This is a genomic window from Streptomyces sp. NPDC048196, assembly GCF_040652715.1.
In the GTDB taxonomy this organism is placed as follows: Bacteria; Actinomycetota; Actinomycetes; order Streptomycetales; family Streptomycetaceae; genus Streptomyces; species Streptomyces siderophoricus.
Genome location: NZ_JBEZMM010000018.1, coordinates 1 through 112,299, shown reverse-complemented (window position 1 = coordinate 112,299; position 112,299 = coordinate 1). Strand labels below are relative to the sequence as shown.

The 112,299-nt window shown below is 73.4% G+C and carries 101 protein-coding genes, 2 tRNA genes and 1 pseudogene (1 of these 104 only partly in view); 37 read left to right on the top strand and 67 right to left on the bottom strand.

The features are described from left to right. The 5 genes from AB0E02_RS19780 to AB0E02_RS19760 form a co-directional block, all read right to left on the bottom strand. Window positions 1-790, bottom strand: the 5' portion of a protein-coding gene (locus AB0E02_RS19780; protein ID WP_362141057.1) for a hypothetical protein. The gene continues 197 nt to the left of window position 1, outside the view; 790 of the gene's 987 nt are visible here — the first part of the coding sequence; the start codon lies at window positions 788-790; the stop codon falls past the left edge of the window. A 322-nt stretch (window positions 791-1,112) separates the two neighbouring features. Then, complete coding sequence (locus tag AB0E02_RS19775; protein ID WP_362141055.1) at window positions 1,113-2,483, bottom strand: HD domain-containing protein; 1,371 nt, start codon at window positions 2,481-2,483, stop codon at window positions 1,113-1,115. Beyond that, window positions 2,480-3,958 carry an HD-GYP domain-containing protein gene (locus AB0E02_RS19770; RefSeq protein WP_362141053.1) on the bottom strand — a complete coding sequence of 493 codons (1,479 nt, stop codon included), beginning with the start codon at window positions 3,956-3,958 and terminating at the stop codon, window positions 2,480-2,482. Before AB0E02_RS19770 ends, AB0E02_RS19775 begins: the two co-directional genes overlap by 4 nt. A 281-nt stretch (window positions 3,959-4,239) precedes the next feature. After that, complete coding sequence (rsrA, locus tag AB0E02_RS19765) at window positions 4,240-4,629, bottom strand: mycothiol system anti-sigma-R factor (protein ID WP_362141051.1); 390 nt, start codon at window positions 4,627-4,629, stop codon at window positions 4,240-4,242. Further along, window positions 4,626-5,333, bottom strand: a complete 708-nt coding sequence (locus AB0E02_RS19760; protein ID WP_362141090.1) for a sigma-70 family RNA polymerase sigma factor — start codon at window positions 5,331-5,333, stop codon at window positions 4,626-4,628. The genes rsrA and AB0E02_RS19760 overlap by 4 nt, the downstream gene beginning before the upstream one ends. Window positions 5,334-5,785: 452 nt before the next feature. Here AB0E02_RS19760 and AB0E02_RS19755 point away from each other — a divergent pair, with 452 nt between their 5' ends. Then, a complete protein-coding gene (locus tag AB0E02_RS19755; RefSeq protein ID WP_362141088.1) occupies window positions 5,786-6,361 on the top strand; it encodes an XRE family transcriptional regulator in 576 nt (191 codons plus the stop codon). Window positions 6,362-6,424: 63 nt separating this feature from the next. On the opposite strand, the gene AB0E02_RS19750 is transcribed toward AB0E02_RS19755, so the two are convergent. Both AB0E02_RS19750 and AB0E02_RS19745 read right to left on the bottom strand, forming a co-directional pair. Continuing rightward, entirely contained in the window at window positions 6,425-7,072 is a 648-nt protein-coding gene (locus AB0E02_RS19750; protein WP_362141049.1) for an alpha/beta family hydrolase, read from the bottom strand. A gap of 88 nt (window positions 7,073-7,160) precedes the next feature. Then, window positions 7,161-7,982: an SOS response-associated peptidase gene (locus AB0E02_RS19745; protein WP_362141047.1), complete on the bottom strand. Its 822-nt coding sequence runs from the start codon at window positions 7,980-7,982 to the stop codon at window positions 7,161-7,163. A 35-nt stretch (window positions 7,983-8,017) separates the two neighbouring features. Here AB0E02_RS19745 and AB0E02_RS19740 point away from each other — a divergent pair, with 35 nt between their 5' ends. From AB0E02_RS19740 to AB0E02_RS19725, 4 genes are all read left to right on the top strand, one after another. Then, the gene (locus AB0E02_RS19740) at window positions 8,018-8,782 is read left to right on the top strand and encodes a M50 family metallopeptidase (protein WP_362141045.1); all 765 of its coding nucleotides are present in this window, start codon (window positions 8,018-8,020) and stop codon (window positions 8,780-8,782) included. 211 nt (window positions 8,783-8,993) lie between these two features. Continuing rightward, the gene (gene aroA, locus AB0E02_RS19735) at window positions 8,994-10,367 is read left to right on the top strand and encodes a 3-phosphoshikimate 1-carboxyvinyltransferase (protein WP_362141043.1); all 1,374 of its coding nucleotides are present in this window, start codon (window positions 8,994-8,996) and stop codon (window positions 10,365-10,367) included. 13 nt (window positions 10,368-10,380) lie between these two features. Then, window positions 10,381-11,388, top strand: a complete 1,008-nt coding sequence (gene rsgA, locus AB0E02_RS19730; protein ID WP_362141041.1) for a ribosome small subunit-dependent GTPase A — start codon at window positions 10,381-10,383, stop codon at window positions 11,386-11,388. A 151-nt stretch (window positions 11,389-11,539) separates the two neighbouring features. Further along, the gene (locus tag AB0E02_RS19725) at window positions 11,540-11,863 is read left to right on the top strand and encodes a multidrug efflux SMR transporter (protein WP_030413485.1); all 324 of its coding nucleotides are present in this window, start codon (window positions 11,540-11,542) and stop codon (window positions 11,861-11,863) included. 24 nt (window positions 11,864-11,887) lie between these two features. Here AB0E02_RS19725 and AB0E02_RS19720 read toward each other — a convergent pair whose 3' ends face one another. Then, on the bottom strand, window positions 11,888-12,562 hold the full coding sequence (locus AB0E02_RS19720; protein ID WP_362141039.1) for a TetR/AcrR family transcriptional regulator: 675 nt from the start codon (window positions 12,560-12,562) through the stop codon (window positions 11,888-11,890). A gap of 231 nt (window positions 12,563-12,793) precedes the next feature. Between AB0E02_RS19720 and hisN the strand changes: the two genes are divergently transcribed. Further along, complete coding sequence (gene hisN / locus AB0E02_RS19715; protein ID WP_201801641.1) at window positions 12,794-13,597, top strand: histidinol-phosphatase; 804 nt, start codon at window positions 12,794-12,796, stop codon at window positions 13,595-13,597. A gap of 219 nt (window positions 13,598-13,816) precedes the next feature. After that, the gene (locus AB0E02_RS19710; RefSeq protein WP_362141086.1) at window positions 13,817-14,218 is read left to right on the top strand and encodes a CBS domain-containing protein; all 402 of its coding nucleotides are present in this window, start codon (window positions 13,817-13,819) and stop codon (window positions 14,216-14,218) included. Window positions 14,219-14,356: 138 nt separating this feature from the next. Here AB0E02_RS19710 and AB0E02_RS19705 read toward each other — a convergent pair whose 3' ends face one another. Beyond that, window positions 14,357-15,820 carry a catalase gene (locus tag AB0E02_RS19705; protein ID WP_362141036.1) on the bottom strand — a complete coding sequence of 488 codons (1,464 nt, stop codon included), beginning with the start codon at window positions 15,818-15,820 and terminating at the stop codon, window positions 14,357-14,359. Between the two features lie 159 nt (window positions 15,821-15,979). On the opposite strand from AB0E02_RS19705, the gene AB0E02_RS19700 reads away from it, so the two are divergent. Further along, complete coding sequence (locus AB0E02_RS19700; protein ID WP_362141034.1) at window positions 15,980-16,402, top strand: Fur family transcriptional regulator; 423 nt, start codon at window positions 15,980-15,982, stop codon at window positions 16,400-16,402. A 99-nt stretch (window positions 16,403-16,501) separates the two neighbouring features. Here the strand turns inward: AB0E02_RS19700 and AB0E02_RS19695 are convergent. The 4 genes from AB0E02_RS19695 to AB0E02_RS19680 form a co-directional block, all read right to left on the bottom strand. Next, window positions 16,502-16,575, bottom strand: a tRNA-Met gene (locus tag AB0E02_RS19695). A gap of 86 nt (window positions 16,576-16,661) precedes the next feature. Then, the gene (locus AB0E02_RS19690; protein WP_362141032.1) at window positions 16,662-18,521 is read right to left on the bottom strand and encodes a tetratricopeptide repeat protein; all 1,860 of its coding nucleotides are present in this window, start codon (window positions 18,519-18,521) and stop codon (window positions 16,662-16,664) included. 208 nt (window positions 18,522-18,729) lie between these two features. Next, window positions 18,730-18,803, bottom strand: a tRNA-Met gene (locus AB0E02_RS19685). A 119-nt stretch (window positions 18,804-18,922) separates the two neighbouring features. After that, entirely contained in the window at window positions 18,923-21,814 is a 2,892-nt protein-coding gene (locus tag AB0E02_RS19680) for a UPF0182 family protein (RefSeq protein ID WP_362141084.1), read from the bottom strand. Between the two features lie 137 nt (window positions 21,815-21,951). Between AB0E02_RS19680 and AB0E02_RS19675 the strand changes: the two genes are divergently transcribed. After that, a complete protein-coding gene (locus tag AB0E02_RS19675; protein ID WP_030806246.1) occupies window positions 21,952-22,515 on the top strand; it encodes a PPA1309 family protein in 564 nt (187 codons plus the stop codon). A 29-nt stretch (window positions 22,516-22,544) separates the two neighbouring features. Here AB0E02_RS19675 and AB0E02_RS19670 read toward each other — a convergent pair whose 3' ends face one another. From AB0E02_RS19670 to AB0E02_RS19655, 4 genes are all read right to left on the bottom strand, one after another. Continuing rightward, window positions 22,545-23,642 (bottom strand): PDZ domain-containing protein, encoded by a 1,098-nt coding sequence (locus AB0E02_RS19670; RefSeq protein ID WP_362141030.1) that lies wholly within the window; start codon window positions 23,640-23,642, stop codon window positions 22,545-22,547. 123 nt (window positions 23,643-23,765) lie between these two features. After that, window positions 23,766-23,957: a hypothetical protein gene (locus AB0E02_RS19665; protein WP_362141028.1), complete on the bottom strand. Its 192-nt coding sequence runs from the start codon at window positions 23,955-23,957 to the stop codon at window positions 23,766-23,768. 180 nt (window positions 23,958-24,137) lie between these two features. Then, window positions 24,138-24,620, bottom strand: coding sequence for a molybdenum cofactor biosynthesis protein MoaE (locus tag AB0E02_RS19660; protein WP_362141026.1), 483 nt, complete (start codon window positions 24,618-24,620; stop codon window positions 24,138-24,140). A 109-nt stretch (window positions 24,621-24,729) separates the two neighbouring features. Next, window positions 24,730-25,881, bottom strand: coding sequence for an SDR family oxidoreductase (locus tag AB0E02_RS19655; protein ID WP_362141024.1), 1,152 nt, complete (start codon window positions 25,879-25,881; stop codon window positions 24,730-24,732). A gap of 192 nt (window positions 25,882-26,073) precedes the next feature. On the opposite strand from AB0E02_RS19655, the gene AB0E02_RS19650 reads away from it, so the two are divergent. Beyond that, window positions 26,074-27,540, top strand: a complete 1,467-nt coding sequence (locus AB0E02_RS19650; RefSeq protein WP_362141022.1) for a zinc-dependent metalloprotease — start codon at window positions 26,074-26,076, stop codon at window positions 27,538-27,540. Next, on the top strand, window positions 27,537-28,067 hold the full coding sequence (locus AB0E02_RS19645) for an NUDIX hydrolase (protein ID WP_362141020.1): 531 nt from the start codon (window positions 27,537-27,539) through the stop codon (window positions 28,065-28,067). Before AB0E02_RS19650 ends, AB0E02_RS19645 begins: the two co-directional genes overlap by 4 nt. A gap of 113 nt (window positions 28,068-28,180) precedes the next feature. On the opposite strand, the gene AB0E02_RS19640 is transcribed toward AB0E02_RS19645, so the two are convergent. The 4 genes from AB0E02_RS19640 to AB0E02_RS19625 form a co-directional block, all read right to left on the bottom strand. Next, window positions 28,181-28,939: an AIM24 family protein gene (locus tag AB0E02_RS19640; protein ID WP_201801649.1), complete on the bottom strand. Its 759-nt coding sequence runs from the start codon at window positions 28,937-28,939 to the stop codon at window positions 28,181-28,183. A 20-nt stretch (window positions 28,940-28,959) separates the two neighbouring features. Continuing rightward, window positions 28,960-29,643: an AIM24 family protein gene (locus AB0E02_RS19635; RefSeq protein WP_362141018.1), complete on the bottom strand. Its 684-nt coding sequence runs from the start codon at window positions 29,641-29,643 to the stop codon at window positions 28,960-28,962. Between the two features lie 11 nt (window positions 29,644-29,654). Beyond that, the gene (locus AB0E02_RS19630) at window positions 29,655-31,382 is read right to left on the bottom strand and encodes a TerD family protein (RefSeq protein WP_362141016.1); all 1,728 of its coding nucleotides are present in this window, start codon (window positions 31,380-31,382) and stop codon (window positions 29,655-29,657) included. 111 nt (window positions 31,383-31,493) lie between these two features. After that, window positions 31,494-32,120, bottom strand: coding sequence for a M48 family metallopeptidase (locus tag AB0E02_RS19625; RefSeq protein WP_362141014.1), 627 nt, complete (start codon window positions 32,118-32,120; stop codon window positions 31,494-31,496). A gap of 182 nt (window positions 32,121-32,302) precedes the next feature. Between AB0E02_RS19625 and AB0E02_RS19620 the strand changes: the two genes are divergently transcribed. Both AB0E02_RS19620 and AB0E02_RS19615 read left to right on the top strand, forming a co-directional pair. Beyond that, window positions 32,303-33,430, top strand: coding sequence for a ThiF family adenylyltransferase (locus AB0E02_RS19620; protein ID WP_362141012.1), 1,128 nt, complete (start codon window positions 32,303-32,305; stop codon window positions 33,428-33,430). Between the two features lie 56 nt (window positions 33,431-33,486). Next, window positions 33,487-34,935: an AarF/ABC1/UbiB kinase family protein gene (locus AB0E02_RS19615; protein ID WP_362141010.1), complete on the top strand. Its 1,449-nt coding sequence runs from the start codon at window positions 33,487-33,489 to the stop codon at window positions 34,933-34,935. An 18-nt stretch (window positions 34,936-34,953) separates the two neighbouring features. Here the strand turns inward: AB0E02_RS19615 and AB0E02_RS19610 are convergent, their stop codons facing one another. From AB0E02_RS19610 to AB0E02_RS19590, 5 genes are all read right to left on the bottom strand, one after another. Beyond that, window positions 34,954-35,154 (bottom strand): hypothetical protein, encoded by a 201-nt coding sequence (locus AB0E02_RS19610; RefSeq protein WP_362141008.1) that lies wholly within the window; start codon window positions 35,152-35,154, stop codon window positions 34,954-34,956. 125 nt (window positions 35,155-35,279) lie between these two features. Beyond that, on the bottom strand, window positions 35,280-35,597 hold the full coding sequence (locus AB0E02_RS19605; RefSeq protein WP_362141006.1) for a hypothetical protein: 318 nt from the start codon (window positions 35,595-35,597) through the stop codon (window positions 35,280-35,282). Continuing rightward, window positions 35,594-35,947: a WhiB family transcriptional regulator gene (locus AB0E02_RS19600; protein WP_030413462.1), complete on the bottom strand. Its 354-nt coding sequence runs from the start codon at window positions 35,945-35,947 to the stop codon at window positions 35,594-35,596. The genes AB0E02_RS19605 and AB0E02_RS19600 overlap by 4 nt, the downstream gene beginning before the upstream one ends. A 116-nt stretch (window positions 35,948-36,063) precedes the next feature. Next, entirely contained in the window at window positions 36,064-36,393 is a 330-nt protein-coding gene (locus AB0E02_RS19595) for a hypothetical protein (protein WP_362141004.1), read from the bottom strand. A gap of 145 nt (window positions 36,394-36,538) precedes the next feature. Further along, on the bottom strand, window positions 36,539-38,767 hold the full coding sequence (locus AB0E02_RS19590) for an ATP-dependent DNA helicase UvrD2 (RefSeq protein WP_362141003.1): 2,229 nt from the start codon (window positions 38,765-38,767) through the stop codon (window positions 36,539-36,541). Window positions 38,768-39,274: 507 nt separating this feature from the next. Between AB0E02_RS19590 and AB0E02_RS19585 the strand changes: the two genes are divergently transcribed. Next, on the top strand, window positions 39,275-39,520 hold the full coding sequence (locus AB0E02_RS19585; RefSeq protein WP_201801654.1) for a mycoredoxin: 246 nt from the start codon (window positions 39,275-39,277) through the stop codon (window positions 39,518-39,520). A gap of 165 nt (window positions 39,521-39,685) precedes the next feature. Here the strand turns inward: AB0E02_RS19585 and nudC are convergent, their stop codons facing one another. The 5 genes from nudC to AB0E02_RS19560 all read right to left on the bottom strand — a co-directional run bounded on the left by nudC (window position 39,686) and on the right by AB0E02_RS19560 (window position 50,208). After that, window positions 39,686-40,621 (bottom strand): NAD(+) diphosphatase, encoded by a 936-nt coding sequence (nudC, locus tag AB0E02_RS19580; protein ID WP_030417137.1) that lies wholly within the window; start codon window positions 40,619-40,621, stop codon window positions 39,686-39,688. A 77-nt stretch (window positions 40,622-40,698) separates the two neighbouring features. Then, window positions 40,699-42,105 carry a dipeptidase gene (locus tag AB0E02_RS19575; RefSeq protein ID WP_362141000.1) on the bottom strand — a complete coding sequence of 469 codons (1,407 nt, stop codon included), beginning with the start codon at window positions 42,103-42,105 and terminating at the stop codon, window positions 40,699-40,701. A gap of 10 nt (window positions 42,106-42,115) precedes the next feature. Continuing rightward, window positions 42,116-45,751 carry an ATP-dependent DNA helicase gene (locus AB0E02_RS19570; RefSeq protein WP_362140998.1) on the bottom strand — a complete coding sequence of 1,212 codons (3,636 nt, stop codon included), beginning with the start codon at window positions 45,749-45,751 and terminating at the stop codon, window positions 42,116-42,118. 234 nt (window positions 45,752-45,985) lie between these two features. Beyond that, entirely contained in the window at window positions 45,986-49,441 is a 3,456-nt protein-coding gene (locus AB0E02_RS19565) for an ATP-dependent DNA helicase (protein WP_362140996.1), read from the bottom strand. A 257-nt stretch (window positions 49,442-49,698) separates the two neighbouring features. Then, window positions 49,699-50,208 carry an MGMT family protein gene (locus AB0E02_RS19560; RefSeq protein ID WP_362140994.1) on the bottom strand — a complete coding sequence of 170 codons (510 nt, stop codon included), beginning with the start codon at window positions 50,206-50,208 and terminating at the stop codon, window positions 49,699-49,701. 188 nt (window positions 50,209-50,396) lie between these two features. On the opposite strand from AB0E02_RS19560, the gene AB0E02_RS19555 reads away from it, so the two are divergent. Then, window positions 50,397-53,378, top strand: coding sequence for a flippase-like domain-containing protein (locus tag AB0E02_RS19555; RefSeq protein ID WP_362140992.1), 2,982 nt, complete (start codon window positions 50,397-50,399; stop codon window positions 53,376-53,378). A gap of 128 nt (window positions 53,379-53,506) precedes the next feature. On the opposite strand, the gene moeZ is transcribed toward AB0E02_RS19555, so the two are convergent. The 8 genes from moeZ to AB0E02_RS19515 form a co-directional block, all read right to left on the bottom strand. Continuing rightward, complete coding sequence (moeZ, locus tag AB0E02_RS19550) at window positions 53,507-54,685, bottom strand: adenylyltransferase/sulfurtransferase MoeZ (RefSeq protein ID WP_362140990.1); 1,179 nt, start codon at window positions 54,683-54,685, stop codon at window positions 53,507-53,509. Window positions 54,686-54,759: 74 nt separating this feature from the next. Next, window positions 54,760-55,524, bottom strand: coding sequence for a spherulation-specific family 4 protein (locus AB0E02_RS19545; RefSeq protein WP_362140988.1), 765 nt, complete (start codon window positions 55,522-55,524; stop codon window positions 54,760-54,762). Next, the gene (locus tag AB0E02_RS19540) at window positions 55,512-56,468 is read right to left on the bottom strand and encodes an NAD-dependent epimerase/dehydratase family protein (protein WP_362140986.1); all 957 of its coding nucleotides are present in this window, start codon (window positions 56,466-56,468) and stop codon (window positions 55,512-55,514) included. Before AB0E02_RS19540 ends, AB0E02_RS19545 begins: the two co-directional genes overlap by 13 nt. Window positions 56,469-56,742: 274 nt before the next feature. After that, window positions 56,743-58,350 carry a hypothetical protein gene (locus AB0E02_RS19535; protein WP_362140984.1) on the bottom strand — a complete coding sequence of 536 codons (1,608 nt, stop codon included), beginning with the start codon at window positions 58,348-58,350 and terminating at the stop codon, window positions 56,743-56,745. Further along, window positions 58,347-58,538 (bottom strand): hypothetical protein, encoded by a 192-nt coding sequence (locus AB0E02_RS19530; RefSeq protein ID WP_362140982.1) that lies wholly within the window; start codon window positions 58,536-58,538, stop codon window positions 58,347-58,349. The genes AB0E02_RS19535 and AB0E02_RS19530 overlap by 4 nt, the downstream gene beginning before the upstream one ends. Before the next feature lie 91 nt (window positions 58,539-58,629). Then, window positions 58,630-60,336, bottom strand: coding sequence for a DUF3492 domain-containing protein (locus AB0E02_RS19525; RefSeq protein WP_362140980.1), 1,707 nt, complete (start codon window positions 60,334-60,336; stop codon window positions 58,630-58,632). 205 nt (window positions 60,337-60,541) lie between these two features. After that, entirely contained in the window at window positions 60,542-62,005 is a 1,464-nt protein-coding gene (locus AB0E02_RS19520; protein ID WP_362140978.1) for a DUF3152 domain-containing protein, read from the bottom strand. An 8-nt stretch (window positions 62,006-62,013) separates the two neighbouring features. Continuing rightward, entirely contained in the window at window positions 62,014-63,033 is a 1,020-nt protein-coding gene (locus tag AB0E02_RS19515) for an alpha/beta hydrolase (RefSeq protein ID WP_362140976.1), read from the bottom strand. A gap of 182 nt (window positions 63,034-63,215) precedes the next feature. Between AB0E02_RS19515 and AB0E02_RS19510 the strand changes: the two genes are divergently transcribed. The 4 genes from AB0E02_RS19510 (at window position 63,216) to AB0E02_RS19495 (ending at window position 65,165) form a co-directional block, all read left to right on the top strand. Next, on the top strand, window positions 63,216-63,434 hold the full coding sequence (locus AB0E02_RS19510) for a hypothetical protein (protein WP_362140974.1): 219 nt from the start codon (window positions 63,216-63,218) through the stop codon (window positions 63,432-63,434). Between the two features lie 148 nt (window positions 63,435-63,582). Next, window positions 63,583-64,224: a TetR/AcrR family transcriptional regulator gene (locus tag AB0E02_RS19505; RefSeq protein ID WP_360946957.1), complete on the top strand. Its 642-nt coding sequence runs from the start codon at window positions 63,583-63,585 to the stop codon at window positions 64,222-64,224. A 141-nt stretch (window positions 64,225-64,365) separates the two neighbouring features. Further along, a complete protein-coding gene (locus AB0E02_RS19500) occupies window positions 64,366-64,593 on the top strand; it encodes a DUF3107 domain-containing protein (protein ID WP_362140972.1) in 228 nt (75 codons plus the stop codon). 281 nt (window positions 64,594-64,874) lie between these two features. After that, complete coding sequence (locus tag AB0E02_RS19495; protein WP_030413911.1) at window positions 64,875-65,165, top strand: hypothetical protein; 291 nt, start codon at window positions 64,875-64,877, stop codon at window positions 65,163-65,165. 34 nt (window positions 65,166-65,199) lie between these two features. Here AB0E02_RS19495 and AB0E02_RS19490 read toward each other — a convergent pair whose 3' ends face one another. Then, complete coding sequence (locus AB0E02_RS19490; protein WP_030804981.1) at window positions 65,200-65,937, bottom strand: ferritin-like fold-containing protein; 738 nt, start codon at window positions 65,935-65,937, stop codon at window positions 65,200-65,202. A 139-nt stretch (window positions 65,938-66,076) separates the two neighbouring features. Between AB0E02_RS19490 and AB0E02_RS19485 the strand changes: the two genes are divergently transcribed. The 3 genes from AB0E02_RS19485 to AB0E02_RS19475 all read left to right on the top strand — a co-directional run bounded on the left by AB0E02_RS19485 (window position 66,077) and on the right by AB0E02_RS19475 (window position 70,053). After that, a complete protein-coding gene (locus AB0E02_RS19485; RefSeq protein ID WP_362140969.1) occupies window positions 66,077-68,494 on the top strand; it encodes a DEAD/DEAH box helicase in 2,418 nt (805 codons plus the stop codon). Between the two features lie 107 nt (window positions 68,495-68,601). Further along, the gene (locus AB0E02_RS19480) at window positions 68,602-69,468 is read left to right on the top strand and encodes an alpha/beta hydrolase (protein WP_362140967.1); all 867 of its coding nucleotides are present in this window, start codon (window positions 68,602-68,604) and stop codon (window positions 69,466-69,468) included. 123 nt (window positions 69,469-69,591) lie between these two features. After that, a complete protein-coding gene (locus AB0E02_RS19475; protein WP_362140965.1) occupies window positions 69,592-70,053 on the top strand; it encodes an SRPBCC domain-containing protein in 462 nt (153 codons plus the stop codon). A 26-nt stretch (window positions 70,054-70,079) separates the two neighbouring features. Here the strand turns inward: AB0E02_RS19475 and AB0E02_RS19470 are convergent, their stop codons facing one another. After that, a complete protein-coding gene (locus AB0E02_RS19470) occupies window positions 70,080-71,006 on the bottom strand; it encodes an NYN domain-containing protein (protein WP_362140963.1) in 927 nt (308 codons plus the stop codon). Between the two features lie 202 nt (window positions 71,007-71,208). Between AB0E02_RS19470 and AB0E02_RS19465 the strand changes: the two genes are divergently transcribed. Continuing rightward, window positions 71,209-71,361 carry a hypothetical protein gene (locus AB0E02_RS19465; protein ID WP_199816409.1) on the top strand — a complete coding sequence of 51 codons (153 nt, stop codon included), beginning with the start codon at window positions 71,209-71,211 and terminating at the stop codon, window positions 71,359-71,361. Window positions 71,362-71,449: 88 nt separating this feature from the next. Here AB0E02_RS19465 and AB0E02_RS19460 read toward each other — a convergent pair whose 3' ends face one another. The 3 genes from AB0E02_RS19460 to AB0E02_RS19450 all read right to left on the bottom strand — a co-directional run bounded on the left by AB0E02_RS19460 (window position 71,450) and on the right by AB0E02_RS19450 (window position 73,883). Then, window positions 71,450-72,055, bottom strand: a complete 606-nt coding sequence (locus tag AB0E02_RS19460) for a MarC family protein (RefSeq protein ID WP_030413917.1) — start codon at window positions 72,053-72,055, stop codon at window positions 71,450-71,452. Between the two features lie 223 nt (window positions 72,056-72,278). Beyond that, window positions 72,279-73,130, bottom strand: a complete 852-nt coding sequence (locus tag AB0E02_RS19455; protein WP_362140960.1) for a PHP domain-containing protein — start codon at window positions 73,128-73,130, stop codon at window positions 72,279-72,281. A 114-nt stretch (window positions 73,131-73,244) separates the two neighbouring features. Then, window positions 73,245-73,883 (bottom strand): DUF6758 family protein, encoded by a 639-nt coding sequence (locus AB0E02_RS19450; protein WP_030413919.1) that lies wholly within the window; start codon window positions 73,881-73,883, stop codon window positions 73,245-73,247. A 212-nt stretch (window positions 73,884-74,095) separates the two neighbouring features. Between AB0E02_RS19450 and AB0E02_RS19445 the strand changes: the two genes are divergently transcribed. Continuing rightward, window positions 74,096-75,361, top strand: a complete 1,266-nt coding sequence (locus AB0E02_RS19445; protein WP_362140958.1) for an MFS transporter — start codon at window positions 74,096-74,098, stop codon at window positions 75,359-75,361. Window positions 75,362-75,418: 57 nt separating this feature from the next. Here the strand turns inward: AB0E02_RS19445 and AB0E02_RS19440 are convergent, their stop codons facing one another. Further along, window positions 75,419-76,015, bottom strand: coding sequence for a suppressor of fused domain protein (locus tag AB0E02_RS19440; RefSeq protein WP_362140956.1), 597 nt, complete (start codon window positions 76,013-76,015; stop codon window positions 75,419-75,421). Between the two features lie 536 nt (window positions 76,016-76,551). Between AB0E02_RS19440 and AB0E02_RS19435 the strand changes: the two genes are divergently transcribed. Together AB0E02_RS19435 and AB0E02_RS19430 are read left to right on the top strand one after the other, a co-directional pair. Next, window positions 76,552-77,679 (top strand): magnesium and cobalt transport protein CorA, encoded by a 1,128-nt coding sequence (locus AB0E02_RS19435; RefSeq protein WP_362140954.1) that lies wholly within the window; start codon window positions 76,552-76,554, stop codon window positions 77,677-77,679. 161 nt (window positions 77,680-77,840) lie between these two features. Continuing rightward, a complete protein-coding gene (locus AB0E02_RS19430; protein ID WP_362140952.1) occupies window positions 77,841-78,383 on the top strand; it encodes a hypothetical protein in 543 nt (180 codons plus the stop codon). 36 nt (window positions 78,384-78,419) lie between these two features. On the opposite strand, the gene AB0E02_RS19425 is transcribed toward AB0E02_RS19430, so the two are convergent. Continuing rightward, the gene (locus tag AB0E02_RS19425) at window positions 78,420-79,190 is read right to left on the bottom strand and encodes a hypothetical protein (RefSeq protein ID WP_362140950.1); all 771 of its coding nucleotides are present in this window, start codon (window positions 79,188-79,190) and stop codon (window positions 78,420-78,422) included. 199 nt (window positions 79,191-79,389) lie between these two features. Between AB0E02_RS19425 and AB0E02_RS19420 the strand changes: the two genes are divergently transcribed. The 3 genes and pseudogenes from AB0E02_RS19420 (at window position 79,390) to AB0E02_RS19410 (ending at window position 82,475) form a co-directional block, all read left to right on the top strand. Beyond that, a complete protein-coding gene (locus AB0E02_RS19420; RefSeq protein ID WP_362140948.1) occupies window positions 79,390-80,703 on the top strand; it encodes a CBS domain-containing protein in 1,314 nt (437 codons plus the stop codon). Next, window positions 80,693-81,272, top strand: a pseudogene (locus tag AB0E02_RS19415) (DUF1003 domain-containing protein); the annotation flags it as partial. The gene AB0E02_RS19420 and the pseudogene AB0E02_RS19415, both read left to right, overlap by 11 nt. A gap of 45 nt (window positions 81,273-81,317) precedes the next feature. After that, window positions 81,318-82,475, top strand: coding sequence for a P-loop NTPase (locus AB0E02_RS19410; RefSeq protein WP_362141083.1), 1,158 nt, complete (start codon window positions 81,318-81,320; stop codon window positions 82,473-82,475). 299 nt (window positions 82,476-82,774) lie between these two features. On the opposite strand, the gene AB0E02_RS19405 is transcribed toward AB0E02_RS19410, so the two are convergent. The 5 genes from AB0E02_RS19405 to sigE form a co-directional block, all read right to left on the bottom strand. Beyond that, window positions 82,775-83,419, bottom strand: a complete 645-nt coding sequence (locus tag AB0E02_RS19405; RefSeq protein WP_362140946.1) for a hypothetical protein — start codon at window positions 83,417-83,419, stop codon at window positions 82,775-82,777. 120 nt (window positions 83,420-83,539) lie between these two features. Further along, a complete protein-coding gene (locus AB0E02_RS19400) occupies window positions 83,540-84,022 on the bottom strand; it encodes a sec-independent translocase (RefSeq protein WP_362140944.1) in 483 nt (160 codons plus the stop codon). Between the two features lie 116 nt (window positions 84,023-84,138). Next, complete coding sequence (locus tag AB0E02_RS19395; RefSeq protein WP_362140942.1) at window positions 84,139-86,457, bottom strand: trypsin-like peptidase domain-containing protein; 2,319 nt, start codon at window positions 86,455-86,457, stop codon at window positions 84,139-84,141. 121 nt (window positions 86,458-86,578) lie between these two features. Continuing rightward, the gene (locus AB0E02_RS19390; RefSeq protein WP_362140940.1) at window positions 86,579-87,517 is read right to left on the bottom strand and encodes a zf-HC2 domain-containing protein; all 939 of its coding nucleotides are present in this window, start codon (window positions 87,515-87,517) and stop codon (window positions 86,579-86,581) included. Continuing rightward, a complete protein-coding gene (gene sigE / locus AB0E02_RS19385; protein ID WP_362140938.1) occupies window positions 87,514-88,281 on the bottom strand; it encodes an RNA polymerase sigma factor SigE in 768 nt (255 codons plus the stop codon). Before sigE ends, AB0E02_RS19390 begins: the two co-directional genes overlap by 4 nt. Window positions 88,282-88,456: 175 nt before the next feature. Between sigE and AB0E02_RS19380 the strand changes: the two genes are divergently transcribed. After that, window positions 88,457-89,140: an O-methyltransferase gene (locus AB0E02_RS19380; protein ID WP_362140936.1), complete on the top strand. Its 684-nt coding sequence runs from the start codon at window positions 88,457-88,459 to the stop codon at window positions 89,138-89,140. Between the two features lie 250 nt (window positions 89,141-89,390). Here AB0E02_RS19380 and AB0E02_RS19375 read toward each other — a convergent pair whose 3' ends face one another. Next, complete coding sequence (locus AB0E02_RS19375; protein ID WP_003985072.1) at window positions 89,391-89,558, bottom strand: DUF3117 domain-containing protein; 168 nt, start codon at window positions 89,556-89,558, stop codon at window positions 89,391-89,393. 325 nt (window positions 89,559-89,883) lie between these two features. Between AB0E02_RS19375 and AB0E02_RS19370 the strand changes: the two genes are divergently transcribed. Next, window positions 89,884-90,684, top strand: a complete 801-nt coding sequence (locus AB0E02_RS19370) for an enoyl-CoA hydratase-related protein (protein WP_362140934.1) — start codon at window positions 89,884-89,886, stop codon at window positions 90,682-90,684. 106 nt (window positions 90,685-90,790) lie between these two features. Here the strand turns inward: AB0E02_RS19370 and AB0E02_RS19365 are convergent, their stop codons facing one another. Then, complete coding sequence (locus tag AB0E02_RS19365; protein WP_362140932.1) at window positions 90,791-91,396, bottom strand: DNA-3-methyladenine glycosylase I; 606 nt, start codon at window positions 91,394-91,396, stop codon at window positions 90,791-90,793. Further along, entirely contained in the window at window positions 91,393-91,836 is a 444-nt protein-coding gene (locus AB0E02_RS19360; RefSeq protein WP_362140930.1) for a DivIVA domain-containing protein, read from the bottom strand. Before AB0E02_RS19360 ends, AB0E02_RS19365 begins: the two co-directional genes overlap by 4 nt. A 91-nt stretch (window positions 91,837-91,927) precedes the next feature. Between AB0E02_RS19360 and folP the strand changes: the two genes are divergently transcribed. Next, the gene (folP, locus tag AB0E02_RS19355; protein WP_362140928.1) at window positions 91,928-92,827 is read left to right on the top strand and encodes a dihydropteroate synthase; all 900 of its coding nucleotides are present in this window, start codon (window positions 91,928-91,930) and stop codon (window positions 92,825-92,827) included. A 37-nt stretch (window positions 92,828-92,864) separates the two neighbouring features. Here the strand turns inward: folP and AB0E02_RS19350 are convergent, their stop codons facing one another. Both AB0E02_RS19350 and dapE read right to left on the bottom strand, forming a co-directional pair. Then, entirely contained in the window at window positions 92,865-93,620 is a 756-nt protein-coding gene (locus AB0E02_RS19350) for a TIGR00730 family Rossman fold protein (protein ID WP_362140926.1), read from the bottom strand. Window positions 93,621-93,743: 123 nt separating this feature from the next. Then, a complete protein-coding gene (dapE, locus tag AB0E02_RS19345; protein ID WP_362140924.1) occupies window positions 93,744-94,835 on the bottom strand; it encodes a succinyl-diaminopimelate desuccinylase in 1,092 nt (363 codons plus the stop codon). Window positions 94,836-94,875: 40 nt separating this feature from the next. On the opposite strand from dapE, the gene AB0E02_RS19340 reads away from it, so the two are divergent. Beyond that, a complete protein-coding gene (locus AB0E02_RS19340; protein ID WP_362140922.1) occupies window positions 94,876-95,811 on the top strand; it encodes a heavy metal transporter in 936 nt (311 codons plus the stop codon). Window positions 95,812-96,130: 319 nt separating this feature from the next. Next, complete coding sequence (locus tag AB0E02_RS19335) at window positions 96,131-96,670, top strand: ATP-binding protein (RefSeq protein WP_362140920.1); 540 nt, start codon at window positions 96,131-96,133, stop codon at window positions 96,668-96,670. Window positions 96,671-96,745: 75 nt separating this feature from the next. On the opposite strand, the gene AB0E02_RS19330 is transcribed toward AB0E02_RS19335, so the two are convergent. Then, window positions 96,746-97,891, bottom strand: a complete 1,146-nt coding sequence (locus tag AB0E02_RS19330) for a bifunctional succinyldiaminopimelate transaminase/glutamate-prephenate aminotransferase (RefSeq protein WP_362140918.1) — start codon at window positions 97,889-97,891, stop codon at window positions 96,746-96,748. Window positions 97,892-98,040: 149 nt separating this feature from the next. Next, entirely contained in the window at window positions 98,041-98,361 is a 321-nt protein-coding gene (fdxA, locus tag AB0E02_RS19325; protein WP_018089397.1) for a ferredoxin, read from the bottom strand. A gap of 140 nt (window positions 98,362-98,501) precedes the next feature. Between fdxA and AB0E02_RS19320 the strand changes: the two genes are divergently transcribed. Continuing rightward, complete coding sequence (locus AB0E02_RS19320) at window positions 98,502-99,572, top strand: GNAT family N-acetyltransferase (RefSeq protein ID WP_362140916.1); 1,071 nt, start codon at window positions 98,502-98,504, stop codon at window positions 99,570-99,572. Window positions 99,573-99,589: 17 nt separating this feature from the next. After that, a complete protein-coding gene (locus AB0E02_RS19315) occupies window positions 99,590-100,459 on the top strand; it encodes a transglutaminase-like domain-containing protein (RefSeq protein ID WP_362140914.1) in 870 nt (289 codons plus the stop codon). Here AB0E02_RS19315 and AB0E02_RS19310 read toward each other — a convergent pair. From AB0E02_RS19310 to AB0E02_RS19270, 9 genes are all read right to left on the bottom strand, one after another. Beyond that, the gene (locus AB0E02_RS19310; RefSeq protein WP_362140912.1) at window positions 100,426-101,559 is read right to left on the bottom strand and encodes a PP2C family protein-serine/threonine phosphatase; all 1,134 of its coding nucleotides are present in this window, start codon (window positions 101,557-101,559) and stop codon (window positions 100,426-100,428) included. The genes AB0E02_RS19315 and AB0E02_RS19310 overlap by 34 nt on opposite strands. Before the next feature lie 95 nt (window positions 101,560-101,654). Further along, window positions 101,655-102,260 carry a response regulator transcription factor gene (locus AB0E02_RS19305; RefSeq protein ID WP_362140910.1) on the bottom strand — a complete coding sequence of 202 codons (606 nt, stop codon included), beginning with the start codon at window positions 102,258-102,260 and terminating at the stop codon, window positions 101,655-101,657. Between the two features lie 54 nt (window positions 102,261-102,314). Then, the gene (locus tag AB0E02_RS19300) at window positions 102,315-103,556 is read right to left on the bottom strand and encodes a sensor histidine kinase (protein WP_362140908.1); all 1,242 of its coding nucleotides are present in this window, start codon (window positions 103,554-103,556) and stop codon (window positions 102,315-102,317) included. Then, window positions 103,553-104,290 carry an ABC transporter permease gene (locus AB0E02_RS19295; RefSeq protein WP_362140906.1) on the bottom strand — a complete coding sequence of 246 codons (738 nt, stop codon included), beginning with the start codon at window positions 104,288-104,290 and terminating at the stop codon, window positions 103,553-103,555. Before AB0E02_RS19295 ends, AB0E02_RS19300 begins: the two co-directional genes overlap by 4 nt. Further along, on the bottom strand, window positions 104,287-105,282 hold the full coding sequence (locus AB0E02_RS19290; RefSeq protein WP_362140904.1) for an ABC transporter ATP-binding protein: 996 nt from the start codon (window positions 105,280-105,282) through the stop codon (window positions 104,287-104,289). The genes AB0E02_RS19295 and AB0E02_RS19290 overlap by 4 nt, the downstream gene beginning before the upstream one ends. A gap of 166 nt (window positions 105,283-105,448) precedes the next feature. Beyond that, entirely contained in the window at window positions 105,449-107,596 is a 2,148-nt protein-coding gene (locus AB0E02_RS19285) for a hypothetical protein (protein WP_362140902.1), read from the bottom strand. A gap of 218 nt (window positions 107,597-107,814) precedes the next feature. Further along, the gene (locus AB0E02_RS19280; protein ID WP_362140900.1) at window positions 107,815-108,342 is read right to left on the bottom strand and encodes a DUF6113 family protein; all 528 of its coding nucleotides are present in this window, start codon (window positions 108,340-108,342) and stop codon (window positions 107,815-107,817) included. Beyond that, entirely contained in the window at window positions 108,339-109,280 is a 942-nt protein-coding gene (gene mshB, locus AB0E02_RS19275) for an N-acetyl-1-D-myo-inositol-2-amino-2-deoxy-alpha-D-glucopyranoside deacetylase (RefSeq protein WP_362140897.1), read from the bottom strand. The genes AB0E02_RS19280 and mshB overlap by 4 nt, the downstream gene beginning before the upstream one ends. 148 nt (window positions 109,281-109,428) lie before the next feature. After that, window positions 109,429-109,623: a hypothetical protein gene (locus AB0E02_RS19270; RefSeq protein ID WP_360947039.1), complete on the bottom strand. Its 195-nt coding sequence runs from the start codon at window positions 109,621-109,623 to the stop codon at window positions 109,429-109,431. Between the two features lie 268 nt (window positions 109,624-109,891). On the opposite strand from AB0E02_RS19270, the gene AB0E02_RS19265 reads away from it, so the two are divergent. Further along, on the top strand, window positions 109,892-112,060 hold the full coding sequence (locus AB0E02_RS19265; protein ID WP_362140895.1) for a prolyl oligopeptidase family serine peptidase: 2,169 nt from the start codon (window positions 109,892-109,894) through the stop codon (window positions 112,058-112,060). Window positions 112,061-112,299 lie beyond the last annotated feature (239 nt).

Sequence of the window (112,299 nt, the reverse complement as noted above, 5' to 3'; positions counted from 1 at the left end):
GGTGCTCGCCGTCCCCCTCGTCGCTGGGCATCCGGCTCTCCGAGCACGTGCGGCACAGCAGGCGTACGGAGGACGACCAGTCCTCGGCGGCGAAGCCGGCGTCGGCCGCCAGCCGCTCCAGGGCGTCCCGGTCCGCCTCGGTGGCGGCCTCCAGGAGCACCACCCAGGTGGGGACCGGGGAGGGCGCCCACAGCTCGATCTCGTCGAAGACCGGGTACGCCTGCCCGTCGGACGTCGTCCGCTCGCCGTGCGGGACGCCGTCGTGCAGCACGACCTCGCCCCAGCGCCGCCCGGAGGACGGCAGCGGGATCGACAGCACCTCGATGCGGGCCGGGTCCAGCCGGCGGCCCCAGACCACCTCGGCCTCGCCCTCCGGGGAGAGCCGGACCGCGGCGCTGCCCAGGGCCATCCCGACCGGTTCGCCGGACGGCGAGCCCTCACCGGGGACCTTCAGGCCGTACGCCTGCCAGGCCCGGCGGGCCAGCGGCCAGTCCTGGAGGGCGGTGGCGGCGATGCCGACGTTCCACCAGTCGGGCGCACCGGTCTCGCGGTCGAGCAGCGCCACCGCGCGCAGACCGGCGGCCCGGGCCTGCTCCCAGTCGTGCCGGAACTTGTGCAGCAGGGCGAGGTTGAACCAGGACTCCGACAGCCACGGCTCCATGTCCGCGGCCCTGGTCAGCAACGCCCCCGCGTCGTCGTAACGGCCGTCACCGATCAGCGTGAAAGCGCGGTCGGTCGCCTGCCGCCACGAGGCGGAGGGCCGGTGCCGTACCTTGCCGAAGATCCTCACGATTCCCGCCTGCTGGTTGCTCTCGATGCCGCCGGGGGGTCTCCCGGGCGGCTCCCGGGGCCCTTCCGGGGGGCCCACTCGACAACCTGCCACAGATTGCCGTCGGGCTCAGCCTGGTTTGCTGCTCCCCCTGCGGCTGATGCCCTTCACCGACCCCCTGAACCCCCTGGGACTCTCCTCACAGGGGCTTCCTTCGCATCCAACCATGCCCGTCTCGGAGGCCGCTCATTACCCATGGGTTCTGGCACTTCGGGCGGAATTCCGCAAGCGGAGGGAACCGAAGGACGGTACGGGGGACCCGGCGGCCCCGGTGCGGTCCTTCTCACACCTGCCGGCCGCCGCGGGCCAGGACCCGGGCGAGCGCCTCGACGACGCGGGGCTCGTGGTCCTGCGCGGTGGCCAGCCGCAGCCGCTCCAGGGCGCGCAGCCGGCCGCCCGGCCCGCCGGCGCCGCCCGCCAGGTCGTCGTAGGCGTTGACGGTCCGGACGATACGCGCGGTGACCGGCTGGTCCGGGTACGGGTCGGCCTGCCGCTCGACGATCATCGCGACCTCGGCGGGCACCCCGGTCTGCCGGACAACGGCGCCGCCCAGCAGGGCGATCCGGCGCTGTTCGGCGGGCGGCAGCGGCGCGGTGGCACCGTCCGGCACCGGGTCCAGGAGCGAGAGCTGACCGATGTCGTGCATCAGCGCGGCGTACTCCAGGACGTCCAAGTCCGGTTCGGTCAGGCCCAGTTCGCGGCCCACCGCGCGGCTGAGCGCGGCCACCCGGCGGGCGTGGCCGTGCGGGGTGTACCCGGCGATCTCGGTGGCGCGGGCCAGCGAGGCGATGGTCTGGCGGTACGTACCGCGCACCGCCGCGAAACGGCCGAAGGCGAACTGGGTCAGCAGCAGCGGCAGACAGAACACCGGCAGCGCCCACAGGCCGGCGACCGCGGTGGCGAGCGCGATCACCACGCCGGTGGCGCAGACGGCCGTGCCGATGCCGGGCAGCGCCCGCAATTCGTCGCGCAGCAGCGGACAGTACGGCCAGCCGGTGCGGGCGTGCGCCAGAGCGGCGGCGAGCACCGCGTCACACAGCGTGGTCAGCGCCAGCAGGCCGATCAGGAAGAACGGATAGGCCGGTCCGCTCGCCACCCAGCTGCCCAGGGTGCCGGTGTTGTAGAGGGGTTGGAAGCAGGTGGCGGCGAATCCCGTGGTCAGCACCCGGCGGGCGAGCCGGTCCGGCGCCGTGCACCGGCCGCGCGCGACCTGCGGGACGACGCCGATCAGGGCGGCCGCCAGGACGACGGCCACGGTCTGGGGGACGCCGTGCGTCGTCGGCCGGCCGCCCGCCTCGCCGAGCAGCGCGTACGCCAGCGCCCCGGCCGCCCCGAGCGGGGCCGCCGTCCGGTCGTCCGGCGCCCGCCCCGGCCCGGTGGCGGGCGCGGGACCGCAGGCGGCCAGCTCGCCGGCCGCGATCAGCACCCCGAAGGCCAGCGCGATCCCCGGCTGGTCGAGCCCGGCCCACAGGGTCCGGCCGAGGGACCAGCAGGCCAGCACGGCGGCGGCGGTGTGGACGGCGGCGACGACGGCGCGGCCTCCGGGGTGGCGGGCGGCGGTCCGCGGGCCGTCCGGTACGGCGGTGGGCCGGCCGTCGGCCGCCGGGTGGCCGGTCCGCCGGGGGTCCGGGGGCTCTGCCCGGGTGCCGCTCATCGCGGACCACCGCCCCAGCGGGCGCTGCCGGCGGCCCCGGGCACCGGCTCGGGCACCGCGCCGCCCGGCCGGTCACCGCGGTCTGCCGGGGCGGGACCCGCCGCTCCCCCGGTTTCCCCGGCCCGGCCCGCCACCCGCTCAGGCGTGACGTTTCCGCTCCGGGTCGCGCCCGGCCCGTCGTCCGCCGCGGTGACCAGGTCCGGGTCCCAGCCGTACCGGTGCAGTGCCGCCGCCAGTGCCCGCACCATCCGCGGGTCGAACTGCGTACCGGCACATTTGCGCAGCTCCGCCACGGCCACCGGCACCGGCCGGGCCCGGCGGTAGGACCGGGTGGAGGTCATCGCGTCGAAGGCGTCCGCCACCGCCACCACCCTGGCGAACTCCGGGATCTGGTGGCCGCGCAGACCGTACGGGTAGCCGCGCCCGTCCAGCCGCTCGTGGTGGTGCAGGATCGCCGCCCGCGCCTCCCCCAGGAAGCCGATGCCGCGGACGATCTCGTGCCCGTACTCCGGGTGCAGCTCGATCACCCGGCGCTCCTCCGGGGTCAGCGGCCCGTCCTTGCGCAACAACCGGGTGGGCACGCCGAGTTTGCCGACGTCGTGCAGGATGCCGGCGAACCGGAGCGCCTCGGTCCGGTCCTCCGTCATGCCCAGCTCGCGGGCGATCATCACCGAGGCGCGGCCGACCCGTTCGCCGTGCCCGCGGGTGTAGCGGTCCTTGATGTCCACGGCCTGGACGAGCGCCCGGATGGTGGCCTGGTGGGCGGCGCGTTCGCGGTGGCAGCGGTCGAAGACCCAGCACGAGAGGCACATCGGCAGCAGCACCAGCAGCGCGGCCGGCGGCCCGTACGAGCTGCGCCACAGGACGGCCATCATCAGCCCGGCCAGGCCGTGCACGAGGTACCGGGCCTGGCCGCGGGCGAGCAGTCCGCGCCAGGCGGTGCGGACCGGGTGCCGTTCGGCGGCGATCAGGATGCCGCCGTCCAGCGCCGCGAGCACCGCGCAGCAGACGGCCGCGGCTACCAGCGCGGGCAGCAGCAGGAGGGGAAAGCGCGGGGTGGCCGGGTCCGGGTGGCCCAGGGCCCGGAAGGCCGCGGCGGCCGCACCGCAGGCGAGGGCCTGCTCGGCGGCGTGCCATATCCGGCGGGCGGTGGCCGCCCGGGGCCGGACCGGGGCGAGCAGCGCTCCGGGGACGGCGGCCAGCGCGGCCAGTGCCGGCGGGAGCAGGAAGACCGCGGCGAGGATCAGGGGGCTGGTCCAGCCCGTGCCCCCGCCGGTGCGCGTCCGTTGCGGCAGCCGGCGGCCCAGGAGCGGGCAGCGGGGGATCCGTTCGCCCAGTGCGTACAGGGCGGCCAGGGCGAGGGCGGTGCCCCAGGGGGCGCCCGGGCCCAGCCGTAAGGTCCAAGCGGTGCACAGCGCGGCGGCCAGGGCCGTACCGCCGATGTACCCTCGCGCGGCCGCCGGAAGTTCCCGCATCGCGCCCTCCTCACCGTGCCCGCCGGCTCCGCCCCGTTCCCGGGGCGGGGACGGCCCTCGGCACGCCGCATCCGCAGCGCGCTCGGGTCGGTGAGAATAGAGGGGTTGGCGCGCCCGGGAAGGCGCATCAGCGGATCGGGCGGGAGGAATCGCCCCGCCCCTCACTCATTGGGGTGATGTGCCGCGGTCTTCGCCCGCACGGCCGCGGTCCGTGCAAAGTGCGGGAAGTTGATCGAGCGGCGGGGAGTTGATCACCCAGGGGCCCTGCCGGGCCCCGGCCGTCAGGCGTCGGCGGTACGGGGGCCGGCCGCCGGGCCGGAGCCGGCGCCGCCGGTCTCCGCCTCACGCGCCTGCTGCTCCCGCTGGGCCTGTTCGTGCCGGGCCTGCTCCAGGACGCTCACCTCGGGCACGGCCTCGCCGGCCCGGATGAGGTCGATCCGGCCCATGACCTTGGAGCGCAGGTCGCTGGGGACGTCGTCGTGGCCGCAGCAGCGCTTGACGAGCTTCTTGACGGCCTGCTCCAGGCCGTACTTCTCCAGGCACGGCGAGCATTCGTCGAGATGCACCTGGAATTCCGCGCACTCCCCGGCGGGCATCTCCCGGTCGAGATACTCGTAAAGGTGGTCAAGGACCTCTGAGCAGTCCTTCTCGTGCGGCTCTCCGCAGCTCATGATCCCGAGCCTTTCCGGTCGTGCGATTCCGACGTCCGCGCGGCCTGCGGGTCGTCCGCAGTGGCCGCACCCGCCGGAACCAGCCCGCGTTCGCGGGCGTAATCCTCCAGCATGCCGCGCAGTTGGCGGCGGCCGCGGTGCAGACGGGACATCACCGTGCCGATGGGTGTCCCCATGATGTCCGCGATCTCCTTGTACGCAAACCCCTCCACGTCGGCGAGGTAGACCGCGATGCGGAATTCCTCCGGGATCGCCTGCAGGGCGGCCTTCACGTCCGAGTCGGGGAGATGGTCCAACGCCTGGGACTCCGCCGAGCGCAGCCCCGTCGACATGTGCGACTCGGCGCGCGCCAGCTGCCAGTCCTCGATCTCCTCCGCGGCACTGCGCTGCGGCTCGCGCTGCTTCTTGCGGTAGGAGTTGATGAAGGTGTTCGTGAGGATGCGGTACAGCCACGCCTTGAGGTTGGTGCCCTCGCGGAACTGGTGGAACGACGCGTACGCCTTCGCGTACGTCTCCTGGACGAGGTCCTCCGCGTCGGCCGGGTTGCGCGTCATGCGCAGGGCGGCGGAGTACATCTGGTCGAGGAAGGTGAGCGCGTCCCGCTCGAAGCGCGCATTGCGCTCGGCCGCACTCTCCTGCCGGCGGTCGGACATCTCCTCGGCCGAGCCGTCGGTCCCTGCGTCGGTACCGGTGACCGGACCCACCTCCTCCAACACCGTCACGGATCCGGAAGCGGACCCACTCGATTCGGAGAATAGACGACGATCCGGTGCCGCCGCCGCTCCGGCAAGGGCGGGCTGTGCCACCTGCATCTGCGACCACGGCAGGTCAGCGGCCGGGCGGGCCGGGCAAGCGATTCCCATGCGGCGGACTCCCATTCCTCGTGCTTCGCTGGACGTACGCGCGTCCGTACGAAAGCCACAACAGCCGTCCCGGCCCGGGCATTCCCGCTCGGCGCGATCTTCTTCCGGCGGTTTTCCGTCCGGTTACGCGCACGGTTTCCCGTTCCGGGGTTGACAAATGTGGTTGCCGGTTCGGCAATGGGAGCGTGGACGACGACACTGCCGGCACCCCGCCGGACCGCACGGTCCCCGCCCCGGCGGCCGGCGCCTCCCCCGGCGCCCCGGCACCGGCACCGGAACCGGAACCGGACCAGATCTACGACCGGGTCCTCGCCGAGGTGGGGCCCCGGCTGCGGCGGCTCCGGCAGGAGCGCGGGGTGACCCTGGCCGCGCTGTCCGAGGCGACCGGCATCTCGGTGAGCACCCTCTCGCGCCTGGAGTCCGGCGGCCGCCGGGCCACCCTCGAACTGCTGCTGCCGCTGGCTCGGGCGCACCAGGTGCCGCTGGACGAGCTGGTGGGTGCGCCGGAGGTGGGCGACCCCCGGATCCGCGCGGTGCCGCAGCGGCGCGGCCGTATGACGGTGGTGCCGCTGACCCGCCAGCCGGGCGCGCTGCAGGCGTTCAAGCTGGTGATCGATCCCGTCGCCGGCCCGCCGGAGCAGCGGGTCCACGAGGGCTACGAGTGGCTGTACGTGCTGTCCGGACGGCTGCGGCTGCTGCTGGCCGACCGCGACGTGGTGCTGCGGGCCGGGGAGGCGGCGGAGTTCGACACCCGGCTGCCGCACTGGTTCGGGCCCGCCGACGGGACGCCGGTGGAGGTGCTCAGCCTCTTCGGGCGGCAGGGCGAGCGGGTGCACGTACGGGCCCGGCCGCGCGGGCAGGGCGACTGAGCCCCGGCGCCGGCGGGCCCTTGGCGGGTGCGCGGGCCTCGCCGGTGCGGTGCGGGGCCGCTCTCAGCCGAAGAGCCCGTCCAGCCAGACGAGGACGGCGTCGGTGAGGACGGCCATCGTCGCGGCCTCGTCGACGTCCGCCTTCTTCGGGACCGCGAAGCCGTGGTCGCCGTGCGGCACTTCGGCGAGCTCCGTGCCCGGCGGGAACTCGTCGGGCCGGCCGAAGGGGTCCCGGCCGCCCTGGACGACCAGCGTCGGCACCCCGGCGCCGGTCAGCTCGTCCACCCGGGACTTCTCCGGCCTGCCCGGTGGGTGCAGCGGGAAGCTCAGCGCCAGTACGGCTCCGGCGCCCAGCTCGCGGGCCGTACGGCAGGCCACCCGGGCGCCCGCGCTCCGGCCGCCGGCGACCACCGGCAGCCCCGGCTTCTCCAGCGCGGGCCACAGCGCGGTCCACGCCGCGTCCAGGGTCTTCGGCGCCGGTGCCAGCTTCTTGCCGGCCACCCGCCACGGCTGCTCGACCAGCGCCACGGGGTAGCCGCGGGCCGGCAGAGCGGCCGCCAGTGCCCGCAGGTCGCGCGCCTCGATACCGCCGCCGGCGCCGTGGCTCACCGCCACCACGGCCCGCGCCGGCGTCGCCGCGCGGTGCCAGGTGATCCGGGCCTCGCCCGCCGGCGTCCCGACCGTCTCGGTCTCCTTCGCCCCTGTGCTCATACGCCCATCCTGCCCGCGCCGGCACCCGAACGGCACCGCCCCACGCCCGTCACCGGGCCCACCGGGCGGGCGTGGCGGGTGCGCAGCCTCAGAACAGCGTGCCGACCTCCGGCCCGTCGAGTTCGGTGACCAGCTCGGGCCCGTTGTTGCGGACGTTGCTGACGTCGGTCGGTACGGGATGGGCGCGCATCAGGCCGGGCGGCGGGGGCGCCAGCAGTTCCCGCAGCTCGTCGGGGTCGGTACGGCCCGCGTCGAGCCAGGCGTCCCAGCGGTCCGGGGGCAGCACCAGCGGCATCCGGGGGTGGATCTCGGCCAGCGACTGCGGGCCGGCGCCGCCGTCCGCCCCGGCCAGCGGGGTGGTCTCGGCGGCGGTGGTGACGACCGTGCAGGTCACCCACCAGGCCATCGGGTGGTCGCCGGGGAGCGTGCGGTCCCGCCAGAACTCGTACAGCCCGGCCATCGCCATCACGGAGCCGTCCGCGGGCGTCACGAAGTACGGCTGCTTGCGGGGCCGCTTCTTCCGGCCCTGCTCCTCCAGCTCCCGCTCGGCCGCGTCGGTGACCCACTCGAAGTAGCCGTCACCGGGGATCAGACAGCGCCGGGTCGCGAAGGCCCGTCGGAACGACGGCTTCTCGTGGACCGTTTCCGCCCGCGCGTTGATCATTCGTGCCGCGCCGTCGGGTGATGTCGACCACGACGGGACCAGCCCCCACTTCAGCGGCCGCAGCTGGCGCACCGGCCCGTCGGGGGCGCCCTCGCCTTTGAGGGGACGCTCCAGCACCGCGTGCACGGTGGCCGTCGGCGCCACGTTCCAACTGGGCGCCAGCGTCTCCTCCGGCTCCCACTGCTGCACCCCGAACAGGCCGACCAGGTCCTCGGGGCGACGACTCGCTGCATACCTCCCGCACATGCATGCCACACTGCCATGCCACACGAAGGGGAGACATGGAGACCGACCACCTCACCGACATATGGGGCCGGGTCACCGGGTCCCAGCCCGCCCCGTCGCTCTGGCTGGTGATCGCCACGGCGGTGCTCGCCCTGGCCGCCGTCGTCCCGCACACCGCGTGGCGGCTGTCGCGCAATGCGATCACCATCGCCCACGAGGGCGGGCACGGCCTGATCGCGCTGCTCAGCGGGCGCCGCCTGGACGGCATCCGGCTGCACTCCGACACCTCCGGCCTGACCGTTTCCCGCGGCAAACCGACCGGTCTCGGCATGGTGCTGACCGCCGCGGCCGGTTATGTGGCACCGTCCCTGCTCGGTCTGGCCGGCGCCGCCCTGCTGGCGGCCGGACACATCACGGCACTGTTGTGGGGCGCGACCGCACTGCTGCTGGCGATGCTGGTCATGATCCGCAACGCCTACGGCGTGCTCACCGTCGTCCTGGCCGGCGCCGCGTTCCTGCTGGTCTCCTGGCTGACCACACCGGAGGTGCAGGCCGGCTTCGGGTACGCGGCGGTGTGGTTCCTGCTGCTGGGCGGGGTGCGGCCGCCCTTCGAGCTGATGGGCAAGCGGCGCCGTATGTTGCGCGCCGCGTCAGCGGCTCCATCAGGGGTGGTGGTCGGGCGAGGGGCCGGCCCGGTGGACTCCGATCCGGATCAGCTGGCCCGGCTGACCCATGTCCCGGCCGCGCTGTGGCTCGGTCTCTTCCACGTGGTGACGCTGTGCTCCCTGATGGGCGGCGGGCGCTGGCTGCTCGGCCTCTGAGGTCACCGGCGGGCCCCGGCCGTCAACGGCGGCACGGCCCGTACTCCCGCCCGGTATGTCCGCAGCGCCTCATACGTCCGCCGTGCGCGGCCCGTACGTCCGCCCGCTCCGCACTTCCGGCACGCAAGCGCACTACCAGTGCCATGTTTCGGATGGGTTGCGCCACTTTTGATCAAGATCGGCACCCTTGCCCAGCCATTAAAGTAAGGGCATGACCGAGAGCCCCGCACATCCCGCCCTGTGGCCCGCCCCCGTCGCACCCGGGGCCGTCGATGCAACCGTCACCGTGCCCGGCTCCAAATCGGTCACCAACCGCGGCCTGGTCCTGGCCGCCCTCTCCTCCGAGCCCGGCTGGCTGCGCCGCCCGCTGCGCTCCCGCGACACCCTGCTGATGGCCGAGGCGCTGCGCACCATGGGCGTCGGCATCGAGGAGACCGCCTCCTCCAGCTCCGCCGGCTCCGCGGACGCCGTGGACCGGCCCGGCGGCGGCGAGGCCTGGCGGATCATCCCGGCCGGTCTGCACGGCCCGGCCACCGTCGACGTCGGCAACGCCGGAACGGTCATGCGCTTCCTGCCGCCGGTCGCCGCGCTCGCCGACGGCCCGGTCCGCTTCGACGGCGACCCGCGCTCCTACGAGCGCCCGCTCGGCGGCGTGATCGACGCGCTGCGCTCCCTGGGCGCCCGGATCGACGACGACAACCGCGGCGCGCTCCCGATGACGGTCTTCGGCAGCGGCGCCCTGGAGGGCGGCGCGGTGGAGATCGACGCCTCCTCGTCCTCGCAGTTCGTCAGCGCCCTGCTGCTGTCCGCGCCGCGCTTCAACCAGGGCGTCGAGGTCCGGCACGTCGGCGCGGCCCTGCCGTCGATGCCGCACATCCGGATGACCGTCGACATGCTGCGCAGTGTCGGCGCACAGGTGGACACCCCGGAGGCGGGCGGCGAGCCCAACGTCTGGCGGGTCACCCCGGGCGCGCTGCTCGGCCGCGACCTGGTCGTCGAGCCCGATCTGTCCAACGCGCAGCCGTTCCTGGCCGCCGCGCTGGTCACCGGCGGCCGGGTCACCATCCCGGACTGGCCCGAGCACACCACCCAGCCCGGTGACGCGCTGCGTGAGATCTTCACCACCATGGGCGGCTCCTGCGAGCTGACCGACCAGGGCCTGACCTTCACCGGCAGCGGCCGCATCCACGGCATCGACGTCGACCTCGGCGAGGTCGGCGAGCTGACCCCCGGCATCGCCGCGGTCGCCGCGCTCGCCGACTCCCCCTCCACGCTGCGCGGCGTGGCCCACCTGCGGCTGCACGAGACCGACCGGCTGGCCGCCCTCACCAAGGAGCTCAACGAGCTCGGCGGCGACGTCACCGAGACCGCGGACGGTCTGCACATCCGGCCGCGCCCGCTGCACGGCGGGATCTTCCACACCTACGACGACCACCGGCTGGCCACCGCCGCCGCGGTCATCGGCCTCGCGGTCGAGGGCGTGGAGGTGGAGAACGTCGCCACCACGGCCAAGACGCTGCCCGACTTCCCCGCGCTGTGGACGGACATGCTCGCCGCGTCACCCGGCCCGGCCCGGAGAGCCTGAGGGACCGGCCGCCATGCGCCGCTACGGCAAGAACCCCGATGAGGACGACGTCCGCGTCCGCCCCAACCGCAAGGGCAACCGGCCCCGCACGAACATCCGCCCCAAGCACGAGGACGCGGCCGAGGGCCTGGTCCTGACCGTCGACCGGGGCCGGCTGACCTGCCTCATCGAGGGCCGGACGGTCACCGCGATGAAGGCCCGCGAACTGGGCCGCAAGAGCGCGGTGGTCGGCGACCGGGTCGCCGTCGTCGGCGACCTGAGCGGCGCCAAGGACACCCTGGCCCGGATCGTCCGGGTCGAACCGCGCACCTCCACGCTGCGCCGGACGGCCGACGACGACGACCCGTACGAGCGGGTGGTGGTCGCCAACGCCGACCAGCTCGCCATCGTCACCGCGCTCGCCGACCCCGAGCCGCGCCCCCGGCTCATCGACCGCTGCCTGGTCGCCGCCTACGACGCGGGCCTGGACCCGCTGCTGGTGCTGACCAAGTCCGACCTGGCGTCCGCCGACGCGCTGCTGGAGTCGTACGGCACGCTCGGCGTCCCCGCCATCGTCACCAACCGCGACGAACTCACCGACGGCTGCGCCGCCGAGCGGGTCCGCGAGTCGCTCAAGGGCCGGATGACGGCGTTCGTCGGGCACTCCGGCGTCGGCAAGACGACCCTGGTCAACGCGCTGGTCCCGGAGCGCCGCCGGGCCACCGGCATCGTCAACGCGGTCACCGGCCGCGGCCGGCACACCACCACCTCCGCGCTGGCGCTGCCGCTGCCCGGTGACGCGGGCTGGGTCATCGACACCCCCGGCGTCCGCTCCTTCGGGCTGGCGCACATCGATCCGTCCCGGGTCATCCACGCCTTCCCCGACCTGGAGCCGGGCACCGTCGACTGCCCGCGCGCCTGCAGCCACGACGAGCAGGACTGCGCCCTGGACCAGTGGGTCGCCGACGGTCACGCCGACCCGGCCCGGCTGCACTCGCTGCGCCGGCTGCTGTCCACCCGTGAACGACGCGAGGGCGACTGATCTCCCGGATGTCGCTGCCGTCCGCCCGGCACAACTGCATAATCACACCAAGGCTGGCGTTCGTCACCGGCCGCTGACCGCCAGGCGGGGCCCCAGCGGAGTGAGGCTGAAGTCCCGTCGTCACTCGTCCGGCTGACGGAGGCAATGGGACATGGCGTGGCTGCTGGTCGTGGTGGCGGGGCTGCTGGAGACCGGCTTCGCGGTCTGCCTGAAGCTCTCGCACGGTTTCACCCGCCTCCTGCCGACCATCGCCTTCTGCTCCTTCGCGCTCGCCAGCTTCGGCCTGCTGACCCTGGCCCTGCGCAAGCTCGACGTGGGTCCGGCGTACGCGGTGTGGACCGGCCTCGGCGCGGCCGGGACGGCGGTCTACGGCATGGTCTTCCTCGGTGACGTGGTCTCCACCCTGAAGATCGTCTCCATCACGCTGGTCATCGTGGGCATCGTCGGCCTCCAGCTGTCGGGCGGCGCCCACTGACCGGGCGGCTTTCCTGACGTCTCGTCAACCACGCCCGGCCGTGCCCTGTGTGCCGTCCCCGGCCAGCCGCCCGAACGCCCCCCGTACGAGCCGCGACACCGCCTCGGCCTCCTGGTCCCGCCGCGCCCGCTGCGCCGGCACGCGTCCCGGCGGCGCCGTCCCCGGAGGAACCGGCGCGGGCGGGGCCACCACACAGGACAGCGTCAGCCGCGCCGCGGCCTCGCAGGCGGTGCCCAGGGCGGGCAGTTCCTCGGCCGGCCAGTCGGGCTCCAGGGCCGCGACCGCTTGTGCGCAGAACCGGCCGACCAGCTCGCCGGGCGCCGGCTCGGCGGCCGCCGCGGGAGCCGGCAGCCGGTCCCCCCAGCAGCCCGTCAGTGCCGCCTTGACCAGGGGGTTCGCCCGTGCGGTGCGGAGCGTCCAGGCGGCCGCGGCCACCACCCGGGCGGCGCCGTCACGGCGTGTGGTGGACTTCCCGGTGCCGCCCCGGGCGAGCACCCTGGCGACCCCGGCGAGGTAGTTGTCGGTCTCCCGGCGCACCAGGGCCCGGGCGAGCCCGTCCTTGCTGCCGAACTCGTTGTAGAGCGTCTGCCGGGACACCCCGGCCGCGGCGGCGACCTCGACCATCCGGATGTCGGACCAGGGCCGGGCGGTCAGCGCCGTGTAGGCGGCGTCCAGCAAGGATTCACGCGCTGCGGGCATCCGTCGCCTCCCCGGCCGCCGGCCCAGGTGGCCGGTTTGCGCACAGAATTGAGGCGGCGTCAGGGGCTGTCAAGGGGCGTCACGGCGTCCTCGTCCCGGCGTCGGGGAACCGGTCCGCCGTCGGGGCCCGAGGGGGCGCGGCGGGGCCGGCACCCGCCGGACGGAGGGCGTCACACGCCCGCCGGGCATGGTCGTGTGGCCCGCAGGTATACCAATGGATACTGTTCGCACATGCCCGACTATCACGATGATCTTCGCCTCGGCCATGTCCTCGCCGACGCCGCGGACGCCGCCACCATGGAGCGCTTCAAGGCGCTCGACCTGAAGGTCGAGACCAAACCGGACATGACGCCGGTGAGCGAGGCCGACAAGGCCGCCGAGGAGCTCATCCGCGGCCAGCTCCAGCGGGCCCGGCCGCGGGACGCGGTGCTCGGCGAGGAGTTCGGCAGCGAGGGCGCCGGACCGCGCCGCTGGATCATCGATCCGATCGACGGCACCAAGAACTACGTCCGCGGCGTGCCGGTCTGGGCGACGCTGATCGCGCTGATGGAGCGCGGTGAGGGCGGTGACCGTCCGGTGGTCGGCATCGTCTCCGCGCCGGCGCTCAACCGGCGCTGGTGGGCGGCGGAGGGCCTGGGGGCGTTCACCGGCCGCAGCCTGACCTCCGCGACCCGGCTGCAGGTGTCAAGGGTCGGCCGCATCCAGGACGCCTCGTTCGCGTACTCCTCGCTCACGGGGTGGGAGGAGCGCGGCAAGCTGTCCGGGTTCCTCGACCTGAGCCGGGACTGCTGGCGCACCCGGGCGTACGGCGACTTCTGGCCGTACATGCTGGTCGCCGAGGGTGCGGTGGACATCTGCGCGGAGCCGGAGCTGTCGCTGTGGGACATGGCGGCCTGCGCGGTGGTGGTCAAGGAGGCCGGCGGGCAGTTCACCGGTCTGGACGGCAGGCCGGGCCCGCACAGCGGCAATGCGGCGGCCTCCAACGGTCTACTGCACGAGGACCTGTTGAGCTACCTCGGCGACGCCGCCCACTGACCCGCCGGGAACGCCCGCTTTTCTGACGGCTTTTGTCCGCCGCACACCGCGCTGACCTGTGACGCAGCGCCTCCAGGGGCGGGCGTTCGGACATCCGTCCCACACTTGCCCCTTGTTACCGCGCACGACGGCATGTGAACATGAGAAACCCCAAGTTTGTGAACTTGTGAATCCGTTCGCAAGGCACATTCACCAAGGAGGTGGCTCCACTCCATGCCCATGTACGTCAAAGACGCCATGAGCACGGTGGTCCTCACCATCGGTCCCGCTCACACCCTCCGTCAGGCGGCCCGGCTGATGGCGGCCCGCCGCATCGGCTCGGCCGTGGTCCTCGACAGCGACAACAGCGGCATCGGCATCCTGACCGAGCGCGACATCCTCAACTCCCTCGGCGCGGGCGAGAATCCCGACCGGGAAACCGTGCACTCCCACACCACCCCGGACGTGGTCTTCGCCGCTCCGGACTGGACCCTCGACGACGCCGCGGACGCCATGGTGCGCGGCGGCTTCCGCCATCTGATCGTGCTGAACGACCACGGGCCGGTCGGCGTGGTCTCCGTCCGCGACATCATCCGCTGCTGGTCGACGGCCGGCGTGCGGGCCGGCGCCGTCCCGGCCTGACTCCGGGTCAGATCGGCACCCGAGGAAGCGCCGGGCCCTGGAGCCGGGCGCACGAAGAGGCCGGAGCCCAGTGGCGTCCGGCCTCTTCGGCTGTTACGGCAAGCGGCCGCCGAGCGGCCCCGAGGGGCCGTTCGGTGATCAGCCGCGCAGGGCCTGGACCGCGACCTGAAGCCGCTTGCCGTAGTCCGCGTCCGCCTTGCGGAAGTTCTCGATCGCCCGCTCGGCGATGTCGTCGCGGGAGACCTTGGCGAGGAAGCCCGCCAGGTTGTCGATCAGGCGCTCCTTCTCGTCCTCCGTCATCAGGCGGTAGAGGTTGCCGGCCTGGACGAAGTCGTCGTCCTCGGCGTGCGAGGGCGCCGCCTGCTCACCCGTGGATCCGGTGACCGCAGCCGGCTGCCACAGCGGCAGACCGGTCTGGGCGGGACCGCCGAAGCTGTTGGGCTCGTAGTTCTTCTGCCGGCCGTGGCGGCCGTCGTAGAGCGCGCCGTCCCGGCCGTGACTGCGCGCCTCGGTGGCGTGCGGGCGGTTGACCGGCAGGTGGTCGGCGTTGATGCCGACGCGGTAGCGGTGCGCGTCGCCGTACGCGAACAGCCGGCCCTGGAGCATCTTGTCGGGCGACGGACCGATGCCCGGCACGAAGTGGTGCGGCGAGAAGACCGACTGCTCGACCTCGGCGAAGATGTTCTCCGGGTTGCGGTTGAGCTCCAGCTTGCCGATCTCGACGACCGGGTAGTCCGCGTGCGGCCACACCTTCGTCAGGTCGAACGGGTTGAAGCGGTAGTGCGCGGCCTCGGCGGCGGGCATGACCTGCACGCCGACGGTCCAGGTCGGGAACTCCCCGCGCTCGATCGACTCGCGCAGGTCCCGCTGGTGGCTGTCCGGGTCCTCACCGGCGAGCGTGTTGGCCTCGTCCTGGGTGAGGTTCTTGATGCCCTGGTCGGTCTTGAAGTGGTACTTGACCCAGAAGGCCTCACCGGCGGCGTTGTTCCACTGGAAGGTGTGCGAGCCGAAGCCGTCCATGTGACGGTACGAGGCGGGGATGCCGCGGTCGCCGAACAGCCAGGTCACCTGGTGGGTGGCCTCCGGGCTCAGCCCCCAGAAGTCCCAGACGTTGTCCGCCTCCTGCGAGCCGGTGTACGGGTCGCGCTTCTGGGTGTGGATGAAGTCGGGGAACTTGATGGCGTCCTTGATGAAGAAGACCGGGGTGTTGTTCCCCACGAGGTCGTAATTCCCCTCCTCCGTGTAGAACTTCAGCGCGAAGCCACGGGGGTCACGCACCGCGTCGGCCGCACCAAGGCTGCCCGCGACGGTGGAGAACCGCAGGAAGACCTCGGTCTGCTTGCCGATCTCGGAGAGGAACGCGGCGCGCGTGTACGGCGTCACGTCGGCGGTGACCGTGAACGTGCCGTACGCGCCGGCGCCGCGGGCGTGCACGATGCGCTCCGGGATGCGCTCGCGGTTGAAGTGCGCGAGCTTCTCTATCAGGAGCTGGTCCTGGATGAGGCCGGGGCCGCCGATGCCCGCCGTCTCGCTGTTCTGGTTGTCCGCGACCGGAGCGCCGGCCTCCGTGGTCAGCGGTCCGGTGGTGCTCTCTACCGACACGTGCGCCTCCTGAAACGTCTCTACACCTGCCCTGGGCTTGCGCCGTATTCGATCCTACATTGGACAATGTCTAAGTCAAGAAGCACCCGAAACTCGTACCCGATCCGGCGATGGACGGCCGCTGGTACCCTGGCACTATCTGACTGATAGGTGATTGGCATGAGTGACCTGCTGGAACGACTCCGGGGACGCGGCTGGCGGCTGACCGCGCAGCGACGCGTCGTCGCCGAGGTCCTCGACGGGGACCACGTCCACTACACCGCCGACGAGGTGCACGCCCTGGCGGCCGGCCGGCTTCCCGAGATCTCCCGCGCCACGGTGTACAACACCCTGGGCGAACTGGTCTCGCTCGGTGAGGTCATCGAGGTGAGCACGGACGGCCGCGCCAAGCGCTACGACCCGAACGCCCACCACGACCACCAGCACCTGATCTGTTCGCAGTGCGGCACGATCCGTGACGTGCACGTCCACGGCGACCCGCTCACCGCCCTCCCCGAGCCGGAGCGGTACGGCTTCCAGGTCTCCGAGGTCACCGTGACCTACCGGGGCATCTGCCCCAACTGCAGCAGCACCTCGCCCTGACGCGCGCAGCGGCCGCCGGCCTGCCGGCGGCCGCCCGCCCGGCGGGTGCGCATACGACGAAGGCCCGGATTCCTGGGAATCCGGGCCTTCGTCCTTCAGTAGCGGGGACAGGATTTGAACCTGCGACCTCTGGGTTATGAGCCCAGCGAGCTACCGAGCTGCTCCACCCCGCGTCGTTGTGCCCATACTCTAACCCCCGCCGGACGACCGGTGCAAATTCCTTTCACCAGGCCGTCCGCACCGGTCCACCGGCCCGTCGCTACGCCGTCAGCTCGTCCTGCAGGGCCGTACGCAGCCGCGCGGCGCGCTCGGCGACCTCCGGCGGGCCCGTCTCGACGGCGTGCGCGCACCAGCGCTGCGCCTCGGCCAGGGCCCCGCGGCGGGCCGCGAGCAGCGCCAGCCGCAGCGCGGCCCGGCCGTGTCCGGCCTCGGCGGCGCGCTGCCACCACAGCGCCGCCTCGGGCAGGCTCCCCTCACGGGCCAGCAGCAGCCCGAGGTTGAAGGCACCGTTCCGGCTGCCCGCCTCGGCCGCGGTGCGGTACCAGTCGGCGGCCTCGACGACGTCCCCCCGGGCCGCCGCGAACATGCCGACCCGGACCTGGGCGCGGCGGTGCCCCTGGCGGGCCGCCCGCTCGTACCACTGCGTGCTCTCGTCCTCCGCCGTACGGTCGCCGTCCGCCTGCCCCGCACCGGCCGCCGAGGCCTGGCGGTCGAGCAGGTCGGCGAGCCGGAAGGCCGCCTCCGCGCTGCCGCCGTCGGCCGCGCAGCGCAGGTTGCGCTCGGCGTCCTGCAGCCGGCCCTCCCGCAGCTGCACGATGGCCACCTGCAGCGCCGCGTCGGTGTGCCCGGCCGCGGCCGCCCGCTCGTACCAGGTGTGCGCGGTCCGCTCGTCGCCGCGACTCGCGTAGAGGATGCCGAGGTTGAACGCGGCGTCCACGCTGCCCGCCTCGGCCGCCTTGGAGAACCACGGCTCGGCCCCCGAGGCGTCGCCGCGCTGGAGCAGCAGGATCGCCAGCGCGTTGGCGGCCTCCCGGTGCCCGGCGTACGCGGCGCGGCGGTACCACTGCTCGCCGCGGCCCGGACGGCCCTGCTCGGCGCAGAGCAGCCCGATGTTGTAGGCGCCGTTGACGTCCCCGGCGTCCAGGGCGACGCGGTACCAGCGCTCGGCGGTCTGCAGTTCGCCGCGGTCGGCGTGCAGCGCGCCCAGCGCGTTGGCGGCGTTGCCGTCGCCGTCCTGGGCGGCCCGCCGCCACCATTCCGCGGCGCTCTCCTCGTCACCGGCGTCGCGCAGCAGGTAGCCCAGCGCGCAGGCAGCGCGTGCCTCACCGTCCTTGGCGGCGGACAGGTACCAGCGGCCCGCCTCCTGGACGTCGCCGCGGTCCTCCAGGAGCGCGCCGAGGTGCAGCGCGGCCCTGCGGTGGCCGCGGGCGGCGGCCTGGCGGTACCACTGCTCGGCCTCCTCCTGCTGCGTCAGCTCGCCGTACGCGGGAACCGCCCGGCGCTCGGCCTCGCGGCCGTCCTCGACGAGCCGGGCGAGGCGGTACGCGGCCTCGCGGTGGCCGCGCTCGGCGGCCGCCCGGAACCAGCGCTCCGCGCCCGCGTCACCGCGGTGTTCCAGCAGGTCGGCGAGGGCGTACGCGCCCAGGCAGTGGCCGGATTCGGCGGACTGGCGCAGCCAGTACTCGGCGGCCGGCTCGTCGCCGCGCTCGCGGTAGTGCCGGCCGAGGGCGTGCGCGGCGGCGGCGGAACCGGCGACGGCGGCGATCCGCCACCAGCCGGCCGCCTCGTCGGCGTAGCCGCGCTGGTGGAGCAGGACGCCGAGGTTGTTGGCCGCGGCGCGGTCGCCGGTGGCGGCCGCGGACCGCAGATGCGGCTCGGCGCCGTCGAGGTCACCGCGGCGCAGCAGCATCGCGCCCAGGGCGCTCATCGCGGCCGGGTCGCCCGCCTCGGCGGCCCGGCGATGGCCGGTCTCGGTCACGGCATCGGACGCCTCGGCGGCCTCCGCGGCCTCCGCGGCCTCCATCGCGTCGATCTGCAGCTCGGATTCGCGCCCGTCGTCGGGCGCAGGTACAAACCGGTCCGTCTCCAACAACCTTGCCTTGTCCCCCATAAGACCCATCGTCGCATCACCCGTAACCCGCGTACACCTGGTATACCGCAGCCAGTGAGGTCACTTCAGCGGTTTGTCGACTTCCCGACACGACGACATGTCAAACTCAAGCACACAGGTTCCCCACACGAGCCGTGCGACCCGGCTTTCTTTCCGGATCGGTGCGTACACATGACGAAGGCCCGGATCCTTGAGGATCCAGGCCTTCGACCTTCAGTAGCGGGGACAGGATTTGAACCTGCGACCTCTGGGTTATGAGCCCAGCGAGCTACCGAGCTGCTCCACCCCGCGTCGTTGTGCCGTCAATCTATCACGGTCCCGCGGGGCCGCCGGACCGCCCCGGAAGCGGCGCGGCCCCGCGGCGGCCGGTACGCACCGGCCGCCGCGGGGCCCCAGGCACCGCCGGGAGGTCAGCTGCCCGGCTTGCCGGCCTTCTGGGCGGCCTTGGCGGCCCGGTCCAGCGCCGCCTTCAGCTTCTTCTTCGCCTCGTCGTACCCGGCCAGGTCACGCTGGCTGAGGGCCTTCTCGCCCTCCTCGTACGCCTTCTCGGCGTCGGACAGCGCCTGCTGCACGGTCTGGTCGGCCGGCGGCTGCTTGCCCGTTTCACCGCCCGGCGGGTGCTCCGTTCCGGAGCTGGCCGCCTTCTTGCCGAAGACCACGTCCAGCGCGTCCTTCAGGGAGTCCTCCAGGACCGGCTTGCTGTCGCCGTAGCTCACCAACACCTTCTTCAGCAACGGGTAGTTGGTGTTGGCACCGCGCAGGTACACCGGTTCGACATAGAGCAGTCCGCCGTCCAGGGGAACGGTCAGCAGATTGCCGTACTCGATCTCCGAGTCGCCGAACTTCTTGAGGATGTTGAGCTCGTTGGCGATGACCGGGTCGGAGTTGAACTTCGACTGCACCAGCTGCGGGCCGGGCACCGGTGTCTCCGACGGCAGCTTCAGCAGCCTGATCCTGCCGTAGTCACCGCTGGTCGCATCGGCGTCGACCGCCATGAACGCGCCCAGGTTCTCCCGCTTGTTAGGCGTGAAGGTGGTCGTCAGCGAGAAGGCCCGGCCCTTCTGGTCCGGCATCTTCATGCTGAGGTAGTACGGCGGTACCGCGTTGCCCGACTTGGTGGTCGGGTCGTTGGGGATCTGCCAGCGCTCGGAACCGGTGTAGAACGTGTTCGGGTCCGTGACGTGGTACGTGGTGAGCAGCTGGCGCTGCACCTTGAACAGGTCCTGCGGGTAGCGCAGGTGCTCCTTCAGCGACGGGCTGATCGCGCTCTTCTTCTCGACCGTGCCGGGGAAGGCCTTCATCCAGGTCTTCAGGACCGGGTCCTTCTCGTCCCACTGGTAGAGCTTGACCGAGCCGTCGTAGGCGTCCACCGTCGCCTTGACGGAGTTGCGGATGTAGTTGACCTGGTTCTGCTGGGCCACCACCGCCCGCTGGCCGTCGGTGAGCGAATCGGCCGTGGTGTCCCCGAGCGTGGTGCGCGAGGCGTACGGATAGCCGTTGCTGGTGGTGTAGGCGTCCACGATCCACTTGATCCGGCCGTCGATGACCGCCGGATAGGCGTCGCCGTCGATGGTCAGCCACGGGGCGACGGACTCGACGCGCTCCTTCGGCGTGCGGTTGTACAGGATCCGCGAGTGGTCGCCGATCGCGCCGGAGTAGAGGATCTGCGGCTCCCCGAAGGCCACGGCGTAGGCCGCGCGGTTGATCGGGTTGGCGAGGCTGACGCCACTGTTGCCCCGGTAGCTGTAGCTCTTCTCGGTGCCGTCGTGGGAGTAGTCCAGCTCCTGCTGCGGACCGCCGACGATGGAGTACTGCGTGGTCTTCTCGCCGTAGTACACCCGCTGCTCGTACGGCTTCGCGCTCAGCTGCCCCTTGGCGGGCAGGCCGGACTCGGTGTACTTGGGGCCGCCGCCCTCACCGGTCTCGGTCCCCTTGGCGGCGACCACGCCGTGGCCGTGGGTGTACTTGAAGTGGTCGTTGATCCAGTTGCGCTCGGGGATGCCGGCGATGTTCAGCTCGCGCAGACCGATGACGGTGTCCTGCTCGGCGCCGTCCTGGTCCTTGTACCGGTCGACGTCGAGCGTGGAGGGGAACTGGTAGTACCCCTTGACCTGCTGCTGTTGCTGGAAGGCCGGCGAGACCACGTTCGGGTCGAGCAGCCGCATGCTGGCCGTGGCGTCGGCGTCGTCGCGCAGCCGCTGGCTGTCGTCCTTGCCGGCGGGCTTGTCATTGCCCTTGTACGGCGTGACCTCCGAACCCTGGATGTCGTACGCGTCCCGGGTTGCCTTGATGTTCTGCTTGATGTACGGCGCTTCCTTGGCCTGCTCGTTGGGCTGGACCTGGAACTTCTGCACGATCGCCGGATACAGCCCGCCGATCAGGATCGCGGAGAGCACCATCAGGCCGAAGCCGATCACCGGCAGCTGCCACGTACGCCGCCACAGGGTCGCGAAGAACAGCACCGCGCAGATCGCCGCGATGAAGAACAGGATCGTCTTCGCCGGCAGATAGGCGTTGGCGTCCACATACCGCAGACCCGTCCAGTTGTCGGCCGACTTCAGACCGCTGGACTTCACCGCCAGGCCGTACCGGTCGAGCCAGTACGCGATCGCCTTGAGCGAGACGAAGATGCCCAGCAGCACCGACAGATGGCCGGTGGCGGCGGCGGTCGCGCGCGAGCCGGGGCTGGTCAGCCGGAGCCCGCCGTAGAGGTAGTGCGTCAGCGCCGCGGCGACCAGGGACAGCACCGCGGCGGCGAAGCCGAAGCTCAACAGGAAGCGGTACCAGGGCAGATCGAACGCGTAGAACGCGACGTCCATGCCGAACTGCGGGTCCTTCGTGCCGAACGGCACGCCGTTGACCCACTGGAGCCACGTCTGCCACTCACCGGACGCGGACGCGCCGGCGATCAGGCCGACCACGGCCGCGATCGCGATCAGCGCCCACTTCTTGAAGGGCGCGACGCCCATGCGGTAGCGGTCCAGGCTCTGCTGCTCCATGGACATCGCGCTGAGCGGCGGGCGCAGCCGGTGCGCCAGCCAGATGTTGAGGCCGACGGCCACCGCCATCACGACGCCGAAGGCGAAGAACAGGCCGATCTTGGTCCACAGGGTCGTGGTGAAGACCGAGGAGTAATGGACCGAGCGGTACCAGAGCCAGTCGGTCCAGAACCCCGCGAACATCACGAAGAGCATGGCCAGCACGGCCAGCACGCCCAAGGTCATGAGCAGGGTCCGGATCCGCCGCGACGGTCGGCCGACTCTGATCCGTGGCCCGGACGGGCCTCCGCCGCGGTCCGGCATCTGGAAAGCCAAGGTGCGCACCTCGAAGTTTCGCTGTCGTGTGGAGCAGGCCCGGCGATAGTAGGACCCAGTGATGCAACTTACGAAGGCTTTACCCGGTTCCCGATTTCGGGGGTGGACAAGGCACGATGTTGAGCATGACTGACTTTCCCGGCTCTCCCGTCGACGGCACCCCCCTCGCCGCCGACCCGCTGACCCGCGCGGTACTCGAAATCGACGAGTACAGCGCCGGGCTCGGCTGGGACCAGCCCGCCCGACTGTTCGCCCTCGTCGACACCGCCAAGCTGCGCGCGCAGGAGCCCTCGCTCGCCGAGCAGCTCGGCATCGACGACACCACCACCGCTTCCCTGACCCCCGTGGAGCAGGACGAGATCCCCGCGGACGTGCCGCTGGACGAGTTCCTCGCCACCATCGCCTGGCCGGACGCCGTCACCGGCTGCGCACTGACCGTGGAACGGCTGATGCTGCCGCCGTCCGCCGAGGACGCCGAGCCCGAGGGCATGGACGAGGCGCAGCTCGCCAAGTGGGTCGCCCGGCACCCGGACCGCGAGGAGGTCCGGATGACGGTGGCCGTGCTGCGCGACGGCCGGCGCGAGTCGGCGCTGCGGCTGCGCGCGAAGGACTCCGCGTCCGAGGTGCTCACCGGCTCGGCGCTGGTGCCCGGCCTGGCCGACGCGCTCGCCGCGACCTTCGAGGGCTGACCCGGCGTCCTTCTCCGGGGCCGAACGCCCTACGACCGGCCTGCCGGGCTGCAGCTCGGCAGGCCGGCGGTGTCACCCTTGCTGATCTTCTGCAGTGCCTTGACGGCGTCGCCTATCGTGCCGACCTTGACCAGGCGCAGGCCGGCCGGGATGTCCTTGGCGGCGGTGGCGCAGTTGTCCTTGGGCGTCAGGAAGAACTCCGCGCCGTTGTCGCGGGCGCCGACCGTCTTCATCGAAATGCCGCCGATCGGGCCGACCTTGCCGTTGTCGTCGATCGTGCCGGTGCCGGCCACGAACCGGCCACCGGTGAGGTTGCCGGGGGTGAGCTTGTCGACGATGCCCAGCGCGAACATCAGCCCGGCGCTCGGCCCGCCGACGTCGGCCAGCTTGACGTCGATGGGGAACGGGAAGATGTGGTCGACGCCGGCCTGGATGCCCACGATCGCCCGGCCGTCGTCCGCCTTCTGCGTCACGAGGGTGATCTGCCGGGCGCCGCCCGCGGGCTTCTTGCCCTGCTTCTCCGCCGCGGCCGCGTCTTTGGCGGGGATGATCGTGAAGACAACCTTCTCGCCCGGCTTGTGCTTGGTGACGAGCTTGGCGACGTCGCCGGTCTGTTTGACCTCGGTGCCGTCCACGGCCTTGATCACGTCGCCGGCGTGCAGCCGTCCGTCGGCCGGCTTGTCCTTGACGACGGAGCCGACCACGGTCTGGGTGGCGACCGGGACGTGCAGCTGGCCCAGCGCGGCGGTCTTGGCGCTCTCCTGGGACTGGGTGAACTCCTCGGCGTTCTCCTGGTCGGCCTGCTCGGCCGTCTGTCCCTCGGGGTAGAGCGTCTTGTGCGGGACCACGGCGTTGTCGTGGTCGAGCCAGCCGTAGACCGCTTCCAGGAGGTTCATCCGGTAGTCGGGGCCGGTGACGCGGACCGTGGTCATGTTGAGGTGACCGGTCGTCGGGTACGTCTTCCGCTTGGCGATCTGCAGCACCGGTTCGCCGTTGTGCTCACCGAGTGTGTTGACCGTCGGGCCGGGCGACATCTCGGAGTACGGCACGGGGATCAGCACCCCCGCGCAGAGCAGCGCGATCAGCATCAGGGTCGAGGCGAGCAGCGTCGCGGTGCGGCGTGGCATGGAACGACAGTACGGGACGAGTATGACAACCGGCCCGCGGGGCCGTCCGTACGAGGCCGAACACGCGTCCGTACGCGGGCCGGCCGGCGCGGCGGCGCTTGCTACTGCGTACGGGTGAGGACCTCAGGCCGAGTCAGGGGCGGCCGGGGCGGGGTCCGGAACGGAATGCTGCTTCTCCATCGCGTCACGGAACCGGGCGTAGCCGGCGAGTTCCGCGACGTCCCCGGTCTTGCGGTTCCGCAGGGCCCAGCTGCTCCACACCGCGGCGACCAGCCCGGCACCGACCGGAATCAGCAACCAGAGGAGCGCACCCATCAGCGACCTCCCTACCCCTTGCACGACCGCAATCGACGAATAAGCAGATTAACCATCTGCCAGGTCAACGCTCACGCGAGGGGGCGGGTTACGCAACCGGAACCCACGGCACCGCTTCGCCCTCGTGTTCGAGGACGACCGGACGTCGTACTCCTGGAGACGACCGCTACCTCACGCGCTCTAAGAGGCGCCTACCCATTCCTCGGTTCCATCCACAAACGTCTGGTGTTTCCAGATGGGAACTTCGTGCTTGAGGTCGTCGATCAGCTTGCGGCAGGCGTCGAACGCCTCGCCCCGGTGCGGGCAGGACACCGCGACGACCACCGCGAGGTCCCCGATCCGCAGATCGCCCACCCGGTGGACCGCGGCCAGCGCCCGCACGGGGTGGTCGGCGATCACCTTCTCGGCGATCCGGCGCATCTCCGCCTCGGCGGTCGGGTGCGCGGAGTAGCCCAGGGCGTCGACGTCGGCGCCGTTGTCGTGCGAGCGGACGGTGCCGACGAACAGGGCGGTCCCGCCGGCCGCCGCATCGCCCACGGCGGCGAACACCTCGTCCACGGACAGCGGGGTGTCGCGGATCGCCAGGAGCCGGATCGGGTCCGCCGCGGCGCGCTCACCGGGGTGGTCGCGGCCGGGCGTCGAGGGAGAGGGCGTGCCAGACATACCCCCATCGTGCCGTACCCGGGAGCGCCGGGGAATGGCCGGATCCGCCGGGCGTCCCGGCACCGGTATGGAGACTCCTCCAGTACGCGGCCCGGTCCGGGCGCCCCGGTCAGATCCGGCGGCGGGCCTTGCGGGCGCGCCGTACCAGTGCGGCGGTGCCGAGCAGGGCGACGGTGGCGCCGGCCGCCCCCGCGGCGGTGGCGTCCTTGCGGCCCAGCCGGCGGCCGGCGACGGTGTGCCGCCCCGCGACCTCGTCGAGGAGCTCGGCGAGCACCTGCTCGTTCGTCCACTGCGGCCGCCAGCCCGCCTCGTGCAGCCGGCTGCCGCTGACCACCCAGGGGTGCATGGTGTACGCGAGGTCCCCGGCGGGCGACGGCGTCAGCCCGATCCGGTGCAGCCGGGCCGCGGCGCCCAGCGCCACGGAGGAGGGCAGCTCCATGCGCCGGATACCGGAGAGCTCCTCGACCTCCTCCTGTTCCAGCCAGCCGTCGCAGCCCACCGCCAGCTCGCCGTCGACCTTCTCCAGCGCGGCGTACTCCAGCGCGCTGACCAGGTCCTCGACGTGGCAGAACTGCCAGGCGGGCCGCGATCCGGCGACGACCAGGAGGCGGGGGGATTCGAAGTACCGGGTCAGCGCGGTGTCGGTGCCGCCGACCAGGACGGCGGGGCGCAGCACGGTGACGTTCAGGCCGGGGTGGGCGCGGGGTGCGCGGCGGGCCAGGTGCTCGATCTCCAGGAGGTCGCCGACGCCGGTGGCGTCCGCCGTGGCCCGCAGTTCGGCGTCCTCGGCCAGTGGCACGTCGTTGTCGGGCAGCGCCCCGTAGACCATGGCGGAGGTGCACAGCACCACCCGGTGGATGCCGGCGGCCGCGGCTGCGGTGAGCACGGTCTGGGTGCCGCGCACGTTGTAGGCGGTGCGGGCGGTGGCGTCGGTCTCCAGGTCGAGGTCGAGCGCGAGGTGGACGACGACGTCCACGCCGCGCAGTTTGTCCGCGATGGCCGGGTCGCGGACGTCCAGGACGTGCCACTGCGCCTCGGCGATGTCGCCGCGCCGCTCGTCGATCGCCACCACCTCCTTGACCTCGTCGGACGCGACGAGGGCGCGGGTGAGCAGCGCGCCGACCCCGGACGCGGCTCCGGTGACGGCGACGACGGGCCGGCGCAGCGGCCGGTCCGCGACGCCGGCGGGGGCGTCGTCCGTCTTCTCGGTCGGGGCGGCAGCGTTTCGCGCTGCGCGAACGGTCGGATCTGGGGAACTCACCGGGCGTCTCCAGCGGTTGTCTTCAGTGCGGGCGCGTGCTGACGCGGTCGCACCAGGTGGCGTCCATCCTGCCCCAGCCACCGGGACAGCGAAGCACCGAGCCCCGAAGCGGTCCGGGTGTCTACGCTGGAGGTGATGTCGGGCAGCCGCCGTCGGCCACCTGGCCGGCGGCCCTACGAGCCGAGGAAACCCGTGAGTGACACCCCATTCGGATTCGGCCTTCCGCCGGAGGAGCCGGAGGACGGCGACAACGGCAAGCAGAAGGGCGGCCAGGGAGGTAGCCAGGGCCCCGCGAACCCGTTCGGGTTCGGCGGCGGGAGCGGCGACGCGGACAACCCGTTCGCGGCGCTCTTCGGCGGCATGGGTGGCTCCGGCGGCGAGATGAACCCCGGCGACCTGGGCGCCGCCTTCCAGCGGCTCGGCCAGATGCTCTCCTACGAGGGCGGCCCGGTGAACTGGGACATGGCCAAGGACATCGCGCGGCAGACGGTCGCGCAGGGCGCCGAGGACGGCAGCAAGGACGCGAGCGTCGCACCGGGCGAGCGGAGTGCCGTCGAGGAGGCCGTGCGGCTGGCGGACCTGTGGCTGGACGGGGTGACGTCCCTGCCGTCGGGCTCCGCTTCGGTGGTGGCCTGGAGCCGCGCCGAGTGGGTCGAGGAGACCCTGCCGGTGTGGAAGGACCTGGTCAATCCGCTCGCCGAGCGCGTCGGGTCGGCGATGGGCGAGGTGCTGCCCGGCGAGATGCAGGCCATGGCGGGCCCGCTGCTGGGAATGATGCGCTCCATGGGCGGCGCGATGTTCGGCACCCAGATCGGGCAGGCGCTGGGCGTCCTGGCGAGCGAGGTCGTGGGTTCCACGGACATCGGCCTGCCGCTGGGCCCGGCCGGCAAGGCGGCGCTGCTGCCGAAGAACGCCGCCTCCTTCGGCGAGGGCCTCGGCGTGCCCGAGGAGGAGGTGCGGCTCTACCTGGCCCTGCGGGAGGCCGCCCACCAGCGGCTCTTCGCCCATGTGCCGTGGCTGCGCTCGCATCTCTTCGGAGCCGTCGAGGGCTATGCGCGCGGCATCAAGGTCGACACGACCAAGCTGGAGGACGTGGTCGGGCAGATCGATCCGCAGCACCCCGAGGAGCTGCAGAACGCCCTGCAGCAGGGCATGTTCCAGCCCGAGGACACCCCGGAGCAGAAGGCCGCGCTGGCCCGTCTGGAGACCGCGCTGGCGCTCGTCGAGGGCTGGGTGGACGCGGTGGTGCACGCCGCCGCCAAGCCCCATCTGCCGTCCGCGGACAAGCTGCGCGAGACCCTGCGGCGGCGCCGGGCCAGCGGTGGCCCCGCCGAGCAGACGTTCTCCACGCTGATCGGTCTGCAACTGCGACCGCGCCGGCTGCGGGACGCCTCGCGGCTGTGGGCGTCGCTCACCGACGCCCGGGGCCTGGACGGCCGGGACGGCCTGTGGGAGCACCCGGACATGCTGCCGACGGCGGCCGACCTCGACGACCCGGACGGGTTCGTCCACCACGAGCAGATGGACTTCTCCGAGCTCGACAAGATGCTCGGCGAGGCCGCCGGCGGTGGTGGGAAGACCGGACCGGGCACCTCTCCCGAGGAGGGCGACGGCCCGGACGCCGCCCCCGGCGAGGGCAAGGGCGACGACGACCGGTGAGCCTGCACGCCGATGCGGCGCGGGTGCTCAAGGAGTGGCCCGCGCCCTCGCCCGACCAGGAGCAGCTGCGGCTGGACTACCTCGACCATCTCGCCGCCCATCAGGACGGCATGTGGAAGCCCTGCAAGGACGGGCACCTCACCGCGAGTGCGCTGGTGATCGACCCGGCGGGCGGCCGGGTGCTGCTCACGCTGCACCGCAAGCTGGAGATGTGGCTGCAGATGGGCGGCCACTGCGAGCCGGAGGACGCCTCGCTGGCGGACGCGGCGCTGCGTGAGGCCCGGGAGGAGTCCGGGATAGCGCGCGGGCTGACGCTGCTGCCCGGCGGCCCGGTGCGGCTGGACCGCCATCGGACGCCCTGCGCGGTGCATCTGGACGTCCAGTACGCGGCGCTGGCGCCCGAGGGCGCGGTGGCCGCGATCAGCGACGAGTCGCTGGACCTGCGGTGGTTCGGCTACGACGAGGTGCCCGCCGTCGCCGACACCTCGGTGGTGCGCCTGGTGGAGCGCGTCCGCGCAGTGCTCTGACGGCCCCGTCAAGGACCGCTGCGGCCGGCGCCCGCCCCCTGAGGACGGGCGCCGGATCGACGCTCCCCGGACGTCAGTTGGTGAACTCGGACATCCGTTGGTGAACCCTGGCGTCAGTTGGTGAAGATGTTGCCCTGGTTGGCGCCCCGGGCGCCCTGCTGGCCCATCCCGAACTGGGCGGCCAGGCCCGCGCCGATGACGGCGTTCTGCGGCGGCAGCAGTTCGCTGGGCTGGACCAGCGCGTAGCCCTGCCCGAGGAAGCTCAGCTCCCAGCCCTCGCCGGTGCTGCCGCGCCGCCGCCAGACCCCCGAGGAGTGCGTCTGCGCCTGCATCTGGACGCGCAGCGACGCCGACCAGGCGACCACCGCATCGGCGTCGGCGTTGACGTACTTGTCGGGCGTGACCTGCAACATCAGCGGCTGGCCGGAGGTCATCAGGGCGACCTTGCCGTGTCCGGTGATGTTGAGCTGGTACTTGCCGGTGCCGGAGATGCCGTACTGGCTGTCGACCGAGACGACCTCCCAGTGGAGGCCGGAATCCAGCGCCAGCACGTAGGCGCTGTCGACGGTCAGGCCGTCGTGGTCGACATCGACGACGTGCACGTACTGGGCGAGGTTGGCCAGATAGACGGTGCCCTGTCCGGAGACCCGCATCAGGTCGAGGCCCTCGCCGGAGTGCGCGCGGGCCCGTTGCTGGCCGGGGGTGGTGTAGTTGCCGTCGAATTCCAGCAGTCCCTGATAGGCGACCATGCTGCCCTTACGGGCGAGGACGTCGTCGTGGCCCGTCAGGGCGACCCGCAGCAGCTGGCTGTTCTGCAGGGCGTAGCGGTCCTGGGTCTGGGCCTCGGTGAAGGCGAAAAGCGGACTCTGCATGATGTGTTCGGTCCTCCCCCTCAGCCCCGGGCCCGGAGCCGGTCGGTGCTGTCCTCGCTGGGCTGGACGACGACGAACCCCTGGCCGGAGAAGCCGAGTTGGTACGCCTCGCCGCTGCCGCGGCCGATCATCGAGGACGCCTTGAAGCTGCGCTTGCCCTTCATCTTCAGATGGGTCGACCAGGCGACCAGGGCGTCCGGGTCGACGTAGGTCTCGTCCTCGCCGCGGCCGCAGTCGACGACGACGGGCGTGCCCCGGGAGGTCAGCGCGACCCAGCCGGTGCCGGAGATCCCGACGTTGAACAGGCCCTGGCCGGCGAACTTCGCCATGCCCTTGACGCGCTGCACGCCCCACTGGAGGTGGGCGTCGAAGGCGAGGAGGTTGGTGCCGTTGACGGAGAGCGAGTCGCCGTTGAGGTTGATGCAGACCACGTCGGCGCCGTAGTCGGCGAGGTAGAGCAGACCGTCGCCGGAGCACTTCATCAGGGGCGCGCCCTCGCCGGTGAGCCACTGGGAGGCCATCTGGCGGACGGCGGGCGGGTTGGGCTCGTACTGGACGAAGCCCTCGTAGGCGACCATCGAGCCGGTGCGGGCGAAGACGTCCTGGCCGCTCTGCATGGCGATCTTCACCATGGAGCTGCCGTGGTTCTCCATCCGGGCGGCGGGCGGGGTCGGGACGTAGCCCGACAGCTGCTGCTGGTTCATGACGGGCTCCCTCAGACCTCGTAGGGCTGGACGACGATGAAATTGCCGGGCGCACCGCGGAACTGGAGGTTCACGGTCTCGCCGGAGTGGCCCGGATAGGCGTGCCGGCGCAGGCTCACCTGGCTGGAGATGATCACCTGCGAGCCGGCGGACCAGGCCACGACGGCGTTGGCGTCGGCGAAGGTGGTCGGGGTGACCGGCAGCACGACGGGGGTGCCGTGGGTGGTGACGACGAGGGTGCCGGTGCCCTGGAACTGCATGGTGAACAGGGCGCCGCCGGGGATGCCGTGGCCCTCGATCCGGCGGACCTCGTACTGCAGCGACTCGTCGAAGGCGAGGACGGACTCGGCGGACACGCAGATCGCCTCGCCCTGCAGCTCGATGGGGTGGACATGGGCGCTGTTCTCCGCGAAGAACACCTGGCCCTGGCCGGTGCAGCGCATCAGCTGCATCTCCTGCCCGGTGGCGTTGCCGACGATCCGGCCGCGGAAGCCGGCGCCCTTGTAGCTGAAGTCGACCTTGCCCTGGTAGAGCACCATGCTGCCCTGGCGGGCGAGCACCGGCTGGCCGTCGACGCCGAGGTCGGCGCGGATCAGCTTGCCGTTCTGCGGCGTCCAGCGCTGCCCGGTGGGGGCTTCCTTGTACTTCTCCAGGACGACGCCGAGGCCGGGTCCGCCGCCCTGGGGGACGGCGGGTGCCTGCCCGCCGCCGTACGGGGCGCCCGGCGGCTGCGCGCCCGGCGGGCCGTAGGGGGCGGGCTGCCCGGGGAACTGGTCCTGGCCGCCGTACGGGGGTGCCGCCGGGGCCGGCCGGCCGGGGAATCCGGCGGGCGGCGGCTGCGGCGGACCGTACGGCTGCCGGCCGGGCGCCGGCTGGCCGTAGGGGGCGGGAGGCGGCGGCGCGGGCACTCCGGGCGGCGGCACCCCGGGGCCGGCGGGCGGGGCGAGCGGCGCGGCGATGGTGGGCGCGTTGTGGACCTGCGGGGCCGTGGGCTGCGGGGCCTGCGGCGCGGGTGCCGGCTGCGGGGCGGCCGGGGGCGCGGCGGGGGCTGCGCCCTGGGGCGGGCCGAAGGACGGGGCGGGTTGCTCGGGCACGGGGGCCGCGGCCGGTGCGCCGAAGGACGGCGCCGGGGCGGCGGGCCCGGGTGGCGGGGCGAAGCCGGGCGCCTCCTGTGCCGGCGCCGGCGGCGCGGCCTGCGGTGCCTCCACCTCTTCGGCGACCTCGCCGCCGAAGTTCTTCAGCAGCGCCTCCAGACCGCCGTCGAAGCCCTGGCCGACCGCGGCGAACCGCCACACGTCCTTGAGGTAGAAGTCGCCGAGCATGACGGCGCGTTCGGTGCTGAATTCGCTGCCCGTGAAGGAGTAGCGGGCGACCTCCTCGCCGCCGGCCACGATCCGGAGGTAGCCGGGGCCGATCTGGGAGACCTGGCCCGGGCCGTCGAGCGCGGCGGTGAACGACAACTTCCGGATGTGCGACGGGATCTTGTCGAGGGTGACCCGGAAGGACTCGTTGTCGCCGGCCTGCGCGCCGAGCAGCTGGATGGCTTCCTCGGGCGACTTCGGCTGGTTGAAGAAGACGAAATACCGGTCGTCGGAGAGCCGTTCGTCGGCGTCCAGGCCGAAACAGCTGATGTCGAAGGTCAGGCCGGGCCCGCCGATCTGCACGCCGACGTACAGGTCCGTCCCCGCCGTGAGATCACCGATCCTGGCCTTGTGGCCCCGCTGGAATTCCCTGGCCATACGTAACGCCCGTCCCCCGCTCCCGCAGTGAGTCCCTGGGCGCCCAAGGCTAACCGCTGGCGGTGACAGCGGGCGATGCCGGGGCGCACGCGGACATCGCCCGCCGGAGCGCTATTCCCGGCGGGCGGCGGGCAGATGCGGCAGCCGGTCGGCCGCGACCACCCCTTCGAGGTAGCCGCGGGCCCGCTCCGTACGGGGATAGGACTCCAGCAGCCGCCAGAACTCCGGACCGTGGCCCGGGACGAGCAGATGCGCGAGCTCGTGCAGCAGGACGTAGTCGATGACGTACTCCGGCATGCCCTGGAGGCGGTGCGACAGGCGGATGCTGCCCTCCGCCGGGGTGCACGACCCCCAGCGGGTGTTCTGGTTGGTCACCCAGCGCACCGACGCCGGCCGGGCCCGGCCGCCGAGGAACTGCTCCGACAGCCGCCCGGCGCGCTCGGCCAGCTCGCGGTCGCCGAGCATCCGCTTGCTCTCCTGGGCGGCGAGCTTGTCCAGCATCACCGTCACCCAGCGCTGCTCCTCGGCCTCGGACATCCGGGCCGGGATCAGCACGACCGTGCGGTCCCCCTCGCGGTACGCGGAGACCGTCCTGCGCCGCCGCGAGCTGCGGCGCACCTCGACGGCGCTGGTGCCCGAGCTGCGGGCCTTCGGGCTCGGGGAAGCCCCGCGCGAGGCGTCAGCGGCGCGGCGCAGGGGCGTCTCCCCGGAGCCGTGGGCGGAAGGGTCGGCGGGCACGCGCCCGACGTTACCCGCTGGCCCGGCGGGAAGTCCCGACCCGCGGTCGGTTCGCCGGCGAACCACTCCATGGCGGGCACAGCTTGTATGACAAATCCTTCCCCGGCCTGTGGATAACTTCGGCCCCCTCCGCGACAGGGCGCATGCTGAAGGCCGGACGACGAAGGACGGGGGCGGATGACATGCATCCGATGCTCAAGCCCGCGCTGCGGCGCGGCTGGCGGGACAGGGAAACGGTGCGGTTCGGCGTGGCGCCGGCCCATGCGATGGTGCTGGGGCCGCTCGACACGGCCACCGGCAGCTTCCTCACCCTGATCGACGGCACCCGCACCATGCAGCAACTCATCGACGAGGCCGCGTTACTGGACCTCCCGCCGGAGCACGCGCGGGGTGTGGTCGGGCGCCTCGGCGCGGCCGGACTGCTGGAGGCGCCCACCGCGGGCGGCCCGGCCGCCGACGCCGTACGCGACGACCGGCCCGCCCACGAGCGGCTGCGGGCCGATCTGGCCTCCCTGTCGGTGCAGCACCCGGAGCCGGCCGGCGCCCTGGGGCGGATGGCGGCGCGGCGGGCGGTCCGGGCGCGGGTCAAGGGGCTGGGGAAGGTGGGCGCGGTGGTGGCCGCGCAGCTCGCGGCCGCCGGCATCGGGTGGGTCGAGGTGTTCGACGGCGGCAAGGTCGCGCCGTGGGACGTGACACCCGGCGGCCTGCCCGCCGAGCGGATCGGCGAACCGCGCAAGGAGGCCGTGGAGCGGCTGGTCCACCACGCCTCCCCCTGGAGCCGCCGGCAGCGGCCGACGGGCGTACCGGTCAGCGAGTCCGGCGAACCCGGCCTGTCCCTGGTGGTGCTCACCCCGCGCGACGGCCTCGGCGCCTACGCCCCCGACCCCGTGTTGTCCGAGCCGCTGCTGAGCGCCGGCATCCCGCACCTTTACGCGGGTGTGATCGAGGGCACGGGTGTGGTGGGCCCGCTGGTGCTGCCCGGGGGTTCGGCCTGCGCCCGCTGCGACGAACTGCGCCGTACGGACGCCGAACCTGCCTGGCCGCGGCTGCTCGCCCAGTGGCGCTCGGGCCGCGCCGCCCCGGCCGTGCCGGCCTGCGACACCGCGCTGGCCACCACGGTCGCCGGGCTCGCCGCCGTCCAGGCGCTGGCGTTCCTCGACGGGGACCTCCCGCCGTGCACGGGGGCGCGGATGGAGCTGGCGCTGCCGTGTGCGGGCGTGCGCACGGTGCGGATCGAGCCGCATCCGGAGTGCGGCTGCGGGGCCGCCGCTTCGCTGTGTGCGGCAGGCGCCTCGGATCCTCGGCCATGACACGCCACAATGACGGGGTAACCCCGGTTGGGGGACAGTGTGAGTTGGAGGGGCGCATGTCTGATCTTCCCCGCAAGGCGGTCACCCGCACCGCCAAGCTGGCCGCGCTGCCACTGGGGTTCGCCGGCCGCGCCACCTGGGGCCTGGGCAAACGGATCGGCGGCAGATCCGCCGAGATCGTCGGCCGGGAGCTCCAACAGCGCACCGCGGAACAGCTCTTCAAGGTCCTCGGTGAGCTGAAGGGCGGGGCGATGAAGTTCGGGCAGGCGCTGTCCGTGTTCGAGTCGGCCCTCCCCGAGGAGATCGCCGGCCCGTACCGCGCCGCCCTGACGAAGCTTCAGGAAGCGGCGCCGCCGATGCCGACGAGCACGGTCCACGCCGTACTGGCGGAGCGGCTCGGCGAGGACTGGCGGGAGCTCTTCGAGGAGTTCGAGGACGAACCCGCCGCGGCGGCCTCCATCGGCCAGGTGCACCGCGCCGTCTGGCACGACGGCCGCGAGGTGGCCGTCAAGGTGCAGTACCCCGGCGCCGGCAAGGCGCTGCTGTCGGACCTGGCGCAGCTCAGCCGGTTCGCCCGGCTGCTGGGCCCGCTCGTGCCCGGGATGGACATCAAACCGCTGATCACCGAGTTGCGCGACCGGGTCTCGGAGGAGCTGGACTACTCCCTGGAGGCGGACGCCCAGCGGGCCCATGCCGAGGAGTTCGCCGACGACCCGGACGTGGTCGTGCCCGCCGTGGTGCACCAGCGCGACCAGGTGCTGGTGACGGAGTGGATGGACGGCGTGCCACTGTCCGAGGTGATCGCGGACGGCACGGACGAGCAGCGGGACCGCGCCGGCCAGCTCCTGGCCCGCTTCCTGTTCTCCGGCCCGGCCCGCACCGGGCTGCTGCACGCCGACCCGCACCCGGGCAACTTCCGGCTGCTGGCCGGCGACTCCCCCGACGGGCCGGCCGACGAATGGCGGCTGGGCGTGCTGGACTTCGGCACCGTCGACCGGCTGCCCGACGGACTGCCGGCCACGATCGGCGCCTCGCTGCGGATGACCCTGGACAGCGAGGCGGACGCGGTCTACCAGCTGCTCTGCGAAGAGGGCTTCGTCAAGGAGTCCATCGAGCTGGACCCCGACGCGGTGCTGGAGTATCTGCTGCCGATCATCGAGCCCGCGCAGGTCGACGCGTTCACCTTCACCCGCGGCTGGATGCGCCGGCAGGCCGCCCGGGTCGGCGATCCGCGCTCCCCCGCCCACCAGTTGGGCAAGCAGCTCAACCTGCCGCCCGCGTACCTGCTGATCCACCGGGTGACCCTGAGCACCATCGGCGTGCTGTGCCAGCTCGGCGCGACCGTACGGCTGCGGGACGAGCTGGAGGCATGGCTGCCCGGCTTCGTCCCCGAACACGAGCCGGCCGGCAGCGACCTCACCGGCAGCGACCCCGGCCCGGACGAGGACCCCGCCGGCCCCGGTACGGACACCGACGAGGAGGCCGCCCAAGAGACCACCGCCTGAGCTCCCGCCGGCCGTACCTCACCACCAGCTGGAGTCCAGGCGCCCCTCGATGGCCCGGATGTTCTCCCGGGCACAGCGGTCGCAGAAGTAACGGCGCTCGCCGTTCTCGACGGAACAGGTCCAGGTCGGCGGTGTGTCCTCGGCGACGGCGCCGCAGCCGGCACACCGCGTCTTCCCGTCCGCCAACTCCGCCTCGTGATGCGTCTTCTGGTTCACCATCCGACGATATCCCCGTCAACCACATGAACCGGGGCGCAACGCACCACGGGGCCCGCCCTGTCGGACGGACCCCGTGGAAGGTGGTGTCAGCGCCCCCTGCCGGACGCGCGGACCTGCCCACCGCCTTACTGCATCACGGCCATGGCCAGCGCACGGCGGGCACGGAGCGACGCGCGCTCGGCACGCCGCTGCATCCGCCGCGCGGCGGCGAGCCGGTGACCCCTGCGTTCGGACTCGGCCTCCCGCAGGCGTTCATGCATATGCGCACGTGCCAGGGCTTCTGGGATGAGTTGCATGGCGTGGTTCCTGTTCTGACGCGACTCGATCGCGTCGGCGTTCGCGGGGACGGGGGTGTCGGTGAAGGTCGGATTCATCGCGTGGTCCTGCTTCTTGGGATCCCGTGTGACGGGACGGTCGATCGTTCCTGTGCCGGTGGTGTTCATGCCGCAACCGGGTTCTTGCGCGGACGGCCACGCGGACGCTTCCGCGGCACCACCACGCCCTGGACGAAGAGCTCGCCACCCCAGACACCCCAGGGCTCACGGCGGTCCTTGGCGCCGGCCAGGCAGGCCTCACGCACCGGACAGGACTGGCACAGCGTCTTGGCGTACTCGACGTCGGCCGGGGACTCCGCGAAGAAGACCTCCGGGTCGTAGGTGCGGCACGGAACAGCGGCGCCGAGGCGGTCGATCTCGTCGTCGAGCTCGGTGAGGGGCAGCAAGGAGTTCTCCTGGGGGTCGGGCGGAGGGATCAGGTCGGTTGCTACGGACGGGGTGTGCGTCTGCAGTTGCACGGTGTGTGTTCCTCGTCTGTGTGGCCCGCTGGTGGCGGGCGCGTGGGGCAAACAAAAGGGCCGCGGATCCCGGTGTGGGTTCCGCGGCCCTGGAAGGTGCCGACCTGATCTGCCGATCAGGCTGGATCTCTCCAGGGTTCGAGGCCGCGGTAGGCCCACATCTCATGCTGCTTCTGGTACTGCTTCCGGGATTCGGCACCGTTGGCCGCCGCCGCGAAGGCAAAGGCATTCGCCTCGGCCACGACTGCTACTGCCGCAGGTGCCTCGGTCGGTCGCGCGGTGCGCTCACTGCAGGTCAGCACAGCGAGGGACTCGGGGCGCGCGACCTCGGTACCGGAAAGGCGGCCGAAGCCGGACAGACCGGTGCCACGGAGCGAGGAGCCGAGCGTGCAGGTGGCGACGACCGAGCGATCGGTCATTTTGTTCGTCTCGATGAAGCTGATCACTGGGCTCGCCTCCTCTCGGCGTCTCGGTGGAACGGAGAAACCCGCTCCAGGGCGTTCAAGTACAGCACGGATCCATCGGATCTCGGAAAGTTCCGTTGTCTCCGTTGCTCACGAAGGCTATGGGGATGCGCTCCGCGCGCGCAAACTATTTTTCCGACGAGTTTTCCGCGGCGCCTTCGGACCCCTCGCCCGAGGCTCCCGTGAGCTCCTCGCCGGCACAGATTGCCAGCACGTCGCTGCCGTAGCGGTCGAACTTGCGCCGCCCCACACCTGAGATGACCGCGAGCTCCGATTCGGTTCCCGGCACCGCCTCGGCAATGGCCATCAGCGTCTTGTCCGTGAAGATGCAGTACGCCGGCTGCCGGGACCGGGCAGCCTCCTCCGCCCGCCACGCCTGCAGCCGCTCGTACAGCGCCTCGTCGAGCTCCGACGGGCAGTCCTCACACCGCATCAGCTTCATCTCGCCCGCGTCCGTCAACGTCCGGTTGCACACCCGGCAACGGGCCGGACGGCGCTCCCGCGGACGCCGCGGCACCGCAGCCGCCGCCCCGCCGCGCTCCACGCCCCGCAGGACCGCGCCCTGAGCACGACGCCCGGCCACCGCCCCGGAACCGGGCCGCAGCCCGGTCAGGAAGCGGCTGGCACTCCGGGAAGCCCGGCCCCCCGGGGACCGCGCCAGCGACCACGACAGCGCCAGATGACGCCGCGCACGGGTGACGCCCACATAGAGCAGCCGGCGCTCCTCCTCCACCTGCTCGTCCGTCCGGGCGTACGTGATCGGCATCATGCCCTCGGTCAGCCCCACCAGGAACACGGCGTCCCACTCCAGGCCCTTCGCGGCGTGCAGGGAGGCCAACGTCACCCCCTCGACGGTCGGCGCGTGCTGCGCATTGGCCCGCTCGTCCAGCTCGGCGACGAAGTCCGCCAGCGAGGCCCCGGCCCGGGCCCCGGCGAACTCCTCGGCGAGCCGCACCAGGGCCGCCAGCGACTCCCAACGGTCCCGCACCGCCCCCGAACCGGCGGGCGGCTCGCTCCTCCAGCCCATGTCGCTGAGCACCGCCCGCACCTCCGAGGGCAGATCCAGCGCATCGTCGAGCAGCGCGTCGTTCGCCCCGAAACGGGCGGCGCCGCGCAGCTTGATGCCGGCCTCGCGCACCTCCGGCCGCTGGAAGAACCGCTCGGCGCCCCGCAGCTGGTACGGCACGCCGACATCGGCCAGCGCCTGCTCGTACACCTCCGACTGGGCGTTGACCCGGAACAGCACCGCGATCTCACTGGCCGGCACCCCCGACGCGATCAGGTCCCGGACCCGGCGGGCGGTGCCCTCCGCCTCCGCGGGCTCGTCGGCGTACTCCGTGTACACCGGCTCCGGGCCGGGCTCGCGCTGCGAGACCAGCTCCAGACGGTGCTCGGCCGCGCGCCCCTTGGCCTGCGAGAGCAGACCGTTCGCGAGATGCACGACCTGCGGGGTGGAGCGGTAGTCGCGGACCAGCCGGACGACGGTGGCGTGCGGATGGCGGGTGCGGAAGTTCAGGAGGTGGTCGGGGGTGGCGCCGGTGAAGCTGTAGATCGTCTGGCTGGCGTCACCGACCACACACAGACTGTCCCGGTCCCCCAGCCACAGCTCCAGCAGCCGCTGCTGGAGCGGGCTGACGTCCTGGTACTCGTCGACGACGAAGTGCTGGTACTGGGCCCGGACCTGCTCGGCGATGTCGTGCCGGTCCTGCAGCACCCCGACCGTGAGCAACAGCACATCCTCGAAGTCGATGGCGCCCCGGTCCCGCTTGAGCTGCTCGTAGGTGGCGTAGATCTGCCCCGTCTCGGCCGGGTCGCGCGGCGCCTCCCGGCCCGCCTTGGCGACCGCGGCCGGATAGTCGGCCGGCACGGTCTGGGTGACCTTTGACCACTCGATCTCGGCCGTGACGTCGCGCAGCTCGTTGCGGTCCAGCCGGATCCGGCAACGCGCGCCCGCCTCGGCCACGAGCTGTGCCTTCCGCTCCAGCAGCCGCGGAAGCTCGCCGCCCACCGCCTTCGGCCAGAAGAACTGCAGCTGCCGCAGCGCCGCGGAGTGGAACGTCCGGGCCTGGACCCCGCCCGCCCCGAGCTGGCGCAGCCTCCCGCGCATCTCGCCGGCCGCGCGCGCGGTGAACGTGACGGCCAGCACACTCGCGGGCTGCAGGATCCCGGCCCGCACCCCGTACGCGATCCGATGGGTGATCGCCCGTGTCTTGCCCGTCCCGGCACCGGCCAGCACACACACCGGACCGTGCAGCGCCGTCGCTACCTCCCGCTGCTCCGGGTCGAGCCCGTCCAGCACCCCGTCGGCCGAGTCCGGGGCCGACGGGAACAGAGAGGAGTCCGTTGCTGCTGTCACCCCGCCATGCTGCCAGGTCCACCGAGACACCAGGGAAGCCTGTCCACAGCCTCCCGCTCCCTGTCGTACGCATCACCACCGCTGTGGACAGCCGCCGACGCGTGCCGACGATGAGTGCTTTGCTTGATCCAACGCCGGACAGAGCGTGGGCGGGGAGGCGGGGGCTGGGGCTGCAGCTCGGGCTGGGGCTCGGGCTGGGCCTGGGCCTGGGGCTGGTGTGACGGTGGCCGGTGGCCGGTGACGTGAGGGCTGGATGCTGCGGGGTGGGTGAGGGGGTGGGGTGGGGGTGGGGTGGGGGTGGGGTGGGGGCCCGGGGGGGGCGGCCCCCACCCCGGGGAAAGCCCCCGCCAAACCCCCCGGGAATTGCCCGCCCCTCCCATACGTTGTGCCCCATGGCCGCACCGAGTGGTCGGTACGAACCGCACGAGTGGGCGGCACGAACCGCGCCGAGTGGGCGGTACGAGACAGACGACCGAGACAGACGACTGACGAAGGAGCGCGGGGCGCATGGCGGGCACTGTGACGATGTACAGCACCACCTGGTGCGGTTACTGCCGTCGGCTGAAGAGCCAGATGGACCGTGAGGGAATCGCGTACACCGAGATCAACATCGAGCAGGACCCGGAGTCCGCGGCGTTCGTGGAGAAGGCCAACGACGGCAACCAGACGGTGCCGACCGTGCTCTTCGCCGACGGCACGACGCTGACGAACCCGTCCCTGGCGCAGGTCAAGCAGAAGGTGGGCGTGGCCTGACGGCCGCGGGGCGGGCCGCCTGAGGCGCCCGCCGCCTCAGATCCCGGTGAGGGACCGAGGCGCACATGCACGTGCATCTGAGGGCCGTCGGCCGGTTCCGTCGAGCAGCGACGGAACCGGCCGGCGGCCCTCTCCGGTGCGCGTGAGGCCGGCCGCCTCACCCCGTCACGGCTTCGGCAGCGGCTTGCCGTACCAGAGCTCGATCAGGCGGGCGGCGATGGAGATGCCGTAGGGCGGCAGGACCTCGCCGGATTCGAAGGCGGCACGGAGATCCTCGCGGGAGAACCAGCGGGCCTCTTCGATCTCCTCGCCGTCCACCTGGATCTCGGCGGAGGTGGCGCGGGCCATGAAGCCCAGCATCAGGCTGGACGGGAAGGGCCAGGGCTGGCTGGCCACGTACTCCACGTCCCCGACGACGACGCCGGCCTCCTCGTAGACCTCACGGGCCACCGACTGCTCGATGGACTCCCCCGGCTCGACGAAGCCGGCGAGGGTGGAGAAGCGGCCCTCGGGCCAGTGGACCTGGCGGCCGAGCAGGGCGCGGTCCTCCTCGTCGGTGACGAGCATGATCACGGCCGGGTCGGTACGGGGGTAGTGCTCGGCGCCGCAGGCGGGGCAGCGGCGGATGTGGCCGGCGGCGGCGATCACGGTGCGTTCGCCGCAGCGGGAGCAGAAGCGGTGCAGCCGCTGCCAGTTCTCCAGGGCGACGGCGTGGACGAGCAGGCCGGCGTCGCGGGGGGACAGCAGGAGGCCCGCCTCACGCAGGCCGGCCGGGCGCGCGGACTGGTCGATGCGGCCGGGGAGGCTGTCCTTCTGGAGGGCGAAGTAGCTGACGCCCTCGTCGTCGGTGCCGAGGTAGTAGCGGTGGGCCTCGGTCAGCGGCGCCTCGAAGGACGGCGTCATGATCAGTTCGGTGCGGCCGTCGGGGGTGTCGTCGATCAGTGCCTGGCCGCCGGACACCACGAAGACGCGCGTCGTCGGGTGGCTCCAGGCCGCCGCCAGCCATGCCTCGTCGAGACGGTGGTGGGCGGAGCGGTCGATGCCGCTCGGCGCGCTGAACGTGATCGGCCGGTCGGCGGTGTGCTCGGTCCAGGTGGTCACTGCTGTTTCCAACTCCCCCTGTGGCGTGGGTGATTGCTGCGTACGGGCGCGGAACGGTGCGGCGGGGCGCGGGGCGGTCAGGTCCGCTGCCAGGTCTCCGCCAGGTCGCCCCAGAGGTGGGCGGCGGTTTCGACACCCTTCATCAGCAGGTCGAGTTCGACCTTTTCGTTCGGCGCGTGCCAGCCGTCGGAGGGGACGGAGATGCCGAGGAAGAGGACGGGGGCGCCGAGGACGTCCTGGAGGTCGGCGGCCGGGCCGGAACCGCCCTCGCGGGTGAAGCGGATCTTCTGGCCGAAGGCGCGTCCCATGGCGCGGGCCACGGACTGCAGCGCGGGGTGGTCGAGCGGGGTGAGGCAGGGCCGGGTGGCGCCCCAGAAGGTGATCTCGTGCCGGATGCCGGGCGGGAGCTGTGCGGCGACCCAGTGGCGTACGGCCTGCTGGACGGCGGCCGGGTCCTGGCCGGCGACCAGCCGGAAGGAGAGCTTCAGCTGGGCGGTGGACGGCACGATGGTCTTGCCGCCGGGGCCCTGGTAGCCGCCGCCGATGCCGTTGACCTCGGCCGTGGGGCGGGCCCAGAGGCGTTCCAGGGTGGTGGTGCCGGCCTCGCCGAGGGTGGCGTGGGAGTGGGCGGTGCGCAGCCACTCCTCCTCGTCGAAGGGCAGCTCGGCGAAGAGTTCCCGTTCGCGGTCGGTGAGTTCGATCACGCCGTCGTAGAAGCCGGGGACGGCGACCCGGCGGTCGGTGTCGTGGAGGGCGGCGGCCAGCCGGGCGGCCTCGGTGGCGGGGTTGGGCACCGCGCCGCCGAAGGAGCCGGAGTGGATGTCCTGGTCGGGGCCGTACAGCTTGATCTGACAGTCCGTCAGTCCGCGCATGCCGGTGCAGACGGTGGGGGTGTCCCTGGACCACATGCCGGTGTCGGAGACGATCACCGCGTCGCAGGCGAGGCGGTCGGCGTGCTTGCCGATCAGGGCGGGGAAGTTCGGGGAGCCGGACTCCTCCTCGCCCTCGATCAGCAGCTTGAGGTTGACGGCGGGCGCGGTGCGGCCGGTGGCGGCGAGGTGGGCGCGGACGCCGAGGGTGTGGAAGAACACCTGGCCCTTGTCGTCGGCGGCGCCGCGGGCGTAGAGCTTGCCGTCGATGATCTGCGGCGCGAAGGGGTCGGTGTGCCAGCCGTCCGCGCGGGCGGCGGGCTGTACGTCGTGGTGGCCGTAGACGAGCACGGTGGGGGCGGACGGGTCGCCGGAGGGCCATTCGGCGAAGACGGCGGGCAGGCCGTCGCCCTCGGTCTCCCAGATCTCGGCGGTCGGGAAGCCGGTGCCGGTGAGCTTGGCGGCGAGCCATTCGGCGCTGCGGCGTACGTCGGGGGCGCGGTCCGGGTCGGCGGACACGGAGGGGATGCGCAGCCACTCGGCGAGGTCGTCGAGGAAGGCGTCGCGGTGGCTGTCGAGGTACGCGCGGACGGCGCTGTCCGGGGTTGTGCTCATACGACCGAGCCTATCGGCCTTCCGGGGGACGCCGGTCGTCGGTCTCGCCCCGCAGGATGCGTTCCAGTCCGGCGCGGCCGGGGAGGCGGGCGGGCCGGACGATCTCGCCGGTGCGGACGTAGAGGAAGGCGGCGCCGACGGCGGACGGGGGCAGGCCGTGGCGTTCGGCCCAGGCGAGGCGGTAGATGGCGAGCTGGAGGGGGTCGGCGTTCTGGGTGCGGCCGGTCTTCCAGTCGATGATCTCGTAGTGGTCGCCGTCGGGGCCGCGCTCCTTGTAGACGGCGTCGATCCGGCCGCGGATGACCCGTCCGGCGAGGATCAGCTGGAACGGCGCCTCGACGCGGTGGGGGGTGCGGTGGGCGTACGGGGTGCGGGCGAACGCCTCCTTGAGGGTTTCCAGGTCGTGTTCGTCGGTGATCCGGTCGGCGTCGGGCCCGTCGGTATCGGGATCGTCGGCGCCGGGCAGCTCGTCGGGGCCGAGCAGCGGCAGGGCGAGTTCCTCGAAGCGGGACTCGACCCAGGCGTGGAAGCGGGTGCCGCGGCGGGCGCCGGGCCGGGGCGGGCGCGGCATGGGGCGGGCGAGTTCGCGGGCGAAGCCGTCCGGGTCGGCGGCGAGGCGGAGCAGCTGGGTGGCGCTGAGGGCGGCGGGCAGCGGGACCTCTCGGACGGTGGCGCGGGAGCGGCGCAGCTCGTCGGCGAGCGCCTCCAGGTCGCGGTCCCAGGAGCCGAGGATGCGGCGCTCCTCGGGGAGCAGCGGGTGGGGGCCGGTGTGCTCGTCGGCCTCCTCGTCCTGGTGGGCGGGGTGGGGGGTGGTGAGGTCGGGTTCGGTGGTGCGCTGGGCGCCGATGCGGGGCCGCGGGGGCGCGTCGGCCGCACCGGAAACGTCCTCGGGAACGTCCTCGATGCCCGGAACATCGTCGAACGGGTCCGCCTCGGGGATCGCGAAGGGGTCCGGTTCGTCGAACGGGTCGGTCTCGGGCACGCCGTACGCCTCGTCGTCCTCCGGCATGCCGTAGGGGTCGTCCTCCCACTCCTCCTCCGGTGGGGCCGGTGGCCACTCCGGGTCGTGGGCCGGGGACGGCGCGGGGACAGTGGGGGAGACCGCGGCGGGTGGCTGCGGGGCCTGGTGGCGGGCGAGGTGGGTGCGGACCGCGGCCGCTGCGGTGCGGCGGCGGGCGAGGGCGGCGGGGTCGAGCGGCAGCGGCCAGGCCTGTTCGGTGGCGGCCTCGGCGAGGGTGGGGTTCTCGGCGCCCTCCTCGGGCGGGTCGGCCCAGTGCTCGATCTCGCCGTGGCCGGCCTCGCAGTGCTCGCGCAGCGCCTCCAGGAAGGCGGACGGGCCGCGCGGCCGCTTCTGGTGCGGGCCCCACCAGTGGCCGGAGCCGAGCAGCAGGGACCGGGGGCGGGTGAAGGTGACGTAGCCGAGGCGGAGTTCTTCGGTCTGCTGGTGGTGCTTCATCGCCTCCTTGAAGTCCTTGATGCCGCGGGCGGCCCATTCCTCGACGTCGGGGAGGGTGGCGGCGTCGCCGCGGAGGGTGTGCGGCAGGACCTTGGCGCGGCTGGTCCAGGACTCGCGGGACTGTTCGCTGGGGAACTGCTTGGCGACGAGGCCGGGGACGGCGACGACGTCCCATTCGAGGCCCTTGGACTTGTGGGCGGTGAGCACCTTGACGGTGTTGTCCCCGCCGGGGAGGGAGCTGTCGAGGCCCTTCTCGTACTGGACGGCGGTGCGCAGGAAGCCGAGGAAGGCGAGGAGGGTGGCTTCGCCGTCGAGGGATTCGCCGCCCTGTTTGGCGGCGAAGCCGGCGGCGACGTCGAGGAAGGTGCCGAGGGTTTCGCGGCGGCGGGCGGCGAGGGCGTGCGGGGACGCGGAGAGTTCGACTTCGAGGCCGGTGGTGGCGAGCACCCGGTGGAGGACGTCCATGAGGGGGTCGCCCAGGGAGCGCCGGAGGTCGCGGAGCTCGGCGGCGAGGTGGGCGAAGCGCACCCGGGCCTCGGCGGAGAACGGCAGGCCGTCGTCGGTGCCGTCGGCCTCCAGGAAGGTGTCGAGGGCGTCGGCGAGGGAGAGGGTCTCGGCCGGGTCGGTGCCTTCGACGGCTTCGGCGAGGCGTTGGGCGGGGTCGTCGGACGGGCCGCCGTGGTGGACGAGGGTGCGGGCGCGGCGCCCGAGGAGGGCGAGGTCGCGGGGGCCGATCCGCCAGCGGGGGCCGATCAGGAGGCGGACGAGGGAGGCGTTGGCGGTCGGGTCCTGGAGCACTTCGCAGACGGCGACGAGGTCGGCGATCTCGGGGAGGTGCAGCAGTCCGGAGAGGCCGACGACCTCGACGGGGATGTCGCGGGCGACGAGTTCGCCCTGGATGTGGGCGAAGTCGCCGGCGGTGCGGCACAGGACGGCGATCTCGCCGGGCGGGGTGCCGGTGCGTACGAGGTGGGCGAGGGAGTCGGCGAGCCAGCGGAGCTCTTCGGCGTGGGTGGGCAGCAGGGCGCAGCGGACGGTGCCGTCGCGTTCGGCGCCGGGGGCGGGGCGGAGCGCTTCGACGCCTTCGTGCATGCGGCGGAGCGGGGCGGCGAGGCCGTTGGCGAGGTCGAGGAGGCGGCCGCCGCTGCGGCGGTTCTCGCTGAGGGCGTACCGGTGGGCGGGGGTGCCGTCCGCGAAGGGGAAGTGGGCGGGGAAGTCGTCGAGGTTGGCGACGGAGGCGCCGCGCCAGCCGTAGATGGCCTGGCAGGGGTCGCCGACGGCGGTGACGGCGTGTCCGGTGGGGGTGCCGTTCGCGGCGCCGAAGAGGCCGGAGAGCAGCAGCCGCTGGGCGACGGAGGTGTCCTGGTACTCGTCGAGCAGGACGACCCGGAATTCGTCGCGCAGGATCCGGCCCACCTCCGGGCGGGTGGTGGCGAGGGTCGCCGAATGGGCGATCTGGTCACCGAAGTCGAGCAGATCGCGGCGGCGCTTCTCGCTGCGGTAGGCGGCGACGAGGTCGAGGAGCTCCAGCCGGGCGCGGGCGGTGTCGGGCACCTTGCGCAGGTCGGCGTTGGTGAGCTTGACGCCGTCGAGGGCGGCGAGCAGCCCGGTGTCGTAACGGCGGAGCTCGGCCGGGTCCACGAGGTGCTCGGCGAGCTCGGCGTCCAGGGCGAGGAGGTCCTCCACGAGGGAGGGCAGGGAGGTGGTGAGCGCCGGGTAGGGGCCGGGGGCGGTGCGCAGGGTGCGGGCGGCGAGCTGGAAGCGGGTGGCATCGGCGAGCAGCCGGGCGCTGGGTTCCAGGCCGATGCGCAGGCCGTGGTCCTTGAGGAGCTGGCCGGCGAAGGCGTGGTACGTCGAGATGCGCGGCTCGCCGGCGACGGCCTCGGCACTCCCCGGCACGGGCTCCGGGTCGCTCACCCCGGCCTTGACGAGGGCGGCGCGGACCCGCTCGGCGAGCTCGCCGGCGGCCTTGTTCGTGAAGGTCAGACCGAGGACCTGCTCGGGGGCGACCTGCCCGGTGCCGACCAGCCACACCACCCGCGCGGCCATCACCGTGGTCTTCCCGGACCCGGCCCCGGCCACGATGACCTGCGGCGCGGGCGGCGCGGTGATGCAGGCCGTCTGCTCCGGGGTGAACGGAATCCCGAGCAGCTCCTTGAGCTGCTCGGGGTCGGTGATACGCGGTCTCACGGTTTAGACCGTAACGGTCCCCACTGACATCCCACGTACCCGTCTGTCCCGCCGCGGGGCGCTGCGCTTTGCGGTGCCGCGTACGTGGCCGGCTGTCCCGCCGCGGGGCTTGCTCGCCGTTGCGCTTTGCGGCGCCGCGTACGTACTCGTCTTTCCCGCCGCGGGGCGTCTCGTCGTTGCGCGCTTTGCGGGCGCCCCGCACCTACTCGTCTTCCCCGGAGGCACCCCAAAGCGTCATTCCACGACGTGGCGCCCCTCCGGCATCGCACTGCAAGAAGCGCGGAACGCGCAATGCGTGCAGTGCGTGCCCGCGGCCGGCGTGAAGCGTTCTTCCAGGACGCGGCCGGCGGCGGTGGCGAGGAGGTCGCCCACCCAGTCGCCGTCCGGTGGCGGCTGGGCCTGTACGGCGGGGAGGGCGTCGCCGCCCTCCTTCTGGGGGGCGCCGATGCGCAGGTGGACGAGTTCGGCGCCGCCGGGTTCGGGGGTGCGGCCGTCGAAGACGTCGTCGACCGCGCCTTCGCGGACCGCGAGCTGGTAGACGGCGAGCTGGGGGTGGCGGGCGACCTCGGGACCGGTCGGTTTCTGTTTGCCGGTCTTGAAGTCGACGACGTAGGCCCTGCCCTCTTCGTCCTTGGCGACGTGGTCCATGCTGCCGCGGATGCGGACCTCGTAGGTGCCGGCGCGGAGGGTGACGTCGAAGGGGTGCTCGGTGGCGACGGGGTCGCGGCCGAGGCTTTCGCGTTCCATGACGTGCCAGCGCAGGAAGCGTTCGAGGGCGGCGCGGGCGTGGTCCTTTTCCTGGCGGGACTTCCAGGGGGCGTCGAAGGCGAGCGCGTCCCATACGGAGTCGAGGCGTTCCATGAGGACGGTGAGGTCGGCGGGGGTGCGTCCGGAGGCGACCTCGTCGGCGAGGACGTGGACGACGTTGCCGAAGCCCTGGGCGGCGGTGGCGGGGCTGTCCGCCTTGACCTCGCGGCCGAGGAACCACTGGAGGGCGCAGGTGTTGGCGAGCTGGTCGAGGGCGCTGCCGGAGAGCACGACGGGCAGGTCGCGGTCGCGCAGCGGGACCCGGCTGTGGGTGGGGTCGTTCATGCCCCACCAGGTGTCGGGGTGGGCGGCGGGTACCAGGGGGCGGTGGTCCTCGTCGTGCAGGGCGGCGAGCCGGGCGAGGCGCTGGGCGGCGGCGTCGCGCAGCGCGGGGCTCGCCGCGGGGTCGACGGTGGTGGCGCGGAGTTCGGCGACCAGTGCGGCGACGGAGAGCGGGCGGCGGGGGCGGCCGGTGACGTCCTGGGGGGTGATGCCCAGTTCGGTGAGGAACCGGGAGGGCTGGTCGCCGTCGTCGGCGGCGGCCTTGACGGCGGTGACGACGAGGCGGTCGCGGGCACGGGTCGCGGCCACGTAGAACAGCCGGCGTTCCTCGGCGAGCAGGGCGCCGGGGGTGAGGGGTTCGGCCAGGCCGTCGCGGCCGATCCGGTCGGCTTCGAGGAGGGAGCCGCGGCGGCGCAGGTCGGGCCAGAGTCCTTCCTGGACGCCGGCGACGACGACCAGCCGCCATTCCAGGCCCTTGGCGCGGTGGGCGGTCATCAGGCGGACGGCGTCGGGGCGGACGGTGCGGCGGGTGAGGGTGTCGGCGGCGATGTCCTGGGCGTCGAGTTCCTCCAGGAAGTTGAGGGCGCCGCGGCCGCCGGTGCGTTCCTCGGCGCGGGCGGCGGTCTCGAAGAGGGCGACCACGGCGTCGAGGTCGCGGTCGGCGTTGCGGCCGGCGGCGCCGCCGCGCCGGGCGGCGCGTTCCAGGCGCTGCGGCCAGGGGGTGCCGTCCCACAGTTCCCACAGGGCCTGTTCGGCGGTGCCGCCGCCGGCGAGGAGTTCGCGGGCCTTGCGCAGCAGCAGGCCGAGCCGCTGAGCGCCGCGGGCGTAGCCGGGGTCGTGGGCGACCAGGCGCTGGGGCTGGGCGAGGGCCCGGGCGATCAGGGTGTCGGAGGGGGGCGGCAGGGGGGCGCCGGCGGTGCGTTCCTCCTCGCGCAGGGCGCGGCCCAGGCGGCGCAGGTCGGCGGAGTCCATGCCGCCCAGGGGGGAGGCGAGCAGGTCGAGGGCGGTCTCGGCGTCCAGCCAGCCCGGTGTGGTGGCGTCCGCGGCGTCCGGTTCGGCGGTGTCCGGATCGGCAGTGTCCGGATCGGCGGTGTCCGGATCGGGGTCGAGGGCGGCGCGGGCGGCGGCGCGGAGGGCGGTGAGCAGGGGGGCGACGGCGGGTTCGTGGCGCAGCGGGAGTTCGTCGCCGTCGATGTCGAGGGGGACGCCGGCGGAGGTGAGGGCCCGGCGGACGGCGGGGATGGAGCGGCCGCCGGCGCGGACGAGGACGGCCATGTCGCGCCAGGGCACGCCGTCCTCCAGGTGGGCGCGGCGCAGGATGTCGGCGACGTTGTCCAGTTCGGCGCCGGGTGTGGGGTAGGTGTACGCCTCGACGCGGCCGCCGTCCCGTACGGGCGTGGGTTCGCGGTGGGCGCGGACCTTGGCGGCCGGGAGGCGGGTGAGCGGCATCCGGTGGGTGAGCTGCCGGGTGGCGGTGAGGAGGGTGGCGCCGGAGCGGCGGGAGGTGTCGAGGACGGCGACGGGGGCGGGGGTGCCGTCGCCGCGGCGGAAGGTTTCGGGGAAGTCGAGGATGCCGTTGACGTCCGACCCGCGGAAGGCGTAGATCGACTGGTCGGGGTCTCCGAAGGCGACGAGGGTACGGCCGGGGGTACCGGGGGCGGCGGCCGCGGTGTGGTTGCCGGCGAGCGCGCGCAGCAGGCGTACCTGGGCGGCGTCGGTGTCCTGGTACTCGTCGACGTAGACGGCGTCGTAGGTGGTGGCGAGTTCGGCGGCGACGTCGGGGCGTTCGGCCAGGAGCACCGCGCGGTGGACCAGTTCGGCGTAGTCGAGGACGCCCTGGCCGTCGAGGACGTCGAGGTATTCGGCGAGGAAGCCGGCGGCGGCGTGCCAGTCGGGGCGGCCGGTGCGGCGGGCGAAGGCGCCGAGGGCGTCCGGGCCGAGGCCGAGTTCGCGGCTGCGGGCGAGCACGGCGCGGACCTCGTCGGCGAAGCCGCGGGTGGTCAGACAGGCGCGGAGGTCGTCGGGCCAGCTGATCGCGGCCCGGCCCGCGCCGGCGAGGTCGGCCTGGCCCTGGAGGAGTTCGCGGACGACGAGGTCCTGCTCGGGGCCGGACAGCAGCCGCAGGGGGTCGGCGAAGAGGTCGGCGTCCTGGTGGGCGCGGACCAGGGCGTAGCAGAAGGAGTGGAAGGTGGTGGCCTGCGGGATGCCGGCCGGTGTGGGCGGTGTCCCCGGCCGGTCGCCGTGTTTCCCGGGGCGCCGGCGCGGCTTCTCCAGGGCGCGCAGGCGGATGGCGAGGCGGTCGCGGAGGTCGACGGCGGCCTTGCGGCTGAAGGTGAGGACGAGGATCCGCTCGGGGTCGCCGCCGTCCCGGACCCGGCGGGTGACGGCTTCGACGAGGGTCGTGGTCTTGCCGGTGCCGGGGCCGGCGAGGACCAGCAGCGGGCCGTCGCGGTGGTCAACCACGGCGCGCTGGGCTGCGTCCAAGGTGGGAGGGTCCACCCGTTCCGGCGGGGTGCGGACCAGTCGGTACGCGCCGGAGGCGTCCTGCCGCGCCGCCCGGCGGGGCTGCGTCGGCGGGACGGCCGAGAAGGAGGAGCTCACGTGGATCGCCGGTCCTGAGGAGGGTGCTGGTCGTGGTGCGGATGCGGTGCGGGGTGCGCCGCGCTGCCGGGTGCCGGGGTGACCGGTGGCCGGGCGGCGGGGCCGTGGTGGCGGCCGGCGCCGGGACGGCAGTGCCCGACGCTACGCCAGTCGGCGCCCGGGCCGGGGACCGGTCCACGGGCCGCCGGGGCGGGCCACGGCCGGTTCCGGGGCAGGTGCCGGGGCAGGGGCTGGTGCCGGGGCCTGGGCCAGGCGGCTCAGTCGTCCCATGCATCGTCCCGGTCGTCCGGCCGACCATCCCGGTCGTCCCGGTCGTCCCGGTCGTCCGGCCGACCGTCCGGGTCGTCCCGCTCGTCCCGCCGGCCGTCCCAACGGGCGCGCCGCATATCGATCTTGGGTATGTGGTCGTCGCTCCCCTGCGACGCGGCCCGCAACGGGGTTCCCTCGTCTCGGTAGTGGCCCAGGGCGCGCAGTTCGCTGCCGGGCAGCAGCCGCCCGTCGGCGCGCACCACCCGCCACCAGGGCACCGCGCCGCCGTAGAGCGCCATCACCCTGCCGACCTGCCGGGGGCCGCCGACCCGTCGCCCGTCACCGCCCTCCCCTGGAAGCCCTTCGGGCTGCTCCTCTCCTGCGAGATACTCCGCGACGTCGCCGTACGTCATGACCCGGCCGGCCGGGATCAGCTCGGCGACGGAGAGCACCCGCTCGGCATAGGCGGGCAGCTCCCCGGCGTCGGCGCCGGGCGCCGTGTCTCCGGTACCACTCATTCGGTCCATCCTGCCGCACGGCACCGACAATGGGAGCGGACACATGGTCCACCACCCTTCGGAACACCGGCGGCGGCCGCCACCGGACCCGGCGCGGTGGCGGAGGTTCCGCTTCCCGTCACCCCGAAATGCACCCTGATGCCCCCCTCCACCGGTCGGCCGTGCCACCATCTTCCGGACGGTGACTGGTGATACGAGATCAAGAAGAGACGGCCGAGCAGCAGGGCGCGGCGCCTCCGCGGGAGGCGGGCGCCCCTGAAGCGCTGCCCGTCGAGGGGAAGCACCAACGGAGGCCGGCCCCGGCTTCCGCTACCGAAAAGGCGAGCACGATCAAGAAGGCCGAACGACCGGGGGCGTCCCAGAGGCCGGAAGGGCCCAAGGAGCCCGCACCACCCAAGGGACACGAGGAGGAGCCGAAGAGCGACCGGCAACACCGACAGGCACCGGACGACGCCCACGTGGAGCACGGCAAGGGCGCCGAGCCGGGCCCGGCCGCGGCACTCGGCACGTCCCGGACGGGTTCGCACCGCGACGGGGCGGCCGCCGACGCGTGCGGCGAGTTCCACGTCGACCGGGTCTCCGGTGACGAGCCGCTGCTGCCCGCCCGGGTGCACCGGCCCTCCGACCTGCTGCGGCTGCTGCTCGGTATGGCCGGCATCGCCCTGGTTCTCGGTCTGGCCACGTTCGCGCACGGCACCACCGCGGGCCTGGCCCGGGACATCGGCACCGGCGCGCGGGCCACTCCCCCGCTGCTGATCAACCTGGCGGGGCTGAGCGCCAGCGTCGCGGTGCTGATCGTGCCCGTGGCGTTCGCCGTCGAGCGGCTGATCAAGCGGGACGGGCTGCGGATCGCGGACGGTGTGCTCGCCGCCGTCCTGGCGCACGGGGTGTCGCTCGCCACCGACCTGTGGGTGGCCGAGGCCGCCCCGGCCTCCATCAGGGTGGCGCTGACCCAGCCGCTGGCGAACGGCTCGCTCTCCGCGCCGGTGCACAGCTATCTGGCGCCGGTGATCGCCTACATGACGGCGGTGGGCATGTCCCGGCGGCCGCGCTGGCGGGTCGCGATGTGGGGCGTGCTGCTGCTCGACGCGTTCGCGGTGCTGGTCGGCCGCTACACCACACCGTTCGCGATCATCACGACGGTGCTGATCGGCTGGACCGTGGCGTTCGGCACCCTCTACGCCGTCGGCTCCCCCAACGTCCGGCCCACCGGGCAGAACCTCCTGGCCGGGCTGCGCCGGGTCGGCTTCCGCCCGGTCAGCGCGATGCGCGCGGAGGACACCGCCAACTCCGAGCACACCGCGGGCCCCGAGCAGAACGAGCACGCCGACCGCGGCCGCCGCTACCTGGTCACCCTGGAGGACGGCCCGCCGATCGACGTCACCGTGGTCGACCGCGAGCAGCAGGCCCAGGGCTTCTTCTACCGGGTCTGGCGCCGGCTGTCGCTGCGCGGCGGCATCAACCAGCGCCGCAGCCTGCAGTCGCTGCGCCAGGCCCTGGAGCAGGAGGCGCTGCTGGCGTACGCGGCCATCGCGGCCGGCGCCAACGCCCCCAAGCTGATCGCCACCTCCGAGCTCGGCCCGGACGCGGTGATGCTGGTCTACGAGCACATCGGGGGCCGCAGCTTCGACTCGCTGGCCGACGAGGAGATCACCGACGCGCTGATGCACAGCGCCTGGCGGCAGGTCGAGGCGCTGCAGTCGCGGCGGATCGCGCACCGGCGGCTGGTCGGCGACGCGCTGCTGGTGGATCGTTCCGGCAACATCGTGCTGACCGAGCTGCGCGGCGGTGAGATCGCGGCCGGTGACCTCGTGCTGCGGATGGACATCGCCCAGCTGCTGGTCACGTTGGGCCTGCGGGTCGGCGCCGAGCGGGCGGTGGCGGCGGCCGTCGAGGTGCTCGGCCCGGACGCGGTCGCGGACAGCCTGCCGCTGCTCCAGCCGATCGCGCTGAGCCGCACCACCCGGGCCACCCTGCGCCAGCTGGCCCGGGAGCGCGCCAAGCGGGAGCGGGAGGCGGTGCTGGCGGCGTCGCAGGCCGCCAAGGAGGCCCGGGAGGACCGGGAGGCGGCCCCGAAGGACCGCAGGACGCTGCGGGCCGAGCGGCACGCGGAGAAGAACGCCGAGAAGCGGGCGCTGGACGAGGCGTCGGAGGAGGCCCGCGAGGAGGACCTGCTGGCCCAGATCCGCCGTCAGGTGCTGCTGATCCGGCCCACCGCGGTGATCGAGCCGGCGAAGCTGGAACGGCTCAGCCCGCGGATCCTCATCAGCTGGATCGCCGGTGCGTTCGCGGTGTATCTGCTGCTGTCCCAGCTCACCAACTTCAACCTCGGTGACGTGGTCAGCGAGGCCCAGTGGGTGTGGGTGCTGGTGGCGATGTTCTTCTCGGCGACGACGTACATCGCGGCGGCGATGAGCCTGTTGGGGTTCGTCACGGAGAAGGTGTCGTTCGTCCGGACCATGATCGCGCAGATCGCGGGCAACTTCGTGAAGCTGGTGGCGCCCGCCGCGATCGGCGGGGTGGCGCTCAACACCCGCTTCCTCCAGCGCGCCGGGGTCCGGCCCGGTCTGGCGGTGGCCAGCGTCGGCGCCTCCCAGCTGTTCGGGCTGGGCAGCCACATCCTGCTGCTGCTGGCGTTCGGCTATCTGACCGGCACCGAGCAGACCCAGGACATCTCGCCGTCCCGTACGGTCATCGCCGGGCTGCTGACCGTGGCCGTGCTGGTCCTGGTCGTCACGGCCGTGCCGGTGCTGCGGAAGTTCGTCTCGACGCGGGTGCGGTCGCTGTTCGCCGGTGTGGTGCCGCGGATGCTGGACATCCTGCAGCGGCCGCGGAAGCTGGTCACCGGCATCGGCGGGATGCTGCTGCTGACTGCGGCGAACGTGATGTGCCTGGACGCGTCGATCCGGGCGTTCGGCGGCGGCGACAAGATCAGTTACGCGAGCATCGCGGTGGCCTTCCTCGCCGGCAACGCACTGGGTTCGGCCGCCCCGACACCGGGCGGCGTGGGCGCCGTCGAGGGTGCGCTGATCACCGCGCTGACCATCGCCGGGCTCCCTGGCGACACCGCGTTCCCGGCGGTGCTGCTGTTCCGGCTGATGGTCTTCTGGCTGCCGGTCCTGCCGGGCTGGCTGGCCTTCACGTATCTGACGCGCAAGGGCGAGATCTGACGCGCAAGGGCAGCCCCCGGCCCTGGGGCGGCCTTGGCAGCCGGGCAACGCGAAGGCGCCGGTCCGTGGCATACGGACCGGCGCCTTCGGCGCTGTTCAGGACGCGGTGATCAGCCCACCGGCATCGATCAGTAGACCGGCTTCTCCGGCTCGACCGTGTTGACCCAGCCGATGACGCCGCCGCCCACGTGGACCGCGTCGGCGAAGCCCGCGGACTTCAGGACGGCCAGCACCTCGGCCGAGCGGACGCCCGTCTTGCAGTGCAGGACGATCTTCCGGTCCTGGGGGAGGTCCTGGAGGGCGGTGCCCATCAGGAACTCGTTCTTGGGGATCAGCCGGGCGCCGGGGATGGAGACGATCTCGAACTCGTTCGGCTCGCGGACGTCGATGATGTCGATCTTCTCGTCGGCGTCGATCCACTCCTTGAGCTGCTGCGGAGTGATCGTCGAGCCGGCCGCCGCCGCCTGGGCCTCCTCGGAGACGACGCCGCAGAACGCCTCGTAGTCGATGAGCTCGGTGACGGTCGGGTTCTCGCCGCAGACCGCGCAGTCGGGGTCCTTGCGGACCTTGACCTGACGGTACGTCATCTCCAGCGCGTCGTAGATCATCAGGCGGCCGACGAGCGGGTCACCGATGCCGGCGAGCAGCTTGATGGCCTCGTTGACCTGGATGGAGCCGATCGAGGCGCACAGCACACCGAGGACGCCGCCCTCGGCGCAGGAGGGCACCATGCCCGGCGGCGGGGGCTCCGGGTACAGGCAGCGGTAGCAGGGGCCGTGCTCGGACCAGAAGACCGACGCCTGGCCGTCGAAGCGGTAGATGGAGCCCCAGACATACGGCTTGTTCAGCAGCACGCAGGCGTCGTTGACGAGATAGCGGGTGGCGAAGTTGTCGGTGCCGTCCACGATCAGGTCGTACTGGGCGAAGAGCTCCATGACGTTCGTGGAGTCGAGGCGCTCTTCGTGGAGGTTGACCGTGACGTACGGGTTGATGCCCAGCACCGTGTCCTTGGCGGACGCGGCCTTGGAACGGCCGATGTCCGCCTGGCTGTGGATGATCTGGCGCTGCAGGTTCGACTCGTCGACCTCGTCGAACTCCACGATGCCGAGGGTGCCGACGCCGGCCGCGGCCAGGTACATCAGCGCGGGCGAGCCCAGACCGCCGGCGCCGACACAGAGCACCTTGGCGTTCTTCAGCCGCTTCTGCCCGTCCATTCCGACATCGGGAATGATCAGGTGGCGGGAGTACCTGCGGACCTCGTCGACGGTGAGCTCCGAAGCGGGCTCGACCAGGGGTGGCAGCGACACGGATGACCTCAACAAGGGGGTTGGTCGGTATCTGAGGACTGGCTTGTCTTTCCGTAACACTGCCACGCCCATCTTCATTCCGAGACACCCGGTCCGATGCGCGAGACGAATTCGTCCCAGTAGCCGGGCAGTGATTCCCAGGCCCTTCCGACGGCGTCCGCGGCCCCGGCCCGCCGGTCGGTGAGGTACACGGTGCCCGCCCCTTGCCAGCGGGCGATCCGCAGCGCTTCGTCCAGGTGCGTGCGCGGCACGCTGTGCACGAGGTGGCAGAACCGCTCCGGAGGGTGGTCGGCGGTCCACTCCGCCACCTGTGACCAGCGGTAATCGGCCCACCGGCCGGCGAAGGTGACGAGCTGGTCGGCGGCTTCGGCGTAGCCGGGGTGCGGGTGGCTGCCGTGTCCGAAGACGAGGTGGCCGTCCGGGCACAGGCCGCGCAGGGCGGCGGCGATCCGCCGGGTGGCGGGCAGCAGGGGCCGGTCCGTGGGGGTGCGGTCCAGCCAGAAGCCGTCGACGCGGTACCACTCCAGGTAGCGGTGGGCGTCGGAGAGCAGCTCGCCGAAGGGGCGGGTGCCCCGGCCGAGGTCGAGGTGTCCCAGTACTCGGACACCCATCTCACGGAGGCGGGCGGCGGCCGGGACGCAGTGCGGGTCGGGGCGGGCGCCGGGCCCGTTGGACACGTCGAGCACCGCCCAGTGCACCAGGCCCGGCCCGCAGTGGAGCAGTCCGGCCCATTCGGCGGGCGCGAGCAGCGGATGGGCGAAGCCGGGCACGCCCAGGCCGAGCGGGGCGGCGCCGGTCGGGGCGCGGGTGGGGCCGGCGGGGGTGGTCAGATGCGACATGCGGCCTCCATCCAGATGTCGGCGAGGGATTCCTCCAGGACGATCCGGGGGCGCCAGCCGAGCCGGTCGCGGGCGGTGCGGACGTCGGCCTGCTGCCAGGTGCCGCAGCCGTCCGGATAGGGGTAGGTGGCGGGCGGCGAACCGACCGGGTGCTCGCCGGCCGGGCCGGGGATGACGAGCCGGGCCGGCGGGGAGTCGAGTTCGTGCAGCGCGCCGCCGAAGCCGGCCACCCGGGCGAGCACCGAGGCGGCCTCGCGCAGTCGTACCGCGCGGCCGGTCCCGATGTTGACGACGCCCTGTGCGGCGGACAGCGAGGCGGCGTGCACGGCGCGGGCGACGTCCCGGACGTCGACGAAGTCCCGCTGCACGCCGAGCCCGCCGAGCTTGAGTTCGTTGTCGCCGGACTGCATGGCGCGGCGCATGGCCTCGGCGAGCCGGCCGAGCGGGGAGCCGGCCGGGGTGCCGGGGCCGACCGGCGAGAAGACCCGGAGCACGACCGCGTCGAGGCCGGAGCCCAGGACCATTTCGGTGGCGGCCAGTTTGCTGACGCCGTACGGCCCGCCGGGACGCGGCACGGCGTCCTCGGCGGTCGACGAACCGGGCTGCGAGGGCCCGTACTCGGAGGCGCAGCCGAGGTGGACCAGGCGGGCGCCGCAGCCGCTGCGGCGCAGCGATTCGCAGATGGTGGCGACCGCGACGGTGTTGTGCCGGGTCAGCTCGCGGGCGCCGCCTCGGGTGGCGCCGGCGCAGTTGACGACCACGCCGGGGTGGACCGCGTCGAGGAAGCGGGTGAGCGCCCCGGGGCTGCCGGTGGCCAGGTCGAAGCGGACGTCGGCGTCGTCGCCCCGCCCGAGGGCGGTGAGCTGGACGGCGGGGTCGGCGAGCAGGCGGTCGGCGACGTAACGGCCGAGGTAGCCGTTGGCGCCGATGAGCAGCACCCTCATCGTGCGACCCCCCGGTGCCGTCGGGCTTCGGTCGGCTGGACGTTCATGTGTCGTGCTCCTAAGGCGGATGGTGGGAAGTGCGTGCGCTCCGGCCGGGGGGTCGGCGTCCGTCGTAGGAACGGGTGCCGCGTGGGGGGCGTGGTCCGCGGCGGGCGGGCCGCCGCGGCCGGAGGTGCCGGAGAGGCCGTTGCCGGGTGCCTCTGCGGCGGTGGTGCGTGGTGCGGGCGCCCGGGTGGGGCGACGTGGGCGTGCGGCCCGGTGGCCGTCGGGAGGGTCACGGCCGGGACGCCTTCGCCGGGCAGGCGGGGGCGGGTGAGTGCGCGCAGGCGCCGGTGAGCGCCCGCAGGCCGTACGCGAGGAGGCCGAGGGCGGCGGCGGTACAGGCCAGGGCGGGGACCGCGGCCGGTCCGACGGCGGCTGCCAGCGCCCGGACCGGGGTGTCGAGCGGGGGCGCGCCGGGGAGCCGGGCGATCAGGACGAGGGCGGGGGCGAGGGCCTCCAGGGCGGCGGCCGAGGCCAGGCCGACGGTGGCGGGCTTGGGGAAGCCGTGGACGGTGAGCAGCCGGGCGAGGAAGAGCAGCAGCCCGAGGGCGAGGACGGACACCACCGGGAGGGCGCCGCCGTCGCTCCCCTGGAGGGCCGCCCGGGCACCGAGGAGCAGGGCGGTCAGCGTGCCCAGAAAGAGCAAGGTGGTGCCGAGCAGCAGCGGCCGGATGCGGGCCGCGAACTCGCCCAGGCCGCGGCTGGCGGCCAGGCCCCGGCGGCCGCGTACGGCGAACCAGCGGGCGGAGGCGGCGGCGGGGAGCACGGCGAGGGCGAGCGCGAGGGCGGCGGCGAGGGCGGGGCGGGGGTGGACGGCCGTCAGGGCGGGGCCGCCGGGCAGCAGCCGGCCGAGCAGCCGGTCCCCGCCGAGCGCGTAGCTGACGGTCCAGCAGGTCCACAGGGTGGCGGCGCGGGGGCCGGTGCCGGGGTGGCGGGCGCGCAACGGGCCGGTGCGTACGGCCAGCCGGACGGCGAGGGCGGTCAGTACCAGGCCGGTGACACCAACGGCCGTACGGGCCAGGGGTGTTGCCGTGACACCAACGAACGTACGGACCAGGGGCGTTGCCGTCCGGCCGACGGAGGCGAGGGCGGCGAGGGTGGCGGCGCAGAGGGCGGCGGGGAGGAGGTGCAGCGCGGCGCCGCAGCGTCCCCCCCACCCCCGGACCCACCCCCCGCCCCCTCCCCCGAAGGGGGAGAGGGGGGAGGGGGCGGGGGAGAAAATCCGCGGCCCGCCGGCGCCGTCGGAGCAGGACCGCCCCGCCACCCCGCCGGCGGCGTACGGCTGCCCCACCGCCCCGCCCGCGCACGGCTGCCCCACCGCCCCGCCGGCGTACGGCCGCCCCGCCCCGCCGCCGGGATACGACGATCCGCCGCCCGCGTACGACGATCCGTCCCCGTCGTCCAGGGGGTCACCCCCAGCCCCGCGGTGCGTCCCGTAATCCGCCCCGCCGTCCGCCGTCCACTCCCCCGCCGTGCCGTCCAGGGCCCGCTCTCCGGCGCTCGCGCCCGGGCGGGCCGCCGTTCCCGCCGCGCCGGGTTCCGCGCGCGGCACGCGGGCGTAGAGCTCCTCGGCGAGGGAGAAGACGTCCCGGTGCCGGAAGCGGGCGGCGGTGCGGTCGGTGACGCCGTGGGCCTCCAGGCCGGCGGCGATCTCCAGCGGGTCGACGGCCTGGGCGCAGAGCGCGTGGTGACGGTGCATCAGGGCACGTACGGGGTCGGCGGGGCCGCGGCGGGCGGGCCGGGCGGTGACGGCCTTGCGGGGCGCGGGGGCGGACGCCGTAGGGCCGTCCGCCGCGCTGTTGTGGAGGGCGCCGGTGGGGCTGCGGTCCGGGGTGGTCATCGTTCGTCCCCCTTCTCCGGGGCCGTCGGGCGCACCGGTACCGGGTGGGGGCCCGCGGCGCGGTCCCGGGGTGCGCGGCGGCGGAGGCCGTCCCGGTTGCCGGCGTGGGCCACGTCGGCCATGCCCGTCACCAGGGCCACACCCACCACTCCCATCGCGCACATCACGTCCAGCACACCTGTCACCACTGCCGCCACCCCTTTCCTCTCCGTCGCGCCAACCACGGCTGTCTGTCGCCCGGTTGGTCGGTAGGCCGCTTCGCCCTCAGTCCGCGCCGCCTCATGGCACCGCCCAGCTCGGCGTCCGGCCGGCCGGTGCGGGAGCGGGCCCGGTGGCCGCGCCGGTGCCGGCCCAGCGGCCGGGGACATGGGATTCGGCGGGGTGGGCGAACGGCTGCGGTACGCCGTGCGCGTCCCGGTCCCGGGCGCCGGGCGGGCGGGCCGGGGCGTGCGAGATCAGTTCCAGGTAGATGCCACGAAATGCCGCGGTGTTCTGCTCCACGGTGAACAGTTCGAGCGCCCGGGCCCGGGCGGCCGCGCCCAGCCGGGCCCTGCGGTCCGGGTCGCCGAGCAGCGCGCCGCAGGCTTCGGCGAGCGCGCGGGGGTTGCGCGGCGGGACCACCAGCCCGGTGCCGCCGATGACTTCGCAGACCGCGCCGGCGTCGGTCGACACCGTGGCGCGGCCGCAGAACATCGCCTCCACCAGGGAGCGCGGGAAGCCCTCGACGACGCTGGAGAGCACCACTACGGAGGCGGAGGCATAGGCGTCCGCCAGGGTGGGCGCGTCGGGGCTGCCGAGCTCCTCGAAGCTGACCGGGTTCTCGCCGACGGTGACGGCATCGGCCGCCTCGTCGGGGAAGAGCTGGGCGGCCAGTGCCCGGCAGTGGGCGAGGTAGCCGGCCGCCCGGGGGTCCCGGCCGAGGCCGCCGATGATCCGGAGGGTGGCCTCCGGCTCGGCCCGGCGGACCTCCGCGAAGGCGTGCAGCAGCGCGACGAGGTCCTTGGCGGGCTCGACCGCGCCGACCCACACCAGGGTCTTGGAGTCGTCGGCCGGGGCGTCCGCGACGGTCGCGAACGGTGCGGCGTCCATGCCCGGGTGGACCGTGCGCAGCCGTTCCCGGTCCGCGCCGCAGCGCTCCTGCCAGCGCCGGGCGTGCGCGTTGCCGGGAGTGATCAGGGCGGCCTGGGCATAGATCTCGGCGGCCAACGCGCCCTGGAACGCGGCGAGCAGGGCGCGCACCGGGGCACTCAGGGGCGCCGCGGCGCGCGCGAGGTAGTGCTCGCGCAGCCGTACGCCGTACTCGGTGACCAGGAGCGGGGTACCGAAGAAGCGTTGGGCCAGCAGGCCGGGGAGGGCGGCCGCGCCGCCGGAGGTGGCGTGGCAGAGATCGGCGCCGTCGAGGCCGGGGGTGTCCCCGTCGCCGTACCAGTCCAACGAGAGCGGGCGCAGGGCGCGTTCGAGCCGGTCGGCGACCGTCAGCAGGTCGCCCACCTGGGCGCCGTGCGCGGCGGGCAGGGCCCGGGGGCCGTGGCAGACCGATTCCAGCCGGCGCACGGCGTCCTCGGAGCGCAGCAGGGCGGGCAGCCCGCCGTCGTCGCGGGCCTGTTCGGCGAGTCCGTACAGACCGCTGGCGAAACGGTCCGCCTTCCTGGTCAGGGCGTTTTCGGGGGGTGCCGAGGCGAGCGCGGTCAGCAGGTCGCCGAAGTGCTCGGCGAAGCGGCGCCGGGCCCGCCGTCCGGGTGCCCGGCCGCGGCGCTCGTCCGCGGCCCGGTGGTGCCCGGCGGGGAAGTCGCCCCAGAGGGGGGCGTCGTGCACCCGGACGTGCCCGGGCAGCACGGGCCGGCCACGTTCGCGCCGGGGGTCGGCGCGCAGGGCGTAGACCTCGAAGTCATGGCCGGTGAGCCCGCGTACGAGCCGGTCGCACCACGCGTGCGATTCACCCGGTGCGTACGGATAGCCACCCTCGGTGAGGAGTCCAATGCGCACGGCGGCACCCCCGTCCTCCCATGTCGGCTTTCCTGACGCGACGGCCGCACGACCGTCGAGCTGCAGGAAGACGCTATGCAAAAGGGCCGGTGGCGCGATGGACGGTTGTCCGTCGCGCCACCGGAAGGGGTGAAAGCACGTAACTTTCCGCCTCTTGGGGCGTTTCGACGCGCTATGTGATCGCTACGCCGCCGTGTGCGCCCGCTCAGTGCGCGGTGGGATACGGCCAGGAGTTGGGCCGGCAGGTCACGCCGTCCGTGGTCAGGAACTTCGTCTGCTGCATCATCACCGGGGCGAGCGCGCCCTGCCGGGTGCAGCTCTCGTGGTTGTGCCCGAGCCGGTGGCCGACCTCGTGGTTGATCAGCATCTGGCGGTAGGCGTGCATCTTGTCGCGCCCGTAGGTCTGCGCGCCCTGCGCCCACCGGTAGGCGTTGATCATGACCCGGTCGGTGGCCGCCGAGTCGCAGGAGACGTTCTCCTCGTACGTGTCGAGACCGGACTTGGCGCACCACTTCGCGGTGGTCCCCGGGCTCGCCAGGGTGATCACGAAGTCGGCCGGGCCGGAGGCCACGCGCTGGAACGTCCGCTGTCCGCCGTGCGCCCAACTCCGGTCGTCGTTCAGGGTCTTGTGCACCGCCTCGGCGAAGAGCGTGCCGTCCAGCGGCAGTCCCTCCTCGATGTCGACGCGGTAGCGCAGCACCTTGCCGTGGCCGGGCGCCTCGGCGTCCCCGCCGACCGGCTTGAAGCGTCCGCTCGCGGTGAGGTGCGCGTCCAGCGGGAAGGCCTGCGCCATCTGCTCGTCGTAGCCGGCGGGCTTGGCGTCCTGGGTGGGCCGGGACTGCGACCGCGAGGCCTCGTCACCGGCCGCGTCGGTACGGTCGTTGCCGCTGCGCGGCTGCGGGTCGCCGCCGTCCTTGTGCTGCTCGGCGACCTGGCCGGCGATGACGACGGCGAGCACGGTGGTGACCGCGGCGGCCGCCGCGCCGGTGAAGGTCCGGCCCTTGCCGCCCCTCCGGGCGCCGTGTCGCGGCTCGTCGAAGGCGGCGTCCGCACCGGCCGCGAAGTCCTCGTCGGCGTCACGGTCCGCGGGCCCGGCGGGCTCGGGCACCCGTGCGCCCGCCGCGCCACCCGCCGCATCTCCGGCGTTCGGCCGGCCGTACGCCACGGCTGCGGCGGGCGTACGGACGGCGCCGGGCGCACCGGCCCGGAAGACATCGTCGTCGGCGGCGTCCGCGTCGAGCGCGCCGCCGGGGCCGTCCGGCCGCCGGGTGAACTGCCCCGCGTCGAAGGCGGCCACGTAGTCCCGCCGTGGGCCGGGCCCGGTGCCCGGTGCGGCCATCGGCGGTGCGCCGGGGGCCATCTCCGCGCGCGGGCGGGGAATGCGCGGTGCGGCCTGCCCGGGCGTCCCGGGCGCGGTCCGCCCGGCTGCCGTCCCGGGCGTCATCGAGGAGGCCGGCACGCCCGGGAACGCGCCCCAGGCGCCGCCCGGTTCACGCTGTTCGGGGTGGCCGCCGCGGACCGTGTCGCCTCCGGCCGGCTCGCGCCTGCGGCGCCCCGGGCCGGGACCGGGGGCGGGTGCCCGGCCGGCCGGCGGACTCTGGCCGGGCGGCGCCGCGGACTGCGAGGGGTCTTCGGCCTCCGGCCGGTCTCGGCGGCTATGACGTCCCACGGGGCGTGTCAGCTCCTGCCCGGATCAGCGGTCACTTCGGTCATCTCGGAATCGAGCAGCTCGCGGACGGCGCGCGCCACCGCCTCCGGGTACTCCATCATCGCCACGTGCCCCGCCTCCGGCAGTGTCAGCAGCCGCGAACCGCGGAACGCCGCGGCCGCCCGCCGGGCCATCCGGAGGGAGACCAGGCGGTCGCGTCCACCGTAGACGAGAAGGGTGGGGGCGAGCACGCGTTCGGCCTGCCGCCACAAATTGTGCTGTCCGCCGAGCGTGTACGCGTTCACCAGCGCACGCGCCGAACGCTCCATCACCTCCCAGAAATAAGGGAGTTCGAGCCGCCGGGCGTACTCCGCGGCCGCGGTGTCGAAGCCCTCCGGGGTCACCCTTGCGGGGTCGCCGTAACAGAGGGACAGCACCTCGCGGGTGCGGTGCTCGGCGGTCCAGTCGCGGGTGAGCCGGGCGAAGAGGGTGGCGATGCCGGGCACGGCGAGCAGTGCGGTGGGCACCGCCGTGCGCTGCGGCCGCAGCTCGGGCAGGGCCGGCGAGATCAGCGTCAGGGTGCGGACCAGGTCCGGCCGGGCGGCGGCCACGCGGGTGGCGGTGGTGCCGCCCATGGAGTTGCCGATGAGGTGGACCGGGCCGCGGCCGGCCGCGTCGAGGTACCGGATCACCGCGCGGGCCTGCGCGGAGACGGAGTAGTTGCCGTCACCCGGTGGCGGGGAGTGCCCGAAGCCGGGCAGATCGAGCGCCTCGCCGTCCAGCCGGTCGGTGAGCAGCGGCATCAGTCCCGACCAGTTCTGCGAGGAGCCGCCGAGGCCGTGGACGTAGAGCGCGGGCTCGCGGTCCCGGGCCGCCCCCGGCCCGTCGGCGCCCCGCCCTTCGGGCTGCCCCTCCGGCGCCCGTACCGTGAGCGTCAGGCCCGGCAGGGTCACGGTGCGCACCGTCTCCGCCGCGCCGGGCCGACCTGGGCCGGCGGGGGGCACCGGGAGGGCGGTGGTCGCGGTGTCCGGCGACTCGGTCGAAGACATGGGGTCGATGTTACGAGACGATCACACCCCCGATCGTGTGTTCGCGGTCACACACCGCATCGCGCCGTCGCGGCCGCTCTCCTACGCTCGTAGGCAGGGGCGGGCCGCCCCTGCCCCCGCTTTCCTGCCAGGCACCAGCCGACCAGCGAGCACGCGAGAAAGCACCGAGAAAGGCAGTCATCATGCGTGTCGACCCGACAGACCCGGACACTTTCGTGGACGACAGCGACACCGCCGAATTCGACGTGGAGGCGCCGGAGGCGGACGCCCAGGAGCAGTACGCCGATCTCGCACCGCAGCGCGACGAGGCGCTGAACGGCATCGACCCGGCCGTCGCGAACGAGGCGGACCTCGCCGAGCAGGCGCGGGTCGTCGAGCTGAACGAAGACGAATACCGATGACCTGGGGCGTTATGTCGCATTGGCGCGCCGGGGCCGGAGAGAAATTCTCGGCCCGGACCGCCCACAGCCGGGTTACCCAAAAGTACGATGGCGGGCGCGGTGCACCACCTTGTACTGGCCGCGTAGGGAACGATTTCTGGGAGGCAGCGTGAGCGCCATCGAGCAGACCGAGGCGGCGCGCCCGCGGGGCACACGCCTGCCACGCCGCGCCCGGCGGAACCAGCTTCTGGGTGCGGCCCAGGAGGTTTTCGTCGCACAGGGCTACCACGCCGCGGCCATGGACGACATCGCCGAGCGGGCCGGCGTCAGCAAGCCGGTGCTCTACCAGCACTTCCCGGGGAAGCTGGAGCTCTACCTCGCGCTGCTGGACCAGCACTGCGAGGCACTGCTGCACTCGGTGCGTTCCGCGCTGGCGTCGACCACCGACAACAAGCAGCGGGTCGCGGCGACGATGGACGCCTACTTCGCGTACGTCGAGGACCCGGGCGGCGCCTTCCGGCTGGTCTTCGAGTCGGACCTGACCAACGAGCCGGCGGTCCGCGAGCGGGTGGACAAGGTGTCGCTGGAGTGCGCCGAGGCCATAAGCGCGGTGATCGCCGAGGACACCGGCCTGTCGCAGGACGAGTCGATGCTGCTGGCGGTGGGCCTGGGCGGGGTTTCCCAGGTGGTGGCGCGGTACTGGCTCTCCTCCGGGAGCGCGGTTCCGCGGGACACCGCGGTGGCCCTGCTGACGTCGCTCGCCTGGAAGGGCATCGCCGGCTTCCCGCTGCACGGCAGCGACACGCACTGACCCTGTTCGCTGCGGGCGTGGTCCACGGCGTCCTGTGCGTCCCCGTACCGGGCTAATGTGTGCTGCGTACGGCGCGGATGGCCGCGCATCCTCCCCCCAGCGGTGCTGGGGGACCTGCAGACCGTCGGAGGGACAAAAGCCGTGGAGGTCAAGATCGGCGTGCAGCACGCGCCCCGCGAGATCGTTCTGGAGAGCGGGCAGTCTGCCGAAGAGGTCGAGCGGGCGGTGGCCGAGGCGCTGGCCGGCAAGTCGGAGCTGCTGAAGCTGGCGGACGAACACGGCCGCAAGGTCCTGATCCCGGCGGACCGGCTGGCCTATGTCGAGATCGGCGAGCCGGCCGGCCGCAAGGTCGGGTTCGGCGCGCTCTGATCGAGGGGCGCCGCGCGCGGCGCCCGCGGAGCACGAGGGCGGCGGCCCGGGGGACGCGTTCCCCCGGGCCGCCGCCTTTTTCCGTTCGTCCTGGTCGGCAGCCGGCTCCGGACCGGTCTCCGGCCCGCTGCGCTGATCGGGCAGCGGGGTGGCGCGCCGAGGGTTGCTGCCGCCGCCCCCTGGGTACGACCGCCTACGACCGATTTGTTCGCCCGACGGATCGGCGCACCGCGCCGACGGCGTGGTGCCCGAAGCCCGCACGGAACGTGGAAGGGAAGAGCATGATCTTCGAAGCGCTCGGAGCCGTGGCCATCGGCCTCGCCATCGCGGTCTTCGCCATGCGCCGGCTGCCCGACCGCTTCCCCGCGCGCGGTCTCACCCTGGCGACCGGCCCGGTCGCGGCCCTGCTCGGCGCGTTGCTGACCCGCTCGATCCTCGGCCCCGGGCACCCCGTCCAGGTGATGCTCGCCGCGGCCGCCCTGGGCGCGGCGCTGCTGTCGGTCCTGGTGCGCCCGCCGCGCAGCCGTCTTCGGCGGCCGGCCGCGACGCTGAAGGGGCACCGGACGGCCTGAAGCGCCCGGCGGCCCCTCCTTCGTACGCCGTCGGTCAGGCCGCCAGGCCCAGTGCCGCCATCCGCTTGGTGTGCGCCTCGGTGATCCGGGAGAACATCCGGCCCACCTCGGCCAGGTCGAAGCCGTCGGCGACCCCGCCCACCAGCATCGTGGAGAGCGCGTCGCGGTCCGCGACGACCCGCTGGGCCTGCGAGAGCGCCTCGCCCATCAGCCGGCGGGCCCACAGTGCGAGCCGGCCGCCGACCCGCGGCTCGGCCTCGATGGCCGCCCGCACCTTCTCCACGGCGAAGGTCGCGTGCCCGGTGTCGTCCAGCACCGCCAGCACCAGGTCGCGGGTGTCGGCGTCCAGCCGTGCCGCGACCTCGCGGTAGAAGTCACTGGCGATCGAGTCGCCCACGTAGGCCTTGACCAGGCCCTCCAGCCAGTCCGACGGTGCGGTCTGGCGGTGGAACTCGTCCAGTGCGGCGGCGAACGGCTCCATCGCCTCGTTCGGCTCGGCCTCGATCTGCGCCAGCCGCTCCCGCAGCCGCTCGAAGTGGTGGAACTCGGCCGAGGCCATCTTGGCCAGCTCGGCCTTGTCGTCCATCGTCGGCGCGAGCTTGGCGTCCTCCGCCAGGCGCTCGAAGGCGGACAGCTCGCCGTACGCGAGCGCGCCGAGCAGATCGATCACGGCGGCCCGGTAGTGCGGGTCGGCGGATGCCTGCGCCCAGTCCTGGGCGGCGATCCCGGTGTGTTCTTGCGCGTCAGCCGCGGCGTTGTCAGGCGTTCCCATGGCGGCACAATAGCCCGCTCGGCGGTCCGGGGAAGGTCCTGGTCAGCCAGTTGTGTTCACCCGTACGATCGGCCCGCCGGAGCGGGGTCCGGGCGGTGTGCGGGGACGTGACGTATTCCTCACTCATACAAGCCTTCGGATGGGGGCGCCGTATCCGGGGTACAGTGGTATTGGACCTGCCGAGTATCGGTGGGTCGTTCCACGAAGCGGATGCCCGGTCGGTGGCCCGATCGGCTCCAAACCGACCGCCCTCCCCCGCGGCGCGTACGAGACATACGCACAGCAGGAGGCACACCGCTCGCGGCAGGAGCGCCTGAGCGTTGGCAGTGGTCCCGCGCCACCGGCCCCATCTGGCCGGCCCCGTACGAAACCGTGCGACGGTGCGGTACGACCCCCTTCGCCGCCTCACGCCGCGTCTCACAGAAGAGGCAAGATTCTGTCTACGTTCCGAGACCTCGGGATTTTTCCCGAGACCGCCGAGGCCCTGGAAGCCGTCGGCATCGTTTCCCCCTTTCCCATCCAGGAACTGACGCTCCCCGTCGCCCTCTCCGGCAACGACGTCATCGGCCAGGCCAAGACCGGCACCGGCAAGACCCTGGGCTTCGGACTTCCGCTCATCGAGCGGGTCACCGTCCCGGCGGACGTCGAGGCGGGCCGGGCGCAGCCCGAGCAGCTGACCGAGGCGCCGCAGGCCCTCGTCGTCGTCCCCACCCGTGAGCTGTGCCAGCAGGTCACCAACGACCTGCTCACCGCCGGCAAGGTCCGCAATGTGCGGGTGCTGGCGATCTACGGCGGCCGGGCCTACGAGCCCCAGGTCGAGGCGCTGAAGAAGGGCGTCGACGTGATCGTCGGCACGCCCGGCCGGCTGCTGGACCTGGCAGGCCAGAAGAAGCTCAACCTCTCGCAGATCAAGAGCCTGGTGCTCGACGAGGCCGACGAGATGCTCGACCTGGGCTTCCTTCCCGACGTCGAGAAGATCATCCAGCTGCTGCCGGCCAAGCGGCAGACCATGCTGTTCTCCGCGACCATGCCCGGCCAGGTCATCTCGCTGGCCCGCCGCTACATGTCGCAGCCCACGCACATCCGCGCCACCGCGCCGGACGACGAGGGCCAGACCGTCGCCAACACCACCCAGCACGTCTTCCGCGCGCACTCCATGGACAAGCCGGAGATGGTCGCGCGGATACTGCAGGCCGAGGGCCGCGGTCTGGCGATGGTGTTCTGCCGGACGAAGCGGACCGCCGCCGACATCGCCGACCAGCTCTCCCGGCGCGGCTTCGCGTCCGGCGCGGTCCACGGCGACCTCGGCCAGGGCGCCCGCGAGCAGGCGCTGCGCGCCTTCCGCAACGGCAAGGTCGACGTCCTGGTCTGCACCGACGTCGCCGCCCGCGGTATCGACGTCGAGGGTGTGACCCACGTCGTCAACTACCAGTCGCCCGAGGACGAGAAGACCTACCTGCACCGCATCGGCCGCACCGGCCGGGCGGGTGCCAAGGGCACCGCGATCACCCTCGTCGACTGGGACGACATCCCGCGCTGGAAGCTGATCAACAAGGCGCTGGACCTGCCGTTCGACGAGCCGGAGGAGACCTACTCCACCTCGCCGCACCTCTACGAGCAGCTCCACATCCCCGCGGGCACCAAGGGCGTGCTGCCGCGCGCCGAGCGCACCCGGGCCGGGCTCGCCGCGGAAGAGGTCGAGGACCTGGGCGAGACCGGCGGCCGCGGCCGCGGGCCCCGCCGGGGCCCGGCCGTCGAGGAGGAGCGTCCCAAGCGCACCCGTGCACCGCGGCAGCGCCGCCGTACCCGCAGTGGTGCGCCGCTGGACGACCCGGCTGCTTCCGAGGCGCAGGCGACCGGGTCGCTCGACGCCGCGGAGGCCGCCGAGGAGTCCGCGGGTCCGCGCCAGCCGCGCCGGCGCCGGCGGACCCGTAGCGGGCAGGCCGCGGCGACGATCCCGGTGGCGGGCGCCGCCCCGGCGCAGGACACGGAGGCCGCCGACGTGGTGGCCGAGGCCGCCCCGGTCGCCCCGGCGCCCGAGGTGACCGAGGCCCCGGCCAAGCCGAAGCGGACCCGCACCCGGACCCGCAAGGCCGCCGAGGCCGAGCCGGCCGCGCAGGAAGCCACCGAGGCCGCCCAGGCCGTGGTGGACACCGTCGAGGGCGCCGAGGAGGCTCCGGCCAAGCCGAAGCGCACCCGGACCCGGAAGACCGCCGCCGCCAAGGCCACCACCGCCGAGGCCGCGGAGGCCGCCGAGACCGCGGTGAACACCGCCGAGGGCACCGACGAGGCCCCCGCCAAGCCGAAGCGCACCCGGACGCGTAAGGCCGCCGCCAAGCCGGCCGCCGCCGAGGCCCCCGAGGCCGCGGCGGTGACCGCCGAGGCCGCCGAGGAGGCCCCGGCCAAGCCGAAGCGGACGCGCAAGACGGCGGCGAAGACCGCTGCCCCCAAGAAGACCGCGGCTGCGGCCCCCGCCGCCGTGGAGGGCGAGGAGGCTCCGGCCAAGCCGAAGCGCACCCGGACCCGTAAGGCCGCGGCCGCCCAGCCGGCCGACTGACGCCGTACGGCCCGCTCGACCGGACGACCCGGCCCCGCTCCCCGCGGGTGCCGGGTCGTTCGGCGTCCCGGCCCGGTTTTCCCGACCGGTCCGGTTAACCTCACCCCATGAGTAGGCCGCCCACCCTCACGCTGCCCCCGTGCGCCCGCGCGTACCGACTCGACACCGACCGCGGCGAGTTCGCCGTGCACGACGCCCGGCCCGACGGTGCGCCGATCGGGACCGCGCTGCTGGTGCCCGGCTTCACCGGCAGCAAGGAGGACTTCATCGCCTTGCTGGCGCCGCTCGCCGCGGCCGGGTTCCGGGCGGTCGCGCTGGACGGCCGCGGGCAGCACGAGTCCTCCGGTCCGCGGGACGAACGGGCTTACGCCCAGCGGGAGTTGGCGCTCGACGTACTGGCCCAGGCGCGGGCCGTGCAGCAGGCCGGGAACGGCCCGCTGCATCTGCTCGGGCATTCGCTGGGCGGCCTGATCACCCGGGCCGCGGTGCTGCTCGACGCCACCCCGTTCCGGTCCCTGACCGCGCTCAGCTCCGGTCCGGGGGCCATCGAGACGTCCCAGCAGGCCCGGGTGCGGATGCTGATCGACGCGCTCGGCTCGCTGGGCATGGAGGACGTCTGGCGGGCGATGCGCGAGCTGGACCCGCCGGAGGCGGCGGACGCGCAGACCCCGCCGGAGATCGGCGCGTTCCTGCACCGTCGTTGGCTGAACACCGTCCCCGAGCAGCTGATCGCGACCGGCCGGCAGATGCTGGCGGAGCCCGACCGGGTGGCGCAGCTGGCCCGTACCGGGCTCCCCGTGCACGTCGTCTCCGGGTCGCTGGACTACGCCTGGCCGGTGCCGTCGATGGACGACATGGCGCGCCGGCTGTCGGCCCGGCGCACCGTCATCGAGGGCGCCGAGCACTCCCCCAACGTCGAACGCCCGGAGAAGACCGCCGAGGCGCTGACGGGTTTCTGGAGCGGGGTGGGGTAGCGCCCGGCAGTGGCATCCGGCGGGGTGTCGTCGGGACAGCGCCGGACGGTTCGGCGAGCATCGAAAGGAAGCGGGCGGGCCGGTGCGGTCCGCCCGGCACCGGCTGCCGACGAAGGGCCCGACATGACCGAGAACCCCCAGGACGACCCGCACGGCATCGCGCTGACCCGCACCTTCGACGCCCGCCGCGACCTGGTCTTCGAGGCCTGGACCACGCCCGCGCACTTCGCGTACTGGTTCGGCGGGGAGCTGACGGTGCCGGTCGAGCGGATGACGATGGACGTCCGGCCGGGCGGGTCGTGGAGTCTGGTCATGCACTCCCCGGACGGCAGCGAGCTGCCGTTCTCCGGGGTGTACCGGGAGGTCGTGCCGCCGGAGGCGCTGGAGTTCACGCTCAACGACGCCTATGCGCCGAGCAGTTCGGAGGGCGAGCTGATCAGGGTGACCCTGAGCGATCTCGGGGACCGGACGGAGATGGCCTTCCGGCAGCTCGGCGGCAACCTCACTCCGGAGCAGTACCAGCAGGCGGAGGCGGGCTGGACGAGCTTCTTCGACCGGCTGGCGGGACTCCTCGCCCGGGCCTGAACCACCCCCGGCCACCGCGGGGCTCTCTAGAGCTGTCCCTGTACGTGCTCCCAGAAGCCGTCCCGCAGCACCCGGCGCAGGTCGGCGTGGCCGCGCAGGGAGTGGTGCAGCAGCGCCTCGGCGGCGGTCAGCAGCTCCTGGTCGACGGGGCCGGGGAGGTAGGGGTGGCCGGGCAGCAGTCCGGCCGCCCATTCCCGGCCGCGTTCCGAAAGCCACTGGGCGGCGACCCGGGCCCCGACGAAGCGGACCTCCTCCCGGCCGGGCGCCGGGCTCTCGCCGCCGGCCTGCTCGGCGGTGTCGATGCCGGTCCGCCGGGTGACGTAGGGCTTGCAGAAGTCCAGGTCGAAGACGCGGGTGCTGTCGGCCTCCCACAGCAGGGGTTCGGCCTGGTTGCGGCCGACCGGCGCCTCGATGCCCCACAGGTGGACCCGGGCGCCGTAGCCCTGGGCCGCCTCGACCGCGGAGACCAGGTCCTCGTCGCCGCCGATGAGCACCGCGTCGGTGATCGCCCGGTGCCGGGCCAGCGACTCCAGGTCCGAGCGGATCAGGGAATCGACGCCCTTCTGCTGGTTGTTGGCGTTGAGGTTGCCGAGCCTGACCTTCACGTCCGGCAGCTCGGCGATCCGCTGCTGCTCGGGGGTGTGGAGGCGGCGGCGGGCGCCGTCGTACCAGTAGACCCGCAGCAGCCGGCTGTCCGGGAAGATCGTCCGGGACCGCTCGATGAAGGACTCGATGATCCCTTCGGCGTCGAGCTCGAAGCCCTTGCGGTCCTCGGTGCCGGCGACGAGCTTCCCGGCGGCGGCGTAGACGTAGCCGGCGTCGACGAAGGCGGCGTGCACCGAGGGGGTCGTGCCGACCTTGGTGAGGACCCGGGCGAGCAGCTCGTTGGTGCGCGCCATCCCGGCGGCGAGCGCGGCGAGGTCGGTGGGGCCCGGGGGCTGGAGGTCGTTCATACCGGACCTATTGTCCGGGCGTCGGCTCGGCGGGCACAACCGCTCTACCTGCGAGTATTTAGACCGTCGAAAAATTTCTTTAGCGTAGGGAATGATTGCAGGGTGCGGGTCGTTGTACCTGTACGGACGGCGGGCGACGAGGCCCGGTGATCCGCACCACTCACGTTCTCCGCAGGAGGATTCCGACGAAGGGAGAAGCCTGATGCGCTTCGAGATCATGCGCCTGGACGACGTCGACGGCACGGCCGTGGACAGCACCGTCGTGGACGCCGCCTCCGTCAACCGGATCGTGCAGCAGGCCGCCGCAACCGGCCAGCGCATCTATATCCGCCCGGCCGACACCGTCGCCCGTTAATCCCTGGCCGCCGACAGGCCACCGATGCCGCACCGCCCCCGTACGGAACATGCCGTACGGGGGCGCTGCCGTAGGTGCGGGCCGCCGCTCAGGCCGCCTGGATGACCTGCAGCACGCCGTTGATGATCTGCTGCACGGCCAGCGCGGACAGCATCATGCCCGCCAGCCGGGTCACCAGGACCACCCCGCCGTCCTTGATCACACGGATGATCACCAGCGAGAACCGCATCACCAGATACAGCACCACATGGATCGCCGCGATGGCCGCCCACACGGAGAGCTGGGCCGCGAACCCGTGGGCGTGCTGCACGGCGAGGATCACCGACACGATCGCGCCGGGCCCGGCGAGCAGCGGCATGCCCAGCGGCACCAGCGCCACATTGACGTCCTTGGTCTGGGTCGGCTCCTCCGACTTCCCGGTCAGCAGGTCCAGCGCCACCAGCAGGAGCAGCAGTCCGCCCGCGATCATCAGCGCGGGCGTCGAGATGTGCAGCCGGCCCAGGATCTGCCGGCCGAAGAGCCCGAAGACGGCGATCACGCAGAAGGCGACGGCGGCGGCCTGCCAGGCCATCCGGCGCTGGACCTTGGCCGGCCGGCCGGAGGTGAGGGCGAGGAAGATCGGGGTGATCCCCGGCGGGTCCATGATCACGAAAAGCGTGACGAAAAGGGTGCTGAAGACGGCGACGTCGAACATGGTGCTGGCCTTGCGAGAGGGGTACGGACGAGCGGATCGGGACGGTCACGGGCCGGCGCGGGGCGCGCGGGTCCGGAGGGCGACCGGGAGTGGAAACGGAAAGGAGGGAAGGAAGGAAGAGCGAGGAGCCGGTGGGCCGCGCGGCGGGCGCGGGCCCGCGGACCGGTGGAACGGCGTCGCGCGCGGTCGGTGCGGCGCGCCGGCCGACGGCCCGCGGCGGGGCTCAGCCGCCCGCGCCGGGGACGGGGAAGGCGCCGGTGGCGCGGCGCACGATCTCCCCGTAGATCTCGGGGTCGGTGGTGCAGTCACCGAGGCTGCAGGACTTGCGGCTGCCGTGGTAGTCGCTGGAGCCGGTGGTCAGCAGACCGAGGTCGGCGGCCATCCCGCGCAGCCGGGCGCGGGTCGGCGCGTCGTGGTCCATGTGGTCGACCTCGATGCCGTCCAGGCCGGCCGCGGCGAGTTCGGCGATCGCGCTCTCCGGTACGCACCGGCCGCGCTTGACGGCCAGCGGGTGCGCGAAGACGGTGACCCCGCCCGCGGCCTTGACCAGCCGGATCGCGTCGAACGGGTCGAGCTCGTGCTTCTCCACGTACGCCGGGCCGTCGCTGGCCAGCCAGGACGTGAAGGCGTCGTTGACGGAGTCGACGACGCCTAGCTCCATGAGGGCGGTGGCGATGTGCGGACGGCCCACGGCGCCGTCGCCGGCGATCCGTGCGACCTGCTCCCAGGTGACCGGGATGTCGTGCTCGCGCAGCTTGCCGATGATGGCTCGGGCCCGCGGCACCCGGTCGTCGCGGACCAGCTCCCGCTCGCGGGCGAGTTCGGGCTCCTCGGGGTCGAAGAGGTAGGCGAGCATATGGAGGCTCACCCCGTCGAGCCGGCAGGAGAGTTCGGCGCCGGTGACCAGCGTCAGCCCCTCGGGCAGCGCGGCCCGCGCCTCGGCGTGGCCGGCGACGGTGTCGTGGTCGGTCAGCGCGACGACGTCCAGCCCGGCGGCCGCGGCGGCGCGCACCAGCTCGGCCGGGGTGTCCGTACCGTCGGAAGCCGTGGAGTGGGTGTGCAGATCGATGCGCACGACGCGGACTCCAGACTGCTGCGGGACGGACGGGGGACCTCAGAAGGATAACCGGCCCGCCGGACGGCCCGGCCCGTGCCGCGGGGCGGCGCCCCTTCCTGGCGGCCGGCCCGGTCAGCTCAGGATGCGCGGGGAGAGCGCCCCGCAGGGCAGCAGGTCCACCTCGGCGCCCGCCTCACGCAGGTCCGTCAGCACCAGTTCGTCGTACATCAGCAGCCCGGACTGCTCGGGCCAGGCGATCGCCCACAGCCACAGCCCGCGCGCCTCGCCGGCGAAGACCGCGCGGTCCGGCGGTGCACCGTCGACGTGCCAGAGCGGGGTGGGGCGGCCGGCGGCCAGCACCTTGCCGTGCGCGGGTTTGCCGTCGGACATGTGGGGGCCGGGGTCGGGGCCGTCGATGCCGGCGTAGCGCGCACCGAGTCCGACGCCCAGTTCCTCGGCGACCAGGAGGAGTTCACCGGGTCCGCCGAGCGGTCCGGGGCCGGAACAGGCCACCGCGGTCGCCCGGCCGCCGCTGCGGTCGTCGCCCGCGCAGGCCACACCGGTGAACAGCCAGCCGACCGGCAGCGGCCAGGGCATCCAGACGGGGACCTGTGCGCGGTGCACGACGACGCCGAGCGCCTCGACGCTCGGCGGGACGACCGGCTGGAGCGGATGCACGGTGCCGTGCAGGGCGCACTGCCAGGTGTCGGAGAAGAGACCGGGCGCCCGCACCCGGCCTCCGCACTTCGGACAACTGGGTTCGCCCCTCATAAGGACCAACGGTCCTCCAGGGCCGCCGCCGCGTCAAGGACGATCACCCGACCGATGTGGGCGGAATCACTTGCCCCGCCCCGCACTTGACCGCTCCGGCGCCGCGCGGCACCCACCCGGCAAGAACTAGTTGCAGCTTGCACTCTTTAGGGCTTCTAACTTAATATATGTAAACGTCAACGATCTCCGGCAACGGAAAGGGGAACCGCGGCATGAGCGGCACCACGAGCAGCGGCCACGGCGGCGGCACGGCGGCCGATCCGTTCGACGAGGGCGGCACCTCCCTGCTGCGCCAGCCGAAGGCCGTCTGGGCCACGGCCGGCGCCTCGGTCGTGGCCTTCATGGGCATCGGCCTGGTCGACCCGATCCTCCCCTCGATCGCCCAGGGCCTGCACGCCACCAACAGCCAGGTCTCCCTGCTGTTCACCTCGTACTTCCTGATCACCGCCGTCGCGATGCTGCTGACCGGCTTCGTCTCCAGCCGGATCGGCGGCCGCAGGACCCTGCTGCTCGGCCTCGCCTTCGTGGTCGTCTTCGCGGGCCTGGCCGGCACGTCGGACTCGGTCGGCCAACTGGTCGGCTTCCGGGCGGGCTGGGGCCTGGGCAACGCGCTCTTCGTCTCCACCGCCCTCGCGGTCATCGTCGGAGCGGCGGCGGGCGGCAGCGCGGCGGCGATCCTGCTGTACGAGTCCGCGCTCGGCCTCGGCATGGCCTGCGGCCCGCTACTCGGCGCGGCCCTCGGCAACGCCAGCTGGCGCTACCCCTTCTTCGGCACGGCCACGCTGATGGCGATCGGCTTCCTGTGCATCACGGCGTTCCTCAAGGAGCAGCCGAGGCCCGCCCGCAAGACCTCGCTGCTGGACCCGGTCAAGGCACTCGGCCACGGCGGCCTCGCCTCGGCCGCGGTCTCCGCCTTCTTCTACAACTACACGTTCTTCACGGTGCTGGCCTTCACGCCGTTCGTGCTGAACATGACGCCGTACCGCTCGGGCGCGGTGTTCTTCGCCTGGGGCGTGCTGCTCGCGGTCTTCTCGGTGATCGTGGCCCCGCGCATGCAGGCGCGGTTCGGCTCGCTGAAGGTGCTCGGCGGCTCGCTGGTGCTGCTCGCCGTGGACGTCCTCGTGCTCGGCTACGGCAGCCACACCGCGGCCGTCGTCTGCACGGTCCTGTCCGGCGCCTTCATCGGCGTGAACAACACCGTCTACACCGAACTGGCCCTCGGCGTCTCGGATGCCCCGCGCCCGGTGGCGAGCGCCGGTTACAACTTCGTCCGCTGGTTCGCGGCCGCGGCGGCGCCCTACTTCGCGCCGAAGATCGAGGAGTGGAGCAACCCCCACATCCCGTTCGTGGTCGCCGCGGTCACCGCGTTGCTCGGCGCGCTGGTGGTGGTCGTACGGCGCAGGGCGCTCACCCACGAGGCGGCGGAGCACCGGCCGCAGCACGCGACCGAGGACGGCGTCACGGTCTTCGCCAACTGACCGCAGCCGAACGGGAGTTGGTGAGCTTGCTCACTCGGCTCACCCGCCTCACCCGGCTCACTCCGGTGTGACGTCCAGCGGGACGGACTTACGGGCCGGGTCCCTCAGGTCCGTCCCGTTCGCCAGCCAGAGCTCCTGGAGGGCCTGGGCGCCGTGCACCCGCTTCCAGGCGGCCTCGTTCGGGGTCATCGGCAGCAGCGGCAGGAACCGCACGGGCTCCATCGGGGCGTCCAGCTCCAGATCCTCGACCAGCCCACCCGGCTCGCCCACCAGGACCGAGGTGAAGGGCGCGCCCGGCCACAGCGGCTCCCCCACGTCGAGAGAGGCGCCGGGAGCCACCACCACGCCCTCCACCTGCGGGGACGCGGCGAGCACGGCGAGCGGGCGGAGCACCTTGTCGGTGTCGGCGCGGCCCGCCTTCACCGACAGCACCAGCTCGGCGCGCGGCCCCTTCAGCGGATCCGCGACCACCGCCGTCGGATCGGCCATCGGCCGGTCGGACATCCCGAGCGTGGCGTAGCGCACCACCTGGTCGTCCACGAAGCGGAGCACCTCGATACGGTCGGTGCCGAGGAAGGTGACGGCGGCGCGCGCGCCCGGCTCGCCCAGGCTCGTCCGCAGGCGGGCTTCGACCAGCTCAAGAACATCAGACATGCCGCGAGCATATGGCCGCCCCGCCGCCCCGCCCTCGCCGAGCTCGCCGCTCCGTTCGAGCAGGGGACCCCGGTCCCGCGATGACTGCGCTGCGCGGCAGCTTCGTTGTTCGTATGGAACAGGCAAAGCGGCGCCGTTCAGCGCCAGGCGGCTGATAGCCTTGCCGTCTGGTCAGGAAATGACGTTCGTCCCCCAGCGGGGACCGGCCGGAGGAGGTGGGGCTGCGGTGGATCCGAGTCGACCGTGCAGTACCGATAGCTCTCCTGTCATCCCCCTCGCTCAGTCACTCTCCTGATCGAGAGCTTCCGTACCCCGCCGCCGAGCGGCGAAACCGGGGAAGCGCCTTTGCGCCGGATGTAGATGACGGAAGAGCGCCTTCGCCTCTTTGTTCCGTGTTCTGCGAATCGCCGTCAGCATCCGCACGGAGCGCCGCCCGCTTTGCGGACGTACCGCCGGTGACCCGGGTTACGTCCACCTTCCGGGCAGCGTTGCGCCCCGCGCCCGCGCTGACGGCCGGCCCGTGAAGGAGCCCGCCCATGTCGATGATCCGTGACCTGCGCGCCGCCGTCCGCCCGTCCCGGCGCCGCGACGACGCCCCGTACCGTTCCGAGAGCAACGCCCCGGCCTGCGCCAACAGCGCCATCGTCGACTGCGGGGTGTACCGCGAGGGCCGCCGGGTGAGCGACCACGTCACCCCGGCCGAGGCGATGGCCTCCGTACGCACCGACGGGGGTTTCATCTGGGTCGGGCTGCACGAGCCCACCGAGGCCGAATTCGCCGGTATCGCCAAGGAGTTCGGGCTGCACCCGCTCGCCGTCGAGGACGCCGTGCACGCCCACCAGCGGCCCAAGCTGGAGCGCTACGACGACACGCTGTTCACGGTCTTCAAGACCGTCCACTACGTCGAGCACGCCGAGCTGACCGCCACCAGCGAGGTCGTGGAGACCGGCGAGGTGATGTGCTTCACCGGCCGGGACTTCATCGTGACCGTGCGGCACGGCGGCCAGGGCTCGCTGCGGGCGCTGCGGCATCGGCTGCAGGACGACCCGGAGCTGCTGGCCAAGGGGCCGTCGGCGGTCCTGCACGCGATCGCCGACCAGGTGGTCGACGGCTACATGGCGGTGGCCGGCGCGGTCCAGGACGACATCGACGAGGTGGAGATCGACGTCTTCAGCTCGGGCACCAACGGCAAGGGCATCGGCACCAAGAGCTCCGCGAAGGGCGGCGACGCCGGGCGGATCTACCAACTCAAGCGCGAGGTACTGGAGTTCAAGCGCGCGGTGTCGCCGCTGCTGCGGCCGATGCAGCTGCTCAGTGAGCGGCCGATGCGGCTGGTCGACTCCGACATCCAGAAGTACTTCCGGGACGTCGCCGACCACCTCGCGCGGGTCAACGAGCAGGTGCTGTCCTTCGACGACCTGCTCAACTCGATCCTGCAGGCCAACCTCGCGCAGGCCGCGGTGGCGCAGAACGAGGACATGCGCAAGATCACGGCCTGGGCGGCGATCTTCGCGGTGCCCACGATGATCGCCGGCATCTACGGCATGAACTTCACCTACATGCCGGAGCTGAAGTGGAAGTACGGCTATCCGGCGGTCCTGGTCGTCACCGTCGCCATCTGCGTCGGCATCCACCGCGGCTTCAAGCGGAACGGGTGGCTGTGACGGCTGCCCGCGCGGCGGACACGGCCGGGGGCACGGGGGTCGTCCCCCGGAGGACACAGCAAGAGGAACGGGTGGCTGTGACGAGGGGGCTGTGACGCAGCCGCGTTCCACCAGCTGGGCGGGCCCCGGTGGGTTCCGTCCGGCCCATTAGGCTGAGCCGTATGACGGAGACCGTGTCGCAGGCCCTGCAGGATCGGGCGCTCATCGAGGAGGCCACGAAGAAGTCCGGCCTCATCTGGGTGCGGGGTACGACGGGCCCGGCCCGGGCGCTGTGGCACGTCTGGCACGACGGCGCGGCCTGCCTCGTGGGCGACGGCAGCGGCGAGCAGCCGCTGGCGGACCTCGGGCTGACCGACGGCGGCCCGGCGACGGTCACGGTACGCAGCAAGGACAAGGGCGGCCGGCTGGTCGCCTGGCAGGCCAGGGTCGTCGAGGCGGCGCCGGAGAGCGACGCCTGGCACTCCGCCGTCGAGGAGCTGAAGGGCAAGCGGCTCAACGCACCGGACGCGGACACCCTCACCGAGCGCTGGGCGCGCGAGTGCCGGGTGCTGCGGCTGGAGCCGGCGGGCGCCGAGGCCGAGCAGCGGCCCGGCCGGATGCCCGAGGACTCGCACGCCGCGCCGCCGCTGGCGAGCCCCGCGATCACCCGCCGGCCGATCCCGGCGGCGCTGCCGAAGCTGCTGCGCCGCGGCCGTAAGGGCTGACCGGACACCACCGGGCCGCGGCCCGGGCCCGGCCGCTCAGTGCGCGCCGGAGATCTGCGACCCGTAGTCGACGACCTGGTCCTTCGCCGGTGCCTCAAGGTCCACCCGCCGGCCCCAGTCGCCGAACCGGACCACGCCCGCGTCCCCCGCGCGCTGCAGCCGCAGCGGGTACGCCGTGCCCTCCAGGGAGACGTCCAGGACGCCGCCGGCGCCGGCCCCGGCGGCCAGCCGGACGGTGCGGACGCCGCCGACGGTGGAGCGGTCCTTGGCCGTCAGCTTGCCGTGCAGCCCGAGCAGGCTGGCGAGCAGGGTGTCCTTGTCGGTGAAGCCGCTGAATTTCCGGTAGACCGGGTCGGAGGCGGGCACCTTGACGTATTTGCCGCCGAGTTTCTGCGCCGCACCGGACGCGCCGCTCTTCTCGCCCGCCCAGAAGGACGGGTCCGCCTTGAGGTAGAGCGCGTTGCCGACCCGCAGCAGCTGGAAGGCGGCCGCCTTGGTGGTCAGTTCGCCCTTGGCACCGTTCTCGGCCAGGCTCATGTCGAGCTTGTACGTACGGCCCTTGCTGACGACGTTGCCGGTGAGGTGCACCGTGCCGGCGTGCTCGGCGGCGGCCCGGGCCCTGGCCTGGATCTTCGCCGGGGCCAGCTTCGCCACGCCGTTGGTGCCGGCGTCCGGGTCCTCGTCCGCGCCGCAGCCGGCCAGCCCCGCGGCCAGTGCCGCGCAGACCGCCCCCGCGAGCGCGGCGCGCCCCGTACGGCGGGCTCCGGGCAGGCGTCGGGGGCGGGCCCCCGGGGGGATTGCGCTCACGTCGGCTGTGCCTCCTGATGCGGGTGACCTCGACAGCAGTACGGCAGCGTACCTGGGACGTACGGGCGCGTCGGGGGGATGTGTGGCGGTCACCCTACGGCGTCCTCCACCGCGGCGGCGCGGGCCGGGGCGCGTTAGCCTGAACCCGAATTGATGCCTTGTTTCCGGCGAAAACGGGAGAGAAAGGGCGGCGCTCTGCATGGCAGTGGTGACTCCCCGGGTCTTCGTCTCTCACCTCTCCGGCAGTGCCGTCTTCGACCCCAACGGCGACCCGGTCGGCCGGCTGCGGGACCTCGTCGCGCTGCTGCGGGTCGGCGCCCGCCCGCCGCGGCTGCTCGGGCTGGTCGTCGAGGGGATCAGCCGGCGCCGGATCTTCGTGCCGATGACCCGGGTGACCGGTATCGAGTCCGGGCAGATCGTGATCACCGGAGTGATCAACATGCGGCGGTTCGAGCAGCGGGCGTCGGAGACGCTGGTGCTCGGCGAGCTGCTGGACCGGCGGGTGCGGCTGGTGGAGACCGACGAGGAGGCCACCGTCCTCGACATCGGCATCACCCGGCTGCCGGCCCGCCGCGACTGGGAGATCGAGAAGGTCTTCGTCCGCAAGGGCAAGGGCCGGGGCGGGGCGCTGCGTCGCAAGGGGGAGACGCTGACCGTCGAGTGGTCGGCGGTGACCGGCTTCTCGCTGGAGGAGCACGGCCAGGGCGCGGAGAGCCTGCTGGCCACCTTCGAGCAGCTGCGGCCGGCCGACCTCGCCGGCGTGCTGCACCACCTGTCCGCCAAACGGCGCGGTGAGGTCGCCGCGGCGCTGGACGACGCCCGGCTCGCCGACGTGCTGGAGGAGCTGCCGGAGGACGACCAGCTGGAGATCATCGGCAAGCTGAAGGACGAACGGGTCGCCGACGTCCTGGAGGCGATGGACCCGGACGACGCCGCCGACCTGCTCTCCGAGCTGCCGGACGAGGACAAGGAGCGGCTGCTGGACCTGATGCGGCCGGAGGAGGCCGCCGACGTGCGGCGACTGATGTCGTACGAGGAGCGCACCGCGGGCGGGCTGATGACCACCGAGCCGATCGTGCTGCGCCCGGACGCCACGGTCGCCGACGCGCTGGCCCGGGTCCGCGACCCGGACCTCTCCCCCGCGCTCGCCGCCCAGGTCTACGTCTGCCGGCCGCCCGACGAGACCCCGACCGGCAAGTACCTGGGCCTGGTGCACTTCCAACGGCTGCTGCGCGATCCACCGTTCACCCTCGTCAGCTCGATCGTCGACACCGATCTGCCGCCCCTGCCGCCGGACACCCCGCTGCCGGTGGTGACCGGCTATCTGGCGGCGTACAACATGGTCGCCGCGCCGGTCGTGGACGAGAGCGGCGCCCTGCTCGGCGCGGTGACCGTCGACGACGTGCTGGACCACCTGCTGCCGGACGACTGGCGGGAGTCCGAACTGTACGCCGGCGGGGCGGCCGGGCTGACCGGCGCCGGGAGCCGGGCGGAGGCACCGGATGGGCGCTGAGGAGCGGGACAGCGCGCGCGAACGCGCCCGGGCGAACGGCGCCTCGGCGGTGCGGCGCGGCGCCGCCGAACGGTCCCGGGTGCGGCTGGACGTGCCGCGCACGCCGCGCCGGACGTTCCTGCCGGAGTACGACCCGGAGGCGTTCGGGCGGCTGTCGGAGAAGATCGCCCGCTTCCTGGGGACCGGGCGCTTCATCGTCTGGATGACCGTCGCCATCATCGTGTGGATCACCTGGAACGTGACCGCACCGGACCACCTGCGGTTCGACGGCTACCCGTTCATCTTCCTGACCCTGGCGCTGTCGCTGCAGGCCTCGTACGCGGCCCCGCTGATCCTGTTGGCGCAGAACCGCCAGGCCGACCGGGACCGGGTCACCCACGAGCAGGACCGGCAGCGCAACGAGCGGTCGATCGCCGACACGGAGTACCTGACCCGGGAGATCGCGGCGCTGCGGCTGGGGCTGGGCGAGGTCGCCACCAGGGACTGGATCCGCTCCGAACTGCAGGACCTGCTGCGAGATCTGGAGGCGGTGCCGGAGGGCCGCCGCGGAGAGTGACGAACGCGACCGCCGACGGCCTTTCCGGAGGCCGCCTCATGCGCCGTACCATCGGGTCATGGCTCACGAAACTGCCCCCAGCACCCCGAGCGAGGACGCGATCCGCGCCGCGCTCGCGACGGTGAACGACCCCGAGATCCACCGCCCCATCACCGAACTGGGGATGGTCAAATCGGTGGACATCGCGGCGGACGGCGCGGTGGCGGTCGTGGTCTACCTCACCGTCTCCGGCTGCCCGATGCGCGAGACGATCACCCGCAACGTGAGCGACGCGGTCGCCGGGGTCGAGGGCGTCACCGGCGTCCGGGTGGACCTCGAAGTGATGAGCGACGAGCAGCGCAAGGAGCTGGCGGCGTCGTTGCGCGGCGGCACCGCCGAGCGCGAGGTCCCGTTCGCCAAGCCCGGCTCGCTGACCCGGGTCTACGCGGTCGCCTCCGGCAAGGGCGGTGTCGGCAAGTCGTCGGTGACGGTGAACCTCGCCGCGGCGATGGCGGCCGACGGCCTGAAGGTCGGCGTCGTGGACGCCGACATCTACGGCCACTCCGTGCCCCGCATGCTGGGCGCCGACGGCCGGCCCACCCAGGTCGAGAACATGATCATGCCCCCGTCGGCCAACGGCGTGAAGGTCATCTCGATCGGCATGTTCACGCCCGGCAACGCCCCGGTCGTCTGGCGCGGCCCGATGCTGCACCGCGCCCTCCAGCAGTTCCTCGCGGACGTGTACTGGGGCGACCTGGACGTCCTGCTGCTGGACCTCCCGCCCGGCACCGGTGACATCGCGATCTCCGTCGCCCAGCTCGTCCCGAACGCCGAGATCCTGGTCGTCACCACCCCGCAGCAGGCGGCGGCGGAGGTCGCCGAGCGCGCGGGCTCCATCGCCGTCCAGACCCACCAGAAGATCGTCGGCGTGGTCGAGAACATGTCCGGGCTGCCCTGCCCGCACTGCGACGAGATGGTCGACGTCTTCGGCACCGGCGGCGGCGAGCGGGTCGCCGAGGGCCTGACGAAGACCACCGGTACGCAGGTGCCGGTGCTGGGCGCCATCCCGATCGACGTCCGGCTCCGCGAGGGCGGCGACGAGGGCAAGCCGGTCGTGCTGACCGACCCGGACTCCCCCGCCGGCGCGGCCATCCGCGCGATCGCCGGCAAGCTCGGCGGCCGCCAGCGCGGCCTGTCCGGCATGTCCCTGGGGATCACCCCCCGCAACAAGTTCTGACGAGTTCTTACGAGAAAGGGGGCGGGCCCCGGCGGGCCCGCCCCCTTTCCCTTGCCCGCCGCGCTCGGCCGACCCGGTCTCCCGTGCCGGCCGTCAACGCCGCTCAGCCGGCGTACGAGCTGATGTCCTCGACGACGGAAAATCCCAGGCCCGAGGCGTGCGGCCGGCGACCCGGTCACCCGTGCCGGCCGTCAGCGCCGCTCAGCCCGCGTAGGAGCTGATGTCCTCGACGACGGAAAATCCCAGGCCCGAGGCGTGCGGCCGGCGACCCGGTCGCCCGTGCCGGCCGTCAGCGCCGCTCAGCCGGCGTAGGAGCTGATGTCCTCGACGACGGAAAAGCCAAGGCCGTAGGCGCTCATCCCGCGCCCGTAGGCGCCCAGGTGTACCGGCTCCGGGCCGTCGCCCGCCGAGCCGGCCAGGACCCAGCCGTACTCGGACTCGCGGTAGGCGAACGAGGTCGGGACGCCGTCGACCGGGAGCATCAGCTCGCTCCAGGCCCCGCCCCCGAGGTCGTCGGCCAGCTCCCAGGCCAGCATCGTCTGCTGGTCCAGCCAGGCCTGGCGCAGCGTGCGGTCCATCTGGGTCGGCCAGGTGTGGTTGAGCAGGCCGGACCCGGCGAGCCAGGCGGCGGTGGAGACCGAAGTGGCCTCCAGTACGCCGGTGCCGTCGGCGCTGCGCCGGACGGGGCGGCTGGCGACCGTCACCACCACGGCGAACCGCTCGTCCTGCGGGGACTCCACCTTGATCGTGGGCTGCTCACCGTGCCCGGTCGCGCCGTGCTCGACGGTGCCGTCCGCGGCCGCGCCGACCTGCATCAGCCAGCGCGGACCGGTGAACGCCTCGTCGAGGCCGTACCACGGGAACGCGGCCAGCAGATAGCCGTCGGCCTTCCGGCCGACCGTGGCGGGCGCCTCTTGTTCCGCTGTCCGACTCGTCGTCTCCATCTGAGCGGAGCCTCCTTGTTGCCCTGCGTCGTGGGCGGCCCGCCCCCCTCAGGCGACCAAACCCCGGACACCCGGAGCATAGCCATAGGGGTCAATACAGCCCGGGCATACCGGAGTGTGTCAGGTGGCGTCGGCGTCGAACGGCGGACGCTCGTCCGGCTGCCCGTTCACGGGCTTCTTGAGCAGGTCCGGACCGCCTGAGGAGGCCGGCGACTCCTTGGCGAGGGAGATCCCTGAGCCGTTCGGGTGCGCGGCCCCTGAGCCGCTCTCGCGGCTGTGCACGGCGTCGGTGACCTCGGCCATCTCCGTGCGGAAGTCGAAGCCGTTACGGATCTCCTGGAGGTCCTTGAGGCCGTACTCGTCCTTCTCCAGGACGTGCTTGCGGACGAAGTTCTTGGGCTTGAGGTCGTCGAACTCGAAGTCCTTGAAGTCCGGGCCGAGCTCGTTGCGGATGTCCTGCTTGGCGCTGTCGGAGAACTCCCGGATCTTGCGGATGACCCCCATCACGTCCTGGATGACCTTGGGGAGCTTGTCCGGACCGAAGACGAGCACCGCCAGGACGACGATCGCTACCAGCTCTAGGGGTCCTATGTCGAAGAACACCTTGCAGCTCCTTGGGTCATCCGCGGCCTTCGTCGGCCTATGGGCCAGGCCGCCTCTCACCGTACCTGGCCCCGCACGTCGGACGGGAGTCGACCGTGCCAACACCGTGCAAACGATCAACCCGCGGTGGAGGAACCGAGCGTGAGCCGAACGGACCGCTCCTTGCCGTCCCTTTGGAGGGTGAGCGCCAGGGTGTCGCCCGGCCGGTGGCTGCGGATCTTGACGATCAGCTCCTCACCGCTGTGCACCGGGGCGCCGTCCACCGCGGTGATCACGTCACCGGCCCGGATGCCCGCCTTGGCGCCGGGCCCGCCCGGAACGACCGGCGGTTTGCCGCCCTTGCTGTGCGCACTGACCCGCGCCCCGTCGCCGGCGTACTCCATCTCCAGGGTGACGCCGATGACCGGATGGGTCGCCCGGCCGGTGTTGATCAGCTCCTCGGCCACCCGTTTGGCCTGGTTGATCGGTATGGCGAAGCCGAGCCCTATGCTGCCGCCCTGACCGCCGCCGTCCGATCCGCCGCCGCTGTCGGCCGCGCGGATGGCGCTGTTGATGCCGATCACCCGGGCCCGGGCGTCCACCAGCGGACCACCGGAGTTGCCGGGGTTGATGGGGGCGTCGGTCTGCAGCGCGTCGACGTACGAGATGTCGCTGCCGTCGCCCTTCTGGCCGCCCGCGGTGATCGGACGCTGCTTGGCGCTGATGATCCCGGCGGTGACCGTGTTGGCCAGGTCGAACGGTGCGCCGATGGCCACGACCGGGTCGCCGACCTGCACCGAGTCCGAGTTGCCGAGCGGCAGCGGCCGCAGCCCGGTGACGCCCTCGACCTGCACCACCGCGAGGTCGTAGCCGCCGTCCTGGCCGACGACCTTGGCCTTGGCGGTCTGCCCGCCGCTGAACGTGACCGATATCTCGCCGCCGGTCCCGGCCGGTTCGACGACGTGGTTGTTGGTGAGGATGTGCCCCTCGCGGTCGAGCACGAAGCCGGTGCCGGTGCCCTGCTCGGCGTTGCCGCGGACGTGGATCGTGACGACGCCGGGCAGCGCGGCCCGGGCGATCCCGGCGACGCTGTCCGGCTTGCGGCCGCCGGAGTCCCCGGCGGCCTGCGGCAGCTTGATGTCGTTGATCCCGCCGTAACGCTCGACGTACGCGCCGATCCCCCCGCCGACACCGCCCGCGAGCAGCGCCAGCGCCACCGCGCCGGCCACCAGCACACCGCGTGGGGTCCGCCGGGCGGCGGGCGGCGGCAGGGGTCCGCCACCCTGCAGGGGCGCGCGCCACGGGTCGTACTGCTGCCAGGCCCCGTGCGGGGCACCGGGGTGGTCGTGCGCGGGGGCCGGGCCCGGCGGCAGGGCGGCGGCATCCGGCTGCACGGGCGCGCCGGACTCGGCGCCCGGAGGGGCGACCTGACCGGCGGCCGGTCCGGCGGACGGTGCCGGCTGCGCGGGGCCGGTCCCGTCCGGTGCGGCGGGGTGCGGCTGGTCGCCGAGGGCGGCGGCCGGGGGTGCGGCGGGATGCGGGGAGCGGGGCGTACCCGGGTAGCCCGCACCGGGGGCGGCTTGGGCGGCGGGGGCAGCCGGGGCGCCGTACGGGGGCATCGGTCCGGCGGACGGCGGAAGCACGGTGCCGTGCGCGGGGGTCGTCACCGGGCGCTGCACGGGCGGCGCGGGCGCCCAGGGCCCCGGACCGCCGTACGGCGGGGTGCCGTACGGGTCCTCGGCATGCAGCGGCCGACGCTGCGGCGGCGCGCTGGGCGGTGCGCTGGGCGTTTCGGTGGAGACGGACGCCACGGCGGGGGCGGGTGCGGACGCATGGGAGGCCGCGCCCGTCGGCGCCTGGGCACTCTCGGGCGCCGCAGCCGGGGGAACCTGACCGAGCGTCACGGTGGCGGCGCCGGACGGCGCTCCAGCGGGCGGTGCGGGCGCGGTGACCTCGGTGGCCTCGGCACGCACATCGAGCCCGGTGGGGCCGGTGGCTTCGGCGCCGGTACGGTCCTGGGTCTGGGTCTGGGTCTGGGTCTGGGTCTGGGTCTGGGTCTGGGTCTGGGTCTGGGTCTGGGTCTGGGTCTGAGTCTGAGCCTGGCTGGTCGCCTCCGAAGCGGCCGAAGCAGCCGAGGTCAACTCGTCGGCGTTGTCCGGGTGTTCGGCCGGCGGGGCGGCAAGGGGCTCTCCCGGGCCCGCACCCGGCGCCTGCGCGCCCGCGGGCCGCTCCGGGGGACGCACGATCCAGTCCTCCGGCTCCTGCACCGCAGCATCACCGGAGCCGCCGGACATTCCGGGCAGCCCGGACTGCCCCTCGGCCCCCGACGGACCGACCGGGTGGCCGGCGGGCGGACCCGCCGGATGGCCGGCCTCGGCGGATCGCTCCGGGCTCGGGGGGTTTCCCGGGCGGCTCCACCACTTCAGCTTCGGCCCGGCGGCCTTACCGTCGTCCATGCTCTCCCCTACTTCGCCCGCGACCCCGCGGGCCACCACCACCTCGCGGCACGCGCCCGGTCAGGGGTGCGCCGCCCCAGGGGGATTCAACCAGTTCCGCCCGGGGCCGTGCAGCGGGCGGTCAGCGGCGGTCGGCGGCGGGGCCGTTCGCGGCGGAGCCGTGCAGCGGCCGCATCGGCTCCAGCGGGGGCAACGGCGGCGGGTTCTTGCGCACCGGGCCGCTGCCGGCCGCGGCGGTCAGGGGCGAGAGGCGGTACGCCGGGGCCGGGCCGGTCGCGGCGATCAGCGGCGACAGGCCGAAGTGGCCGGCGGGCTGGTCCGGTGTCCACGACACCGACGGGGAGGCGGGCGCGCCACCGACACCGTCCAGGCTCATCGCGCTGGGCGCCGGGGCCAGGGTCGGCGCACCGGACGGGGGCCAGGTGGCCGGCCGGGACCGGGCGGTGGGGACGAACTCCGCGCCGCGCAGCAGGGTCGCGCCGTCCGCCGCCGGGCTGCCGGTGAGCGGGGTGACGGCCGTGCCGCCGCCGTCGGTCCGTCCGCCCGCCGGGTCGACGGCCGCCTCCAGCGGGAGGGCACCGCCGAGCGCGAACGCCGCGAGCGACACCGCACCGGCCGCCGCGAAGGCGAACCGGCGGCGCTGCGCGGGCCGCCCGTCCTCCTGGACACGGAAGCCGCGCGGCCGGGGCTGCGGGGGGACCGCGGCCATGGCACGGCGGGAGTGGTCGTCGGGGACGTAACGGAACGCGCCGCCGCCGCGGGCGAATTCGGCGCGTCCGAGGGCGCCGTTGCCCAGCCGGCTGCCGGGACCGCCGGGGTCACCGCCGGGCAGTTGCGCGAGCCGGGCCAGCAGTCCCTCGGAGGGACCGGGCGGCGCCGCCTCGGCGAACACGCTTTTCAGCCGACGCTGGGCGTCGGCCTCCGCCTTGCACTTCGCGCAGGTCGCGAGATGCGCGAGCACCCGCTCGCGCGCGTCATGCCCCAACTCGCCGTCGACCAGGGCCGCGAGGCGGTCGCCGAGATGCTGCTCGGCGGGGGACGGACCGCCACGGAGGCTCACGCGATCCCGACCTCCCCCGTGGGAACCACGGCCAGCGCCCGCCGCTGCTCGCGCTCCGCGCCGCGCGACGCGGGCGCGCGGTGCTTGAGGGCCTTGCGCAGGTGCGAGCGACCGCGGTGGATCCGGCTGCGGACCGTGCCGAGCTTGACCCCGAGGGTCGCGGCGATCTCCTCGTAGGACAGCCCCTCGATGTCGCACAGCACGACGGCGGCGCGGAACTCGGGCGCGAGGGTGTCCAGCGCCTGCTGGACGTCGGCGTCGAAGTGGGTGTCGTCGAAGTGCTCCTGCGGCGCGGGCTCCTTGCTGGGGAGCTTCTCGGCCGCGTCGTCACCGAGCGCGTCGAAGCGGATACGCTGCCGGCGCCGGACCATGTCCAGGAAGAGGTTGGTCGTGATGCGGTGCAGCCAGCCCTCGAAGGTCCCCGGGGTGTACGTCGACAGCGAGCGGAAGACGCGGACGAACACCTCTTGGGTGAGGTCCTCGGCGTCGTGCTGATTGCCGGAGAGGCGGTAGGCGAGGCGGTAGACCCGTGCGCTGTGCGTGCTGACGATCTCCTCCCAGCTGGGCGGAGTCCACGCCTCCGCATCCGCGTCTGCGGCGAAGGTCGCGGTACGTGCGGAGTCAGCGCGGAAACGGTCAGCAGTGTTTGTCACGGATTTCGGCTCGGCGGACGACCTCTTGAAGCGCCTCAGCACCCCTCGGTCACCCGTCGTGGCCGCACCTCCCCTGGTGGCTCTGGTGGTGTCCAGTAGGGCCCCTACCATATCCACCTCGCCCGTTAGCTCCGGATAAGCAGATTTGACCTGCATTTGGTCCTGCTTCTGGCCTTGATTCGTGTCTCGCGCGGTCTTCACCACTGCGTCCCCCCGTCTTCCCCTTCCCCCTCTTTAACGCCCGGTCCCATCTGCGGGTTCCCGCACGCAGCGGATACAGTCACGGTTGCGTCAACTACGGGGACAGGAGAGGGCCATTACCGGCAACCGGCAGACGAGCTTGGCATTCGCCGAGGCGTACGGCGCCGGGACCATCGACGGCACCACCGAGGCCGCCCTGCGCTGGTCCCGGGACCGCGCACGCGAGGCCGGCGTCCGCACGGTGACCACCGGCACCGGCGCGGCCCTGCGGCTGCTCGCCGCCACCGTCGACGCCAAGGCCGTCGCCGAGATCGGTACCGGCACGGGCGTGTCGGGCACCTACCTCCTGCACGGCATGCGGCCGGACGGCGTGCTGACCACCGTGGACTGCGAGCCCGAGCGGCAGGCCTTCGCCAAGCAGGCGTTCCGCGCCGCGGGTTTCGCCGGCAACCGCGCCCGCTTCATCCCGGGCCGCGCACTGGACGTCCTGCCGCGGCTGGCGGACGGCGGGTACGACCTCGTCTTCTGCGACGGCGACCTGATGGAGTGCCTGGAATACCTCGCTGAATCGTTGCGGCTGCTGCGCCCCGGCGGTCTGGTGTGCTTCGAGGGCGTCTTCGCCGACGGCCGGACGGTGGACTCGGCGGTGCAGCCCGCGGAGGTGCTGCGGCTGCGCGAGCTGCTGCGGGCGGTGCGGGAGAGCACCACGCTGGTGCCGTCCCTGCTGCCGGTCGGCGACGGCCTGCTCTGCGCGGTCAAGCGCGGCTGAGCCCCCCGTCCCCCGCATCACGTCACTCCGGGCCGCGGCCCTCGATCACGCGATCTTCGGGCACGCGGTCTTAGGGCATGCGGTCTTCGGGTATGCGGTGCCGGGGCATGCGAACGGCCCCGGCACGCGGCGCGCCGTCACTGCGCGCCGCCTGCCGGGGCCGGGGTCTCGGCTGGGGGACCGGGCTCACTCGGGCCCGGGCATCCGCCGGTGTCTCACCCTTCTCAGACGGTGACCTTCTCCAGCCTTCTCAGACGGTGACCTTCTCCAGCGCCTCGCCGAGGGCCTTGGCTTCGTCGGGGGTCAGCTCGACGACGAGCCGCCCGCCGCCTTCGAGCGGAACGCGCATGACGATGCCCCGCCCCTCCTTGGTCACCTCGAGCGGGCCGTCACCCGTCCGCGGCTTCATGGCCGCCATGCTCGTTCCCCTTCCTGAAACCAGCTCATCTCAGCCGACGGCCCGGATAGGCACGTGTCACCGGCATCGAACACATTGCTTCCAGGCCATTATCCCGCATCGAACGACCCGATGACCAACATCGGGCAGCATCCCTTCGGCAACTCGCACCCGCAAACCCACCCAATTCGGGGAGCGGGCTGCGATACTTCTCCGCCCGCCGACTCCCGACGCGCCCGCAATCTTTGATGTACGTCACATGCGAACCGCCGATGATCTCCGGCATCCTGAGCGCTGACTGCCCGCCACGGGCAGTGCCGAGCCGCGACGGAGGGGATTCCCAACTATGGCCGACACCGTGCTCTACGACGTGACCGACGGACTCGCGACGATCACACTCAACCGCCCGGACGCGATGAACGCGCTGAACGTCGAGACGAAGGTGCTCCTGCGCGACACGCTCCAGGAGGCCGCGGCCGATCCCGCCGTCCGCGCGGTGCTGCTGACCGCCACCGGGCGGGCGTTCTGCGTCGGCCAGGACCTCAAGGAGCACATCGGCCTGCTGGCCGAGGACCGGGCCACCGGCTCCGGCGGCACCATGAACACCGTGCGTGAGCACTACAACCCGATCGTGACCGCGCTGGCCGGGATGCCCAAGCCGGTGGTCGCCGGGGTCAACGGGGTCGCCGCGGGCGCCGGTGCGGGCTTCGCGCTGGCCGCGGACTACCGCGTCGTCGCCGACACCGCCTCCTTCAACACCTCCTTCGCGGGCGTCGCGCTGACCGCCGACTCCGGGGTGTCCTGGACCCTGCCCCGGCTGATCGGCCACAGCCGCGCCGCCGACCTGCTGCTCTTCCCGCGGTCGATCAGCGCGCAGGAGGCGTACGAGCTGGGCATCGCCAACAAGGTCGTACCGGCCTCCGAGCTGGCCGAGGAGGCCGCGGCGGTCGCCCGCCGGCTGGCCCAGGGGCCGACCGCCGCGTACGCCGCGATCAAGGAGTCGCTGGCCTACGGGGCGGGGCACTCGCTCACCGAGACCCTCGGCAAGGAGGACGAGCTGCAGGGCCGGGCCGGGGCCTCGGAGGACCACCACATCGCGGTCGAGGCGTTCGTGAAGAAGGAGAAGCCGGTCTTCCTGGGCCGCTGACCTCCAGCCGGCCGGCTGGCCGAGCCGGACGGGCCGCCCCGCGGGCCGGGGCCGCCCATCGGCCGGACGGGGACTGCCGGCCGGACACGTCAGCCGGCCGGACGGGTCAGCCGGCCGCCGCCTCCACCGCCGCCCGGACATGGCAGTCCGCCAGATGGTCATTGACCAGGCCGCAGGCCTGCATCATCGCGTACGCCGTGGTCGGGCCGACGAAGCGGAAGCCGCGCTTCTTGAGGTCCTTGGCGAGCGCCGTGGACTCCGGGGTCACCGGCTGTACCTCGCCCACCGTGCGCGGCACCGGGCGGCCGGCCCGGTCGGGGGCGTAGGACCAGATCAGCTCGTCGAGCTCGCCGGGGGCCAGCGCGGCGGCGACCTTGGCGTTGTTGATCGTCGCGGCGATCTTGGCGCGGTTGCGGATGATGCCGGGGTCGGCGAGCAGCCGCTCGGCGTCCGCCTCGGTGAACCGCGCCACCGCCGCGATCTCGAACCCGGCGAACGCGGCGCGGAACCCGGGGCGGCGCCGCAGGATCGTGATCCACGAGAGACCGGACTGGAACGCCTCCAGGCTCATCCGCTCGAAGAGCGCGTCGTCGCCGTGGACCGGCAGGCCCCATTCCGTGTCGTGATAGGCGCGGTAGTCCGCCATCTGCGCGGACTCCATGCCCCACGGGCAGCGCGGGATGCCGTCCGGCTCCGTCACCACACCGCTCATCGGCCCTCCCCCTCTTCCGGGCCGCGCGGCGCCCCGGTCCCGTCCGTGTCCCCCGAGCGGCCGCCGCCGGCCCCCGGTCGGGTCTCCGGCACCGGTCCGGGCGCGGCCGGGCCGTCCTGTATGAGCCCCGGGCCGCCCATCGCCGCGGCGTGCGCCCCGGCCAGCGCGGCCTCCAGCTCGGCGATCCGGGAGTCCCGCTCGGCCAGCTCCGCACCCAGCCGGTCCAGGACCCCGTCGACGTCGTCCATGCGGTAGCCCCGCACGGTCACCGGCAGCCGGACGGCGTCCACGTCGGCACGGCCCAGCGGGCGGTCCACGGGCAGCGGGTCGGACAGCCGGTCCGGCTCCGCGTCCCGCAGGCCACCGCCGTCACCGCCGACGACCACGAGCGTGACCGCGGCGACCACCACGACCATCGCGATCAGCAAGAACCAGAACACGACCAACTCCCCGGACTTGTACCTGCTCCGATCGTGCCATGCGGGTGTGACAGTTAGGGTCGCTCCCGGACCACGGAGAGGAAGTCAGGGAATGCTGCGGCTGGGTAATCGCGAGTTCGGACCGGACGAGCGGGTGATCATGGCGATCGTCAACCGGACTCCGGACTCGTTCTACGACCGGGGCGCCACCTTCCGTGACGAGCCCGCGCTGGCCCGGGTGGAACAGGCGGTGGCCGAGGGCGCCGCGATCATCGACATCGGCGGCGTCAAGGCGGGACCCGGCGAGGAGGTCGGCGCCGAGGAGGAGGCCCGCCGCACGGTCGGTTTCGTGGCCGAGGTGCGCAAGCGGTTCCCCGACGTGGTGATCAGCGTCGACACCTGGCGGCACGAGGTCGGCGAGGCGGTCTGCGAGGCCGGCGCGGACCTGCTCAACGACGCCTGGGGCGGGGTCGATCCGCTGCTGGCCGAGGTGGCCGCGCGGTACGGCGTCGGCCTGGTGTGCACCCACGCCGGCGGGGTCGAGCCGCGCACCCGCCCGCACCGGGTCGGCTACGACGACGTGATGGCCGACATCCTGCGGGTCACCCTCGGACTGGCGGAGCGGGCCGTGGAGTTGGGCGTGCGGCGGGACGCGATCCTGATCGACCCGGGGCACGACTTCGGCAAGAACACCCGGCACAGTCTGGAGGCGACCCGCCGGCTGGACGAGATGACCGCGGCCGTTCCCCAAGCTCTCGGCTTCGCCCGAGCAGGGGATACCCCATTGCCGGTGCTGGTCTCGCTCTCCAACAAGGACTTCGTCGGCGAGACGCTCGACCGGCCGGTCAAAGAGCGGCTGCTGGGCACCCTCGCGACCACGGCCGTCTCGGCCTGGCTGGGTGCCCAGGTCTACCGCGTCCACGAGGTCGCCGAGACCCGCCAGATCCTCGACATGGTCTCCTCGATCGCCGGCCACCGGCCACCGGCGGTCGCCCGCCGGGGCCTGGCCTGAGGGACGCCCGACCGACCGGGCCGGGCTCAGGGCCGGATCAGGGCTGGATGCCGACCTCCTTGGTCACCAGCGTGATCGCCTCGTCCACGTCGTCGCTGAGGTGGAACAGCTCCAGGTCGTGCATCGACGCCTTGCCCTGGGCGATGAGGGTGTCGCGCAGCCAGTCGACCAGACCGGACCAGTAGTCGGTGCCGAACAGCACGATCGGGAAGCGGGTGACCTTGCGGGTCTGGACGAGGGTGAGCGCCTCGAAGAGCTCGTCGAGGGTGCCCAGCCCACCGGGCAACACCACGAATCCCCGGGCGTACTTCACAAAACACGTCTTGCGGACGAAGAAGTACCGGAAGTCGACACCGAGGTTCACGTACGGGTTCATGCCCTGCTCGAAGGGCAGCTCGATGCCCAGTCCGACGGAGGTGCCACCGGCCTCGTGGGCGCCCTTGTTGGCGGCCTCCATGGCGCCCGGGCCGCCGCCGGTGATCACCGCGAAGCCCGCCTCCACCAGGGCCCGTCCGATCCGCACGCCGATCTCGTACTCCTTGGAGTCGCGCGGCGTACGGGCCGAACCGAAGACGCTGACGGCCGGGCCCAGCTCGGCCAGCGCGCCGAAGCCCTCGACGAACTCCGACTGGATGCGCATCACGCGCCAGGGGTCGGTGTGCACCCACTCGGAGGGGCCTGCGGAGTCCAGCAGCCGCTGGTCGGTGGTGCCGGCCTGCACCTGGTCGTGGCGGCGCAGAACGCGACCCAGCCGCTGCTCACCGGGGGCCGGTGCTCCCTCGGGACTGGCCATGACATGCTCCCTCCGCTGACGATCGTTTGCCGTTTCAGCGTAGATCCGACGGCCTGAAGCGCAGGGGAATTCGGCTGGTCCGCCCGGGGTCGGCGACCGGTCCCGGGGGCGTGTGCCGGCTCCTCAGGCGGTGAGCCAGGCGCGCAGCCGCTCCTCGCAGTGCGCGATGCGCCCGGTCTCGACCCGTTCGTCCTTCTTGTGCGCGAGCAGCGCGTCCCCCGGGCCGTAGTTGACGGCCGGGACGCCCAGGGCGCTGAAACGGGAGACGTCGGTCCAGCCGAACTTGGGCATCGCGATGCCGCCGACGGCCGCCATGAACGCCTTGGCCGCGGGGTGCGACAGCCCGGGCAGCGCGCCCGGGGAGTGGTCGTCGATCACGAACTCGTCGACCGGGCAGTCCGCGAACACCTCGCGGACGTGGGCGATCGCCTCGTCCGGGGTGCGGTCGGGGGCGTAGCGGAAGTTGACGGTGACCGTGCAGGCGTCGGGGATGACGTTGCCGGCGACGCCGCCCTCGATGCGGACGGCGTTGAGGCCCTCGCGGTATTCGAGGCCGTCGATCACCGGCCGGCGCGGCTCGTAGGCGGCGAGCTTCGCCAGGATCGGGGCGGCGGCGTGGAGGGCGTTGGCGCCCATCCAGCTGCGGGCGGAGTGCGCGCGCTCCCCGGTGGTGCGCAGCAGGACCCGGAGGGTGCCCTGGCAGCCGCCCTCCACCTGGCCGTAGGAGGGCTCCAGGAGGACGGCGAAGTCGCCGGTGAGCCACTCGGGGTGGGCGTCGGCGACCCGGCCGAGGCCGTTGAGGTGCGCGGCGACCTCTTCGTTGTCGTAGAAGACGAAGGTGAGGTCCCGGTTGGGCGCGGGGACCGTGGCGGCCATCCGCAGCTGGAGGGCGACGCCGGACTTCATGTCGCTGGTGCCGCAGCCCCACAGGACGCCGTCCTCGTCGAGCCGGGAGGGCACGTTGTCCGCGATCGGCACGGTGTCGAGGTGTCCGGCGAGCACCACCCGCTCGTCGCGGCCGAGCTGCGTACGGGCCACCACGTTGTTGCCGTACCGGTCGACGGTCAGGTGCGGCAGGGCGCGCAGGGCGTTCTCGACCGCGTCGGCGAGGTCCTTCTCGTTGCCGCTCTCGGAGGGGATGTCGACCAGCTGCGCGGTGAGCGCGGCGGCGTCGAGCGACAGGTCGAGGACCGGGGGATGTGTGGTGCGCTCCATGGTTCCGACCCTATCGGCAGCACTCCAGTACGGTGGGCTCGTGTCCGCCCGCCCCGCTTTTGCCGTCCGCCGCACGCGTCTGTGGCGTTTCGCCGCAGCCTTCGCCGTACTGCTCGGGCTGGCCGGCTACCTCCTGGTGCAGTACATCACCGGCGGCCCCGGAGCGCCGCACTGCACGGTGCGCGCCGAAGGGGACGAGGAGGCGTACGAGCTGTCGCCGGAGCAGGCCGCGAACGCCGCGACGATCTCGGCGGTGGCGTCCTCGCGGGGCCTGCCGGAACGTGCGGTGACCATCGCGCTGGCGACCGCGATGCAGGAGTCCGGGCTGCGCAACATCGAATTCGGCGACCGGGACTCGGTCGGGCTCTTCCAGCAACGGCCGTCCCAGGACTGGGGCACGGTGCGGCAGATCATGGACCCGGTCTACTCGGCCGGGGAGTTCTACCGGCATCTGGCGAAGGTGCCCGGCTACTCCCGGCTGCCGCTGACCGTCGCCGCGCAGAAGGTGCAGCGCAGCGGCTATCCGCAGGCGTACGCGAAGCACGAGGCGAACGCCGCGCGGCTGACCGGCGCGCTGACCGGGCGCGACCCGGGTGCGATGACCTGCACGGAGAGCCGGCCGGAGGACAGCCGGGCGGGTGGCGCCGCGACGGTGCGGGAGAAGCTGGTGCGGGAGTTCGGGGCCGGGGTGCTGCCGCGGACGGACGCCGCCGGGGGCCGCGGTGCGGGCGGGGGCCGCGGGCTGACGGTGCCGGTGGGGCCGGGCGGGCAGGGCGCAGTCCCGGGCTCCGAGGGTGCCCGGCGCGGCTGGGAGCTGGCGACCTGGGCGATGGCGCACTCCGCGGAGCTGCGCATCGAACAGATCTCTTACGCCGGCCGGACGTGGACGGCGGCCGATTCGGGGAAGGGCTGGCAGAACCGGCCGGGTGGTTCCGCGGCGGACGGGCGCGACGTTCGTATCATCACCGCGCAATAGTTTGCGGCATCGCCCGTAAGGGTTCCCCGGGAGCACCGGCGGCGGCAATTTCCTTGGAAATGGCGCGAGTTGACGTCCGGGGAAATGTCTTTCCCGTCAATTCCCTTGCAGGACAAGGGCCGTGACGTTTCCGCACCCGCGGATGCGTGTCCATATCGCCCTTCTTTCGGCACGCCCGATTATGCGATGCGTTACCAACTCTTTACCGGAGTTCACCGCAACCTTCGGGGGTCTGGCGCGGTAGTCAAGGCGTCCGCCCGGCGGACATGGCACAGCACATCTGTCAGAAGTCCGAGTCCTTCTCCGTAAAAGGAGCACCATGTCCCTCCCCGTAACGCGTCGGATCGCCCGAGCCGCCCTGCTCGTCGCAGCAGGCGCCGCTCCCGTGATCGCTGCGGCCGGTACCGCGAGCGCAGCGAACCTGCCTGTCAAGGCACCCGACCTGCTCGGCGGACTCACGGCGCCCCTGGACTCCCACAAGACGGGCGACACCCTCGACCGCGCCGCGCACCACGGCGTCGGCGTGCTGAACGAGGCCGGCAACAAGGCGGCGACCAAGCTCGCCCCGGCGCTGGTCGAGACGGCCGGCCCGGTCGTCAAGAAGGCCATGCCGCTCACCCAGGGCGCGACGGACAAGGCCGAGAAGGTGGTGCGCCCGGTCGCCAAGGACGGGCTCTCGACCGACTCGCTGCCGCTCAAGGCGGCCGGCGGGCTGCTCGGCGCGCCGGACGCGCTGGCCGGGAAGGCCGCCGGGCTGCTGGGCGCGCCCGACGCGCTGGCCGGCAAGGCCACCGGGCTGCTCGGCAAGCAGGCGCCGGGCGGGCTGCTCGGCGGGCTGCCGGTCGGCGGCCAGGCGTAAGGACGCGCCGGCGACGCGCAGGGGCCCGGGGAGGGTGTCTCCCCGGGCCCCTGTATGCGTGGCGTCAGGCGGCGGTCATCCCGCCAGGCGGCCCACCGCGGCGGCCACCCGCTCGTCGGTGGCCGTGAACGCGATCCGGACGAACCGCTCGCCCGCGGCGCCGTAGAACTCGCCGGGGGCGACGAGGATGCCGCGCTCGGCGAGGGCGCCGACGGTGTCCCAGCAGGCCTCGTCGCGGGTCGCCCACAGGTAGAGCGACGCCTCGCTGTGCTCGATGCGGAAGCCGTCGGCGAGCAGCGCCTCGCGCAGCGCCGTACGGCGGGCCGCGTAGCGCTCGCGCTGTTCGTGGACGTGCGTGTCGTCGCCGAGCGCCGCCACCACCGCGGCCTGGGTGGGCGCCGAGGTCATCATGCCGCCGTGCTTGCGGATCTCCAGCAGCGGGCCGAGGACGGCCGGGTCGCCGGCCAGGAAGGCCGCGCGGTAGCCCGCCAGGTTGGAGCGCTTGGAGAGCGAGTGGACCGCGACCAGGCCGTCGTACGAGCCGCCGTTGACGTCCGGGTGCAGGACCGAGACCGGGTCGGCCTCCCAGCCCAGTTCGAGGTAGCACTCGTCGGAGACCAGGAGCACGCCGTGCTCGCGGGCCCAGGCGACGATGCCGGTCAGCTCGTCCTTGGACAGGACCTTGCCGGTCGGGTTGGACGGCGAGTTCAGCCAGAGCAGCTTCAGGTGCGTCGGGTCCAGGTCGCGCGGGTCGTCGTAGACCTCGTGGTCGGCGCGGGCCAGGCGGGCGCCGACCTCGTAGGTGGGGTAGGCCAGGCGCGGGTGGGCGACCTTGTCGCCGGGGCCGAGGCCCAGCTGGGTCGGCAGCCAGGCCACCAGCTCCTTGGAGCCGACGATCGGCAGGACGTGGTGGTGGGTGACCCCGCGGGCGCCCAGACGGCGCTCCAGCCAGCCGGTGATCGCGTCGCGCAGGGCGGGGGTGCCCCAGACCGTCGGATAGCCCGGGGAGTCCGCCGCGTCGATCAGCGCCTTCTGGACCAGCTCGGGGACCGGGTCGACCGGGGTGCCGACGGAGAGGTCGACGATCCCGTCCGGGTGCGCGGCGGCCGTCTTCTTGTACGGCTCCAGCTTGTCCCAGGGGAAGACCGGAAGACGGTCGCGAAGCGACGCCGTGGAAGGGCGGTGGTGGGCGGCGGGTGGGCGTGCGGAGACTGCGGACACGGGGTGGCTCACTTTCCTCGGTGCGGCAAACGCCTCGGTCCCGTACGGCGGCGATCAAGGCGATCGGGCCGTACGGGACCGTGGCGGCGCCGTGCGGCCGCTGATGACGCCGGGGAGGGGAAGCCGGCCGGCTCCCTCCGCCCGGTCGGTTACTGGTTCTGCGGCGGCAGCGCTGCGATGAAGGGGTGGTCGCGCTCGATCAGGCCGAGCTTGCTGGCGCCACCGGGCGAGCCCAGCTCGTCGAAGAACTCGACGTTCGCCTTGTAGTAGTCCTTCCACTCCTCCGGAGTGTCGTCCTCGTAGAAGATGGCCTCAACCGGGCAGACCGGCTCACAGGCGCCACAGTCGACGCATTCGTCCGGGTGGATGTACAAGGACCGGGAGCCCTCGTAGATGCAGTCGACCGGGCACTCCTCGATGCACGCCTTGTCCTTGACGTCGACACAAGGCTGCGCGATGACGTAGGTCACGCTGTCGTTCCTCCTCGTTAGGGCCGGCGGACCGATTGGCGGTACCGCCGCAGGGCGCGCGGGAGCGCGGCGTCGTCGATGCCCGCCACCTAGTATCTCCGTTCCCGGGCACGAGACGAACAAGAGGGGCGGTTTGAGCGATGGAATTCCTGGCCGGCGGTCGCGCGGAGGTCCGCATCACCCGTGCTGACGTGGGCAAAAGGGTATCCGTCCGGCGCCTCACCGGGGACCGGGAGGGGGGAGCGGCGTTCACGGACGCGGTCGGGGTGCTCACATCGTGGGACGAGGGTGTGCTGAGCATCACACGCCGCTCCGGTGAGTGCGTACGGATCGAGGAGTCCTCGCTGGTCGCCGCCAAGGTGATTCCCGCCGCCCGGCCCCGCCGAAAGGTCCCCTCCGCCGGCGCGCGCGAGCTCCAGGAGGTCGCGGCGCGCGGCTGGCCGGCCACCGAGAGCGAGCGTCTCGGGGAGTGGACGCTGCGGGCCAGCGTGCAGGAGGTGCCCGGCGAAGCCGGTCCCGGAGGGGTGGTGGCCGGGCGACGGGTGGGCTTCACCAGGCGGGGCAATTCCGTGCTGCCGCTCGGCGATCCCGGGGTGCCGCTGGACACCGCGCTGGAGCGGATCGCGCAGTGGTACGCGGCGCGCGGGCTGCCGCCGCTGATCACGGTCGCCACCGGCCGCCCGGACGCCGACGACGCGCTGGCCGCGGAACTGGCGCGGCGCGGCTGGACCGCCGAGGCGCACACCCGGGTCCTGATCTCGGCGCTGGCCCCGCTGGCCGACACCGACGCGGACCTCTCCCGCGTCACGCTTTCCCGCCAGCCGGGCGACGCCTGGCTGGCCCTCTACAACCGGACCGGTGACGCCGGCGGCCCCACCCCGACCGCCTGGCAGGTGCTGACCGGCGGCCCGTCGGTGTGGTTCGCGACGGTACGGGGCGAGGGCGGCGGCACGGCGGCCATCGGGCGGCTGGTCGTCGACGGCCGTTGGGCCGGCTTCGCGGCGATCGAGGTGGCCCCGGCCGAGCGGCGGCAGGGGCTGGCCTCACTGGTCATGGCGGCCCTCGCCGAACGGGCGCTGGAGGAGGGCGCCTCCGCGGCGTACCTCCAGGTCGAGGCGGACAACGAGGGCGCGCTGGCGCTCTACGAGCGGCTCGGCTTCACCGACCACCACGGCTACCACTACCGGCGGGCCCTGCCCGGCGGGCGCTGAACGGGTATCGGTCGGGTATGGCATCCCGTACGCCCGAGGAACCCGGGCCGGAGCCGGACGCGCGGGCCGCGCGGCGGCGCCGGTTCGCGGCGGCCGCCCGCGAGGAGCGGCCCGATCTGTCCCTGCTCTGCCTGCTGGTGGCGGCCGAGGCCGATCCCGGACTGGACGAGGCCGGCCTGGACGCGGCCCAGATCGAGCTGGACCGGCTGGCCGGGCTGCTGCCGTACCACCCGGCGGGCGGCCCGGGGGCCTGGGCCCGCAATCTGGCCGAGCTGCTCGGCACCCGCTGCGGTTTCGGCGGCTCGCCCGCCGATTACCGGCGGCTGTCCTCCTCGCTGCTGCACGAGGTGCTGCGGCGCCGCCGCGGGCTGCCGATCCTGCTGTCGGTGGTGTGGATGGAGGTCGCCCGGCGGGCCGGCGCGCCGGTGTACGGGGTGGCGCTGCCGGGCCATTTCGTCGTCGGCTTCGGTGATCCGGCCGGGGCGCATGTGCTCGCCGATCCGTTCGCCGGCGGGCGGCTGCTCACCGACGAGGACGCGGCGCTGCTGGTCGCGGGGGCGACCGGCGGGCAGCTGACCCGGCCGATGACGGCCCCGGCCGGTCCGCTGGAGATCGTGCTGCGGGTGCTCAACAACATCCGGGCCTGGGCCGAGGCCCGGCCCGAGCACAGCGCGGTGCAGCTGTGGGCGCTGGACCTGGCGCTGCTGCTGCCCAGCCGTCCCGCGCGGCTGCGCCTGGAGCGGGCCCAACTCCTGGTCCGGCGCGGGGAGTTCCTCGAAGGGGCGGCGGAGCTGACGGAGTACGCCGAGGTGGTGGCGGCGGTCGACCCGGCCGGTGCGGAGGCGATTCGCCGTCAGGCCGCGGCGGCCCGCGCGATGCTCAACTGAGCCGTCTCCGCCAGGCGGCCGACGACCAGGACCGTGGCGTCGTCCTTGAGGTCGCCGCCGGTGAAGCCCTCCAGGTCGGCCCGCAGCGTGCGGGCCAGTTCGGGCGGTGCCAGCCGGGTCCAGCCGGCCAGCCGCTCGCCCAGGGGGTAGAAGGTGCCGTCCGGGCCGCGCGCCTCGGTCACGCCGTCCGTGCACAGCAGGATCCGGTCGCCGGGCTCCGGGCGGACCGGCACGCCGCGCCGCGGTTCGCCGCCGAGCGTGCCCAGGCCCAGCGGCAGCCCGCCCTCGCCGTCCTGGCGCTCGTACACCGCGCCGTCGCGGATCAGGTAGTACGGGATGTGGCCGCAGGACAGCACCCGGCCGCGCGGCGGTCCGGCGCCGCCGTCCCGCACCTCCATCAGGAGCGCGGTGACGAACCGCTCGTCGGTGCCCTGCTCGGCCGAGCGCGTGTTGTAGCGGGCCAGCGCCTGCTCCATCCGGTCGGCCACCGTCTCCAGGGCGTCGTGGTAGTGCGCGGCCTCCCGGAACGCCGCCAGCACCTCCAGCCCGGCGCCGATCGCCGGCATGCCCTTGCCCTGGACGTCGCCGATCATCAGCCGCAGTCCGTGCGGGGTGTCGACGGCCTCGTAGATGTCGCCGCCGACCCGGGCGCCTTCCTGGGCGGAGACGTAGAAGCCGTACGCCTCGACCGGGCCGGCGCGCAGCGGCAGCTCGCGCAGCATGGCCCGCTGCACGGTGTCGGCCACCAGGCTGGTCCGGGCGTGCAGCGCCTCCCGCTGGAGCCGGACGCGGCACAGCATCACGGAGAAGGCCGCCGCCAGGCAGGCCCCGAAGACGGCGGTGGTCCGGCTGACCGGGGCCCAGTCGACGGTGGTGAAGGTGTCGACGTACGTCAGGCACAGCAGGTAGACGGCCGCGACCAGGACGGTCCGCCGCAGGGAGCAGCGCAGCGCGGCGTACAGCGGGGCGATGCCCAGGAAGGCGGACTGGTGCAGTTCGGGGCCGATGTCGACCGCGTCCAGGACCGTGACGCCGACGATCACGAGGATCAGCACCACGGTGGTGCCGCGGCCGCCCTCCGGGGCGCGGTTGAGGGGCATAACACTTCAAGCCTGCGGGACGGCACCCGACGGCGCACCGGGGAGAAGGTCCCGGGGCCGGCGGCCCTGGCGCGCGGGGCGGTGCCCCGGGGTGCTTACAGCCAGCCCTTGTCGCGGGCCGTGCGGACCGCCTCGGCGCGGTTGCGGGCACCGGTCTTCTGGATGGCGGTGGACAGGTAGTTGCGGACCGTGCCCTGGGAGAGGTGGAGGGCGGCGGCGATCTCGGCGTTGGTGGAGCCGTCCGCGGCGGTCCGCAGCACCTCCCGTTCGCGCTCGGTGAGCGGGCTGGCGCCGTCGGCCAGCGCGGCCGCCGCCAGCGCCGGGTCGATGACCCGCTCGCCGCGCAGCACCCGGCGCACCGCGTCCGCGAGCCGGGCCGCCGGGGCGTCCTTGACCAGGAAGGCGTCCGCGCCGGCCTCCATGGCGCGGCGCAGATAGCCGGGGCGGCCGAAGGTGGTGAGGATGACGATCTTCACGCCGGGCAGCTCGCGGCGCAGCGCGGCCGCCGCGTCCAGGCCGGTGAGGCCCGGCATCTCGATGTCCAGCAGGGCGACGTGCACGTCGTGTGCCCGCGCGGTGGCCACCACCTCGTCGCCGCGCGCCGCCTGTGCGACGACCTCCAGGTCCGCCTCCAGTGACAGCAGCGCGGCCAGCGCCTCCCGGACCATCGACTGGTCCTCGGCCAGCAACACCCTGATCATGCCGGTCAGCTTAGAGGGTGGGCGCGGCCCGCCGGGTGGGCGTACGGCCGGGGGCTACGCCTGGTCCGGCAGCGGCTCCGGGAAGGTCTCGGCGGCGGGCGGTGAGGGGGCCGGGGCGGCCAGCGGCACGTAGGCGCGCAGGGCGAAGCCGCGGCCGCGCGGGGCCGGGCCGGTCTCCAGCCGGCCGTCGGTCAGGGCCAGTCGCTCGCGCAGGCCGGTCAGGCCGTTGCCGTCGTGTCCGCCGCCGCGCGGCGGTCCGATGCCGTCGTCGATGACCGCCAGGCACAGGTAGCGCCGCTCGTCGGCCTCCCACTCCTCGGTCAGCAGCACCTCGCAGCGGTGGGCGCAGCTGTGCCGGACGACGTTGGTGACCGCCTCGCGCAGCGCCCAGGCCAGCGCGGTCTCCTCGTCGGCCGCGAGGCCCCGGTGCTCGTCGTCCAGCGCCGGGTCGACGGCGGCGGTGATGCCGGCGGTGCGCAGTGCGGCCCGGACCCCGGCCAGCTCGACGGCGATCCGGGGGCGGCGGTAGCCGGTGACCGCCTCCCGCACGTCGACCAGCGCCTGCCGGCTGACCCGTTCGATGTCGGCCACCTGGCGGGCGGCGTCGTCCGGGCGGTCCGGCAGCATCCGGCCGGCCAGCTCGCTCTTGAGCGTGATCAGGGAGAGCGAGTGGCCGAGGAGGTCGTGCAGATCGCGGGCGAGCCGCAGCCGCTCGTCGTTGGCGGCGAGCCGGGCGACCTCCTGGCGGGCGGCGCGCAGTTCCTGGGTCGTACGGATCAGGTGCTGCACGCCGACCATCGCGAAGCCGCTGAGCAGGCAGGGCAGGGCGTACGCGAAGAGGTAGATCCGGACGTCCGGGTAGCGCGTGCCGACCAGGACGAGGACGGCGGTCAGTGCGGGGATGGCCCACCGGGACGTCCGGAAGGGCTGGGTGACCGCGACCGCGACGCACACGAACGTGAAGAGCACCAGCCAGTTCGGGCCGAGCGTCGAGGCCAGCAGCACGGCCAGCGCCGCGATGAAGACCACGGCCGCCCGGATCACGCCCGAGGGCACCGGCCGGTGGGCCATGTGCCGGAAGACCAGGACGAAGTAGACGCCGACGAACGTCAGGAGACCGCTCCAGCCCAGCACCTCGCGGGCCGGGGACAGCCCGCCCTCGGCCAGGCTCCCGATGGGGCCGGCGAGGTAGAGGAACCAGATGACGATCCAGCCGGACTTCACCAGCGCCTGGCGGCGGGTGCGCGGCGGGGTGCCGATCATCACCGGGTTGTCGTCGGTCTCCGCTCCGTTCATGCCCGGCGGCTGTCCTTCCGGTAGAGCCAGGCCGCGCCGCCGGCGAACAGCACCAGGTAGCCGGCGAGGAGGGCGATGTCCTTCATGTGCGGGGCGCCACCGGCCTCGACGGCGGTGCCGAGCGCCGTGTACGCGTGGGTGGGCAGCCATTCGGCGATGTCCTGCACCCACTGCGGCAGGATCGTCAGCGGCATCCACAGGCCGCCGAGGAACGCCAGGCCGAAGTAGATCAGCATGGCGATCGGGCGGACCGCGTCACCGGTGGCCAGGTAGCCGATGGCGACGCCCAGGGCGGCGAAGACGAAGCTGCCGAGCCAGGTGCCGGCGGCGATCGCCAGCCACTGCCAGGCCTCCAGCCGGACGCCCTTGACGACCGCGGCGGCGAGCATGACCAGCACGATCGACGGCAGGCTGACGGTCGCGGCGGCGGCCACCTTGGCGGCGACGTAGCCGCGGCCCGGCAGGGCGGTCAGCCGCAGCTGCCGCACCCACCCCTTCTCGCGCTCCTTGGCGATGCGCTCGCTGTTGCCCAGCAGCACGGCGGTCATGGCACCGAATGCTGCCATGGACACCATGAAGTACAGCCCCATGTTCAGTTTCATGCCGGGGATCGGGGTGCTGTCCGCGCCGCCGGCGATGATCAGGTACAGCGCCGGCGGGTAGATCACCGAGAAGAACATGAACTTCTTGTTGCGCAGCGCGCGGACGATCTCCAGCTTGATCAGGGTGGTCATCGGGCCGCCTCCTCGGCGGTGGCGGGGCTCTGGTCGGACGCGGTGGTCAGGGCGATGAAGGCCTGCTCCAGGCCGAGGCCGGAGACCTCCAGGTTGTGCGGGTAGAGGCCGAGGCGGTAGACGGCGTGCACGGTGGCGTCGGCGTCCCGGGACTGGATCCGGACGGTGCGGCGGGAGCCCGCGGCGGAGCCGCTGTCGGACACGGTCAGCGAGGTCAGGTGCGGCAGGCCGTGCAGCGCGTCGTGGTCGGCCGGTTCGTCGAGGTCGAAGGTGACCCGGCGGGCGCCGGCCCGGGCCTTGATCTCGGCGGCGGTGCCGTCGGCCAGCACCCGGCCGCGGTGCAGCACGATCACCCGGTCGGCGATCGCGTCGGCCTCTTCGAGGTAGTGGGTGGCGAACAGCACCGTGCGGCCCTGCTGGGCCTGCTTGCGCATCGCGCCCCAGAAGGTCTGCCGGGACGTCACGTCCATGCCGGTGGTCGGCTCGTCCAGCACGATCAGGTCGTTGGCGCCGGCGGTGGCGAGCGCGAAGCGGACCCGCTGTTCCTGGCCGCCGGAGAGCTTGTCGACCATGCGGTCGGCGATCTCGGTGATGCCGGCGGTGGCCAGGACCTCGTCGAGCGGAGCGCCGCGCGGGTGCAGATCGCGGGCCAGCTTCACCAGCTCCCGGACCTTGACGCCCTCCATCAGGCCGCCGCTCTGCAGCATCGCGCCGACCCTGCCCTGTTCGATGGCGCGCTGCGGGGTGGTGCCGAAGAGGGTCACCGTGCCGGCATCGGCGCTGCGCAGGCCGAGCAGCAGGTCGAGGGTGGAGGACTTGCCGGCGCCGTTCGGGCCGAGGAGGGCGACGGTCTCGCCGGGGTGCAGCTCCAGGTTCAGGTCGGCGACCGCGCGCACCGCGCCGTAGCTCTTGCTGACCTGACGGAAGCTGACCACCGGTGCCCGGCCCGCCTCCTGGGCGGCGGTGACTGTGCTGGTCGCTGTCGTCGTCATGGTGCCAGCTTCCCGGTCGCGCCCCGGTGCCCGGCAGTGTCGGACGTACCCACTCCGGCATGACATCTGTCATGGGGGAGGCCCCCTAGGGGTTCTCCCGGGGCGGTGCGCCGGGAGTGCCTCCAGGGGGCCTCGGGCCGGTGGCCGGCCGGGTGCCTACGGTCCGTCAGCCGTCCGCGCCGATGGTCTGGATCCGCTCGGCGGGGGTGCGGCCGAGCAGCGCCTTGGCGACCGCGCTGGCCACCTCCTCGACCGTGATCGGCTTCTTCGAGCCGTCGCCCTTGGTGAGCAGGACGCCGTTGAAGGTGTCGCCGTAGAGCTGCTTCAGGGCCGCCCGGTCGTAGTACGGCACCAGCTCGCCGTTGCTGCCGATCTTGAACGACAGGAACTTCGGGATGGACTTCTGCGGGCTGAAGGAGACCGCGTGGGCGCCCGTACGGACCGTCACCAGGCCGGACATGGCGGGCTCGGCGTACTGCTTCATCGCCCGGTCCACCGCGGCCTTGCTCACCCGCGGCTGCTGGGTGCCGGCGGCGAGCACCACGGGGGTGTCGGTGCCGTTGGTGACCCGCTCACGGTAGGCGTCGGCGACCTTCTGGCGGGACGACTTGACGTCGATCGCCTTGTGCGGGACGCCGTAGTGGGGCACCGCCTTGCCGTTCTCGAAGGTGATCCCGCCGTCCTCGGCGGCGCCGCCGGGGCCGGCGATGTTCTCCAGCGCGACCGCCAGCTTCTCGTCGTCGACGACCATGGCGGGCTTGGCCGTCCGGTCGACGCCGAACAGCGAGCCGATGACGGAGACCGGGTTGTAGTCCCGGCCGGCCGCGTTGCGGACCGTCGCCTGCGGGTCGATGTCCAGGCCCGCCTTGGCCGGCAGCAGGGTCGCGGCCTTGCCGTCGACGGTGAGCTTGAGCGGCGCGGTGCGGCGGTCCTTGAGCGCCGACTCCAGCTTCTTGACGGCCTCTTCCTTGGTGGCGCCGCCGATGTTCACGCCGAGCGCGGTGGTGCCGTTGGGCACGTCGGCGTGGTCGAGCAGCAGGCCCGCGCCGTAGGCGACGCCGGCCAGGACGACGACCGCGACGGCCGCCAGGACCAGCTTGTTGCGGCCCTTCTTGGGCGGGTTGATCGGCTCGGGGATCTTGGGCCGTGGCTTGGGGGCCGCGCTGTCGCCGTCACCCGGTGCGGAGGCGAACGGCGAGGGGGCCGACGGGCCGTCCGCCCCGGGGGTCGCCGGGATGCCGCTGACCAGGGTGTCGCCGGACACCCGGTCGCGGCGGCCGGGCGCCTGGCCCCGGGTGCCGCCCTTCGGGCCACCGGCGGCCGGGCCGGCCTGCGAGCCGGGCAGGCCGCCCGAGATGCCGCCGGCGCCGAGGCCGCTGCCCGGGCCGGTCAGCGGTCCGGGGGCCTGCGGGGTGAGTTCGGCGGTGTCGTCGATCTTCGGTGCCGGGCCGCCGAAGCCGGGCGGGAGGTTGAGTGCCGAGTCGCCCTTGGCCGGGCCCGTGGTGGGGCCGGCGGGTCCGCCCGGGCCCACCGGGGCGTCGAAGGGGCTGTGGTCCGGGGCCACGCCGGGGGGCGCGTCGAACGGCGAGGCGCTGCCGTGCCCCGCGCCGTCGAACGGCGAACCGGCGTCCCGCGGGCCGCCGTCGAAGGGCGAACCGGCGTCCGGCTGCCCGCCGTCGAAGGGCGAGGGGCCACCGGGCCGGCCGCCCTCGTCGAACGGCGAGCCGCTGCCCTGCGCCACCGGGGCGTCGGAGAAGTACGGCAGGTCGGGGCGCTGGGGCGCGCCGGTGCCCGACGGGCCGCGCGGCGGGGTCGGGCCGCCCGGGGCGGGCGGCGCGGGGTGCGATCCGGTGCTCGACGACGAGCCGGCCGCCGGGGGCGGTCCGGCCTGCGGCTTGCGCGGCGCGAACCAGTCGCTGGTCTTGTCGCCGCGGCCGCCCGTGGTGGCGTCGTCCGCGGCGGCCTCCGGGCGGGGGGTGCTGCCGGTGCGTTCGGCACCGCGCTCGGCACCGCGCGCCGGGCGCGGGGCGCCGCGGGAACCGCCGGAAGCGGCCGATGCGTTCATACCGGACTCCTCACCGACGGGCTTGCGCACGACGACCGGCGGGATCGGGCGGGAGCCCGGAATGTTGATCTTGATCCGCGTCGTCAGCGTGGTCTCGGTCTTGGGCTCCTCCGGCTGCGCCGCGGCACCGGGCGCCAGCCCCTCGTCGGCGTCTCCCCTGGGCGAGCCGTACGGCGGCGTCCCCGACGGGTACGCGGCTCCGCCACGGCCCCGCGGGCCGGAGGACGAACTGTCAGATTCACGACTCAAAGCAGGTTCTCCCGGTTGGCGCTCCGCCGCTCGTCAGAGATGATCCCCGGTCTCAGGACCGGAGGGTGCCCCCAGGGCGGCGCGACGGCGCGCACCACCATACTGTCCGCCGCAGGCGGACACCCGGGGAGCTTACGAACACCGCCGCCATGGGCGAACCCCCTGGACCGGGGCCGTTGGCCCGGACCCGCACGGCATTCGTCCCGGTATGCACCACGTCATCCGCCAACTCGGCCGGGCCGGGCGCCCATCGTGCGCATCTGGGCCGCGGTGGCACAGATCACAGCCACCACGATGCCGCCCAGCAGGAAGACGTAGGAGCCGGCGCCGGGACCGAAGAGGAAGTCGCCTTCCGGCCGGACGTCGCTCAGCAGCACGAACACCGTCACCAGCCAGGCCGCGCCGGGCACCAGCGCGCCGGCGGTGGTGCCACTCGCCCGGGTGCCGCCGTAGAAGAGGCCGCCGACGGCCGCCAGGGCCAGCACCAATCCGCCCGGGAACCAGGCGGCTTGCACCAGCGTCCCGGCCAGCGCCACCAGCACGCCCGCGACCAGGAGCAGGACGTATATGCCGATCCGGCCGGGGGTGAGCGGTGCCGGCCCGGCCGCGGGTGCGGCCGGTGCGCCGGACCGCCCTCCGGGCCCGGGCCCGCCGCCGGACGTCGCGCGCGAGCGCCCCCTCCCGGCCGCGCCGCCCTTGCCGTCGTCAGCGGCCGCGCCGCCGTTGCCGCCCTTCGCCGTGCTCATTCCGCCGCCTCCTCGATCCGGGCACTCTCCTCCATACCCACCATTTCGCCGATACCCGCGAAGAGGTCGTCCTCACGGTCCCCGGCCGCCACCCCTGGAACTCCGTGCACCAGCCGATAGTGCTCCGTGCCGAACAGCGGCTGCCCCAAGTCGTTGGAGAGCGCGAAGAACGGCCCGTCGACCGCGATCTGGGTGTAGTGGGCGCGCATCGCCGCCGCCTTGGCGGTGGCGTACGCCGGGCCGCCGGAAATCGAGGCGGTGACCTCGGAGTCCGGCACCACCCCCGGTACGTCGTCGACGGTGGCCACGCCGGGGAAGCTGTGCCCGGCCGCCTGCAGCCGCGCGAAGCCCTCCTCGACCACGGAACGGGGGTTGCAGTTCCAGTAAATCTTCCCGATCGCATACGCGCCGCCCAGCTCCGGCCGGAAATCCGCCCGCGCGGCCAGCTCGGCGCCGCGCATGGCCACGCGGTGCGCCTTGATGTGGTCGGGGTGGCCGTATCCGCCGTTCGGGTCATAGGTGACCAGGACCTGCGGGCGGACCTCACGGATGACGGCCACCAGATCGGCGGCGGCCGCGTCGAGCGGGGCCTGCCAGAAGGAGTCGGGCCGGTCGTTCTGCGGGGCGCCCATCATGCCGGAGTCGCGGTACCGGCCCGGCGCGCCGAGGAAGCGGTGGTCGGTGACGCCCAGCTCGGCCATGGCGGCGGCCAGCTCACCGACGCGGTGCGGGCCGAGGGTGTCGTCCCGGTCCGGCGCGAGGTGCGCGAGCTCGGACGGGATCACCTCGCCCTCCTCGCCGCGCGTGCAGGTGACGAGGGTGACCAGCGCGCCCTCGGCCGCGTACTTGGCCATGGTCACGCCGTTGTTGATCGACTCGTCGTCCGGATGGGCGTGGACCAGCAGGAGACGACGGGCGGAGGGAGGGTGCGCGGTCATGCGGACAAGCCTACGAGCCGCCACCGACACCCTCACCCCGCGCTCGGTACGCCGGCCGGGGACCGGCCGGAACGCACCGCTCAGGACGTACCGCCCAGCACGCGCCGCTCAGCCCGCGCCGCTCGGCACGCTGCCCGGAACCCGCTGCTCAGAACTTGATGCCGCCGATCATGCTGGCGACGTTCGTCGTCAGCTGCTTGACCGACGGTGCGATGGACGAGCTGGCCAGATAGAAGCCCAGCAACATACAGACGAAGGCATGCACGGCCTTCAGCCCGGCCTTCTTGACGAGCAAGAAGACGATGATCGCCAGCAGCACCACCGCCGAAATCGAGAGTGCCACGGCGGCTCACCTCCAAGTATCCACGGCCCGAACAGAGTTGATGGTGCACGGACCGCCGTCGCGGACCCGTACACCGGGGTATGCCAAGGGCTCTTTACCCCGTACCCACTACGCGCAAGGGATCATAACTTTCCGTCCAAGCGCATAAGTCGGAGCACGGAAGCAGAGCAGGGGCGCACACGATCTTCACGAGCGCGACGCGGTGAGCCGGGCAATCCCCCGCTCCCGAAGCGGCCCGATCCGGGGACACCTCGCCTAGGCTCGGCCCATGACCGGACAGCCTTCGTTCCCGCGCCAGTACGCCCGTACGCAGCGCTTCACCCTGGGCGCCCCGCGCAGCTACACCGTCTCCCCCGACGCCGCCCGGATCGTCTTCCTCCGTTCCCCCTCGGGCACCGAGCGCAGCCAGCAGCTGTGGGTGCTGGACCTGGACGAGGGACGGGAGTTCACCGCCGCCGATCCGCAGGCACTGCTGGCCGGCGCGGCGGAGGACCTCTCCCCCGAGGAGCGCGCCCGCCGCGAGCGCAGCCGGGAGAGTTCGGCGGGCATCGTGGGGTATGCCACGGACGCCGCCGTGGAGTTGGCGGCGTTCCCGCTCTCCGGCCGGCTGTTCGTCTCCGAGCTGCGGGCCGGCACCACGCGTGAACTCCCGGTGCCGGGCCCGGTGGTGGACCCCCGCCCTGCCCCGGACGGCCGGCATGTGGCCTTCGTGGCGGAGGGCCGGCTGCGGGTGGTCGCGGTGGACGGCGCGACGACGTCGGACGGCGGCGGGACGGCCGACCGGGTGCTGGCCGAGCCGGACGGACCCGAGGTGACCTGGGGCCTCGCGGAGTTCATCGCGGCCGAGGAGATGGGGCGGTACCGGGGCTTCTGGTGGTCCCCGGACAGCGACGCGGTGCTGGCCGCACGGGTGGACGAGGCGCCGGTGCGGCGCTGGTGGATCTCCGACCCGGCGCACCCGGACCGCGAGCCCGCCCGGATCGCGTACCCGGCCGCCGGCACCGCCAACGCCGAGGTCTCGCTGACCCTGTTCGGGCTGGACGGCTCCCGCACCGACATCGACTGGGACCGCGGCCGCTACCCCTACCTCGCCCGCGTCCACTGGTCCGCGGCCGGTCCGCCGCTGCTCCTCGTCCAGGCCCGGGACCAGCGCGACCAGCGCTATCTGACGGTCGACACCGCGACCGGCGCGACCCGGACCGTGCACGAGGACGAGGACGAGGCATGGGTCGAGCCGTTCCCCGGCGTGCCGGCCTGGACGCCGGACGGCCGGCTGGTGCGGATCGCCGACGAGGGCGGCGCGCGCAAGCTGTTCGTCGGCGACCGGCCGCTGACCGGGGCGCCGCTGCACGTCCGGGCGGTGCTGGACATCGGCGAGGAGGACGTGCTGTTCTCCGCGAGCGGCGCCGACATGCACGACATCGGCGTCTACCGCGCCTGGTTCCGCGGCAGCGGCGACCAGGGCGGCTGGGAGCGGGTGGGCGACCGGCCGTACCCGACGGTGTCCTCCGCGGTGCGCGGCGGCGCGCTGACCGTGCTCTCCCAGACGTCGCTGGAGCGCCCCGGCACCCAGGTGGACGTGGTCCGGCTGGACCCGGACGGCGGGGAGAAGACCCTCGCCACGATCGGCTCGTACGCCGAGGAGCCGGCGCTCACCGCCCGGCCCCGGCTGGTCCTGGCCGGCGAGCGGGAGATCCCGTGCGCGGTGCTGCTGCCCGACGGCTATGCGGAGGGCGACGGTCCGCTGCCGGTGCTGCTGGACCCGTACGGCGGTCCGCACGGCCAGCGGGTGGTCGCCGCGCACAACGCGCATCTGACCTCGCAGTGGTTCGCCGACCAGGGGTTCGCGGTGATCGTCGCGGACGGCCGGGGCACCCCGGGCCGCTCCCCCGCCTGGGAGAAGGCGGTCTCCCGGCGGATCGCCGAGATCACCCTGGACGACCAGGTGCACGCCCTGCAGGCACTGGCCGGATCCTTTCCCCTGGACCTCGACCGGGTGGCGATCCGCGGCTGGTCCTTCGGCGGCTACCTGGCCGGGCTGGCCGCGCTGCGCCGGCCCGATGTCTTCCATGCCGCGGTGGTCGGCGCCCCGGTCACCGACCTCCGGCTGTACGACACCCACTATCAGGAGCGGTACCTCGGCCATCCGGACCAGGAACCGGCGGTCTACGCGGAGAACTCGCTGGTCACGGACGAGGGGCTGGCCGGGGCACGGGAGCCGCACCGCCCGATGCTGATCGTGCACGGCCTGGCGGACGACAACGTGGTCGTGGCCCACTCACTGCGCCTGTCCTCGGCCCTGCTGGCGGCCGGCCGCCCGCACGAGGTCCTGCCACTGTCCGGCGTGACCCATATGACGCCCCAGGAACAGGTGACCGAAAACCTCCTGCTGCTCCAGGTGGACTTCCTCAAGCGGTCGTTGGGAATGCGGCGTTGAGCTTGCCCCCCGAGGGCGGCGCCCCGACGGGGCCGTTCTGACGGGGCCGTTCTGACGGGCCGTTCCGACCGCGGGAATATCCCCGCCCCCTGACCCGTTGCGGCCCCGAAGGGGGGCATGTGTCCCTTAGGGGATCTGTTCGACCGCCCCCTAAGAGGGCGTCTGATCTGGGTTCAGGCTGTTGTGGGTGGGTTGCCTGTTTCGGTTCGCCAGGTTGGTGTGGATTCGCCGGTGAGGGC

What these genes read in the sequence shown, in the direction of transcription:
- AB0E02_RS19290 (WP_362140904.1), bottom strand. Translation starts at nt 105,282, where the DNA reads ATGACGACGACAGCGACCAGCACAGTCACCGCCGCCCAGGAGGCGGGC.
- AB0E02_RS19440 (WP_362140956.1), bottom strand. Translation starts at nt 76,015, where the DNA reads ATGTCTGATGTTCTTGAGCTGGTCGAAGCCCGCCTGCGGACGAGCCTG.
- aroA (WP_362141043.1), top strand. Translation starts at nt 8,994, where the DNA reads ATGACCGAGAGCCCCGCACATCCCGCCCTGTGGCCCGCCCCCGTCGCA.
- AB0E02_RS19610 (WP_362141008.1), bottom strand. Translation starts at nt 35,154, where the DNA reads ATGGTGAACCAGAAGACGCATCACGAGGCGGAGTTGGCGGACGGGAAG.
- AB0E02_RS19750 (WP_362141049.1), bottom strand. Translation starts at nt 7,072, where the DNA reads ATGAGCACAGGGGCGAAGGAGACCGAGACGGTCGGGACGCCGGCGGGC.
- AB0E02_RS19515 (WP_362140976.1), bottom strand. Translation starts at nt 63,033, where the DNA reads ATGTCTTCGACCGAGTCGCCGGACACCGCGACCACCGCCCTCCCGGTG.
- AB0E02_RS19700 (WP_362141034.1), top strand. Translation starts at nt 15,980, where the DNA reads ATGAGTGACCTGCTGGAACGACTCCGGGGACGCGGCTGGCGGCTGACC.
- AB0E02_RS19475 (WP_362140965.1), top strand. Translation starts at nt 69,592, where the DNA reads ATGACCGAGAACCCCCAGGACGACCCGCACGGCATCGCGCTGACCCGC.
- AB0E02_RS19375 (WP_003985072.1), bottom strand. Translation starts at nt 89,558, where the DNA reads ATGGCGGCCATGAAGCCGCGGACGGGTGACGGCCCGCTCGAGGTGACC.
- AB0E02_RS19405 (WP_362140946.1), bottom strand. Translation starts at nt 83,419, where the DNA reads ATGGAGACGACGAGTCGGACAGCGGAACAAGAGGCGCCCGCCACGGTC.
- AB0E02_RS19335 (WP_362140920.1), top strand. Translation starts at nt 96,131, where the DNA reads ATGTCCCTCCCCGTAACGCGTCGGATCGCCCGAGCCGCCCTGCTCGTC.
- AB0E02_RS19305 (WP_362140910.1), bottom strand. Translation starts at nt 102,260, where the DNA reads ATGATCAGGGTGTTGCTGGCCGAGGACCAGTCGATGGTCCGGGAGGCG.
- AB0E02_RS19315 (WP_362140914.1), top strand. Translation starts at nt 99,590, where the DNA reads ATGGCATCCCGTACGCCCGAGGAACCCGGGCCGGAGCCGGACGCGCGG.
- AB0E02_RS19740 (WP_362141045.1), top strand. Translation starts at nt 8,018, where the DNA reads ATGGAGACCGACCACCTCACCGACATATGGGGCCGGGTCACCGGGTCC.
- AB0E02_RS19480 (WP_362140967.1), top strand. Translation starts at nt 68,602, where the DNA reads ATGAGTAGGCCGCCCACCCTCACGCTGCCCCCGTGCGCCCGCGCGTAC.
- AB0E02_RS19770 (WP_362141053.1), bottom strand. Translation starts at nt 3,958, where the DNA reads ATGCGGGAACTTCCGGCGGCCGCGCGAGGGTACATCGGCGGTACGGCC.
- AB0E02_RS19605 (WP_362141006.1), bottom strand. Translation starts at nt 35,597, where the DNA reads ATGAACACCACCGGCACAGGAACGATCGACCGTCCCGTCACACGGGAT.
- AB0E02_RS19365 (WP_362140932.1), bottom strand. Translation starts at nt 91,396, where the DNA reads ATGAGCGGTGTGGTGACGGAGCCGGACGGCATCCCGCGCTGCCCGTGG.
- AB0E02_RS19675 (WP_030806246.1), top strand. Translation starts at nt 21,952, where the DNA reads ATGACTGACTTTCCCGGCTCTCCCGTCGACGGCACCCCCCTCGCCGCC.
- AB0E02_RS19320 (WP_362140916.1), top strand. Translation starts at nt 98,502, where the DNA reads ATGGAATTCCTGGCCGGCGGTCGCGCGGAGGTCCGCATCACCCGTGCT.
- AB0E02_RS19300 (WP_362140908.1), bottom strand. Translation starts at nt 103,556, where the DNA reads ATGAACGGAGCGGAGACCGACGACAACCCGGTGATGATCGGCACCCCG.
- AB0E02_RS19775 (WP_362141055.1), bottom strand. Translation starts at nt 2,483, where the DNA reads ATGAGCGGCACCCGGGCAGAGCCCCCGGACCCCCGGCGGACCGGCCAC.
- AB0E02_RS19310 (WP_362140912.1), bottom strand. Translation starts at nt 101,559, where the DNA reads ATGCCCCTCAACCGCGCCCCGGAGGGCGGCCGCGGCACCACCGTGGTG.
- AB0E02_RS19680 (WP_362141084.1), bottom strand. Translation starts at nt 21,814, where the DNA reads ATGCCGGACCGCGGCGGAGGCCCGTCCGGGCCACGGATCAGAGTCGGC.
- AB0E02_RS19295 (WP_362140906.1), bottom strand. Translation starts at nt 104,290, where the DNA reads ATGACCACCCTGATCAAGCTGGAGATCGTCCGCGCGCTGCGCAACAAG.
- mshB (WP_362140897.1), bottom strand. Translation starts at nt 109,280, where the DNA reads ATGACCGCGCACCCTCCCTCCGCCCGTCGTCTCCTGCTGGTCCACGCC.
- dapE (WP_362140924.1), bottom strand. Translation starts at nt 94,835, where the DNA reads ATGGAGCGCACCACACATCCCCCGGTCCTCGACCTGTCGCTCGACGCC.
- AB0E02_RS19490 (WP_030804981.1), bottom strand. Translation starts at nt 65,937, where the DNA reads ATGGGAACGCCTGACAACGCCGCGGCTGACGCGCAAGAACACACCGGG.
- AB0E02_RS19635 (WP_362141018.1), bottom strand. Translation starts at nt 29,643, where the DNA reads ATGAACCAGCAGCAGCTGTCGGGCTACGTCCCGACCCCGCCCGCCGCC.
- AB0E02_RS19720 (WP_362141039.1), bottom strand. Translation starts at nt 12,562, where the DNA reads ATGCCCGCAGCGCGTGAATCCTTGCTGGACGCCGCCTACACGGCGCTG.
- AB0E02_RS19575 (WP_362141000.1), bottom strand. Translation starts at nt 42,105, where the DNA reads ATGAGCACAACCCCGGACAGCGCCGTCCGCGCGTACCTCGACAGCCAC.
- AB0E02_RS19485 (WP_362140969.1), top strand. Translation starts at nt 66,077, where the DNA reads ATGGGGGCGCCGTATCCGGGGTACAGTGGTATTGGACCTGCCGAGTAT.
- AB0E02_RS19615 (WP_362141010.1), top strand. Translation starts at nt 33,487, where the DNA reads ATGTCTGATCTTCCCCGCAAGGCGGTCACCCGCACCGCCAAGCTGGCC.
- rsgA (WP_362141041.1), top strand. Translation starts at nt 10,381, where the DNA reads ATGCGCCGCTACGGCAAGAACCCCGATGAGGACGACGTCCGCGTCCGC.
- AB0E02_RS19540 (WP_362140986.1), bottom strand. Translation starts at nt 56,468, where the DNA reads ATGAGGGTGCTGCTCATCGGCGCCAACGGCTACCTCGGCCGTTACGTC.
- sigE (WP_362140938.1), bottom strand. Translation starts at nt 88,281, where the DNA reads ATGGTAGGGGCCCTACTGGACACCACCAGAGCCACCAGGGGAGGTGCG.
- AB0E02_RS19535 (WP_362140984.1), bottom strand. Translation starts at nt 58,350, where the DNA reads ATGACCACCCCGGACCGCAGCCCCACCGGCGCCCTCCACAACAGCGCG.
- AB0E02_RS19585 (WP_201801654.1), top strand. Translation starts at nt 39,275, where the DNA reads ATGGCGGGCACTGTGACGATGTACAGCACCACCTGGTGCGGTTACTGC.
- AB0E02_RS19620 (WP_362141012.1), top strand. Translation starts at nt 32,303, where the DNA reads ATGCATCCGATGCTCAAGCCCGCGCTGCGGCGCGGCTGGCGGGACAGG.
- AB0E02_RS19545 (WP_362140988.1), bottom strand. Translation starts at nt 55,524, where the DNA reads ATGTCGCATCTGACCACCCCCGCCGGCCCCACCCGCGCCCCGACCGGC.
- AB0E02_RS19435 (WP_362140954.1), top strand. Translation starts at nt 76,552, where the DNA reads ATGTCGATGATCCGTGACCTGCGCGCCGCCGTCCGCCCGTCCCGGCGC.
- AB0E02_RS19665 (WP_362141028.1), bottom strand. Translation starts at nt 23,957, where the DNA reads ATGGGTGCGCTCCTCTGGTTGCTGATTCCGGTCGGTGCCGGGCTGGTC.
- AB0E02_RS19560 (WP_362140994.1), bottom strand. Translation starts at nt 50,208, where the DNA reads ATGAGTGGTACCGGAGACACGGCGCCCGGCGCCGACGCCGGGGAGCTG.
- AB0E02_RS19465 (WP_199816409.1), top strand. Translation starts at nt 71,209, where the DNA reads ATGCGCTTCGAGATCATGCGCCTGGACGACGTCGACGGCACGGCCGTG.
- AB0E02_RS19470 (WP_362140963.1), bottom strand. Translation starts at nt 71,006, where the DNA reads ATGAACGACCTCCAGCCCCCGGGCCCCACCGACCTCGCCGCGCTCGCC.
- AB0E02_RS19690 (WP_362141032.1), bottom strand. Translation starts at nt 18,521, where the DNA reads ATGGGTCTTATGGGGGACAAGGCAAGGTTGTTGGAGACGGACCGGTTT.
- AB0E02_RS19510 (WP_362140974.1), top strand. Translation starts at nt 63,216, where the DNA reads ATGCGTGTCGACCCGACAGACCCGGACACTTTCGTGGACGACAGCGAC.
- hisN (WP_201801641.1), top strand. Translation starts at nt 12,794, where the DNA reads ATGCCCGACTATCACGATGATCTTCGCCTCGGCCATGTCCTCGCCGAC.
- AB0E02_RS19395 (WP_362140942.1), bottom strand. Translation starts at nt 86,457, where the DNA reads ATGGACGACGGTAAGGCCGCCGGGCCGAAGCTGAAGTGGTGGAGCCGC.
- folP (WP_362140928.1), top strand. Translation starts at nt 91,928, where the DNA reads ATGCTGCGGCTGGGTAATCGCGAGTTCGGACCGGACGAGCGGGTGATC.
- AB0E02_RS19430 (WP_362140952.1), top strand. Translation starts at nt 77,841, where the DNA reads ATGACGGAGACCGTGTCGCAGGCCCTGCAGGATCGGGCGCTCATCGAG.
- AB0E02_RS19370 (WP_362140934.1), top strand. Translation starts at nt 89,884, where the DNA reads ATGGCCGACACCGTGCTCTACGACGTGACCGACGGACTCGCGACGATC.
- AB0E02_RS19420 (WP_362140948.1), top strand. Translation starts at nt 79,390, where the DNA reads ATGGCAGTGGTGACTCCCCGGGTCTTCGTCTCTCACCTCTCCGGCAGT.
- AB0E02_RS19725 (WP_030413485.1), top strand. Translation starts at nt 11,540, where the DNA reads ATGGCGTGGCTGCTGGTCGTGGTGGCGGGGCTGCTGGAGACCGGCTTC.
- AB0E02_RS19265 (WP_362140895.1), top strand. Translation starts at nt 109,892, where the DNA reads ATGACCGGACAGCCTTCGTTCCCGCGCCAGTACGCCCGTACGCAGCGC.
- AB0E02_RS19630 (WP_362141016.1), bottom strand. Translation starts at nt 31,382, where the DNA reads ATGGCCAGGGAATTCCAGCGGGGCCACAAGGCCAGGATCGGTGATCTC.
- AB0E02_RS19670 (WP_362141030.1), bottom strand. Translation starts at nt 23,642, where the DNA reads ATGCCACGCCGCACCGCGACGCTGCTCGCCTCGACCCTGATGCTGATC.
- AB0E02_RS19460 (WP_030413917.1), bottom strand. Translation starts at nt 72,055, where the DNA reads ATGTTCGACGTCGCCGTCTTCAGCACCCTTTTCGTCACGCTTTTCGTG.
- AB0E02_RS19350 (WP_362140926.1), bottom strand. Translation starts at nt 93,620, where the DNA reads ATGGCCAGTCCCGAGGGAGCACCGGCCCCCGGTGAGCAGCGGCTGGGT.
- AB0E02_RS19495 (WP_030413911.1), top strand. Translation starts at nt 64,875, where the DNA reads ATGATCTTCGAAGCGCTCGGAGCCGTGGCCATCGGCCTCGCCATCGCG.
- AB0E02_RS19745 (WP_362141047.1), bottom strand. Translation starts at nt 7,982, where the DNA reads ATGTGCGGGAGGTATGCAGCGAGTCGTCGCCCCGAGGACCTGGTCGGC.
- AB0E02_RS19660 (WP_362141026.1), bottom strand. Translation starts at nt 24,620, where the DNA reads ATGTCTGGCACGCCCTCTCCCTCGACGCCCGGCCGCGACCACCCCGGT.
- AB0E02_RS19410 (WP_362141083.1), top strand. Translation starts at nt 81,318, where the DNA reads ATGGCTCACGAAACTGCCCCCAGCACCCCGAGCGAGGACGCGATCCGC.
- AB0E02_RS19710 (WP_362141086.1), top strand. Translation starts at nt 13,817, where the DNA reads ATGTACGTCAAAGACGCCATGAGCACGGTGGTCCTCACCATCGGTCCC.
- AB0E02_RS19450 (WP_030413919.1), bottom strand. Translation starts at nt 73,883, where the DNA reads ATGAGGGGCGAACCCAGTTGTCCGAAGTGCGGAGGCCGGGTGCGGGCG.
- AB0E02_RS19280 (WP_362140900.1), bottom strand. Translation starts at nt 108,342, where the DNA reads ATGAGCACGGCGAAGGGCGGCAACGGCGGCGCGGCCGCTGACGACGGC.
- AB0E02_RS19640 (WP_201801649.1), bottom strand. Translation starts at nt 28,939, where the DNA reads ATGCAGAGTCCGCTTTTCGCCTTCACCGAGGCCCAGACCCAGGACCGC.
- rsrA (WP_362141051.1), bottom strand. Translation starts at nt 4,629, where the DNA reads ATGAGCTGCGGAGAGCCGCACGAGAAGGACTGCTCAGAGGTCCTTGAC.
- AB0E02_RS19445 (WP_362140958.1), top strand. Translation starts at nt 74,096, where the DNA reads ATGAGCGGCACCACGAGCAGCGGCCACGGCGGCGGCACGGCGGCCGAT.